The following is an 89,396-nucleotide window of genomic DNA, read 5'->3' as shown; positions in this document are numbered from 1 at the left end:
GCAAGAGCGCTTTGCTTACTTTCGCGCTTTTCGAAAGTGAGCCGCCGTCAGGGCGGAACCCTAAGTGGCCGTTACCGCAGCAATGGATATGTACACCATCCAACTGTGTTGACTGCCAGGCCGCCTTCGCGAGCAAGCCCGCTCCCACAGGTTTGACCGCATTCCTTTACACTGTCCCCCATTCATCCCCGGGGGCTTCATGGACATCGAACTGGCACGCACCTTCCTCGAAATCACCCGCTGCGGCAGCCTGGCCGCGGCGGCCGAGAAACTGCACGTCACCCAGACCGCCATCACCGCTCGTGTCAAAAACCTCGAGAACCAGCTCGGCTGCACGCTGTTCGTGCGCAACCGTGCCGGTGCGCGACTGACCGCCGACGGCGAGGCGTTCGTGGTGTACGCCAACCAGTTGCTGCAAACCTGGGAAGCCGCCCGCCGTGACCTGCCATTGCCGGACGGCTATCGCAATGTGCTGCATATCGGCGGGGAGGTCAGCCTGTGCAACCCGTTGATGCTCGGCTGGGCCAAGGCGCTGCGCGAGCAGATACCGGGGCACGCCTTGCGCACCGAAGTGCGTGAAGGCGAATACCTGCTGCGCCAACTGGAGCTGGGTGTGCTAGATGCCGCCTTGGTGTTCCAGCCGCAATACTGGCCGGGCTTGCAGGTGGAGCAGGTGCTGGAAGAAAAACTGATTCTGGTGCAACTGGCGAGCAAACCCTCGCCTTACGTGTATATCGACTGGGGCCAGGGTTTTCGCCAGCAACACGACGCCGCCCTGCCCGACCGTGCGCGTGCCGCACTGAGTTTCAACCTGGGGCCGCTGGCGTTGCAGTACATCCTGGAGAATGGCGGGGCTGGCTACTTCCGCACGCGGGTGGTGCAGAGCTACCTGGACAGCGGCGTCATGCAGCGCGTGCCCAAGGCGCCGGAATTCAGCTTTCCGACCTACCTGGTGTATTCGCGGGCGCGAGATTCAGCGGTGTTGCAGCAGGCTTTGGAACTGCTGCGCGAAGTGGTGAAGGCCGAAGGCGACTGGTCGCAACGCTGGGATCCGCTGATTTGAATCACTCTACGCTTGCGCACATGCTAGCCTGCTGGTGTTTACTCTCGCAGTCTTACCGATGAACAAGAAAAAGTCCGTCACCATCAGCGACATTGCCAAACGGGTCGGCATGACCACCATTACGGTGTCCCGCGCTTTGAGCAAACCCGACCTGGTCAAACCCGCCACCCTGGCGCGCATCCTGGAAGTGGCACGCGAGCTGGACTACGTGCCCAACGCCTTCGCCCGCGGGCTCAAGCGCAGTGAAAGCCTGATCATCGGGGTCATCACCGCATCGGTAGACAACCCGTTCTACAGCGAGATGATCAAGGCGATTTCCCGCGAGGCGAAAAAGCACGGCTACACCATCATGCTGGTGGACACCGATGAGCTGGAAGAACTCGAAAGCAAGGCAGTCGATACCCTGCTGGGCTATCGCGTGGCGGGGATCATCCTGTCGCCGGTCTCCGACGAGCCGAGCTACCAGCCCGACTATCTGGAGCGCCTGGGCAACGGCAAGACCCCGGTGGTGCTGCTCGATCGCACGATCCACGACAGCCCGTTCAGCCGCGTGGTGCTCGACAACTACCACAGCGGCCTGCAAGCCGCGCACTACCTGTTACGCCAAACCCCGAACCTCAAGCGCCTGCTGGTGCTGACCGGCCCCGAGCACTCGCGTATCAGCGTGGAACGCCTCAAAGGCCTGCGGGAAGTGCTGGCCGCACACCCCGACATTCAGGTCGAGGTGCAAGCGGGCGACTACACGCTGATGCCGGCTTACCTGCATACCCTCGATTACCTGGCCGCACACTCGGCACCGGACGCGATCATGGGTTTCAACCAGTTGATCACCCTGGGCGCCCTGCGTGCGTTGCGTATGCATAACATCGCCCATGACAGCCTGACCATCTGCGGCATCGACCGCCTGCCCTTCGCCGATATCTTTGGCGTGCCGATTGCCTGCGTGGCCCACGACGCGTCCCTGGCCGGCAGCAGTGCGGTGCGCCTGCTGCTTGATCGCCTGCAAGACCCGCACAAGCCACGGGACAAAGTGGTCATCGCCGGGCAGTTGGAAAACGGCTAGCGGCTGGTGTAGCCGCCGTCCACAGGCAGGCTCACGCCACTGATCATGCTGGCCGCGTCGCTTAGCAAAAACAGCACCGGCAGCGCCACTTCCGCCGGTTGCGCAAAACGCCCCAACGGAATCGCTGCCAGCGCCGGGTCGCGCTTGGCCGGGTCGGACCAGGCCATGGTCGCCATGGGCGTCAAGGTCACGGTGGGGTTGACGCTGTTGACGCGTATGCCAAAACGGCCCCACTCGGCGCATTGCACGCGGGTGATCGCATCCAGTGCAGCCTTGGAGGCGCAGTAGCTCAGGTGATCATCCAGCGCCACCAACGACGCCTGGCTGGAGACGTTGACGATGCTGCCGGCCATGTTCGCCTCGATCATCTTTGCCGCGACCCGGCTGGCCACTTGCGCAGCGGCGCGGGCGTTGACATGCATTACCTGGTCGAAGGCGTTGGCGCTGATGGCAGCGGCGGGCTCCAGGCGTGAGATACCGGCGCAGTTGACCAGGCCGTGCAGAGGCGGCAAATCTTGCAGGGTTTTGTCGAGGGCGATGCTGTCAGCGATATCCACGCACAAGGTGCGGCACCCCAATGCCGCCAACGCCTGGGCATCGCGACCGAGAGCGAAGACTTCGGCGCCGCTGGCGATCAGTTGCTGGGCAATTTCGCGACCGATGCCGCTGCTGGCGCCGGTGACGAGGATGCGCTGGTACGAAAAGTCGAAGGTGGTAGACATAAATAAAGATCTCAAAACCAATGAAGACCCACTGTGGGAGCTGGCTTGCCTGCGATAGCGGAGTGTCAGTCTCCTTNGTGCTGATACACCGCTATCGCAGGCAAGCCAGCTCCCACAGTTTTGGACGGTGTTGAATCAGGTGGCTTGCAGGTTGTGCATGACCGGTTTCAGGGCCGGATACAGCTTCAGGTACTCGGCAAACGCCCGGTCATAGGTCATGACATTCTCCCGCTTGGGCTGCGCCCGCAATTGCAACTGCACCCAACCCGTGTCCATCTGCCCATCACTCACCAACCCCATCGTATGCGCCGCCAACAACGCCGCGCCCAGGGCTGCTTCTACCTCCTGCACGATCGTGTACACCGGGTAGCGTGTGACGTCGGCGATGATCTGCATCCACAGGTCCGAATGGCTCGCCCCGCCCACCACAATCAAGCGCGGGTCCAGGGAATGCGCGCCCTGGCTGCCCGCTTCGATATTGTGGCGCAGGGCAAAACTCACGCCCTCCAGCACCGCGCGGTACAGGTGAAAGCGACTGTGGTAGAGGTTGAGCCCGACAAAACTGCCGCTGGCGCGGTCATCCCACACCGGGCTGCGCTCGCCCATCAAGTAAGGCAAAAACACCACGCCTTCGCTGCCTGCCGGAATCTTCATCGCGCTCTGCTCGAGCAGCGCCAGGCTGTCTTGCCCCGTGGCCTGGGCCTGCTGTTCTTCGGCCTGGCAGAACTGCTCGCGAAACCAGCTGACCGAGGCCCCGGCGGTGATCGCACCGCCGAAGATGTACAGGTCGCGGTGGCCGTTGTAGACGTGGGGCATGCTCACCAAACCGTGACGTGCATCCACCTGCTGGTTCAGATAGCCCCAGCACATGCTGGTGCCGATCATCGCCACATGATTGCCTGGCTGAGTGACACCCGCCGCCAGGGTCGCCATGGCCGCGTCCACGCCCCCAGCGAGGATCGGCGTGCCCGCCTGCAAGCCCAGGCGTGCGGCCCAGTCTGCAAGCAAACCACCCACCACCTCGCCGGAATACAGCAACCGCTCGGGCATCATCGACTGCGCGATACCCAACGCCTCCAGCATCTCGCCTGACCAGTTGCGCGCCGCCACGTCGTAGACACCGCCGATATTCCCGGCGCTGCTGTGGTCCACCGCCAACTCGCCGGTCAGGCACCAATTGATGTAGCTGTTGGGCGGCAACAGGTAACGGGTATTCGCCCACACCTGAGGCTGGTGCTGCTTGAGCCAGAGCATCTTGGTGAAGCCGTAGTAGCTGTCCACCGAATTGCCGGTGATGGCGAACAAGCGCTCCAGGTCCACATGCTCACGCACCCAGGCCACCTGCTCGCCGGCGCGGCGGTCCATCCAGATCAGGCACGGGTGCAGCGGCGTCATCTGCGCATCCACGGCAATGCCCGAACCACCGTACAAACTGCTGATGCACAGCGCCTTGACCTGCGGCGCCGGTACCCCGGCCTTGGCCATGCACTGGGCCACGCACGTTTCGACAGCATCCAGCCACACCTGCGGCCACTGCTCGGCCCAGCGCACTTTCGGGGTGTCCACCCGGTAGCCTTGGCTATGCTGGGCGATGATCGTGCCTTGGGCATCCACCAGCAGCGCCTTGGTGCTCTGGGTGCCAATGTCTACACCGATGACGTAGTCCATCTCAGAGCACCGGCTTCAACAGCACCTTGATCGACTTGGTCGAATTGGCCAGTTCAAACGCCTCGGCCCAGTCGTCCAGCGGGAAATCATGGGTGACGATGCCTTGGGAGGTGACCAGGCCACGCTCGAACAGGTCGATGGCGATGGGGTAGCAATACGGGCCCAGGTGCGCGCCGCGCACGTCGAGCTCCTTGCGGTCGCCGATGATCGACCAGTCCACACTGGTCTCGGCGCCAAACACGCTGAACTCGACAAAGCGTCCGAGCTTGCGGATCAGGTCCAGGCCCTGGGTGACGCCGGCCGGTACGCCGGTGGTTTCGATATAGACGTCACAGCCGTAGTTGTCCGTCAGCCCGTTGATGATCTCGCGAGCGTTGTCACGGGCGGGGTTGATCACCACATCGGCGCCGAACTTTTTCGCCAGTTCCAGGCGCTCGTCGACCATGTCGATCACCACCAGTTTTTTCGGGGTCTTCAGCGCGGCGACCTGGACCATGCACAGGCCCAAAGTGCCCGCGCCGGCAATCACCACCACGTCGTCAAGCTGGATATCGCCACGGTTGACGGTATGGATCGAGCAGGCCATCGGCTCCACCAGCGCCGAGTCTTCCAGGGACACCGACTCAGGGATCTTGTGCACGATGGCGGTCTTGGGAATGCGCATGTATTGGGCCATGCCGCCTTCGGCCACTTCGCGCTGGAAGCCGAAGATGTTGTGCACTTCGCACATCCAGTATTTGCCCGATTTGCAGAAGCGGCACTTGCCACACGGCACGATCTGTTCGGCGATGACCTTGTCACCGACCTTGACCTCAAAGTGCTCCTCGGCGCCCTCGCCGGCTTCGACCACGTAGCCGAAAAATTCGTGGCCCGGTACTACCGGCGCCTTGACCCAGGGGTTGTCGCCGCCCCAGAACATCGCAGCGCCCGAGTGGCACTTGCAGTCACTGGCGCAGATGCCGCAGGCGGCGATACGGATCACCAGCTCATTGGCACGCGCCTGGGGTTTGCTGATGCGCTCCAGGCGGTAGTCTTTCGGGCCGTGGCAGACGACGGCTTGCATGTGAGTGTGCTTGTCCATGTGTTCGGTCCTGTGTAGTGAGGTATTAACGATGGCGCTGACGGCTGATGAAAATCGCCAGCAAGATGATCCCGCCCTTGATCACGCTCTGGACGTAGGGCGACACGCCAAGCATGTTCAAACCGTTGTTCAACACGCCCAGCAGCATGGCGCCGAGCAAGGTGCCGATGATCACTCCGCGGCCGCCGGCAATCGACGCACCACCCAGTACCACGGCGGCAATCGCATCCAGCTCGAACGACACGCCGGCATTCGGCTGGCCGCTCATCAAGCGCGAGGTGAGCACCAGCCCGGCAATCGCGGCGGTGAAGCCGCTGATGCCGTACACCAGCAGCTTGAAACGCGCCGCTCGCACCCCGGACAAGCGCACCGCTTCTTCATTGCCGCCGATGGCGTAGATGTAGCGGCCGATGCGAGTGTGTTGCAGCAGCACATAGGCCGCCAGGTAGGTGATCAGCATGATCAGGATCGGCACCTGCAGGCCAAACACACTGGCGCGACCGAAGAACGCGAACCACTCTGGCAAGCCGGAAATCGGGTAGCCGTCGGTGTACATCAGCCCGAACCCGCGGGCGATACCCATGGTCGCCAGGGTGACGATGATCGGCGGCATATGCAGGTACGCCACGAACAGCCCGTTGCCGATGCCGAAGGCCACGCCCACCAGCAGCCCGGCGCCAATCGCCAGGCCCGGCGGCAACCCGGCGACCATCAGCCCGGCGGTCAAGGTGCCGGACAACGCCATCACCGGCCCCACCGACAAGTCGATGCCACCGGTGAGAATCACGCAGGTCATGCCCACCGCGATGATTGCGTTGATCGACACCTGGCGGGCGATGTTGGAGAGATTGCTGGCAGTGAGGAAGGTGTCACTGGCGAGGATCATCACCAGGGTCACCACCACCAGCCCGACAAAGGGATAAAACGCCGGCGAACGCAGCAGCCGCGCCAGGTTCAGGCGCAAGCGGCCGGTGCCGGCGGTGTTAATGGACGTATTCACTTGAGCCCCCTGTTGCATGGCGCATGACCTCTTGAGGATTGACGGCGGACGCTTCCAGTACCTTGACGATGGCGCCCTTGTGGAACACGGCGACGCGGTCGCACATGCCGATGACTTCGGGCAGCTCGGAGGAAATCATGATGATCGCGTAGCCCTGTTCGGTGAGGCTGCGCATCAACGCGTAGATCTGCGCCTTGGCACCCACGTCGATACCGCGTGTGGGTTCGTCGAACACCAGCACGTCGCAGTGGTGGTTGATCCAGCGGGCGATCACGACTTTTTGCTGGTTGCCGCCGCTGAGGTTCACCACAAGGCTTTCGCCACTGGGTGCCTTGATCGACAGCTGGCGCATCAGCGCTTCGACGCTGGCGCACTCGCGAGCCTTGTCGATCAGGCCCGAGGCGTGCTGATACTTGGGCAAATTGTTCAGCGAGATATTTTCGCGAATGCTGAAGGCGGTGATCAGCCCTTCGCTCTTGCGGCTTTCGGGAAGCAGGCCGATGCCGTGGGCCAGGGCTTGGGCCGGGTCATCGAGGCTGACTTTTTCTCCGCGCAGCCACACGTCTTTGCTCACCGTGGGCAGCGCGCCCATCATGCCCAGGGCCAGCTCGGTGCGGCCCGAGCCCACCAGGCCGGCGAAGCCCAGGATCTCGCCCTTGTGCACATTGAAACGGTTGTGGGGGCCGTTGCGCACCAGCTGGATATCCTTGACCTCCAGCAGCAACGGGCCGCGTGCGGTAGTGGGTTTAGGCGGAAAACTGCACTCCAGGCGGCGGCCGACCATCATCTCGACCAGGCGGTCGATGTCGCTGTCGGCCACCTCGGTGACGCCCGCATTGCCGCCGTCGCGAAGCACGCTGATGCGGTCGCAGACCTGGAAAATCTCTTCCAGGTGGTGCGAGATAAAAATCACCGCCACGCCCTGGCGCTTGAGTTCGCGCATGATGTCGAACAGCAACTCGGCCTCACTGGGAGTCAGTGTCGCGGTCGGCTCATCGAGCACCAGCAGGCGTGCGTCCAAAGCCAGGGCCTTGGCGATTTCGACAAACTGCTGCTCGGCCACGCTCAGGTGCTTGACCGCGCAGTGCAGATCGATGCTGACCCCGAGGCGCTCGAACAACGCCTGCGCCGCCTCGGCCATTTCGCGCTTGCGCAACAGGCCGAAGCGGTTGCTCAGCTCATGGCCGAGGAAGATATTTTCTACCGCCGTGAGGTAGGGAATCAGGCTGAATTCCTGGAACACAATGCCAATCCCGGCGGCAATCGCATCCCGATAGGTCGCAAATTTTCGGGCCTGCCCGTCGATAAAAATTTGCCCTTCGTCCTGATGTTCGACACCGCCCAGAATCTTCATCAGGGTGGATTTGCCCGCGCCATTTTCCCCGAGCAAGGCGTGGATTTCGCCGCGCTCCACTTGCAGGTTGATGGCCTTGAGGGCCTGCACCCCCGGGTAACGCTTACAGATGTTTTCCAGCTTCAGAAGACTGCTCATACCGCCGACCTCGCACTCAGAAGGAAGACCTGGGCCCCACGAACTACGCGGGGCCTGGGGGGGTTACCAGCTGAAGTCCTTGGCCTTGGCCTGGTCGATCAGGGTGATGTCCACCGGCACGCTGGCCGGTACTTGGGCGCCCCACTTCTTGGCCAGGGCGATGCCCAGGGCGAGGCGGATCTGGTCGCGGGGGTATTGGGCCGAGGTGGCAATGAAATGGCTGCCGGGTTTCTGGATCGCCTTGATCGCTTCCGGCGCACCGTCGACGCTGACCAGCTTCACGTCCATGCCGCTGGCTTCGATGGCCGACAGCGCGCCGAGAGAGCCATTGTCATTCACGCTGAAAATGCCCTTGAGGGTAGGCTGGGCCTGCAACATGTTTTCGGTGACGGTGAGGGCCTGATCGCGTTCCTGTTTGCCGTTCTGGATGCTGACAATCTTGATGTCCGGGTGCTTGGCCACCGCCTCCTTGCAGCCGCGCACACGTTCGAGGATCGGCACCACGGCGATGCCGTCAAGGATAGCGATATTGCCTTTGTCACCGATGGTTTTAGCCAGGTACTCACAGGCCTGGAAACCGGCGTCGAAGTTCTTCGAGCCCACGAACGAATCCAACGGGCCATCTGCCTGGGCATCCACCGCCACCACTACGACACCGGCAGCATGGGCCGACTTGACAGCCGATTGCACACCGACGGAATCAGTGGGGTTGATCAGCAGGATGTCGATGCCCTTTTGCAGCATGTCTTCGACATCACTGACCTGCTTGGACACGTCGTGGCGGGCGTCGGTGATGATCAACTTGGCACCGATGGTCGCGCCGGCTTCTTCCAGGGCGTTTTTCATGGTGACGAAATAGGGGTTGTTGATTTCCTGGAACGAGGCGCCGATGCGGATGGGCTTGGCAGCGTCGGCAAACGCGGGGGTCGCGCTGCCCAGGGTGATGCTGGCGACCAGTAAACACAGGGTTTTCGGGAGCATTTTCATGGCGTGGGTCTCTGTTTTGTTTTTATTTTTAGAGCAAATGTTATCGTTAACATTTTGCCAGAAACTAACAAGTAATTCAGACCTGTGCAAGCCTCCACTGGTCGGTCTCGGGCAAAAACGTGGGAGCTGGCTTGCCCTCCGGTTGTAGGAGCGAGCTTGCTCGCGAAAAACTCACAGGCGCCGCGTTTATTCAGAAGCCCGCGTTATCGTTGACATTTTTCGCGAGCAAGCTCGCTCCTACAGGGGGGATGAGGTGGTCAGTAAAAACTCGCACATCCGCTTACGCCAACTAAGCTCAGCCTCAAATAAAAACACAGCGAGCAGCCGGCCATGCCCCACCCGACCGAGACTTTCCGCGACCGTTACCGCGCAAGCGTCAACCCGCGTTACAACCCCTGGCTGCACGCCGCATTCGTGCTTGGCTACGGCATCGCCTGCATCACGCTGGCCTGGTCCTCCACCGCCGATATCACCGCCCTGCAGTGGCTGACCGTGCCCCTGACCCTGCTGTTCTTCAACCTGTGCATCTACCTCGTGCACCGCCACCTGGGCCATCACAAACATGCATTCGCCCGGCTGTTTTACGCACGCCACACCGGCGATCACCACAGCTTCTTCACCCCCGGCCACATGACCTACGACAGCCCTCGGGACTGGCGCGTCATCCTGTTTCCAGCCTGGCTGATCATGCTGCACAGCCTGGCCATCACCCTTCCCGCCTGGTGGCTGCTCAGCCAACTGAGCCCCAACGTTGCCGGGTTGTTTGCAGGCTGCATGATCCTTGGCTACCTGCTCTACGAAGTGTTCCATGCCTGCGAACACCTGCCTGCCGAACACCCGGTGGCACGCCTGCCATGGATTCGCCAGATGCACCGCCTGCATGCCCTGCATCACCGTCGCGAGCTGATGCAGGGGCGTAATTTCAACATCGTGCTGCCATTGATGGACTATCTGTTTGGCACTTTGTATTGGGAGCCGGTCAGCCACGATAACCAGCGGTCGTCATAAGCATCCGGCGGAAAAATGCAGCAATGGCGTTACGCATTGACGCAAAAAGGGCATACAGCTGCTTTGCCTGTATGCCCTTTGCGCTAAGCCGCCACTGGCTTAGCTCTTGGTACTGCTGAGCAAGGTTTGTTTGCACAAATGGCCAAAGCTCACGAACTGGGTGTTCTCACCGCCGACACCAATGCCCGGGTACTCCAGTACCTCCATGCGCCAAACCCCATAGTTGAAGTCGGTACGCCAGGTATTGTTGTAACCTTGGGAGTAATCGACAAACTCAGTCTGGAAATCACCGAAGCAGGTACCCACGTTGATCGTGCCGCCGGCTTGGCCCGAGCTGTCGGTAGCCGCCGAGTAAGCCTTGTAGACGATATCTCCGGTGTCCGGGTTGATGTGCTGGTCGAGGTAGACAATCGGGTGCAACCCCACCAGGGGCGCACCGGTGCTGTCCGACAGGCCCATGGTCCAGGTCAGATCCCGGTAGGCTTGGGTGGTCATATAGCCGTAACCCACGTTGGAAGCGGAATACGGGATACGCAACACATTCGCCTCGCCTTTCATATCCGGGTTGTTAACACGTGGGTTGGAACCAAAGGACAGCGTGTATTTACCCGTCGCACTCCAAGGCTCATTCGGGTGCTGGTTGGGCCGCACGCGCACCTTCACCACACCGCCTACGCCTGGGCTTGGGATCGACGTCGAGATCACATTGGCGCCCAAGGTGACCCACTGGCTGCCATCGAAACGCTCAAGGATCCATTTGCCACGGGTACTACCGCTAGCGGCATCGGCCACCAACGCAATACCCACACTCTGGCCACGCACAGCGGTGAAATCGAAGTAATCAACATCGTCGAGGCTGTCGGCATTACCGCTGAGGTAGTTCAGCGTGTCCGGCAGCTGGAAGGCCGTGTCCGGCGTGTCGTTGGGCTCGTAGGCGTCGATATTGGTGTCGACCGCCACACCGAACTGGAAGCTCGACCCGTCGACCGCCGCATTGGCCTCCATGAACCAGTAATAATCACCGGCCGGCACCACACCGCTTAGGCTTTCGTCGCCATTGCCCGGGTTATTGGAGGTGCCCATGGGAAGCGGGTTGCCCTGACCATCGTCCTGGAACAGTGACAATGACATGTCGGTACCCACCGTCTGATTGACCAGCAAGGCGTTGATCCTGGCCTTCTGCGGCAAATTGAAGTGATAGCACAGCAAAGCGCCGGCCTGCACGCCCTCAATTGTGTAGAGCGCGTTCACGTCCAGCGTGACTTCACAACCCTGGACCAAAGCCGCTTGCGCGGCAGACGCTTGCTTGCCAGTGGCCTTTTGCACTTTGCCTACCGCAGCGGGCGCAATGATGTCTTCCACCACCGAGTCCGCCTTGGACTTGGCAGCGAACACGGGCTTCTTCAGGTGAGCGCTCGATTGCAGTCGCTGTTTGAGCGTAGCGGGTGCCTTGTTGGCTTGGATTTTCGAAGCATCTTTCAAAGCTTGCTTGACGCTGACTTGAGGCGTTTGCGCCGCCAGATGAGGGTATTGCTCGGCCAGGGCAAAGGCCGAAACGAAGCAAGAGGCCGCCATGGCCGCGCCCATAATGAAGGCTTTTTTCGATTTCATTTTTTATCCATCCATAGTTAAAAAATTGAAGCTCAGGTAACCGGCGACATCCGGTCACCTGGGATGGACTGTAGGATAAGACTGTATGCATGTACAGCACTTTTTCTAAAAAATGTGAGCCTGGAATTCAGGCTCAAGAAGCGAGAGCACCTCTAAAGCCAGGTGCACCAATAGCCCCAACTGATCGCCCACATTATCGCGAGCCGATAGGGCCATACAGCCCAACGCTTGAGCGCTGGCGGAATGACGGCTAGCTCTGCCTCGGTCATGTAACCTTCTTTCACGGAGCGTTCTGGCGCGCGGAGGATATCAATCATTAGACACATGCGATGAAACCTGACGAACCGCTGGTTTCGTCCCCAGCGTTGCTGATATTTACGCACCTGCACGTTTTCAATGAAGTAACCTTCCAACGCCTCGAGTTTTGTTCGTTCGACAAAGAGCATTAATCCCAAAATGACGAACGCTCCAACCAACATCACCAGGGTGTAAGCGAGAAAAAACGACATTGTCATGCCCCAGGTGGGAAAATCGAATCACTCTTGATCTATAGCGCCCCGTAATGACCGCCTGCTGGTTCGCACACGTCTACCAATTGCCAATTCAAGAGGTGTTTTCGCGAGTGAGGCCTAGTTCTATGGAATTGGGATATCGCACCATCTGCGCCATACCTCCCACACAATCATTTCGATGATACAAACATCCGCGAGGCGATACGGCCACAAGGCCCAGCGCTTAAGCGTCAAGGGGACAGACGCCAGCTCGGCTTCGGTCACAAGGCCTGCCTTCAGAAAAGCTTTCGGCCCTGACAGGATGTCGATCATCAGGCTCATTCGATGATATCTATCGATCGGATCATATCCTTCCCTGAAACGCTTATGTCTAAGAACCTTCTCGTTCTCACTGAAGTAACTTTCCAGTTCATCCAGCTTTGCGTATTCAGCAAACACTATCAGTACGAAGACGACAAATACCCAAGCGAACATCACAATGCTATATACAAGAAAAAGGGACATCGTTATGTGCCCTCGGGTTGGAATATCAGATCGCCGTCGACTGCCAATATTCTTCCCCCCAAAAACCCACCAAACTCACCAAAAAAAGCGCCTCCCGCCGCCCCACCCACAGCCCCTCCGATAATTCCACAAGCCAGTTCACCGTTGCCTTTCAGTGAAACACCCAATGCAATCCGGCATGCACTGCGAGAAATAGTTGCGCCACGCTTGCCCAAAACAGCAGCCCCAAATACTCCACCCAGCAACCTCCCCGTCTCCACATACTTCGCCCGCCGACACTGCGCCTCCCTTCCCACCACACACGCCTCCTTGATTTCCAAACCCGCCACGCCCACATCCAACGCCAACCCCAGATATGTTCCTTGCTTTAACCATTTCGACATCTGCGTAATCGTCTGAACCCGCTGCGCATACCCCACAATTTCGCCTTGATGCAGATAGCTTTTGGTCGAGATCCCAAGCGCCTCCTTAAGCGGTTGATTGCCACGCAATCCAGAACCAAATCGCGCAGCCCCTTGCAGTTGCATATCCAAAACGCCAAACATCCTTTGACGCTGTCGTATAAACGACTCTTTGTCCAAACCACCGTCCTTCAATTGCCGATGCAACTGCTCGATTTCCTCCAAAGTCTGTGCAACCGCCTGCAGGTGCCGGCTCCAAGCCGACGTCGCACTGCCGATGCCTATCGACCCATACCCCAGAATGCTCTGCGCCAAGTCGTAATTTGTATTTCCTGCTCTATCGAGCGGCACATTCTGGTCCAGTTGGCGACTAATCTCTTCAGCGTGGCGCATCAACCAGGCTTCTTCGATTGAGCAATGGGCACTGGACATTTCGGGAACGATCACCAACTCACCCGGCCTCACCATTCCTTGGCTCAGGTGTTTATTCAGCACATCAAAATGATCTGGGCCCTGTAACAAGCCTCCGCGCCATAGCCGTGATTTCAAAAACGGGTAAGGTGAAGCCTGTTGATTGATGTAACCGTACGCCATGTCCTGGATTCCGATACCGAGAAAGGCATCGAAATATAAGCAAGCACCTACAACCCGGACACAAGCAGGCGGGGGTCAAAAAGTACGTTTGGGAAGTTGCCTACACAGCAAAAGATGAACGCCTACAGAAAGCGCCCCTAATACCCCGTCATCTCCAAATACCCCACCCCACCCTCAAACCGCACCGGCCCTTCCCAGTACGGTATACCCAGGTCCATCCACGCCTTCGGGTTGACGGCCTCGGTGGTGATGTCCAGCTGTTTGCCGGGAATTTTCAGCGACCAGCGTGTGGGAATGTTGCGCCCGTCGATGGCCGTGGTGGTCAGCGGTGTGAGTTGGATATCGCTGTTGTGCAAGGTCTCGGTGTGGCCCTGGGCGTCGATCCAGGTGCCGGTGAGGTAACCGTCGCTGTCTTTCTGCCGCACGCGAAACAGCATCAGCTGCGCGCCGCGGTCCAGATGCAGGGAGAACCAGTCCCAGCCGGTCTGGCTGGCGGCAAGGGGTTGGCTGCTCCATTCGCGGTCGAGCCAGGCTGGGCCGCTGACCTGGTAGGTGTGGCCGTCGAGGTTGACGCTGCCGCTGGCGGTGAAAAACGGCTGGCTGTAGTAGTACGACGCCTGGCCCTGGTCGGATTTGCGGCTGTAGCCATGGTCGCCTTGCAGCACCAGCGGGCGGCTGGAAGTCAGGTGCAGGTCGTAGGCAAATTGCGCGCCACTGGCCTTGAGTTGCATGTCAGCCAGGGGGCTGGCGGCGCCGGGGCGGGTGGCGAAGTTCCAGTCGTCGATCCAGGCGTTGAACGGCTCTGCCTGAGCCCCCGCCTGGCCGACGCCACCCCGGGCCAGGCGTTCGGCGGCGTAGTGGCGGGTGGCGGAGGTGACGGCGGCGTGGCCGAGCCACACGGTTGAATCGCGCCAGCCCGGTTGGACGGGGCCGGCCTTCAATGCGTTGCGAAACAGCGTCCATTGCACGCCGAAGACATTGCCCTGGGCATCCTTGAGGTTGGCCGTGACGTACCACCATTCGATACGAAAGCCGTCGTGGGGCCCGTGGTCTTCGGGAAAACTGAAGACTTTGCCGGGCACCACCTGGGCAAAGTCCGCCGCATCGCTGCCCAGCCCGGCGAAACTGTCCTCGGGTGCGGGCGCCTGGTCGCAGCCGCTCAGCAGTAACCAGGCGATGCACGCCAATGCCTTAATCTTCATGGGCGAACGTCCTCAACAAATCCGCCGGACGGCTGCGGTACAACTGCCATAAGGGCCAGGCCGACGCGAGCAAGGTGGCAAGCATCGCCAGCCCCAGCAATTGCGCAAGCTGCCCGGGGAATACCTGCAGCGGCAGGCGCCAGCCGAAGGCCTGCACGTTGATCACCGCATCCAGGCACCACGCCAGCAACAGCCCCAGCGGCAACGCCAGGATCAACGTGAGTACCGCCAGCAGCCAGGTCTGGCCGAGGTTGAGCAGCATCAATTGTCGGCGAGTCACGCCCAGCGCCCACAACGGCGCGAGTTGACCGAGTCGGCTTTGGCTCTGGGTCAGCAGGCTGATGAACAGCGCCACGCCGGCGACGCCAAGGGTCAGGCTGTTCAACGCGGCGGTGGCAGCGAAGGTGCGTTCGAAGACCTGGCTGGACCACCCCTTGAGTTGCTGTTGGTCGACGATGCGGCTGTCTTCCAGGGCGAACTCACGCTGCACTTCACGGATCAGCGACGGCACGTCGGCGGGCGCTACCCGCAGGTTGAAGCGTACCGGTGAGAGCGTCGGCCAATGCGCCAACAGGTGCCGGGCATTGACCAGCAGATGGCCCTTGGGGTTGCCGTAGTCGGCATAGATGCCGACGATCTTCGGCGCCCAGGTGCCCTGCGGCGTGGGGATGGAAACCGTGTCGCCCAGTTGCACCTTCAGGCGTCGCGCCAGTTGTTCGCTGAGCATCAGGCTGTCGTCTTGCAGCAAGCGGTCCCAGGGCGCGTCCACCGCCTCCAGCAACGGCCAGTGTTGACGATAAGTGGGGTTGTCGACCACGCCGAACACCTCGGCGGGCCAGCCTTGCAGTTGCACCGCCACCTGCCAGGCGGGCAGTACGGCCTGCACCAGGGGCTGACGGGTCAACCACGTCGTCAGTTGCTCGGCCTGCTGCGGATTTTGCGGGTTGAGGTACAGCTCGGCGGTGAGGCGTTGCTCCAGCCAATGGGTGAAGGTCTGGCGAAAGCCCGAGGTCATGGAGCCGGCGCCGATATTCGCCGCCAGGGCCAACAGCAACGCCATCAGCGCCAGGCTCAAGGCCGGCAGTTGCTGGCGGCAATCGGCCAGGAACCACTGGCCCAGTACCGAGCGACTACGCCCCAGCACGGCTTTCAATAACCCGTTGAGCAGCACCGGTAGTGCCAATGCCGCGCCCAACAGCAAGGCCCCCATCAGCACAAACCCGGCGGCCAGGCTTTCGCCCAGCCACAGCGCCAACAACGCGATCGCCAGGGCCGCGGACGCCACCCACCCCTGGCGCCGCAGCCAGCGCCCATGGGCTTGATGCCAGGCTTGGGCGTTGGCCAGCGCCAGTAACGGCAAACGCGCTGCGCGCCACAGGCTGCTGGCTCCGGCGAGCAACGCGCCGAGCAGGCTCACGCCCAGGCCGGCCAGCCACCACCAGGGGCTCAAGTTCAATTGGCCGGCGACTTCGGCGCCGTACAGGCCGCGCAAACTGGCGGCGACATCCGGCAGCAACAGGCTGGCCAGCAGGTAGCCGCTGGCGATACCGAGCACACCGCTCAACACCGCCAAAGCGCCCAATTCGACGCCCAGGCTCAGGATCAACATGCGTGCGCTGACCCCACAGGCGCGCAAGGTTCGCAGCAGGCCGCGGCGCTGTTCCAGGGCCAGGCCGATGGCCGCATGCACGATAAACAGCCCCACCACAAAGGATAAAAAACCCACCGCATCCAGGTTCAGGTGAAAGCTTTCGGTGAGGCGTGACAGGTTGCTGTCCTCGCCCTGCTTGAGTTGCAACGCGGCGGGTGGCGTGGGATGGTGGGCGGCGAAGGTGTTGTCCAACAGTAGGCGCGACAGGCGCCCAGGCATGTTAAGCAGGGGTTGGGCAAAGCCGATATCGGTCAGCAGCAGGCCGGGCGCCATATCGGCCTGTACCTGCAACGGTGGCAGGCGTTGCCCGGTGGACGTCAGCGGCTGCTCGCCCGCCTGCAACCCCAGCGCCTCTAACGTTTGCGCAGCGACCCAGGTACGCCCCGGCGGCTCGAAAAACGCCAGCATCTGCGCCTGGCTCAAGCGTTGCCCCGCCACGCTGCCGCTGCCGGGTAACGACACCGGGTCGATGCCCATCAGTTGCAGACGCTGCTGCTCACGCCCCTGGAGCACCACCCGCCCCTGCACCACCGGGGATACCGGCCAGCCGGCGCGGCGCAGCTCGGCAAACAGTGCCTGGGGGAAACTGGCGGCGTCCGGCGCAACCAGGCTGGCTTGGGGTTCGCCACCGATCAATTGGCTGGCACGTGCGTAGCTGTCCCGCGCCTGGCTGTTGAGAGCCTGCACGCCGGTCAGTAGCGCGGTGGCCAGCCACAGGCCGGTGAGCACGCTGAAAAATTGCACCGGATGACGCCGCCAGTGGCTCAGCAACGCGCGCAGCGTCCAGTAAAACAGCGCCATCTCAGCGAGCGTCCATCGGCACGACACGCCCACGGTGCAGCACCACTTGCCGGTCAAGCCGTGCGGCCAGGCGCGGGCTGTGGGTGACCATCAGCAGGCTGGTGGGGCTGTCCCGCAGCAGGTCCAACAGCAGTTGCAGCACTTCATCGCTGGTGGCTTCGTCGAGGTTGCCGGTGGGTTCGTCAGCCAGCAACAAACCCGGCCGCGAGGCCAGCGCCCGCCCGACGGCAACCCGTTGCTGCTGGCCACCGGAGAGTTGCTCGGGGTAACGCCGGAGCAAGTCGCCCAGCCCCAGGCGCTCCACCAATTGCGCTTGCCAGTGCGGGTCGAAACGCCCCGCCAGCCGCGCCTGGAACGCCAGGTTGTCTTCCACGCGTAAGCTGCCGATCAGGTTGAACTGCTGGAAGACCAGGCCGATTTGCGTGCGGCGCCAATGGGCCAGTTGCCCTTCGTTGAGTTGGTCAAGGCGCTGCTCGCCGATGCGGATGCTGCCGGCGTCCACTCGGTCCAACCCAGCCACCAGGTGCAGCAAGGTGCTTTTGCCACTGCCCGATTCGCCCATCAGCGCCAGGCTGCTGCGTTCACCCAGGTGCAGGTCGACGCCAGCCAGAACAGTCAGCGGGCCTTGCGGGGTCGCGTAGTTTTTAACAACACCTTGCACCTGCAACATAAGAACGCTCATCTGAAGGACCAGCAATGAGAATAACGGCTGACGCTCGTGCATACGCAAATTTTTCACATGGATTTCACCGTCTGCCCATCCACCGAACTTTAAAGTGCCCGCCAACTCGTGGTGACTCACAACTTATTAGTTAATCCAAGTGACACTCTTAACATGCAAGTGTTCAGCAAAAAGACAGCGGTGCTGTGACAGTCTCCTGCCTCACCAAGGGCAACTGCCCAATCGTGCAGCCTTTTTATAAACACAATAAACAGTGCCGAGGATGAACCGCGTGGCAGACATGATCCTGGCCAATCCCCAACCCAAAAGGTCAAGGTTAAAACGCCTGAGAAAATACCGCCTGCACCTGCTTGGCATCAGCGTTACCGCCTTGTTGTTGACGGGCTTTTTATTCTGGCCCAGCTCGCCCCTGGACTTGGGCGTGGGCAATCGCCTGGTGACCTCCGGGGTGCTCGCCAGTTGGCGTGAGGGTGAGCTGGTGGTGCTGGTGCGCCATGAGGAGCGCTGCGACCGCTCGGCCAACCCCTGCTTCGGCCCTGCCGATGGCCTGACCATCAACGGCACTGAACGCGCCGTTGAACTGGGCAAAGCCTTTGATTCATTGGGCATGGCTCTGACCGACGTGCTCAGCAGCCCCACCACGCGAACCGCCCAGACGTCACTGTTCATGTTCGGCAAGACCGAGCTGTCCCCCGGCCCGCTGGCCATCTGCGGCGACGCCATGGGCGGTGAAATCCTCGGCCACAAACAGCCGGGACGCAACCTGATGCTGATCACCCACAGCGCCTGCATGAGCGACTTCCAGACCAGCCTCGGCTTCCCTCACGCAGCCGCTGCAGAGTACGGCAGCGCACTGTTCGTCAAGGTGCTGCCCAACGGCACCTTCAAGGCCCTGGGCACCATGAACAGCGAAGAGTGGACCGCCGCACTTAAAAAACTTTAATTACACTTGTTTACATATTAAGCCTTGAGACGTTCAGCAAAACGACAGCCCCACTCTGGCATGTTTAGCCGCGCCTGTTAGTTATGCTCTCCAACAACAACTTAGTGACCCTTACGATGCTTCGCCCTATTAAGTTAATACCGCCATTGCCCGTACTTGAACGTTATGGAGCGATGTGCGCATGCCCCGCATAAACCCTGTGTCCTGGCTATTGCTGGGCGTTGCCGTGTTCTTCCTGTTGCCCCTGGGCTTTCACGGTTTATGGACGCCGGACGAAACCCGCTACGCCCAGGTCAGCCAGGAAATGCTGATGAGCGGTAACTGGGTGGCGCCGCACTTCATGGGCGTGCGTTATTTCGAGAAGCCCGCCGCCGGCTATTGGCTGATCGCCCTTGGCCAGGCGGTGTTCGGTGAAAACCTCTTCGGCGTGCGTATCGCCTCAGTGCTGAGCACGGGCTTGAGTGTGGTGCTGGCCTACCTGCTCGCCCGTCGCGTGTGGAACGAGCCGCGCAAGAGCTTTGCCTGCGCCCTGCTCTACCTGAGTTTTGGCCTGGTGGCCGGGCAAGCCGGGTATGCCAACCTCGACCCGCAATTCACCCTGTGGGTGAACCTGAGCCTAGTGGCGTTGTGGTTTGCCCTGGACTGCCGCACGCCATGGGAACGCCTGGGTGCCTGGGCGGTGTTGGGCGTGGCCTGCGCCATGGGGTTCATGACCAAAGGGTTCCTGGCCTGGCTGTTGCCGGTGTTGATCGCCGTGCCCTATCTGGTCTGGCAGCGGCGCGTCGGTGAGTTGATGCGCTACGGGCCGCTGGCGGTGCTGGTTGCCGTGCTGGTGTGCCTGCCATGGGCCCTGGCGATCCACCTGCGCGAACCGGATTACTGGCATTTCTTTTTCTGGCATGAGCATATCCGCCGCTTTGCCGCCGACAACGCACAGCATGCTCGGCCGCTGTGGTTCTTCCTGCCAATCATGGGGGTGGCATGCCTGCCGTGGGCTGCCTTGCTACCCGGCACCCTGCTAAAAACCTGGCAGGAAAAGCGCCAGCCGGCGATTGCCTTTCTCGCCCTGTGGCTGCTGCTTCCCCTGGGCTTTTTCAGCCTGAGCAAAGGCAAATTGCCGACCTACATCATGCCGTGCCTGTTGCCCCTGGCCTTGTTAATGGGCCACGGTCTGATCGACCTGATCAAGCAAGGCAAGGCGCGCACGCTAGTCATCAACGGCGCGCTCAATTTCGTGCTTGGCATGACGGCCATGGTGGTGCTGATCTACCTGCAAATCACCCGCCCGCTGTACAGCAATAGCCATGCGGAGATGTTCAACCTGTCCCTGACGTTTATCGTGCTGCTGGGCTGGATCCTCGCCAACCTGTTGCAAGCGGTGCGCCCGCTGACGTTGTGGGCGATGCCTGCCCTGGGCATTGGTTTGCTGGTGGCATTGCTACCGGCGGGCATGCCGGCTCTGATCCAAGATAACGAGATGCCCGACCAGTTCGTGCTGGAACATCTGGACGAACTGCAACCTACCCGTGCTTTGCTGAGCAATGACCTGGGCCTGGCATCGGCCTTGACCTGGCGCCTGCGCCGGCCCGATGTGGCGTTTTATAACACCCAGGGAGAGCTGCGCTATGGCTTGAACTACGAAGACGCGGCACAGCGCAAGGTCACGCCGGACAGTGTCCAGGCCTGGTTGGCCGAGGCCCGCCAACACGGGTCGGTCGGCGTGCTGATGCAGGTCAAGAGCACCAGCGAACACCGTGAAGAAGGGCAGTTGCCGCCCGGCGGCAAACGCTATCGCAAGGGCAACCTGGTACTGACGATTTACTCCCAACAACCTTGAATGCAGCGCCTGCCACGGGGAACATCCCATGAGTTTCTGGAAAACCGAACGCGGCGCCCTGGTGTTACTGCTGGGCACCTCGGCCTTGCTGCTCTTGCTGGGCCTGGGCAGCCGCGAACTGTGGGGGCCGGAAACGCGCTGGGCGAATATCGCCTTGCAGATGCTGCAAAGCGGTGACTATTTCGACCCATACCTCAAAGGCACGCCGTATTACGACAAACCCCTGCCCTCCTACTGGCTGATCACCGGGTTTGCCCATCTGCTCGGCGGCCTCGGCCCGTGGTCGCTGCGCCTGTCATCGGTGATTGCCGCGTGGTTGAGCATCTGGCTGGTGTACCTGATCGGTGAACGCCTGTTTCGTAAAGGCACCGGGCTGATTGCCGGGTGGATGCTCGCCACCACCTTCTACTTCCTGTTCTGGGCCCGCGTGGCCACCGCCGATGTCCTCACCGTGTGCGGCGTGCTGGCAGCGGTGTGGTGGTATTGGCGTGGGCCGGATGACACGCGGTTGGGGCGCTACACGGTGTTTTTCCTGTTGCTGGCCGCCACCTCACTGTTCAAGGGCTTGATCGGTGTGGTGCTGCCGGGCCTGGTGCTGTTGCCACACTTGCTCAGCGAACACCGCTACAAACGCCACCTCAACCTGCGCTTGGTGCTGGCCCTGCTCATCGCAGGCATCGTGTACGCGATTCCCTTTGTACTGTCCCACCGCTACGGCGCCCCCACTTACGGCGAGAGCGGCCTGGAGCTGGTGTTCCGCGAAAACGTGGTGCGCTTCTTCGACCCCTTCGACCATATGGGGCCGATCTACACCTACCTGATCTACTTGCCGGTCTACACCCTACCCTGGGCACCCTGCTGGTTACTTGGCCTGTGGCTGGCCGTGCGCAACTGGCGCAGGGCGCCGCCCAACGTACGCTGGCTAGTGTGGGGCCTGGGCCTGTTGTTTGTATTCTTCACCGCCAGCGGCAGCCGCCGCAGCTACTACGTGTTGCCGCTGGTGCCCTTCGCCCAACTGCTCGCCGCCTGGTGGCTGAGTGAACGCCTGCACAAAAAACCTTCGAGCTGGCCGCGCTGGCAAACAGGCATTGGCCTCAGCGCAGGCCTGCTCTTGCTGGTGCTGGGCGTGATCTACCCCTGGACCAACGGCAACGGCGGCGTCACCCGCTTCGCCGCCGACCTGCAAGCCCAGGCAGAAAAAAGCGCACCCTGGAACCAATGGCAACTGGTGCTGGTAGAGGTCGACAACAAACTGCCCATGTACCTGCAAAACCACGGCAAACCTTTCTACTACGTCAGCGAAAGCCAGGACTTCCCGCGCCAGGGCGACAGCGCCGCATTCATGGCCTGGCTGGAGAAAACCAGCGGCCAGGGGTTTGATCCGCAACGCACGATAATCGTCGCGCAGTATTCCAAGGACGAGCCCGCGCCGTTGGCGTTCCTGGGGGTGGATCATCAAGTGGTGACGACGCAACCGGATAATGGGGAGCGGTTGTTCAAGGCGCGTGAGGGAGGGAGTGTGGCGTTTGTTCCGGGGATACGCTGAGGTACTGTTGCTTGCTGGCCTTTTTTCATGGCGAAGATTCTGGCGGTGTGGCATTTGTTGGAGATTGCCAAGACTACGGTGGATCGCTCCTACCTTGGTATTGATGCAAATACCTTGGTAGTTCAGGCGAACCGGGTCGATGCCATCGCAGCATAGATATCTACACAACTTTAATGCGACGCAGGACCTGTGGCGAGGGAGCTTGCTCCCGCGACGGCCTGACAGCCGACGCTGATATAACTGATGCCCCGCGATCCCATGTGGGAGCTGGCTTGCCTGCGAAGGCGGTCTTAAAGCCGACCAGTATCTCGGGTCAGACCGCGTACATATCGGTTCCTGCGGCAATGGCTGCTATTGGTTCCGCTTTTACAGCGGGTCACTGTTGAAAAGAGCCGGAATGCCGGCCCAGCCAAAAGTAACCAAAAGGCTCTTGCCCCACCACTCGGCACCTCGCGTAGTCTCGGTGTGCCCGTAATCCGACAGCGTGGTTTAACGGGGCGCCTAAGATCAAAAGCAGATCAAGATCAAGAGCGGCTCGCTTCGCATCGTGGTTACCGTCGGCGGCTACAGGCTACAAAGTTGTGTAGATACCTATGGCCATCGCAGGCAAGCCAGCTCCCACATGGGTTCGCAGGGCATCAGTTGGATCAATGCCGGCTGTCAGGCCGCTTACGCGAGCAAGCCGCTTCCACCGCAAGCTCCCCTCACCACAAGTCAGCTAAATCCGTCGACGGCGGTTGAGTTGGGGGATGGCGGCTTGGGGAGCTTCCACGCGCGGGGCCTGCGCCGCCGTTTTCGCGGCCAGTTGTGCCAGCGTGGGCTGGCTGAACAAGGTGCGTGCGTCCACGTCCAGCCCGGCCTTGCGCAGGCGGGCTACCAGGTTCACTGCCAACAGGGAGTGCCCGCCCAGTTCAAAGAAGTGGTCATGGCGCCCTACCCGTTCGAGCTTCAACACGTCAGCCCAGATCCCGGCCATCAGGGTTTCCACCTCGCCCACTGGCGCTTCGTAGGCTCGGCTAAGCACGGCCTCCAGCCCTGGCGCCGGCAGGGCCTTGCGGTCGAGTTTGCCGGCGGGGTTGAGGGGCAGTGCGTCGAGTTGCACGAAGGCGGCCGGCACCATGTATTCCGGCAGGTGCTCCAGCACATGGTCACGCAAGGCTTGCAGGCTCGGCGCCTGGCCGCGCAGGGTGAAGTAGGCCACCAGGCGCTCATCGCGAATCAATACCGCCACCTCGTGCAGCGCCGGGTGGGCGGCCAGGCGTGCTTCGATCTCTCCCAGCTCCAGGCGCACACCGCGAAGTTTCACTTGGAAGTCGTTACGCCCAAGGAATTCAAGAGTGCCGTCTGGCAGGTAGCGCACCAGGTCGCCGGTGCGATACAGGCGGTCGCCGGGCACGAAGGGGCTTTCGATGAAACGTTCGGCGGTCAGCTGTTCCAAGCCCAGGTAACCACGGGCAACGCCGACGCCGCCGATGTGCAGTTGGCCGCTGATACCCATGGGCACCGGCGCATCATGAGCGTCCAGGACATACAGGCGGGTGTTGTTGATGGCGCGGCCAATCGGCAATTGCAAGGCGGGCACGGGCGCGCCGGGTTCGAGGGTCCAGGCGCAGCTGTCCACCGTGGCTTCGGTGGGGCCGTACACGTTATGCAAGCGCACCGTGGGCAAGCGCGCCTGCACGCCACGGGCCAAGGCGGCGGTGAGTTCGCCGCCGCCGCACACTATATCGGTGAGGCTGGTGCACAGGGCCGATTCGTCCAGGTCCAGAAACTGCTGCAACATTGCGGGCACGAACTGGATCACCCTGATCTGCTGCTCACGAATCACCTGGGCCAGGTACGCCGGTTCACGGTGCCCATCGGGCCGCGCCAACACCAGGCGCATGCCGTTGCTCAACGGCCAGAACAGCTCCCACACAGAACCATCGAAGCTGAACGGCGCGCGCTGCAACAAGGCGCCGCCTTCGGCGTTCGGGCACAGTTGCGAGCCCCAATGCAACAGGTTGCCCAGGCCACGATGCTCGATCATCACACCCTTGGGCGTGCCGGTGGAGCCCGAGGTGTACATCACGTAGGCGAGATTGGCGACGCTCAAGCCTGGCACGCTTGGATTGTCGATCGGCGCCTGATTCCAAGTGCAGTGGTCGAAGTCGATCAGCGGGATCGAGACATCGCCCACCCCTTCGCGAGTGGCAGCTTGTACCAACAGTGCCACTGGCTGGCTGTCTGTGAGCATGTAGGCCAGGCGCTCGCGTGGGTAACCTGGGTCGAGCGGCACATAGGCGCCGCCCGCCTTGAGAATTCCCAATAAGCCCACCACCAAGTCCAACCCACGCTCCACGCACAACGCCACCCGCGAGTCCGGTTGTACGCCGTGCTCACGCAAGTGAAAAGCCAGTTGGTTGGCACGTTCGTTGAGTTGGCGGTAGGTCAATGCGTGCTGACCCGCCTGCACCGCAATGGCATCGGGGGTTCGCCGCGCATGGGCTTCAAACAGCGCTTGCACGGTCAGCGTTTGTGGGTAGTCGGTGGAGGTTGCGTTGAAGTCCACCAATAGAGTTTGCAACTGGCTCGCGGGCAGCACCTGCACACCGCGCAGCGGCATATCCGGCGTGCTTTCCAATGCGTCCAGCAGGCCATTCAGCGCGGTGTCGAAGTAGCTCAAGACAGGTTCAGCGCCCACTGTGTCCGGGGCCATGACCTTGAGCCGGAAGCCGCTGGCCGTGTCGTCCACCGTGAGCATCAACGGGTAACTGAGGATGTCTTCACTGCTAAGCAAGGCAATGCCCGGCACAAGGTTCAGGCCAGGGTCCGCCGAGGTGTGACGATAGTTGAGCAAACTGTTGAACAGTTCCGGCACGCCGCTGCGACGCTGGGCCAACGCCAGGGACGCCTGTTCATGGGCGAGCAAAGCGCTCAGTTGCGCGTGAGTGTCGTGCAGCGCATCCGCCACGTTTTTCCCGGCCAGGCGTAGGCGCAGCGGCAAGGTGTTGATAAACATGCCCAAGGCCCGCTCGGCCCCCTCGCCGGCTTGCAAGCGGCCGAGCAGCACGGTACCGAACACCACATCTTCGCGGCCGGCGACACGGCTGAGCACCTGAGCCCAGGCCAGGTGGAAAAGGCTCGCGGCACTGACCCCCAGGGCTCGTGCCTGGCTGCGCAGGCGCAGATTGAGCGCGTCGCTGAGCGAGCGCTGCGCCTCTTCGGTCTCGGCACGCAGGGCCTGACGCTTCTGTAGGCCGAACGCCAAGGTCGGCTCATCGACATCCGCCAGACGCTCTCGAAAGAACGCCTCGTGCGCCGCCTGGCGAGCCGTTGAGCGGGCCTGCGCGACCATGTTGCGATAAGGCACGGGCACAGGCAGCTGCGCCTGTTGCCCCAGCAGATGGGCACGAATCTCGTCCACCAGCAGCGTGGTCGACGTGGCATCGTTGACCAGATGATGAAAGCGCAGCCTGGCGACCCAGCGCTGGTGCTGGGGCTCCTCGGCGTAATCCAGGGCCATCAGCGGCGCCTGGCGCAAGTCCAGGGGTTGCGCCGGTTCGCGCAGCACTTCAACTCGCAGCTGCGCCTGGCGCCACACCACCTGCATCGGTTGTTCCAGGGCATCCCACACCAGGCTGGTGCGCAAAATATCGTGGCGATCGATCACCTGTTGCAGGGCACTGGCGAAGGCATCCAGCTGCTCGCGGCGCGCGAAGCTGAACAGCGCTTGTTGCTGGTACGGGTCGTGCGCGTCGGTGAGGTGGTGGTAGAGCAACCCTTCCTGCAACGGCGCCAGCGGATAGATATCCTGCACGTTGGCGGCGCCGCCAGGGATGCCGGCGACGATGCGGTCGAGGCTGGTTTGGTCAAGTTCGGCAAGAACGAGCAAATCCTTGGTGATATGGGTGCAACCGGCCGGGATTCGATTGGCCGGCACCGCCTGTTCGTGACCGACGCACGCCGCCGCCAGCGCCGCCAGGGTGGGCTGGCCGAACAGCACTTGCACATCGGCGCGCAGGCCGGCCTCGCGCATGCGCTGCACCAGTTGCACCGCCAACAGCGAATGCCCGCCCAGCTCGAAGAAATGGTCATGGCGGCCCACTGGCTGCACATTCAGCAACTCGGCCCAGATCTGCGCCAGTGTGGTTTCCACGCCCTCTTGTGGCGCTTCGAAGCGGCGGGTGATAAAGGCTTCCTGGGTCGGTGACGGCAAGGCTCGGCGGTCGAGCTTGCCGTTGGCGGTGAGGGGCAACGCGTCGAGGCGCACGTAAGCAGCGGGGAGCATGTAGTCCGGCAACGAGGCTTGCAGGTGAGTACGCAGTGCTTCGATCGCCACAGGCTGACGAGGCACAAACCACGCCCATAATTGCCCGTCGCGAAACTGCACCACCGCGTCCTGAAGCGCCGGATGGCTGGCCAGGGCCGACTCGATTTCCCCCAGCTCGATGCGCACGCCACGGATTTTTACCTGGTCGTCATTGCGCCCCAGGTAGTCGAGATTGCCGTCTGGCAGCCAGCGCGCCAGGTCGCCGGTGCGGTACATGCGAGCGCCGCTGAAAGGGTCGTCGATAAACCGTTCGGCACTCAACTCGGCACGGTTCAGGTACCCCCGCGCCACGCCCTTGCCGCCGACATACAACTCCCCCGCCACGCCAATCGGCACCGGGCGTTGCTGCGCGTCCAGCAGGTAGACGCGGGCATTGGCGACCGGCGCGCCGATATGCAACGGCTGGCCCACCTCAACGCGCCCCGAGGTCGTCACAACGGTGGCTTCGGTGGGGCCATAGTTGTTCACCACCGCGAACGTCTGTGCCTGGGGGAAGGTGCGCAGGCGGTCGCCGCCGATCAGCAAGGTGCGCAAGGTAGGATGCCCCAGCCCCTGGCTGAACGCATATTCGGCCACAGGCGTGGGCAGGAAACACACATCCAATGGTTGCGAGCGCCACCAGCCGAGCAACGCGTCGATATCTTCCGCGCCTTCATGGGCCGGTGGCAGGTGCAAGGTCGCCCCCACGCACAACGCCGGCCAGACTTCCCAGGCCATGGCATCAAAACCGAAGCCGGCGACGCTGGCAGTGTGGCTGCCCGCATGCAGGTCGAACGCTTGGCAATGCCAGTCCACCAGGTTCGACACGCTGTGATGTTCGACCATCACACCCTTGGGCAACCCGGTGGAACCCGAGGTGTAAATCACGTAAGCCAGGTTCGACGGCGTGACGGCAACCTGAGGGTTACTGTCGATGGATGCGCTACCAGGCTCCAGCGCGATCACCGGTACCGTCGAGACGGGCAGACGCTGGCGTAAATCGCGCTGAGTCAGGATGGCCGCGGGCGCGCTGTCGTGCAGCAGGTACTCCAGGCGTTCGCCGGGATGGGCCGGGTCAAGCGGCACGTAGCAGGCGCCGGCCTTGAGGATCGCCAACAGCCCCGCCAGGGTGTCAAGGCCACGCCGGGCCAGGATTGCGACACGGTCATCGGGCTGTACGCCGAGCGCCACTAGTTGATGGGCGAGTGCATTGGCCTGGCGGTTGAGTTGGGTGTAGCTCAGTGAACGGTCCTGAAACACCGCCGCAATCGCGTGGGGCGTGCGTGCGGCCTGGGCTTCAATGCGCTGGTGCAGGGTTTGCGGCGTAGCGTTGGGCTGCGCGGTGGCGTTCCAGTGCAGCAGTCGGGCCTGCTCCTCGGGCAGCAGCATGCAAAACTCGCCGATGGGCAGCGCAGTGTCCTCCAACCCCTGCTCCAGCAGCCCGATGAAACGCTGGGCCAACGCCTGCACATCGTGCGCCTGGAAATACGCCTCGTTGTAGACGCAATGCAGCCACGCATTGTCCTGGTAACGGTTGCTGCGCAAGTGAATGGCGAGCGGTAGCGCTTCATGGTGATTGGAGACTTTGATCGCGCGGGCCTGGACCTGACCGAAGCGCAGGTCGTGGTCGTCCTGCTCGAACGATACCGACACGTCGAAGAGTTGCCCGCGATCTGTTCGGCGCAAGCCCAGTTCGTGGTTCATCTCACTCAACGGGAAGCGCTGATGACGAAAATCCTGCTTGAGCTGATCACGGATGCCCCGTACCAGAGCACCGAAAGACACGCCCTCGTTGAACGCAAAACGTACCGCGCTGACCTGGGTGAAGAGGCCCACAGTGGCGCGAAAACGCGCGTTGGAGCGGTTGAGAATCGGCAGGCCCACTCCCCATTCCTGCCGTTGGCCGGTGCGGGTGAAATACACATACATCGCCGCCAGCAACACATGAAAGGCCGACGCCTGGTAGTGGTTGGCAACCTGCTCCATGCGGTTGAGCAACTGTACCGGAAAGCCTTGCACCCAGGTGTTGCTCGACGTTTTGGTGTTGTGCCTGGGGCTGAGCAGCGGCTCGGGCAACACCTGGTATTTGCCCAGCCAATAATCACGGTCGCGGGCGTAGCGGGCCGATTGCAGGTAGCGTTGGTCGGTGTCGATAAAGTCGATGTAGGAAGGCGCCAGTGGCTCGGTGGCGCGCCCCTGCTCCAGGGCACTGTAGAGCTGCGCGAGGGATTGCAGCATCTGGCCGAAGCCCCAGCCGTCGAGGATCAGGTGATGAGCCTGGGTACCGAGGCGGTAGTGATCATCATCAAGTTTGACCAGGAAAAAACGGCACAGTGGCTCACCGCTCAGGGCGTAGGGCCGAGCCATTTGCGCCTGCATCAAGGTTTGGCTTGCCGCGGATGGGTCGGGCAACGCGGAGAAATCATGCAGCGCCATTTCCACCTTCAGCTCCGGGGCGAATGTTTGCCCAGGCAGGCCATTGGCGTCGGTGTGCAGTTGGGTGCGTAGTGCATCGTGACGGGCCACCAGCAGTGCGACAGCATGCTGCATGCGTTCGGGCTCGACGGTGCCGGCAAAATCCAGATAGCCGCCAATGTTGTACAGCGGCGAATCGCCCACGCGCAGTTGGTCGAGCCAAATGTCTTGTTGGGCGCCAGTGAGGGGGAAGCGGGCCGGCTGGCTGGAGGAATACTGCATAAGATCCTTCTCATGGGGGTCAGGCACTGGCCGCGCAGAGGTGGCCCATTACGCCGAAGTTGCCGGATTGGAGCATGGCCGCCGAGGGGTGTCTGACACCCGAAACCCGGACATTCAAACGGATGGATAGGCCTTGATCGAAGGTTCATGGCTGAAACGATTAAAGCGTTGTAGGAGATTGGCTACAGCTCATCCATGCCGAGCCTCTGGATAACCCCTTTATTTTAATAATTAATCATTTACATCAATAACTTAACTAAAACTAAAAATAACTTACACCTGTACGTAGCCGGCTTAATTCACGAGAAACGTCGGATTAATGGCGCAGCTTTTATGGCAGCTTGTGTCCCTCGTTTCCGCTACATACGTAGGACAAATCCCTATGGCTAAATAAAATCTCGAACGCCGAGTTACGTTCAAGCAGTACGGAGTGCCCTGCACAGGCCCTGGGCAACCGTTGACGGTTTTCGACATCAAGGATGAGATGGCTATGAGTCTGACCCCAAGTATTGGCGACACCTGCGGCCCGCATTTTTATGCCGAAATGGGCGAGTTGATTTCAAACAGCGGCGACGAACATTTCGCCGCCACGATGTTGCAGCTGGTGGGCAAGTGGGTACCGATTCACCTGGTAGACCTCAGCGAATGGACCCTGGATGAACTGCGCGACCGCGTGCTGGACATCAAGTTACTGGGCAGCGCCGGGGTGAAAAAGGATTTGTCGGTGCCCCAGACCTTGCATGCGCTGAACGACCATCCGTTGCTGCAGCAGATGCTGCACATGCAAGACCCGCTGCTGATCCAGATGAACGCCAAGGCCAACAGCGCGCATCCGCGCGGCACTTCGCACCAGTGCAACCTGGTATCGCGCCAGGGCAATCGACGCTGTGTGATTTCGTTCTATCGCCCGCCGACCCAGCAGGGGTTCTCCCTGGCTGAGTTGTCGTTTCTCAAGTGCTTGTCGGACACGCTGTTGCCGTTGATGGAACGGCACGCCCAGAGCCTGCGCCAGGCGCCGCACGCCGAGACTGAGCCGGCCCATACCCTGTTGGAACAATCGCAGTTGCAGCGTGAGTTCTACAAACGCTTGTCTTTGAGCGACATCACCCTTTCGGCGCGGGAACAGGAGGTGTGCCTGGGCCTGCTGACCGGCGGTACCGTGCCGCAAATCGCGGAGAAACTCAGTGTCAAAAACAGCTCGATCGAGACCTACCTCAAGCGCGCCGCCGCCAAGCTGGGCGTGAGCGGCCGGCATGGCCTGGCCAAATGGATGGTGGGCGCCTGATGAGCACACGAGCACTGTGCACCGTCGGCATGGCCTGGATGCTCGGCGGTTGCTCGCTGATTCCCGAGTACCAGCGACCAGCCGCGCCGACGCCTGCGCAGTACCCCCAAGACGGCGTATACCGCCTGGCGCAGGCCGGCACCCAGGCGCAAAACCCGGACTGGCAGCAGCTGTTCCGCGACCCGGCGCTGCAACAGCTGATTAATGATGCGTTGGTCAACAACCGCGACCTGCGAGTGGCGGCCCTGAATGTGCAAGCGTTCCAGGCCCAGTACCGAATCCAGCGCGCGGACCTCTTCCCGGCGAGCTCTGCCACAGGCGCCGGCAAGCGCCAGAAGTTGCCAGGGAGCGTGACCGGCACCGGCAAGTCAGCGATAACCTCCAACTATTCCGCCACCTTGGGCCTGAGCGCCTATGAGCTGGATCTGTTTGGCCGCGTGCGCAGCCTCAGCGAACAGGCGCTGCTCACTTACCTGGGTACCGAACAAGCGCGGCGCAGTACGCAATTGAGCCTGGTGGCCAACGTCGCCAATGCCTACCTGACCTGGCGCGCCGATCAGGAACTGCTGGCCTTGGCCGAGCAAACCCTGGTCGCCAACGACCACAGCTGGCAATTGACCCGCCGCAGCAAAAGCGCAGGCAAAGCCTCGGCGCTGGACGTGGTGCAAGCGCGCACAGCAGTGGAAAGTACCCGCGCCAGCGTAGCCCGCTATGAACGCCAGGTGGCCCAGGACCTCAACAACCTCACACTGCTGGTGGGTGGCCCGGTGGATGAACACCTGCCTGCGCGCCCATTGGCCGACGATCTGGTCGCCCGCGTGCCCGCCGGCTTGCCCTCGGACCTGCTGCAACGCCGCCCGGATATCCTCCAGGCCGAATACCAACTGCAGGCGGCCAACGCCAATATCGGTGCGGCCCGTGCTGCGTTCTTTCCTTCCGTGACCCTGACGGCAAACGCCGGCAGCACCAGCAAGGAGCTGTCGGGGCTGTTCAAGGGCGGCTCGGGTAGCTGGACCTTTCAGCCGCAGATCAACCTGCCGATCTTCAACGCCGGCAGCCTGCGCGCCAGCCTCGATTACGCCAGGCTGCAGAAGGACATCACGGTGGCCCAGTACGAAAAATCCATCCAGGGCGCCTTCCAGGAAGTTGCCGACGGCCTCGCCGCACGCCAGACCTTCAACGACCAACTGGCGGCGCAACGGGATTTCGTCGCCGCCAACCAGAACTACTATGACCTGGCCGAGCACCGTTACCGCAGCGGCGTGGACAGCAACCTGACGTTCCTCGATGCGCAGCGTTCGCTGTTCAGCGCGCAACAGGCGCTGATTGTGGACCGGCTGGCGCAGTTGGTCGCCGAGGTGAATTTGTATACCGCACTGGGTGGCGCCTGGGATATCAGCGCAACCCCGACTGCCGCAGCCGGTACTCCCCCGGCGTCATCTGTGCATAGCGCAAAAAAAACCGGCTGAAATACGCAGGGTCCTTGAACCCCAGCTGGTAGCAGATTTCATTCGCGGAACTGCCGGTAAACAACAGCAGGCGCTTGGCCTCTTGCATCAGCCGTTCAAGGATCAGGCGCTTGGACGGCAGGTCAGCAATGCGTCGGCACACTTCATTGAGCCGCGCCTGGGTCACGCCAATGCCCTCGGCATAACGCGCCAACGGCCAATGTTCCAGGTAGTGGGCTTCGATCAGCTCGTTGAAACGATGGAAGATGCGCAGGTCTTCATGGGCTGTCGGGCGTGCCGGCTGGGCGTGGGCGCACAGGCGCAGCAGGCGGATCATGATCAACCGCGTCAGGCTGTCGAGGGCAGCGGCGCGCCCTGCCCGTTCGGCGTTGATCTCACTGCACAGCGCCTCGAAGAGTTGTTCCAACCCCTCAGCGTCGCCAGTCAAGGCCACACATGCGGCGCCGGAGGCGAGGCTGGGGTCGGCGTCGATCAATCCCCATACAAGCTGCTGGCGCACCGTCAACACATGCCCGTCGGCATCGGCTTCGGTGACAAAAGCATGGGCCACCGTGGGTGGCGTAAGGAAAAACATCGGTCCCGATTCAACGTACTGGCGGTCATCCAGATACACCCGCACTGCACCACTCTTGACGTAATGCACCTGGAAAAACCGGTCATGGCGATGCACCGCCATATTGCGCCCGAAAAACCCCGCCAGGTTGCCGAGCTTGTCGTAATGCACCTCGGCGTCGCTGTAGCGCTGGTCGTAGACCTGCCCGATGTTGATGTTGGGAATCGGCTTCACGGGGCTCTCTTCTTGTTGTTGTGAGGCCAGCGCAGTGTGCCACGCTTGACGGTAGTTAACATATTAATTATAACGTTAACAACTTAACGAACGGCCTGTGCAGCCGTCGTCACCGCCAGGAGAAACGCATGAGCCGAACCCTGCATGATGTTGCCAGCGGCACCCTGTTCGGCGTTGCGCTGAACTACCAGGGCCTGCTGGACCAGCATCTCGCCGCCTTCCAACAGCCGCCCTACCAGCAGCCGCCGACCAAGCCGGTGCTGTTTATCAAAACCCCCAACACCCGCAATGCCCATGGCGGCGTAGTGCTGCAGCCTGCGGGCGAGCGCCTGCAGCCGGGCCCGGCGCTGGGTGTGGTGATCGGCCAGCGCGCCAGCCGTATCAGCCTGGAGAACGCCATGGCGCATGTGGCCGGGTATGTGGTGGTGAATGAATTCAGCCTGCCGGAAGACAGCTACTACCGCCCCGCCGTCAAAGCCAAATGCCGCGATGGGTTTTGCGCCCTGGGCCCGCAGTTGGTGGCGCGGGATCAAGTGGCCAACCCCAATCAATTGAGCCTCAAGCTGTTCGTCAATGGCGAGCTGCGCCAGGAAAGCTCTACCGCCGATTGGGTACGCGACATCCCGCAATTGATCGCCGAGATCAGCGAGTTCATGACCCTGTACCCCGGCGATGTACTGATCACCGGCACCCCGCAAGGCCGCGTGGATGTGCAGCCAGGCGACCAGGTTGAGGTCGATATCACCGGCATTGGCCGCCTGAGCAACACCATTGCAGCGGAGGCATCGGCATGAAACGCGCACGTATCCACTTTGAAGGTGCAACCCACAACGTATTGGTGCAAGCCGACTGCAGCGTGCGCCTGGAGGATGGGCGGTTGCTGGCCGAAGACCAGGTGCAATGGCTGCCACCCGCCACCGGCAACATGTTCGCCCTGGGTTTGAACTACGCCGACCACGCCGCCGAACTGGCCTTTACGCCGCCGACCGAACCGCTGGCATTCATCAAATCGGTGGGCACCTACACCGGCCACCGCCAAGTCACCTGGCGCCCGGACAACGTCGCCTACATGCACTACGAGTGCGAGCTGGTGGCGGTGATCGGCAAAACCGCGCGCAACGTCAAGCGCGCCGACGCCCTGGACTACCTGGCCGGTTACACGGTGTGCAACGACTACGCGATCCGCGACTACCTGGAAAACTACTACCGCCCCAACCTGCGCGTGAAAAACCGCGACTCCACCACCCCGGTCGGCCCGTGGATTGTCGACGTGGCCGATGTGCCCGACCCAGGCAACCTGAAGCTGCGTACCTGGATCAACGGCGAACTGCGCCAGGAAGGCAGCACGAAAGACATGATTTTCGATATCCCCTACCTCATCGAATACCTGTCCAGCTTCATGACCCTGCAACCGGGCGACATGATCGCCACCGGCACGCCCGAGGGCCTGGCCGATGTGGTGCCGGGGGATGAGGTAGTGGTGGAAGTCGAAGGCGTGGGCCGCCTGGTCAACCGTATCGTCAGTGAAACGGAGTTTTTCTCCGCGCGCAAAGAGGCTTGAACAACATGATCAAACACTGGATCAACGGCCGTGAGGTCGAAAGCAAAGACACCTTTATCAACTACAACCCGGCCACCGGCGAGGCCATCGGTGAAGTGGCCAGCGGCGGTGCCGAAGAAGTCGCGCAGGCCGTGGCGGCGGCCAAGGCCGCGTTCCCCAAGTGGGCCAATACGCCGGCCAAGGAGCGCGCGCGCTTGATGCGCAAACTGGGCGAGCTGATCGAACAGAACGTGCCACACCTGGCCGAGCTGGAAACCCTGGACACCGGCCTGCCGATCCACCAGACCAAGAACGTGTTGATCCCGCGTGCCTCGCACAACTTCGATTTCTTCGCTGAGGTCTGCACCCGCATGGACGGCCACACCTACCCGGTGGATGACCAGATGCTCAACTACACCCTGTACCAGCCGGTGGGCGTGTGCGGGCTGGTATCGCCGTGGAACGTGCCGTTCATGACCGCCACCTGGAAGACCGCGCCGTGCCTGGCGCTGGGCAATACGGCGGTGTTGAAGATGTCGGAGCTGTCGCCGCTGACCGCCAATGAACTGGGGCGCCTGGCGGTGGAAGCCGGGATTCCCGACGGCGTGCTCAATGTGATCCAGGGCTACGGCGCCACCGCCGGTGATGCACTGGTGCGCCACCCGGATGTACGGGCGATTTCCTTTACCGGCGGCACCGCCACGGGTAAGAAAATCATGCAGAGCGCCGGCCTGAAAAAGTACTCCATGGAACTGGGCGGCAAGTCGCCGGTGCTGATTTTTGAAGACGCCGACCTGGAACGCGCCCTCGACGCCGCGTTGTTCACGATCTTTTCCCTCAACGGCGAGCGCTGCACCGCTGGCAGCCGGATCTTTATCCAGGAAAGTGTCTACTCGCAATTTGTCGCCGAGTTCGCGACGCGAGCCAAGCGCCTGATCGTCGGCGACCCCCAGGACCCCAAGACCCAGGTCGGCTCGATGATCACCCAGGCCCACTACGATAAGGTCACCGGCTACATCAAGATCGGCCTGGAGGAAGGCGCCACGCTGCTGGCTGGCGGCCTGGAACGCCCGGCCAACCTGCCGGCGCACCTCAGCCACGGCCAGTTTATCCAGCCGACGGTGTTTGCCGACGTGAACAACCGGATGCGCATCGCCCAGGAAGAAATCTTCGGCCCGGTGGTGTGCCTGATCCCGTTCAAAGACGAAGCTGAAGCGCTGCAATTGGCCAACGACACCGAATACGGGCTGGCCTCCTACATCTGGACCCAGGACATCGGCAAGGCCCACCGCCTGGCGCGCGGTATCGAAGCGGGCATGGTATTTATCAACAGCCAGAACGTACGGGATTTGCGCCAGCCGTTTGGCGGGGTCAAAGGCTCGGGCACCGGGCGTGAAGGCGGCCAGTACAGCTTTGAAGTATTTGCCGAGATCAAGAACGTGTGTATTTCCATGGGCAGTCATCACATTCCGCGCTGGGGCGTGTAGCCCAGGCTCAAACAAGCCTCCTGTGGAAGCCGGGCTTGCCCGCGATGCAGACACCGCGGTCCTTCAGCCGCACCGAGTCGATGCCATCGCAGGCAAGCCAGCTCCCACAGGGACCTCACAGGCCATACAAGAATAATTATTCAGGAGAGTCATCATGGGCGAAGTGGTTCTGGCAGCGAAGATCTGCCACGTACCGTCGATGTACCTGTCGGAACTGCCCGGCAAGCATCACGGCTGTCGCGAAGCGGCGATTGCCGGGCACAAGGAGATCGGCCGGCGTGCCCGCGAACTGGGGGCAGACACTGCGGTGGTGTTCGACGTGCACTGGCTGGTCAACAGCGGCTACCACGTCAATTGCGGCGAGCAGTTCCAGGGCACCTACACCAGCAACGAACTGCCGCACTTCATCAAGAACATGGACTACGCCTACCCCGGCTGCCCTGAACTGGGTGAGCTGATCGCCGCCGAAGCCAACCTGGCCGGCGTGCGCAGCATGGCCCATAACATCCCGAGCCTGGAGCTGGAATACGGCACCCTGGTGCCCATGCGCTACATGCATATGGACGTGCCCGAGGAGCAAAAGCTCAAGGTCATTTCCATCGCTGCCTGGTGCGCCTGGCATCGCCTGGAAGACAGCTTCGCCTTCGGCGCCGCCGTGCGCCGGGCGATCGAAAAGAGCGACCGCAAGGTGCTGGTGCTGGCGTCCGGCTCGCTGTCCCATCGGTTCTCGGACGACCGCCAGGCTGAGGCGAATATCCACAATTGGACCCGCGAATTCGACAAGCAGGTGGACCTGCATGTCGTGCAAATGTGGAAGCAAGGTCGCTTCAAGGAGTTCTGCGCCATGTTGCCCGACTACGCCGAACATTGTTTTGGCGAAGGCAAGATGCACGACACCGCCATGCTCCTGGGCCTGCTGGGTGGGCCGGACTATGCCAAGCCGACCGAGATCATCACGCCGCCGTTCGGCAGTTCGGGCACCGGCCAGATCAACGCGATTTTCCCGCTTTAACCCTGGGAGAACACCATGCCGCACTTTATCGCTGAGTACACCGACAACCTCGAACAGCAGGCCGATTTGCCCGGCCTGTTTGAAAAAGTCCACCGCGTGCTGGGTGACAGCGGTGTGTTTCCATTGGGCGGCATTCGCAGTCGCGGCGTGCGCCTGGACACCTGGCGCATGGCCGACGGCAAGCACGATTATGCCTTTGTACACATGACCCTCAAGGTCGGCCATGGCCGCGACCTGGCGACGCGCGAAGCAGTCGCCCAAGCGGTGTTCGCGGTGATCACCGCACACTTCGCCGAGCTGCAGGCGCAACGGTTGTTGGCGCTGTCGTTCGAGATGATCGAGCTGCACCCACAGCTCAACTTCAAGCAGAACAATGTGCATGCGTTCCTGAACAACCCGGCGAACTGAAACGGCCCCGCCCTCCCTGTAGGAGCGAGCTCGCTCGCGAAAAACCCACAGGCCCCGCGGATCACCGGCAGCGCTGCGTTTTCGTTAACGTTTTTCGCGAGCAAGCTCGCTCCTACAACAAAAAGAACAACGCCATGAGCACAGCCCATTCCACTGCAAGCCTGCGGCTTGCCGAGCACGACCGCACCCATCGTTTGGTGACCTGGCGCCTGATGCCCTTGTTGCTGGTGTGTTACCTGTTCGCCCATCTGGACCGCATCAACATCGGCTTTGCCAAGATGCAGATGAGCAGCGACCTGCACTTCAGCGACACCGTGTATGGCTTCGGCGCCGGCCTGTTCTTCATTGCCTACGCACTGTTCGGCGTGCCAAGCAACATTGCCCTGGACCGCGTCGGGCCAGGCCGCTGGATCGCCTGCCTGATGGTGGTGTGGGGCCTGCTCTCCACCGGCATGTTGTGGGTGGAGAGCGCGCGCGGGTTCTACGTGCTGCGCTTTCTGCTGGGTGTGGCCGAGGCCGGTTTTTTCCCGGGGATCCTGGTGTTCCTCAACCGTTGGTACCCGGCACGCCGTCGCGCCCAGGTCACTGCCTTGTTTGCCATTGCGGTGCCCATGGCCGGAGTGCTGGGCGGGCCGATTTCCGGGGCGATCCTGGAGAACTTCCACGACGTCGGCAGCCTGCGCGGCTGGCAGTGGATGTTCCTGATCGAAGGCGCGCCCGTGGTGCTACTGGGACTGGTGGTACTCAAGTGGCTGCCGGACAGTTTCGAGTCGGTGCACTGGCTGACTGCCGAGCAAAAACAGCAATTGCACACCCAACTGAGCAACGAGGAACAGCGCAAGACCATCACCTCGTTCGGCGGCATCCTGCGTGACCCGCAGGTGTGGCTGCTGGTGGCCGTGTACTTTGCGGTGATGCTGGCGGTCAACACCCTGGCGTTCTGGATGCCCACCCTGATCCACGGCGCCGGCATCGGCCGTGACAGCCAGGTCGGCTTGCTCAGCGCCGTGCCGTACCTGGCCGGCTGCTTCTTCATGCTCGGCTGCGGGCGCTCGTCCGACCGCCACCGCGAACGCCGCTGGCACCTGTGCGTGCCATTGCTGATGGCGGCGCTCGGCATCGCCGTCGCGGGCCTGGCGCCCGCCAATGCGCTGCTGGTGATGGGCGGGCTGGTGGTCGCCGGCATGGGCGCCAGTGCCGCCCTGCCGATGTTCTGGCAACTGCCACCGGCGTTTCTCTCCCACACCACCCAGGCGGCGGGCATCGCCATGATCAGCTCGTTCGGCAGCATCGCAGCGTTCCTCGCGCCCTACCTGATCGGCTGGATGCGCGACGCCACCCAGAGCGCCAGCCTGGCCCTGTACGTACTCGCCCTGTTTATCGCCCTCGGTGGTTTGCTGGTGCTGCGCACCCAGGCCGCCATCGTCAACCCACACTAGAGACCGTTGCCATGCTCGACTCCCAGCAAATCCTCACAGCAGCCGCCCACCTGGACCATGCCGAACGCAGCCGCGAACAGGTGCGCCAGTTTTCCCTCGACTACCCCGATATGACGATCGAGGACGCCTACGCCATCCAGCGTGAATGGGTCGCGCAGAAGATCAAGGACGGGCGCACGCTCAAGGGCCATAAGATCGGCCTGACGTCACGGGCCATGCAGGTGTCGTCGAATATCACCGAACCCGATTACGGCGCTCTGCTCGACGACATGTTTTTCGACGAAGGCAGCGACATTCCCTTCGAGCGTTTCATCGTGCCACGGGTGGAGGTGGAACTGGCTTTCATCCTCGGCAAGCCGCTCAAAGGGCCCAACTGCACGGTGTTCGATGTGCTCGACGCCACCGAGTGGGTGATCCCGGCGCTGGAAATCATCGACGCCCGCATCCAGCAGGTCGACCCGCATACCAACGCCACCCGCAAGGTGTTCGACACCATCTCCGACAACGCCGCCAACGCCGGTGTGGTCCTCGGCGGCCGCGCCGTGCGCCCCACCGAGATCGACCTGCGCAAGGTGCCGGCGGTGTTGTATCGCAATGGCGTGATCGAAGAGTCCGGGGTGTCGGCGGCGGTGCTCAACCACCCAGCCAAAGGCGTGGCGTGGCTGGCCAACAAGCTGGCGCCCTATGACGTCACCCTGCTGCCCGGCCAGGTGATTCTCGGCGGCTCGTTTACCCGCCCCGTGGCAGCCCGCCCTGGCGATACCTTCCACGTCGACTACGACCTGCTCGGCTCGATTGCCTGCCGCTTCGTCTGAACCCAGGAGTGCTTTCATGGACATGCCTGTCAACCGCTTCAAGCAACGCCTGCACAACCGCGAGATACAGATCGGCCTGTGGCTCGGCCTTGCCAACGCCTACTGCGCGGAACTGGCCGCCAACGCCGGTTTCGACTGGCTGCTGATCGACGGCGAACATGCGCCCAACCAGCTGGGGAACATGCTCGCGCAATTACAGGCCATCGCGCCCTACCCCAGCCAGGCGCTGATTCGCCCGGTGATCGGCGACACGGCGCTGATCAAACAACTGCTGGATATCGGCGCCCAGACGCTGCTGGTGCCCATGGTCGAAAACGCCGCCCAGGCCCGGGAACTGGTGCGCGCCCTGCGCTACCCGCCCCAGGGTATTCGCGGGGTCGGCAGCGCCCTGGCCCGCGCCTCGCGCTGGAACACCATCGCCGATTACCTCGACCAGGCCGACGCGCAGATGTGCCTGCTGTTGCAGATTGAGAATGCCGAGGGCCTGGCCAATCTGGACGCCATTGCCGCCGTCGAAGGCGTGGACGGGGTGTTTATCGGCCCGGCAGATTTGAGCGCGTCCATGGGCCACCGGGGTAACCCGGGGCATCCGCAGGTACAGGCGGCGATTGAGGAAGCCATCGTGCGTATCGTCAAGGCGGGTAAGGCGGCAGGGATTCTCAGTGCGGATGAAAATCTCGCCCGACGCTATATCGAGTTGGGGGCGACGTTCGTGGCAGTGGGGGTGGATACCACGGTGTTGATGCGGGGGCTGCAAAGCCTGGCCGGGAAGTTCAAAGACGTACCGGTGGCTGCCAATACCGGTGGTGTCTACTGAAATCCATGTGGGAGCTGGCTTGCCTGCGATAGCGGTGCATCAGCGACAGATAAGCCAGCTGACCCGGCGCTATCGCAGGCAAGCCAGCTCCCACAGTTGATCGGTGGTGGCTCAGTCATTAGTTCAGCGCTTGATGTTCTTCAAGTCATCCAGCAACCCCAACAAGGTCTGGAATTTCTCTTCGCCAAACTGATCCTGCAAACGCTGATAGTTGGCCTCCATGCACTGGCTCATGGACTCGAAACTCGCCTTGCCCTTGTCCGCCAGGGTAATCAGCACCCGGCGCTGGTCCTGTTCGGCCTTGCGCCGGTGCACCATGCCGGCCGCTTCCATGCGCACCAGTACGCCGGTCATGCTCGGCTTGAGGATGCAGGCCAGCTCCGCCAGTTGGTAGATCTCCAACTCACCGTGCTGTTCAAGGATGCGGATGATGCGCCATTGCTGTTCGGTCAGGCCGTGTTCATTCAGGGAAGGACGGAAAAAACTCATCGCGGCCTCGCGTGCTTGCAGCAAGGCCAGGGTCAAGGATTGTCGAGGTGTGGACATAGGGCTCAGGGTCACGAAGTATTTAGTTAATAGTTTAACGAAACTCTAACATTCCCGGCCGGCGAGCGCGCTATAACTTGTAGGTGCCCTCGCCCGTGGCGCGCTGAATCAAAAACCCGGGCACGCAGGATCAAGACTTCCAGCCCGCCAGGGGCCCTAATGGAGGCATCCGCTTTAGCGCCTTCCTTCACTTTTTCAGGCTGCGCCATGATCAACATCGAAACCCCCACGTACTACACCGCCACCAAAAAATACAACCTCAGCTTTCCCACCCTGGAACAGGATATCGACGCAGACGTCGTGGTCATCGGCGGCGGCTTTTCCGGGATCAACACGGCCCTTGAGCTGGCGGAAAAAGGCATCACCAACATTGTGGTGCTTGAAGCGCGCTACCTGGGCTTTGGCGGCACGGGCCGCAACGGTGGGCAGATCATGGCAGGCATCGGCCATGACCTGGAGAAGATCAAGAAGGACGTGGGCGAAGACGGCCTGCGCCAAGTGTTCGAGATCAGCGACCTGGGCGCCGACATCATCAAGAACCGCATCGCCAAGTACAACATCGACGCGGACTTTTGCCACGGCTACGGCTATATGGGCTTCAACGCCCGCCAGGAAAAAACCCTGCGCGCCTGGGAGAAGGACTTCAGGTCGATCAACAGCCAGCACGAAATCCGCTTTCTCGGCGGCTCCGATGTGCAGCAGATCATCGGCTCCACCGCCTACACCAGCGCCCTGTTGCACATGGGTGGCGGGCATGTGCATTCGCTGAACCTGCTGCTGGGCGAAGCCACCGCACTGGCCAGCCATGGCGTGAAGATCTTCGAGAACAGCCCGGCCCTGGACGTCAGCTATGGCGAGCGCATCACCGTGCGCACCGGTCGTGGTTCGGTACGCGCCAGCAAGTTGCTGTGGGCCTGTGACAGCTTTCTCAACAAGCTGGAGCCGGAACTGCACCGCTCGACCATCAACACCTACGCGTTCCAGATGATGACCGAGCCGTTGTCCGAGGAGTTGATCCAGCGTATCAGCCCGATCCGTGGGGCCTACAGCGACATCCGCCCGGTGATCGACTACTACCGCGTGACCAATGAAAACCGCCTGCTGTTCGGCGCCGCCACGCCTTTGGTGGAGCACATTCCCGGCGACCTCAAAGCCTGGAACCGCAACCTCATGCTGAAGATTTTCCCCTACCTCAAGGACGTGAAAATCGACCTGGCCTGGGGCGGCCCAATGGCGTGCAGCCCGAACCTGTTCCCGCAGGTGGGCACCTTGCCGGGGCGCAGCAACGCGTTTTTCGTGCAGGGCTATTCCGGCTTTGGCGTCACCCCCAGCCACATCATCTGCAAGGTGCTGGCCGAAGGCATGAGCGAAGGCTCGGCGCGCTATGACCTGGTCAGCTCGATTCACCGCCCCACCATCATCGGCAAGGACGCGATTCGCCCGCTGCTGCTGACGGCGGGCAAATCCTGGCACCAACTTTCCGGCTACTGGAACGGTCGCCGCTAACCCCCTGTAGGAGCGGGCTTGCCCGCGAAAAACTTCAACGATAACGCGTGCTTCCTGAATGAACGCGGCGCCTGTGAGTTTTTCGCGAGCAAGCTCGTTCCTACAAAAATCTCGTACTTATCGGAGCATCTGCCATGACACTTACCACCCTCAAACACAACGTCCAGCTGTCGGAACTAGACGCCTGGGGCACCGTGGCCGACCTCGGCTCGCAAATCCTCGAAGGCGAAGTACGCGCCTTCGGCAAGATGACCTTTGGCGCGCCCACCGATGCGGTCAGCAGTGCGTACTTCGGCACGACCCAGGGCAAGTTCCGCATGGTCTACCCCTTCGCCGAGCAAGCCACGGTAGTGACCGGCGAAGTGGTGCTGACCGACGAGTCCACCGGCCAAACCACCCGCTACAAGGCCGGTGACAGCTGGTTCGTGACCAAGGGCACGCCGGTGCTGTGGGAAGTGGTCAGCGAGAGTTTCGTCAAACACTACTTCGCCGTCGTGTAAGGGAGGCGTTGCCATGTCGAATTCATCTGACTGGATCACCGTGGGCGCCCTGGCTGAGGGGTTTGCACCCGAGGCGTTCATCCTGCCGAACCTGGCCGACCTGGCCGGCCAGACCTTCACCCTGCACTTTGCCAATGGCTGGCAGATCGAACACCGCTTCGAGCAGGAGCGCCTGGCCTGGCACGCCGCCGATGGCCACTCCAGCGGCAGCGCCGCCTACCGCGCCAGCTCCATTCGCCCGGGCCTGTACCTGGTGGACTTTATCAAGCACGAGGCCGGGCAAAGCTGGTCGATCAGCCTAGTGCTGGACACACCAAATGCCTCCTTTACCGCGGTGATTGGCCGTATGCCGGAACCAGCGGAGACCCACGAAGGCCTCTACCACCGCGCCCTGGCCGGCAAACCGCTGACCTCGGTACAGGTTGACTTCCTCCACGGCAGCCTCGACCGGCCGTGGCAGGACGGCCACTGCCTGCACGCCCCCACCAATGAGTTGGTCGGCCTGCGCAACCACTACCGCTACAGCCCCAGCGAGGTCTACGAGCACATCTACCTCAACCCGCAATTCTACGCCTGGCAATGCCTTGAGGGCGTGGAGAAAGGCCTGTGCGACACCGACCGCTGCCATTACTACAAGATCGCCGAACAGCTGTACCTGTTCGTCTGGCAGGAGAAGATCGTACCGACCCTCGGCCTGGTGCTGATCGACCTGCAACAGCATCGCAGCGACGGCAAGATCTTCGGCTATGCCGGGGCGTCCTTCGACGAGCTGTCGAACTTCCCGATCAGTTCCTATTGCCAGGTGCTCAACCGCACGGAGTACCCCCGTGACTGAGCCGCGCACGGTGGTGATCACCGGGGCCGGCACCGGCATCGGCGCTGCCTGCGCACGCTTGTACGCACAGGAAGGCGCGCATCTGGTGCTGATCGGTCGGCGTCGTGAGCCACTGGAACAGGTGGCGCTGGACACCGGCGGGCTGATCCTGGTGGGCGATGCCGCCTGCCCGGACACCTGGGACGGCTTCATCCAACAAATCCGCAGCCACTTCGGGCGCCTCGATGTGCTGCTGGCCTGTGCCGGTGGCCACGGGCTGGGCAGTGCGACCCAGACCAGTCAGGCCACCTGGGAAGGCGCGCTGCGCAGCAACCTCGACAGTGCGTTTTACAGCGCCCGCGCCTGCCTGCCGCTGTTGCAGGAAAGCGCCGGGAACATCGTGCTGATTGGCTCCATCGCCTCATTGGCGGCAGGCCCCGAGGTGTGTGGCTACACCACCGCCAAGCATGCGCTGCTCGGGCTCAACCGCTCGCTGGCCCGTGATTATGGGCCCCATGGCGTGCGGGTGAACGCGGTGTGCCCAGGCTGGGTGCACACGCCGATGGCCGACGCGGAGATGCAGCCGTTGATGGAGGCGTACGGCGAAACCTTGCAGCAGGCCTATGCGCGTGTGTGTGCCGATGTCCCGCTGCGGCGCGCCGCCCGTGCCGACGAGATCGCCAAGGTGTGCCGCTTCCTGGCCAGCGACGACGCCTCGATCATTACCGGCGCCACGTTGGTGGCGGACGGTGGCTCCAGCATCGTCGACGTGCCGACGCTGGCGTTTACGCACCTGGAGCCTGCCCATGACGAATGACCTGGATTTCAGCGGCCAGGTCGTGCTGGTCACCGGCGGCGCCCAGGGCATTGGCCTGGGCATCGTCCAGGCCTTTGCCCAACGCGGTGCGCGAGTGGTGATTGCCGACCGTAGGGTTGAACAGGCTGAAGCCCTGGCTGCCGGGTTATGCGCGCAGGGGTATCACGTTGACGCCGTTGGCGTTGACCTGGCGGATGCCGAAGCGGTGTTCGCCTGCGTCCAAGGCTTGGCGCAACTGGATGTGCTGGTGCACAACGCCGGGTACTTTCCGCTGACCGCCTTTGCCGACATTACCCCAACGATCCTGGAGCGCACCCTGGCGGTGAACCTGTCGGCGCTGTTCTGGCTGACCCAGGCGGCGTTGCCGATGTTTCGCGAACAAGGCCGGGGCTGCGTGCTGGTGACGTCTTCGGTCACCGGCAACCGGGTCGGTTATCCGGGGCTGAGCCACTATGCGGCGTCCAAAGCTGGGGTGAATGGGTTTATCCGCAATGCAGCGCTGGAGCTGGCGCCGTTGAATGTGCGGGTCAACGGCGTGGAGCCCGGCATGATCGCCACGCCGGCGATGGGCAACCTGGGCGATGCGGCCGTGAATGACAGCATCGCCCGCCGTGTGCCGCTGGGGCGCCTGGGCGCTGCGGCGGATATTGCCGGGGCGATGGTGTTTCTGGCCTCTGACCTGGCGGGCTATATCACCGGGCAGACGCTGGTGGTGGATGGTGGCGCGACGCTGCCCGAAATATGAAACCCGATCGTTCCCACGCTCTGCGTGGGAATGCATCCTGTGACGCTCCGCGTCACGACTTCTGGCGCGGGACGCGGAGCGTCCGGGGCGGCGTTCCCACGCGGAGCGTGGGAACGATCACGCTTACACCGCCTGCAACCGGCTGGAACGAAAATCCTTGGGCGATACTTCGAACTGCTTCTTGAACGAGCGGCTGAAATGCGCCGAGGCCGATCGTTCCCACGCTCTGCGTGGGAATGCATCCTGTGACGCTCCGCGTCACGACTTGGAGCGGGACGCGGAGCGTCCGGGGCGGCGTTCCCACGCGGAGCGTGGGAACGATCACGCTTGCACCGCCTGCAACCGGCTGGAACGAAAATCCTTGGGCGATACTTCGAACTGCTTCTTGAACGAGCGGCTGAAATGCGCCGAGTCGGTAAAACCCCACTTGTAGGCAATCGAGGTGATCGACTCGCTGCGCAGGAAGGGGTTGGTCAAGTCGTCCGCACTGCGCTTGAGCCGTGCGCGCTGGATATAGCGGCAGACGCTGTCATCCTGTTCTTCAAACAGACGGTACAGGTGCCGCACCGAGATATTCAGGCGGTTGGCCAGGCCGATCGGGCTCAGGCCTGGCTGGCTCAGCGACTCATCAATGACTTTTTGCACATAGCTGCGCAGGTTATTGCCGTGCAACGCAGCAACGCCCTCGCGGCACTCGTCGCCCTGCTCCAACGCCGAACCCAACAGCGAGACGAAGGCCGCTTGCAGCGCCTCCACTTGCGTGGCGTCATCGTCGGTATCGTCCTTGCACAGTTGGTCCATCAGCACATGCAGCATGCGCCCACAGGCCTTGGTCGAGGAGATCTTGCCGAAGGCCCGTGCCTGACCGCCCAGGTGCTTGCATACCGCGTTGCGCGACAGGGACAGCGAGGCGTGTTCGATCAGGCCGAAGGGGGTGATTTCGATGGAGCCCACCGAGTCCATCAACAGCATCTCGCCAGGCGCCAGTTGCACGGTCTGCTCATTTTGGGTGATTTGCGAATAGCCGCTGCGCTGGCTGACCAGAAAACATTCCTGGTCGTTGTCATGGTCGGCGTGGTGCGTCGGGCGCTTGATCAGCCCGGCATTGGTGCGCAGGATGGCCAGGCCACGCGGCAGGTTATGGATCTCGCCGATAAACAGCGAACGGTTGAAAGCCAGTTCGGTATCGAAGTGGCCGCACGCGTCGCGCAGTTCGCGGTTCCAGCTGTCGAGCCCGTCGGGTGCATGCTGTGGGATGCTCATGGGGTGTCTCCGCAGTGGCGTTATTCTTGTTGTTCTGGCGCAATAGTTAACATGTTATCTATATGCACGCAACAACAACCTGTTTGCCCTTTGCAGAAGCACTAATGGTGCCAATCAGAGGTCCGACAATACCCGCCGCAATCCGGCCAGTACGACCAAGAGATACCCGCGTTGCTCGGTGCTCAACCCAATGTAGCGCCGGAACGCCGGCATGCGGTTGACCACTTCGCTGCCGCCCATATGCTCCAGGCGCACGCACCATTGCTGGTCTTGCAGCTCGATGCGCAGGCGCTTGAAATCCAGCGGCATCAACGCGTGGAACAACACGCTGTCAGCCTGCAAACGCGCCTGCAACTCACGGCCCAGTGCCTGGTTGCCAGCGCGGCGCCGCACATGAATACCGCGGCGCCGGATCGCGCCGCCATGGTGCACCTCGAAGTTGCCAGCGCCACCCGCTGCAGCAGGAACGCGCAGGACACATTCGGTCAGCACCAAGTGCATCAACAACTGAGACTCGGTGCGCTCGACAATCTCGAAGGCCACACCGCCCACTTCAAGGCTTGCCAGGCCCAGGTCACGCCGCAGGTGGGCCAGGGTCACCCCCGGCCGATACCCGCGGGGTGCGCGGTCAGCACGAAACAGCTCAAACAGTTTTTGCCGCAAGGTCGCTATAACCCTCATGGGTGTGCCCCGGTTCGTGATTGAATTCCTTGGCCAACACCTCTTCCACGCAGGCGGGCTTGAAGGGGTTGACCTTCTGCACCACCAGGGTCCAGAACAGCGCATAGGTGGCCGTCACGCCGAGCATCACGCCAAACGGCACGTAGATGTCAGCAGGGTTCATGCCTGGCGGAGTGATAAACCACATGCCCAGCAGGATGCCGATGCTGGAGACGATCTGCGGCAGCGGGAACCACGGCGAGCGATAGGCCCGAGGCAAGTCCGGACGCCGAATGCGCAGGATCACCACCGACAGCGTCACCAACAGGTAAGCGAAACTCCACGCGCACACCGCCGCCAGCACCAGGTGCATGATGTTGTCGGTGTTGCCTCCCAGGTACAGCGCATGCAGGCACGGAATCAACATGGCCACCAGGATGCACAACAGCGGCGTCTTGAAACGCGGGTGCAGGTAGGTGAACACCTTGGGCAAGGCGCCATCCACCGCCATGCCGTAGAGGATGCGCGGCACGCCGGCCATCAGGGTATTGATGGTCGCAGCGCCAGCGAACAGAAAGCCAATACCCAGCCACAACGGGCCGATCTGCCCCATTACCTGTTCGGCAAATCGGGGGATGGCCATGGGTGTGTCCAGCAGGTGCACGCCGGACGCGGCGTCGAGCACGACGTTTTCCACCTGGCGCTTCATCGCCGCGCCATAGATGAACATGCACGTCGCCACGCCCATCAGCCCGAGCATCATCGCCCGTGGCATCACCTTGGCCGATTGGCGCAGGTCCGGCGCCAGCGGGGTGACGAACTCGCAACCCACGAACATGAACATCGCCATGCCCACCAGCGACAGCACGGTGACCAGGTCAGTGCCTACCAGCGACTCACCGAACCAGCCCTCCAATTGCACCGCTGGCGCGGCGATCAGGCCCAGTACGCCGAACACCATCAGGGTGGTCCACATGCCGAAGGTCAGGATGATCTCGGCGCGGCCAAATGCGCTGACGCCAAAGGCGTTCAGCACGCCGAACACCAGTACGAAACCGACGCCCAGCAACCACGAGCCGCCGGCCGACTCTGCCAGGGTGTTGAGGTGTTCGAAGTTCACCAGGGCCATGACGCCGGCGAGGATGGTTTCGGCGGTGCCGGCGAACACATGCACGATCAGGTAGGCCGACAAGGTCCCGGTGATCGCAAAGAACCGGCCCATGCCGCAGTTGATGTAGTCGTACACCGAGCCGGTGGTGGGCAGCATCGAGGCGGCCTCGGCGAAAGTCGTCGCCTGGGCCAGCATCATCACCACGGCGATCAGCATCGCCAGGGCAAACGCGCTGCCACCGATGCCAAAGCCCATGGTGGCGGTGAGAATCACGGGGCTGGCCATGATCAGGCCGATGGTGCTGGCCAACGCAGTGGGAAAACCTACCGTACCCCGGTTGAGGTGTGCGGTGAGTCGGTCGTTGATCGACATGGAGGGGTCCTCGAAGCGGATTTTTTAATGTGTCGGCACTCTGCGCCCCACTCCCGTTGATCGTCTTGCCCCTGTCTGCCGCCGGTTTTGTTGCTGCCTGCCAAGGCCTGCTGCCTGGCGGCCAGAGTCAATTGCCTGGCACGCAGGGAAAAGACTTGGCCTCACACCGCTCGCCCTAATGCGCCCTCACTCTTAACCAAGATGGGGGCAATAACAATGGAGCACACACTGAAAAACCGCTGCCTGCGCCAGACGGTCGGCCTGGGCGTGGCACTGTTGGTGGGCCAGGCGCAGGCCATCGAGTTGTATGCGGACGCCGACACCCAGGTCACCGGCAACTTCCTCGCCGTGTACGGTATGTTCAACAGCCCGAAGAACTACGATGGGCGCAGCGGCGGCGCCACTTGGCGTGAGGCGTTCATCAAGTACGGTCTGAGCGTCGAACAGCGCCTGGGCAACCTGGGCGGTGTGTATGGCACGGCCAACCTGGTGAGTTCCGGTACCTGGGGCGACGGCGATGCGGCCGGATTGACCAACGGCACCGAGCGCACCACCAAGTTTGACGAAGCCTTCGCCGGCTGGCGGTCTGGCGAGTTGTTACCGGCGCTGGGCAAGGACGGCCTGGACCTGTCGTTCGGTCGCCAGATCATCATGCTCGGCGACGGTTTTATCCTTAACGACGACGGCCCCAACCTGGGCAATGGCGTCGGCGACGGCGAGTTCAATCGCGGCGGCGCCTACTACATCGCCGCACGCCATGCCTTCGATAAGACGGCGGTGATTCGCCTGGGCGGCAAGGACGGTGTGCACGGCAGCCTGATGTGGATCAAGTCCGACAACCGTGCCCAGGCCCTCACTGAAATGGCCGCCGGCACCCTGGAATACAGTGCCGCGCCGGGCACCCTGGGGCTGACCTATATTCACGGCATCGATGTGGATGAGCGCTTCGCCACCGACCTGCAGCGCCAGCGCAAAGGCATGAACCTCTACAGCCTGCGCGGCACCGGCAATGCCGGTATCGACAACGCGCACTTCGCCTTCGAACTGGCGCGCCAAAGCCGTCGCGATGGCCAGGAAAATGCCGGTTACGCCGAAGCCGGCTACACCTTCGCCAACCTGCCGTGGTCCCCGGACCTGACCTACCGCTACGCCCGTTATTCGAAGAACTGGGACGGCATGTTCTCAGGCTTCAACCGTGGCTACGGCACCTGGGTGCAGGGCGAAGTGGCGGGCAACTATTCCGGCCCCTTCAACAGTAATACCGCCGTGCAGCACGTGGCGCTCAAGGTCAAACCACTGGAGAACGTCACACTGGGGGCGCTGTTCTTCGACTACAACACCGTCAGTACCCACGGCCAATTGAACCTGGATGGCCGCGAACTGGACCTGTATGCCGAATGGGCCGTCAACGAGCACCTGATCATCACGCCGCTGCTGGGCCTGTACAAACCCGATAAATCAGCCGATACCGGTGGCAATCAGGTCGGCGGCAACGGCACCAATGTCTACAGCCAACTGGTGGTCGCCGTGCCGTTCTAAACTGCTTCGGGCGCGCAGGGAGGCAGCGCCCGGACCTCGGCATAGGCGCCCTGATGATAGAGCAGCGGCGCACGGCCAAAATCATCGAAGGCCACCACCTTGCCGATCATGATCCAATGGTCGCCGCCGTCCACCTGCTGGTATTTCTCGCAGTGAAAACGCGCCGAGCAATCGGCGAATACCGGCGAGCCACCCTCCCCCGGCTCGTACTCGATCAGGGCGAAGCGGTCTTCACGGGGGCGGGCAAAATTGTTCGACAGGTGCACCTGGTCCGCCGCCAAGACATTCACGGCAAAGTGGCTGGCCTCCTCGAACACGGCATGGCTGTTGGAGCGCTTGTCAATGCTCCACAGCACCAGCGGCGGGTCGAGGGATACCGAGTTGAAACTGTTGGCCGTCACGCCCACCTTGCGCCCGGAGGCGGTGGCGGCGGTGACCACGGTCACGCCAGTGGCAAAATTGCCCAAGGCACGACGAAAGGCTCGTGGGTCGAATACGTCGGACATGCAAGACTCCCGGGTGGCCTCTATGGGCCGCCCTGATTGTTGTAGGGAAAACGCAGCTACACCATGCTCGGGTCGGGTTCCAGGCCCATCAGCTCACGGCCAAGGATCTGCGCGCACACGTCATAGTCGGTGTAGGCATGCGCGCCGGTCATGTGGGCATCGCGGAACAGGCGCTGCATTTCGTTGTGTTCGAACCAGGCATTGCCACCGGCGGCGGCGAACAGCCGGTCTACCGCTTCGATGCACATCTTGGTGGCGTAGGCCTGGTTGGTGCGCCAGAACGCCAGGGTTTCTCGCGCTGGGTAGCGGTGGGCGGCGCTGTGTTCGGCGTGGTCTTGCCAGGTTTTCTCCAAAAACGCCCGAGCAGCGGCCACCTGGTGGGTGGACTCGGCCAGGCGCATCAGCGCCGGGGTCGCTGCGCCGACGGCGGCACCGGTATAGGCGCGCACACGGTTTTTGGTTTTTTCGCGGAACACCTCCAGCATGCGCTCGGCCACGCCGAGGCTGACGGTGGAAAAACCACTGGCGAAATACGGCCGGTACGGCGCGTAGAAAATCTGGCTGTCTGGGTAGAGACCAAAGCCTGCGGACTTGCCTTCCATCATGTCCTTGGCCTTCTGGATCCGGTGCTCAGGCACCCAGGCGTTGTCGATGATCAGGGTCTTGGTGCCGCTGCCTTTCATGCCGGCCGCGAACCAGTCATCGCGGATCTGATAGTCACTGCGCGGCAGCACGGCAAAGCAGTAATCCTGGGTACCTTCGGCATTCTGGCGACGGCAGCCGACAATCGCCCACTCGCCATGGTCACAGCCGCTGCTCCAGCCCATCTCACCACTGAAGTACACGCCGCCCTCGCCCTCGGTCACCCGACCGAACGGCGCAATACTGCTGCTGGCCGTGGCATCCGGGTTGGCGCCCCAGATCTCCTCCTGCAACTGCGCCGAGAACAGCGCCAGTTGATGGCTATGGGTACACAACAAACTCATGGCCCAGGCGGTGCTGGCGCAACTGCCGGCGAGCAAGGCGATGCAGTCGGCGAATTCGGGCAGCGACAGTTCCAGGCCACCGAATGCCTTGGGCTGGAAGGCGCGGTGCAGGCCGATGCTTTTGAGCAGCGCGATATTCTCATCCGGCACTTGGCGCAGCTGTTCGGCACGGCTGGCGTTCGCGGCAATGGCAGGCAGAAGAGGCTTGAGGTCTTCGAGGAGCGGGTTTGGCTTTTTCATGGACGGCCCTGCTTATTATTGGAAGTCCGGCAGGCGCTCCGAATCGTGGAACGGCGCGGGATGCAGGGCCAGTATCAAACGGGTCGTGCAGGCGGGAAATGCACGTTCGGCAGGCAAGCTTGTACTTTTCACAAGCACGGCAGGCACAGGCATAAAAGCTGGCAGGCACAGTCAAGCCGCTTATCAGTGCGTTGGTTAACCTCGGGGTTTCTTTGTGAACTGCCAGGAACCTGCCATGAGCGATATCCCGTTGCTGCCTCAAGTGGAAGCCTTTTTGCGTCGCCGCCATGGGCTGTTTATCGACGGCGCCAGTGTGCACAGCCACACCGACGCACGCCTGAGCGTGACCAACCCCGCCACCGGCCAGGTGATCGCCGACGTGGCCGATGCTGACCTGGCGGATATCGACGCTGCGGTCGCTTCTGCCAACCGTGGTTTTCAGCTGTGGTCCCAGGCTGCGCCCGCCATCCGCGGCAACGTGCTGCTTAAATTGGCCGACCTGCTGGAACAGCACCGCGAAGAACTGGCGCAGATCGAAACCTGCCAGTCGGGCAAGATCATCCAGATTTCCCGCGCCTTTGAGGTCGACCAGGCCGCGCACTTCCTGCGCTACTACGCAGGCTGGGCCACCAAGCTCAGCGGCCAGACCCTCACGCCCTCCCTGCCTTCGTTCAATGGCGAGCGTTACACCGCCTTCACCTTGCGCGAACCGGTGGGCGTGGTGGTAGGCATTGTGCCGTGGAATTTCTCGACCATGATCGCCATCTGGAAGCTGGCCTCGGCGCTGGTGACCGGCTGCAGCATCATCATCAAGCCCAGCGAATTCACGCCGCTGACCCTGCTGCGCATCGCCGAACTGGCCATCGACGCCGGCTTGCCGGCGGGGGTGCTCAACGTGCTGACCGGCGGCGGCCATGTCGGCAAGGGGCTGGTGGAACATCCCGGCACGCACAAGGTGTCCTTCACCGGCTCAGTACCCACCGGTATTGCAGTAGGCCGCAGTGCCATGGGCGCCGGGCTGACCCGCGCGACCCTGGAACTGGGTGGCAAGAACGCCGCCGGCTTCCTGCACGACATGGATGTAGACAAAGCGGTGGATGGCATTATCGAAGCGGGCTTCCTGCACTCGGGGCAAATCTGCGCAGCGGCCGAACGTTTCTTCGTGCACCGCTCGCAAATCGACGCCGTGCTGGAAAAACTCAAGGCGCGTCTCAGCCGCCTGATCATCGGCTCGCCCCTGGATGAACACACCGAATTCGGCCCGGTGACCCACCAGCAACACCAACAAAAACTGCTCGGCTACTTCAACCAGGCCCGCACCGAAAACAACACGATCATCCACGGCGGCCACCTCATCGACCGTCCCGGCTGCTACGTCGAACCCACCGTGATCCTGGCCAACCACCTGCACGACACCCTGCTCAACGAAGAAACCTTCGGCCCCATCGCCACCTTCCTGCCCTACGACGACGAAGACGAACTGCTGGCGCTGATGAACCACGGGCCCTACGGGTTGAGTGCCAGCCTGTGGACCAACGACCTGGGCAAGGCCCTGCGCATGATCCCGGCGATCAAGGCAGGCACCTTGTGGGTGAACATGCACACCCTGCTCGACCCGGCGGTGCCGTTTGGCGGCAGCCGGTCTTCGGGGTTAGGCCGGGAGTTTGGTGGTGCGTTTATTGAGGATTACACCGAGCTTAAGTCGGTGATGATTCGGTATTGAATGGCTGTAGGAGCGAGCCTGCTCGCGAAAAACGTCAACGATAACGCGTGCATCCTGAATAAGTGCGGCGGCTATGGTTTTTTCGCAAGCTCGCTCCTGCAAAAGCCCTAACTGAATGGAACCACCGCCTCCGCCTCAACCTCGATCAACCACTCAGGCAACGACAACCCACTGACGATAATCCACGAAGACGGCGGCGGGTTGTGCGCGAAGCGCTGGCGCAGCGCCTCGACAATCGGCTCCTGCTGATCCCGGGCAGATTCGACGATATACAGCCGCAGCATGATCACATGAGACAGGTCGCCTCCCACCTCGGTCAGCACCTTTTCGACATTGTCCAACGCCGTGGCCGTCTGCTCGGCAATACGTGGGCCCACCGTACGCTCTTGAGCATCAACCCCCACCTGCCCGGACAGCATGATCCGCCGACCCTCTGGCACTTCCATGGCCTGGCTGAAACCGTATTGCAGGGAGTTGAATACCGTCGTGGGATTAATGACCTTTCGTTGCATGACCAATCCTTGTTTGTCAGTAGGAAGACAAGGCTAACCTAGAGACTCTGCCCACGCTGACGGTTCAACATCCAGCAACATTTCATGGGGGAAGCGCTGAACCGGGAATGCCCGGGGGCCTGATGAAAACGCGCAAACCCAGCGGACAATGACATTCCCCTGTGGGAGCCGTCGAGCTTTAGCGAGGCCGCGATAGCGGTGGGTCAGGCAATGAATATGTTGACCGTGCCGCCGCCATCGCAGCCTCGCTGGGGCTCGACAGCTCCCACACTGGATAGGCTGCGCCTGGGAGAGTGCGCCAGGCTACCAAGTACCCATCGCCAGGCTGTGCGGCGAAAACTCCGCGAATTGCCACCGCAACGCCAATGCTGCCGGGCGGCGGACCACATGTTCCACCGTTACCGTCCACAGGCGCTGCGCGCCTTCGAACTCAGCCACTTGCGGCCCGCTCAGGATCAACGAAGTACGCCCGGCCACTTGCAGCACGTCACCGGTCTCAAAATCAACAAACAACAACCCCGCCACCGGGTTGGCGTGCAGGTTGCCGAGGGTGTTGAAGAACAGGTTGCCGGCAAAATCCGGGATGGTCAGTACGTTGCCTTCCACCCGCACAAACCCCGTGTTGCCGCCGCGATGGGAAACGTCCACCGAGCGTTCGCCGTGCTGGTCGACGTAGCTGGCGACGAAGAAGGTGTCGGCTTGGCGGATCAGCGCTTGAGCCGCATCGTCCAGGCGGCGGCTGCGCTCGGCCAGGTTGCCGGGTTTGCGTGCAATGCCAGCGACGGGCCGCAGTTGGATGTATTTGGGGCAATTGCCGAAGGTGTGCACTACGTCCACCGCAAAGCCCTCATCCTCAAGCGATCCGATCCGGCCATTCATGCGATTGCGGCGGCGGGTGTTGAGGTCGATGCCCAGCAGGCCGATCGCCGCGCCATCCGCTATCCCAGCCCAGGCGGGATCGCTTTTGGCGGGCAGGCTGTCGATCTGCAGCGTGTGTGGGTCCGGTGAATGCGCAAACCCTGGAGCGCCTTCCAGCATCGTTGCCCAGGGGATGCCTTGTTCGTCCACCACACCCGCGATCAAGTACGGCAGCAGCGGATAAAAATCGCGGTGCTGCTCAGGCAAATGATCACGAATGACCTTGGGCCCGATCATGGCCATGCGTTCAGAAACGCCGGCACTTTCCTGCATGTGTCGTTCGCCGACATGCCAAGGGGATGGTTCAATCGAGTACATGGCGCTCACCTCCGGTTAGATACTGAAGATGCTGCGCCCATGCCGTGACAGAGAGAATGCCCACCCTGGGCAATCCACTATTACGCCAACTGAAACGCCGGATGCTCGCGCAACGCGCTGACGCAGTAGTCGACAAAGCTGCGCACGCGCATCGACGCATGACGGCCTTCGCGGTAGACCACATGCACCGGCTGCGGCGGCAACTCGAAGGTAGGCAACAGGCGCTGCAACTGGCCGCTCGCCAGGTGTTCGTGCAGCGGGTAACTCAAGGCTCGAATCACGCCCGCCCCCTGCACCGCTGCATTGATCGCGCCTTGGACAGTGGCGCAACGCAGCCGGGCGCGAGCCTTGAGGGTGTAATGCGGGAAATCCCAGTGCACCGGGTCGGCGCTGGCAATCAGATGATGCTGCTTGAGTTCAGCCGGATGCCGGGGCTCGCCCCGGATCGCCAAGTAAGCGGGGCTGGCGCAAAGGACAGTGCCCACCTGCCCGACTTGCCGCGCAATCAGCGACGAGTTGGGCAATTCGCCGACCAGCACCGCCACGTCCAGCCCTTCTACGTGCAGGTTAGGGAAATAGTCGTGGTAATGCGCGATGACACGCACCGCTGGGTAGCGATCCGCATAACCGGCCAACAGCGGCGCCATGACATAGCGGCTGAACAGTAACGGCAGAAATATCCGCAGGTCGCCCTGGGCCTGCACATGCAAACCGTTGGCCGAGGCCTCGGCCGCGTCCACCGCTGCCAGCAGGCGCAAGCAGTCGGCAAGGTAAGCCTGGCCTGCATCGGTCAGGTTGACACCGCGTGTACTACGTTGCAGCAACACCACGCGCAGGCGTGCCTCCAGGCGCGCAACTGCACGTACCAGGGTCGGGCCGGAAACCTGCGCATGGCGTGCCGCCGACGCCAGGCTGGGTTGCCCGGCCAGCGCGGCAAACAGCTGCATATCGCGATAACGCTCCATCAGGCACGCTGCTTGGTCGCGGCGTTCAGGGCCGGGTCCTGCCCGAGGCGATGGCTGAGGAAATCCACAAACGTATTGACCTTGGCCGGTACTCGGCCGTTTTGCTGGAACACCACGTGGATCGGCAGCGGCGCCGGTTCGAAATCCTCCAGTACCAGTTCCAGTTCCCCCGCCGCCACCGCTGCCGCGACTTGATAAGACAGCACCCGCGTCATGCCCCACCCCAGGCGGGCCAGGTTGATCGCGGCATTGTTGGCGGTGACAACCAGGCGTGGCTCGATGGGTACCTTCAGCGGCTGGCCGGCGTCAACGAATGTCCACTCACTGACCAGTTGGCTGGACGATGAGGTGACGAGCTTGGCCTCACGCAACTGCTCGGGGCGCTGGGGGCGCCCGTGTTGGTCAAGATAAGCCGGCGATGCGCACACCACCCGGCGTACTTCGCCGACCTTGATCGCTTGCTGCAAGGATTGCTGCAGGTGGCCGATACGCACCGCCACGTCCACACCTTCGTCGGTCATATTGACCACCCTATCGACCAGCAAGGCGTTGATACTCACCAACGGAAAACGGTCCAGATAATCCCCCAGTACCGGCGCCACATACAGCTCGCCAAACAGTACCGGTGCGGTCACCGTCAACTGGCCGCCCGGGATGGAGTAGCTGCCCGCCGCCGCTTCCTCGGCTTCGTCCAGCTCGGCAAGGATGCGTCGGCAATCGTCCAGGTAACGCTGGCCGGCTTCGGTCAAGTGCAGGCTGCGGGTGGTGCGCGCCAGCAACTGCGTGCCGATGCGTTGTTCCATCGCGGCAATGGCGCGGGTCACGCTGGGCGGCGACGTGTTCAGGCGCCGGGCGGCAGCAGCGAAGCCCTCCTCCTCGGCCACGGCCAGGAACACCTGCATTTCATGAAATCGATCCATCTTTACGCCTTCTGATTATGTGTCCCCCTGTGGCGAGGGAGCTTGCTCCCGCTGGGGCGCGCAGCGGCCCTGAAAGCTGCCAGCGCGGTTTGGCTGAATAAATACGGCAGCCTTGTTGGGGCTGCTGCGCAGCCCAGCGGGAGCAAGCTCCCTCGCCACAGGTGTTGGGCTTCAACTCGATTGCAAACCGACAGCCGTGCGCGGCATGCCCACAAAACCCGGCAGTGCTTCGATGCTGGCGAGCCAGGCGCGTACCTCAGGGTAGTCGGCCAGGGACACATTGCCTTCCGGCGCATGGGCCACGTAGGTGTAGAAAGCGATATCGGCAATGCTGGGCTGCTCACTGGCGAGGAAACGGCTCTGGTTCAGTTGCTGTTCCATCACGCTCAGCAAGGCATGGGCACGGTTGATTGCACTGACAGTGTCCACCTCGGCGCCAAACACCGTGGCCAAGCGCGCCGTGGCAGGCCCGGCATGGAGTGGGCCGGCGGCGGCCGAGAGCCAACGCTGCACCCGGGCTTGCCCGACAGGGTCGCTCGGCAGCCATTCGCCGCGGCCATAGGTGCTGGCCAGATAAATCAGGATCGCATTGGAGTCGGCCAGTACCGTGCCGCCGTCATCAATCACCGGCACCTGGCCAAAGCTGTTCAGGGTGGTGAGGAACTCAGGCGTTTTATGCGCACCTTGCTTGAGGTCCACCAGGATAAATTCACTCGCCAGCCCCAGCAGGGACAACATCAGTTCGACCCGGTGGGAATGGCCGGACAGGGGGAAACCATAGAGTTTGATCGCAGGCTGGGTCATGACAGGCTCCAAATGAGTGGGTATCGACGCCAGGGATGTTCTACCACTGCCATGTCTGGCGGAATGACCAGGATTCACAATCCAGCATTTCATCCAGCGAAACAATCCCTCGTGCACGTCGCAGCCAAGCCTGGCGCGAGGATTTCATGAAAAAATTCAAACTATCGCCGCCCCCGTCGTTCACACCTTCACGTGCAACGTTAAGTAGGAGGCAACATGCAGTACCGACAACTGGGTCATTCCGGCCTGCTGGTATCGGAAATCATCCTGGGCACCGTGCCCTTTGGCGGTCGCGCAGAGTTTGAAAAATGCGGTGCGGTGGACGTGCCCCTGGCCAAGCGCATGTTCGATATGGCGTTCGACGCCGGGGTGAACATGGTCGACACCGCCGACCTCTATTCCCACGGCCTGGCCGAAGAAGTGGTGGGCAAGGCGCTGGGCGACAAGCGCAACGACATTCTGCTGGCCACCAAGGGCCGCAGCCCGGTAGACGACAACCCCAACAACTCCGGCTCGTCGCGCTACCACTTGATCCGCGCCTGCGAAGCCAGCCTCAAGCGCTTGGGCACCGACCACATCGACTTGTACCAACTGCACAACTGGGACGGCATGACGCCAATCGAAGAGACCCTGGAAGCCCTGCGCCTGTTGGTCGGCTCGGGCAAAATCCGCTACTTCGGCACCAGCAACTTCACCGCCTGGCAGATGATGAAAACCCTGGGCAAGGCTGAACTGCACGGCATGCTCAAGCCAATTACCCAGCAGATCTACTACACCCCGGAATCCCGCGAGGCCGAGTACGAGTTGCTGCCGTTGGCCCTGGACCAGAAGGTCGGCACTTTGGTATGGGGCGCGATGGGCGAAGGCTTGCTGACCGGCACGACCCGACGCGGGCACAAGCCGCCCGCCAATACCCGCCAGGGCAGCGGTTGGCCGGAACCCTACGTCCACGACCAGGAGCGTGCGCTGGACATTATCGAGACCCTCGCCGCCGTCGGTGATGAACACGGCGTCTCGGTCGCCCGCACCTGCCTGGCCTGGCTCAAGGATCGCCCGGGGATCACCTCGCTGATTATCGGCGCCCGTACGGAAGCACACCTGCGCGATAACCTGGCGGCCACCGAGCTGAAACTCACCGAAGAGCAGTCGGCGCGCATCGAAGCCGTCACTCGCCGTCAGCCGTTGTACCCCTACTGGCACCGCTTCACTGCCGGGATTGATCGTTTTGATCCAGCGGAGCAACCCTTCCTGGCCGAGCATCAAAAAACCCTGGATGCGCGCCAGGACAAGTAAAACAGCACCCGCTCCAATGCCGATGAATTAAGCGAACGCAATGCTCAAAGCAACGAAGATCCAATGTGGGAGCTGGCTTGCCTGCGAAAGCGGTGGTGCAGTAACAGATGCAGCGACTGACCTACCACTTTCGCGAGCAAGCCCGCTGCCACACAGGGACTGCGCTTGACTGAGTGGCACTGGGGCAATGCCCACATTTTCAGGGTTGCACCGAACGGCAATGCTGCCTATATTTCCCGTCTGGCGCTCTCTACGCCACCTTCCGCGGAAAGGGCTGCGCCCAAGACATCCCAGCTCCACCTCATTTCTACGACTCCCAACCTTGAAGCGGAAAAGGTTTGTGCAAGGAGCTCGTATGTCGCAACGCCCTTTAGCCTCCACTACCCATGGCCGCCTCAACCTTGAGCAGCAGCGCAAGCGCGCCAAGGAACTGTTGTCGCAGCTGAAAAGCCTAGACCCCAGCGCAACCTTGTCCCAGGCTCAATGGCAGGTAGCCAAACAGCTGGGCTTCGCCAGTTGGCCCAAGCTCAAGGCCCACGTCGACGCCCTCGACTTTGCCGCCCGCCACCCTGGTTTCGATGCCAGCGATGAATCCCGCACCACTCATTGGCGGTGTGGTAATGATATTGCCCACAGCCTGCAAGTGGCCGGGTTCAAGGGACAGTTCCGGATGCTCACTGACCCGTTGTGCATGGGGCCAGTGCGTGAACTACCCAGCGAAGCGTTCCGAGCGATGCGCAGTACCTTTATCAGTCAGGCCTTTGCCCTTGACTCCACTGAAGTTGCGCATCGCATCAACGATGAATACAACCAACTACAAGCCTTGAACAACGCCGATCACAGTGTGCTGTGGTGCGAGGCGGACGCCTACGATCAATTGTTCCTGGTCCGCGCCCTGGCTGGCCTTGAGCAGGCGCCGCGCAAGCTGGAGCTGATTGAGGCAGACCGAATTCCCGGCGTCGAGCGATTTATCGGCATAGGCCAATTGGCCCCCGATGTGCTGGCCTGGCTCTGGCCGCAGCGGCGCTTGATCGACGACGACGCAGTGCAGTTGGCCAAACGGGCCTGGTCGGCTTACTGCGACAGCTCACCGCTCAAGCTCGCGGAACTGGCCCATGGCAATCACCCTGCCCTGCCCTTTCTGGCGCCGGCGTTACGGCGTCAGTTACAGGAGTTGCCGGGTCTCGAGGACGGGTTGTCACTGACTGAACGTTTGTCCTTGAAATATATTACTGAGGTCGGGCCTGTGCCTTTCGGTCGGGTGTTTGCCGAGTTGATGGCCAAGCGCGAGCCACTGCCTTTCCTGGGCGATATGATGTTTCACGCGCTGCTGCGCCCATTGATTGATGGGACGGCGCCGCTGCTGATCGAGACCGAAACGAACATGGAGTGGCCGCGCCGCGTATTGGCGCTGACGCCACTGGCGCAGCAGGTACTGGACGGCAATGCCTGCTGGCTGGACCACGCCAGCCATGAGCGCTGGGTCGGTGGTGTGTGCCTGCGGCCACGGCAACCTCATTGGGCACTGGACCAAGATGATCTGCCCGTCTGGCGTGACTGATGCTGCACGATACGATCAGCGCTTGGGAAACAACCCCACGGCACATGCCACCACCGTCGGGTCGCCTTGATAGACCGCCCGCGGGCTAATCGAAGGCTGGGACGCTCGGCCGTCCACGGCGTGCAGCATGGGCCACTCAGCGATCGGAGAACTGTGTGCCGGATCGACAATTTCCATGCAGCGTCGTAGGGAGGTGAAGTCGGGCGACTGTGACAATGACAGGTGCAGGGTCTGGCTAACCGAGACCGACACCACAGAGCGCTGCGCACATTGCCCGTCATAGATCAGCGTGTGGCGGATCAACGGGTTGTCATGGCAGTACTTGAGCAGGTTGACCTGCCGCGAGTGCACCAGCGCAGTGTTGATGATCAGCAGGTCAAACGCCACAACGCCCGAGCGTGTCAGTGCCTGCAACTCGTCGAACGAACTCAACGGGGCGATGCGGTGATAGCCCAGCTGGTTGAGCATTTTCTCGATCTTGATCCGTTGCAAAAGCTCTGCATCGGCAATCAGAAGGCGTAACGCTTTATTGGACATAGGGTAAACCTGACAGTTGGGCATCCGCGTCGATCATTCAACGCTGAGCAAAGTAACCGTCAGGGGTGAACCCTGACTTTAAGGCGATTCTGAAACGGCAATCAGGGGCACACCGTACTTTTAAGAATCGCCTCAAAGCCTTCGTGCCACTCCCTCCCTACCATGGTCTGCGTTCCCTCACCCGACCATGGAATTGCCGTGTTCATGTTTCTACTCAGAGTGGTACTGCTGGCCTGCGGGCTGCTGGTGCTTGCACCCCCGCCTGCCAATGCGGCGCTGAAGATCGAAGGCACCCGCCTGATCTATTTCGGCCAGGACAAGGCCGCCGGTATCAGTGTGGTCAACCAGGCCTCGCGGGAAGTGGTGGTGCAAACCTGGATCACCGGCGAGTACGAATCAGCCGACCGTACCGTGCCCTTTGCCGCCACCGAGCCATTGGTACAACTGGGCGCCGGGGATCATCACAAGCTGCGCATACTGTATGCCGGTGAGGGCTTGCCCAGCGATCGTGAATCGCTGTTCTGGCTCAATATCATGGAAATCCCGCTCAAGGTCGAAGACCCCAACAGCGTGCAATTCGCGATCCGCCAGCGGCTCAAGCTGTTCTATCGCCCTCCCGCACTCCTGGGCGGCTCGGCCGAGGCGGTGCAGCAGTTGGTATGGAGCAGCGACGGGCGCACGGTGACGGCCAACAACCCCAGCGCCTTCCACCTATCGCTGGTCAACCTGCGAACCGACAGCCAGACACTCAGCGATTACCTGCTGCTCAAGCCTCATGAACGCAAAACCCTGACCGCGCTCGACGCTGTGCCCAAGGGCACCACTCTCCACTTCACCGAAATCACCGATATCGGTTTGCAAGCCCGTCACAGCACGGCGCTCAACTGATAAATCACGGGGTATTTGAACCGATGTCACTGACCAAACGCTGTTTACCGCTTCTGGTGTTGGCCTGCGCGGTCTTGCCCGCCACCAGCCACGCACTGGCCTGCCGCGAGGACGGCACCAACTCGATCATCACCCAGGAAGCGCTGGGTACGGCGCTGGCGGTCGCCGCCGACGCACCTAACGGCACTATCATTTGGGAATCAGGCCCGCGCTCGACCAATGTCATCTGCAAGGACGACTACCTCCACGGCCGTGAGGAAGTGTATTTCTACGTCAACCCCGCCAGCGTGAGTATCGGCACCGGGATTCGCGTGGGCATTCGCTACAACAACCAACCGATTACCCAAAGTACCGGCAAGGTCGGTACCGGTTTTTTCTCCGACCGAGGCTGCAATTTGTCCAACTGCGTGGGCTGGGACAAGGCGCGCTTCACCCTCAATTTCAGCGTGTTCATCGAGAAGTACGACCCCACGCCACCGAGCGGCCAGGCCAGCACGCTGACCTCTTACCGCGTGTTCCAACTGGACGGCGTGCGCGGGCTCAACTCACGCCCCAACAGCAACTTCAATTATGTGGTCACTGGCATGAACGATATCCGCTTCGTGCCTTGCACTCCCGAACTGACCATCAGCCCCAGCGTGGTCAACTTCCCCACACCTTCGCGCAAAGCCTCGATCGGTGAAGTCGCCAGCAGCGCAAACTTCAGCCTGAACCTGCGCAAGGGTTGCGACACGCCCTATACCGTCAGCGCACGCTTCGCCACCACGCCGGGCGGCGGCAGTGTGAACAATGGCCTGCTGGTGCCGGACAACAACAGCTCAGTCGGCATCTCGCTATCTCGCGCCGAGAGCCAGCAGCAACTGCCCTTCAATAACTGGTTCACGCTGCAGGAACTGATGGGCCTGGGCCAGAGCCACGATGAATTCCGGGCCGACCTCAAGTGGCGCACCCTACCGATTCCAGGAGCGTTCGATGCTGCCGTGGTGGTGGATATGTACTACAAGTAGGTGATTTTTAAGGATCGTCTTATGCCACCGGCAAAGGCCCAGACGTAAAGTCCGCCGATGCGATTGAAAAGTTATCTGCTCCAGATCAACCCCGTCCTCTCCCGACCCGAAGCAGCCAGAAGGCTGCTTCGTATTTTTGCGAGCGTGCTGCTGGTAGGCATCCTCAGCGGGGTCTATACCTTTTTGCTGTCGACCTTCAACAACGACATCTCCCAGCGCCGCGGCTACATGAGCAGCGCCATTGCCGAAGCCCATACCTTTTTCACCAACCGCCAAGCCCTGCTCGAAAGCCTGAGCCTGTCGGCAGTGCGCAAGCAGTCCAGGGTCTATCCATCCTCGGCCGAAGAACAGCACCTGGAATTGGGCGACACATCGGGCAACCAGTGGAGCATCTGGCTGACCGCACGCATGCGCGACTACCTGAAGGCCAAACAGCTGAACCTACTCTATGTCAACGCCGGCCCCAACCCGCAAGTGATGCGCCTTTACGACGCCACCGCGCAGGTATTGCCGATTTCCAAATGCATGCTCAACCGCCTCAAGGCCCTGCAGCACACCGACCCGGCCACACTTAACGAACTTTGGCTGAGCGACAGGACTGAACAGCACTCGCACCTGTACATCTTCATCCGCCTGGACGAACGCGACCCCGACTCCGGCTGGCTCGGCCTGGAGATGGATAGCCGTGAAGTCTCCTCGACACTCAGCGACCAGAGCGCCGGCGAGTTCATGATGCTCAATTCCCAGGGCATGCTGGTGTTCACCAACAGCACCGATACACAGTTGAGCCAGCAACAGCTGAGACCCGGCGAAGACAGTTTTTTCGGTTTTGTCGGCAACGGCTGGCTACCCGACCACCTGGTGATTCGCAAACACCTGAAGTCCTCTGAGTGGCAGTTGATGTACTCCATCGACCTGCGTGCAGTGGTCACTGGCCTGTGGAAACAGCTGCTCGGTTCGTTGTTGCTCTGCCTGTTCAGCCTGACGCTGATCGGGCTGGTGATGCGCCGCGTCGACCAGCGTTTTATCATTCCGTCGATCCATCGCATCCAGGCGCTGATCGAAAGCGAAGCCTTCGGCCGCGATGTGATCCAGACCGCTCCTGTGGCCCTCTGCGTGCTGCGCCGCACCGACGGCCAGGTGGTACTGGAAAACGCCCTGGCCCAGCAATGGCTGGGTAACGGGCCGGAGCGCGAGGCGCTGCGCGCCGGCTGGATCGAGCAAGCCTTTGCCAACGGACCTTCCGAGCGCAGTGACTACTTTGAAACCATCGATGGCCGTCACCTGTACCTGAGCAGTGCACCCACCCGCTACAAAGGCGAAGACGTGCTGTTTTGCGCCTTCAGTGACATCAGTGCGCGCAAGCAGGTCGAGGCGGCGCTGGAAGAGGCGCGGCAATCGGCGGACGCAGCCAACGCGGCAAAAACCCTGTTCCTGGCGACCATGAGCCATGAAATCCGTACACCGCTGTATGGCGTGCTCGGCACCCTGGAACTACTGGCTCGCACGCAACTGGATGCACAACAAAAGGACTACTTGCAGGCGATCGAAGGCTCATCGTCGACCTTGCTGCAACTGATCTGCGATGTGCTGGACGTATCGAAGATCGAGGCCGGGCAGTTGGCACTGGAGATGGGCGAGTTCTCTGCGCTGGACCTTGTGCATGAAATCATCCAGGGCTACGCCGCAGCGGCCCACGCCAAGGGCCTGCAGTTGTATGCCTGCTTTGATCCCAAGCTGCCGGAACGTCTGATCGGCGACGTAACGCGCATCCGCCAGATTCTCAATAACCTGCTCAACAACGCGGTGAAATTTACCGACTATGGGCGCGTGGTGCTGCGGGTCAAGGTGCTGGGCCGCGACGGAGAACGCTCCAGTCTGTTGTGGCAAGTCTCGGACACCGGCAAAGGTATCGCCCAGGAAGACCAGGCGATGATCTTCGAGCCGTTTTACCAGAGTGAGGGCAATACCAATGTGGTCGCCGGCACCGGCCTGGGCCTGCCTATCTGCCAGCGTCTGACGGAGTTGATGAACGGCAATATCCGCATGGTCAGCGAACTCGGCCTGGGCAGCAGTTTCAGCCTGATCCTGCCGTTGGAAGAAGCATCTGTTCCACCGATGACACCGTTGCTGGCCGAGACCATTTACGTGGCCTCGCCGATCCCGGAACTGGCAAACGCCGTCGCCGGCTGGTTGCGCCGTTGGGGTGCGAGGGCCCAGGCCGGCTTGCCGACGCTGGCGGACACACATCTGCTGTTGCAAGTGCACCCCGGCAGTGTCGACCCGTTGCTGGTGCCCGAGTGGCCCGGGCCGGTGATTCACGTGAGCAGCAACGCCTGCCCCGGCGTAGAAGCCGACGCCGGCGCCTGGCACGTCAACCTCAACCACCTGGGGGCTATTCATCAGGCCGTGAGCCAGGCGCAAGGGCTATGGGTGGCCCGTGCCGATGAGCAAACGCACCGGCGGGATCTGAACAAACTCAACCTGCACCTGCTGGTGGCCGAGGACAACATCATCAACCAGCTGATTTTGCGTGATCAACTGGAAGAACTCGGCTGCACCGTGGAGCTGGCGGCCGACGGTCAGCAAGCGTTGCAGCTCCACACCGCCGGCAACTTCGACGTGGTGTTGACGGATGTGAACATGCCCCATATCAACGGCTATGAACTGGCGCGTGAACTGCGGCGCCAGGGCTGCACGTTGCCGATTATCGGGGCCACCGCCAACGCCATGCGCGGCGAGGCCGACCTGTGCCTGGCCGCCGGCATGAACCATTGCCTGGTCAAACCCTTTGCGTTGCGGGCTCTATTCAACTCCCTGGCGCCTTATGCACGGATCACCCATGAAGCCCCTTAGTATTCTGATTGTCGAGGACCATCCCCTGCAGCATATCTACCTGCAGAACTTGCTCAGCGAGTTGGGAGACTTCCTGCTCGAAACCGCCGAGGATGGCAAAGAAGCGCTGGAGCGCCTGCGCCAGCGGGACTTCGACCTGGTACTGACCGACCTGCTGATGCCCGGCATGGACGGCGTGCAGTTTATCCAGTGCCTGGCCAGCCTGCGCTGCAAGCCGGCGCTGGCAATCATGAGTGCGGCGTCGAGGCGCATGCTGATGGCGGCCAGCCTGGTGGCGAAAAACCTCGATGTGGAAGTGCTTGGCCTGATTTCCAAGCCCGTGAACGCCGAGGCCTTGCGCACCCTGGTCAACCAACTCAGGAACAGGGTGCGCACGCCTACCCCCGAACTGCCCGAGCACATGGACATCGACCGTCACACGCTGGTGCAGGCCATGAGCAGCGGCCAGTTCCAGGCCTGGTTCCAGCCGAAAAAATCCCTGGCCAATGGCCGTATCGTCGCTGCCGAAGCCCTGGTGCGCTGGATGCACCCCGAACAAGGCGTGATGCTGCCTGCCGCGTTCCTGCCGGCAATCAAGGCGTTCGAACTGGAGGAGCGGCTGTTGTGGCTGGTGCTCAAGCAAGCGATCCACGCCCAGGAACACTGGCGCCAGCGCGGCTATGAAATTCCAGTGTCGATCAACCTGCCGACCCACTTGCTCAACAGCCATGACCTGGCAGACCGTTTGCTGGAGTTCGTGCTGCACCACGATGGTATCCCGGGAATGATCTGCTTCGAGTTGATGGAATGTTCGGTGCCGCAGGACATCAGCAATTTCTACGCCGGCGCCTGCCGATTGCGGATCAAGGGGTTCGGTTTGTCCCAGGATGATTTCGGCAAGGGCTACAGCTCCTACCTCAATCTGGTGTCCACGCCATTTACCGAACTGAAGATCGACCAGGCGCTGGTGCAGGGCAGCCACGACAACGAAGGCATCGCCCAGGCATTGGCGAGCATTATCGCGCTGGGCCGCAAGTTGGGTCTGACGGTGGTTGCCGAGGGCGTGGAGACCCCGCAGCAATTGGCGCTGCTGCGCAAAATCGACTGCAATCAGGTGCAGGGGTTCCTGATCTCTCACGCAGTGTCTTCGGACCAATTTCAGCAGCTACTGAACAATGATGGCCCCGCGACATCTCACTAGCTGGCGGCCACGATCATAAGGAGTAAGCTCCATCCAGTGCCGATTTATCCTGCGCCTGCGGAAACCCCTGATGAAGCACAATAACGCGATTCTCGAAGCCTTTACCCGCAGCTCATTGCGCCTGAACAAAGGCTTGATGGTGTTGATGGGAATCGCGTTGCTGCTGATGCTGACCAATTACTGGTCTCTGCACCGGGGCGTCGAAATTCGCTACAGCGCGATGCGCTTTCACTTTGCGCGGCTGATGGAAAACCTCGCAGAACAGCAAACCTACCTCAAGAGCCTGACACACCCCGGCATCCAGGCCGAACTGCTGCACGCCACCAACGTGCAGGTCAGCCTCAAAAGCCGCATGGTCGACAACCGTCGCACGCTGTACGAAGGCCAGAAGTATTCGTTTTCGGTGCCCTTCAGCGTCAAGTTCGATGAACAGCAGATCAGCACCGCCGCGAGGCCGCCGATTTTTGCCCTGGGTGCGCACTTGACCAGCTACTACAGCGCCTTCTGGTCCTCCTCGCCGTACGAGGCGCCGCAAACCTTCCTGCTCAATCGCCAGGCCGACTACGCCATCACCATTCCGTCCGTGGGCTATCAGCACCGGGAAAGCCCCGAGGATACCGACAACCCGGTGGCCCGGGTCAACGCCGTGCAGCAAATCCTTGCACAGGCGCCGCAGCCACTGGAGCAGAATCGGGTGTATTGGCAGGCCGGCCCCGAACCCGAACATTTGCTGGCCTACATCGGCCTGCCACTCGACGCCCAGGGCCAGGCCGTGATCGGCACCCTGCTCGACGTGTCGCAGGTCGACGATGTACAGCGCGCGCTGAATCACTCGGCGTTTGATCGCTTTACCCTGATTGGCCCTGACGGTAACCGGTTGATTGGGCCAGCCAACCAGGCGCAGCTCAGCGATGGTGTGCATTTCACGGCCGACGGCTTTGAATTCAAGGTCACCGAGGCCGGCGACCAGCCCTGGAGCGCGGTCTATGGCCTGAACTACTCGCACTTCTTTCACTCCGCATTGTGGCCGTTGAGCACCATGGCGTTGGTGCTGTTCAGCCTGATTACACTGGGTTGGGCTGGCAGCCGATGGTATCGACGCCAGGTGATCACCCCAGCACAACTGGCCCACGAACGCATCGCCGAAAGCGTGGCGTTCAGCCGCGTGATAATCGACACCGCACCCACTGGGTTATGCGTTGTGCTACGCAGCGATGGCAGGGTATTGATCGAGAACCAGCGCGCCCAGCAATGGCCGGGCACCTCACGCCTGGTGGAGGCAATGGCCGGTAAGCACGATGGCGCCGAGAGCGGTGAGACGCACTTGGAGATCGAAGGCCGGCACCTGCAGATCGGCTTTGTGTCGACCCGCTATCAGGCTCAAGACGTACGCCTGTATGCATTCAACGATATCACCCGGCACATCGAAGACGCCCAGGCCCTGGAAGAGGCACGTCATGCCGCCGATGCGGCCAGCGAGGCCAAGACGCTGTTCCTGGCAACCATGAGCCATGAGATCCGCACGCCGCTTTATGGCGTGCTCGGCACCCTCGAATTGCTCGGCCTGACCGACCTCGACCCGCACCAGAAAACGTACCTGCACACCATCCAGCGTTCGTCCGCCACACTGTTCCAACTGATCAGTGATGTGTTGGATGTCTCGAAGATCGAGTCTGGGCAAATGGCGATAGAAGCCGTGGATTTCTGCCCGCTGGACATGCTCGAAGATACCTTGCACACCTACGCCGCCTTCGCCCGGCGCAAGGGGTTGCAGCTTTACAGTTGCATCGACCCGCAGTTGCCGAACTGCCTGATGGGCGATCCGATGCGCATCCGCCAGGTCCTCAATAACCTGGTGAGCAACGCCATCAAGTTCACCGACTTTGGGTGCGTGGTGATTCGTGCCAGGGTGGTGGGCAGCGACGCCAATAATGTCGACCTGGAATGGCAAGTCACCGATTCCGGCGTTGGCATTGCCGAGGCGCAGCAGGCCAAGCTCTTCGATCTGTTCTACCAGGCACCGGACACCGCCAGCGAAGGCGGCACCGGGCTTGGCCTGCCGATTTGCCGGTGGCTGGCGCAGATGATGGACGGCGAAATCCGCGTGGTCAGCGAGCCCGGGCTGGGCAGCAGCTTTACCCTGAAAATGCGCTTGCCACTGTGTTGTGGTGCACTGACCAACCTGCCGCTGATCGAGCCCAGCTCGACGCCGGTGTATGTGCAGGCACCGGTACGCGAACTGGCGCAGGCAATGAGTGACTGGCTCAACCGCTTGGGAATCACCGCCGCCCTGGCCGCGACCACCCAGGACAAAGACAGTCACCACGCGGTACTGGTAGAACTGTTACCCGGCGATCCCCCTAAGCCATGGCCCGGCCAACGTGTGCTCTGCCTGCCCGGTGCACACAGCCCGCCGCTGCACACAGCCCAAGGCTGGGTGGTGGATATGCACGACATACGCACCATCGCCGCCACCGTATCACTGGCGCAGCACGGCAGGCACGAGCAACCCACAGCGACCCGGCCACAAAGCGCCGGGCGGCTAGAGCTGCGCATCCTGGTGGCCGAGGACAACCCGGTCAACCAGGCGATTATCAAGGAACAGCTGGAGGCGCTCGGTTGCTCGGTGAGCCTGGCCGCCAACGGTGAACAGGCGTTGCAGTTATGGCAACCGAAGGCCTTCGACCTGGTGCTGACCGACGTGAACATGCCGTTGATGAATGGCTATGAACTGGCCAGAACCTTGCGTGAGCATGATCCACACTTGCCGATTATCGGCGTGACCGCCAATGCAATGCGCGAGGAAGGCGTACGTTGCCTGGCAGTGGGCATGAACGCCTGGATCGTCAAGCCCTTGAGCCTGCAAACCCTGCGCGATCAGTTGATCAAACTGTGCAAAGTCAAGTCGCCGGTTGAGCCTGACGCCCAAGTATTCGACGATCGCGTGCAACTGTCGGACAAGATGCGCCCGCTGTTCATCAGCAGCGTGCAGCAGGATATGCAGCGCATCGGCGCGGCCCTGGTCCAGCGTGATGCTCATGGCCTCGGCCAATTGCTGCACTCGATCGCCGGCGCTCTGGGCGCAGTGCAGGCGCTCAGCCTGGCCCAGGCCTGCATCGAACTGGAAAGCGCACTTAACCGCGGCAGCCTCGACACAACGCTTGAGCTCAAGGTGAAGACTGTGATGCAGCGTCTGTCGGCCGTTCTGGAGACTCTCCAGCTCGGGCACTCTTCACTCACTTGAACTGGCACTACGGACGGCCCTTTATGAAAAAATTCAACGTGGTAATCGCGGACGATCACCCGATCGTGTTGCTTGGCGTTCGCGAACTGGTAGAGCGTGACATGCGCTTTCAAGTCGTCGGCGAGGCCGTGTGTTCGGCCGGCCTGATCGAGCTGTTGCAGCATCAAGGCGCTGACATCGTGATTACCGACTACAACATGCCGGGCGACTCGCCTTATGGCGATGGCCTGAAGCTGGTGGAGTACCTCAAACGGCACTTCCCGCAGGTACAGATCCTCATCCTGACCATGATCTCCAATCACCTGATTCTCACCCGCCTGCAAGAGCTGGGCGTGGTCGGCATCATCCAGAAAAGCCAGTTGCATACCGAGATTCAACTGGCACTCAAGGCGATCGCCCAAGACAGCGACTATCGCAGCCTGGAGCCGCCAAAGACCTCGGTGATAGAGACCCTCACGGCAATTGACGAGCGCTTTACAAGTTTGTCACCCAAAGAGTTCGAGATCCTGCGCCTGTTTATTTCCGGCATGAGCGTGAGTGACATTGCGCGCCGCCAGAATCGAAGTTCAAAGACCATCAGCGCACAAAAAGTATCGGCCATGCGCAAACTTGAAGTGAGCAGCGACCAGGACCTTCTTGCTTATTGCCTGGAACGTAACATCTTCAACTAACGCATAACTTGCAAGCCATTTCTGGACAATGGCTTCGCCCTTTGTTTTCTGGCTCTTCACTGCTGCAACCGTGCAAATAACCTGCCCGCCCCAGCGCTTATAAGAATCGTCTTATTCGCTCCTACCGCCTCGTCGCCTACTCTTTGCTCGCAGTTCAACAACAGCACTTTTTTTCCAACTAAACCTTACGGACATCATCATGAAGAAGTTTTCCCTGGCTGTTATCGCCTCGGCTATTATCGCGGCCTCCGGCAGTGCATTCGCCGAAGGTGAAGCAGCAGCGCCAACCCTGGGCGGCAGCGGCAAAATCACCTTCACCGGCGTGATCAACAACGACGCGTGCTCGGTGGACGGCGCCAACTCCGACCGCACCATTTCGGTGGACATGGGCAACGTTTCGATCAAGGACATGGGCACCGCGGAAAACCCAACCGCAGGTCGTGTGACCGCCAAAGACTTCAACCTGAACGTCAACTGCAACCAGGGCACCAAGGTCGCCATGATCTTTGACGCCAACAACGGCGGTTCCGGCCTGGTCACCGGCAAAAAAGTACTGGCCCTGAACCCGGGTTCGGCCACTGCACAAAACGTCGGTATTGCCCTGCTGGACAGCAAGGGCAGTCTGATTGACCTCAGCTCGCCAAGCACCGCACGCATTGAAAGCACCATGCACGGTGCAGGTACTGAAGGCGGCGACGCCACCCTGAGCTTCGCGGCCGCCTACGTCACTACCGCAGCGGCGGGTTCGTCGACCGCCGGTCGCGGTGACGCCACCCTGCCGTTCATCCTGCAATACGAATAATTCGGCGCACCGGGCACCGAACGCGCGAGGCCTTGCGGCCTCGCCATTGTCTTCTGATTACACCGGATAACCCTCATGCCGCCTCGTTCTATCGCCGCATGTCTGGGGCTGCTGGGCTTGCTCATGGCTACCCAGGCCGCCGCCAGCATTTCATTGAATGCCACCCGTATCGTGTTTGACGGTGACCACAAGGAAGCCAACATCACCGTGCGTAACGGTAACCAGGATGTATTGATTCAATCCTGGGTCGACATGAACGACGCCAGCGCCAGCCGTGCACCGTTTGCCGTCACCCCGCCACTGGCCCGGGTATTCGCCAAGGAACAACAACTGCTGCGCATTCTGTATGAGGGCACCGGCATGCCCACGGACCGCGAGTCGGTGGTGTGGCTCAATGTGCAGGAAATCCCCCAAGCCAGCGAATCCGAGAACACCTTGCAGTTGGCCATCCGCCAACGCATCAAGATTTTTTACCGCCCTGCCGGTCTTACCGGCAGCGCGCTGCAAGCCCCTGCACAGCTTGAATGGACGCTGGCCAAACACGGCAGCCAAACCCTGTTGCAGGTGAAAAACCCGACGCTGTACCACGTGTCCATGGCCGACATCAAAGTGCAGGCGGTAGTGGCCAGCGACTCCACCATGATTGCGCCCGGCGAACAAAAACAGTTTGCGCTCAGTGCTCCAGTTGCCAGCGGACCGGTGCGGTTGTCGTTTTCCAGCATCAATGATTACGGCGCGCAGAATCACTACAGCGCGCCACTGTCTAGCGGCACTGCGCTACCGGCGTATGCGACTGAATCGCGACTTAACCCCTAAGCACTTTCGCTAACTCACAAGCTCACTTCGCGTGCGTGTTTGCGTGCCCGACTGTCCGTCAATCAGGGATGTCATAGGTCTTCGCATGTCTTTTCTTTCCAGCAACAGGCCCGCACGTGGCGTATTGAAGTTGAAGACGCTGTCGCTGGCGATTGCTGCCAGCTTGCCCAGTCTGACCATGGCCGATGACGCTGCGCAAACCTTCAACACCACCTTCCTGCAAGGCTCGCAGTCGCCGGTGGACTTGCAGCAATTGCTCTCGGCCAACAGCGTGCTGCCGGGCAATTACCGCGTCGACCTGTACAGCAACGAAATGCTGGTGGGCCGACGCGATATCGATTTCAAGCGCAACCCGAAAAACGGTCGTGTAGAAGCCTGCCTGACCCTCGACCTGCTCAAGCAACTGGGTATCGACCTGCACCGTTTGCAGGCCGAGGGCAAACTTGACCCGCAGCAGCCGCAGGACTGCTACGCCCTTGCCGACATGATCGAAGACGCCAGCGTGCGCTACGACAGCAGCCGTCTGCGCCTGCTCGCAAGTATCCCGCAGGTGGCGATGCAGCGTGGCTTGCGCGGGTATGTCGACCCACAGTTGTGGGACGACGGTGTGCCCGCCGCTTTCATCAACTACCAGCTCAACAGCAGCCGCACCGCCGGCGACTATAAAACCCGCATTGCCAATAACCTGGGCCTGCGCAACGGCATCAACCTGGGGGCCTGGCGCCTGCGCAACGAGTCGAACCTGAGCGGCGGCACCGATCGCTCGAACACCTTCACCAGCAACCGCACTTACTTGCAGCATGACGTCACCGCGATCAAGGGCCAGTTCAGCGCCGGTGAGATTTTCTCCGACACTGACCTGTTCGACAGCGTGCGCTATCGCGGGGTCAAGCTCGCCTCTGATGATGGCATGCGCGCCGACAGCGAGCGCGGCTATGCACCCGTAATCCGTGGGGTGGCGCAGACCAACGCGACGGTGGAAATCCGCCAGAACGACTACATCCTCTACACCGCCAACGTCGCGCCAGGCCCGTTCGAGATCAACGATATCTACCCCAGCGGCTCCAACGGTGACCTGCAAATCACCGTGATTGAAGCCGACGGCACGCGCCGGGTGACGATGCAGGCGTTCTCCAGCCTGCCGATCATGGTGCGCGAAGGCCAGGTGAAATACAGCGTCTCGGCGGGCACGTTCAAAAGCAATGCCGATGGCCTGGCCTCCCCGCACTTTCTCAGCGGTACGCTGGCCTACGGCTTGACCAGCAACCTCAGTGGGATTGTCGGTGTGCAAGCCAGTGAGGACTACAGCGCGCTGTCGATCGGTGCCGGGCGGAACACCTCGTTCGGTGCGTTCTCCCTGGATACCACCCATTCGTCCAGCAAGGCCCAGGGGCGAACCTCCCAGGGCAGCAGCGTACGCGCCTTGTACGCCAAGACCTTTGCCGGCACCGATACCAACTTCACCCTGGCCGCCTATCGCTACTCCACCGAGGGCTATCGCACCCTCACCGACCATGTGGAAGACAGCAGCGAAGACCTGCGCGTACGCACCGGCCACTCGAAAACCCGCACCGACCTGACCATCAACCAGAGCATCGGACGCAACAGCGAATTCGGCAGCCTGTATGTGAACGCCAGCGACCAACGCTACTGGAATCGGGGCGGCTCCCAGAGCTTTTCCGCGGGCTACACCGGCAACTGGGGCGACCTGAGCTACAACCTTGGCGTGACGCGCACCAAGCAGATCGTCACCTGGGGCGAGCCGAGCAGCGACACGCAGGTGAACCTGTCGGTGTCTTTCCCGCTGGGCAGCCAGGCCCGCGCGCCACGGGCGTTTGTCACCACCAGCCACCAACGTGGCGATACCACCACCCAAGCGGGCATCAATGGCTACGTGGCCGATACCAGCGACACTTTCTATTCGGTGCAGGCCGGCCACAGTGACACCAGCGGCGACTCAGGCTCGGTGAACGTCAACAGTCGCACCGCCGTGGCAGATGTCAGCCTCGGTTACAGCCAGGGCCAGGGCTACAACTCACAGAACTTCAACCTCGCAGGCTCGGTGGTGGCTCATGCGGGTGGCGTCAACCTGGGGCAGACGGTCAGCGAGACCTTCGCCCTGGCCGAAGTACCAGGCGTCTCTGGTGCCAAGATCAGCAGCTACAGCGGGGTGGAGACCGGGTACAACGGCTATGCCGTGGTGCCCACTGCGCAACCCTACCGGGTCAACTGGATCAGCCTGGACACTCGCGATCTGGGAGGCGACGTGGAAATCACCAACGCCACCCAGCAACTGGTGCCGCGCCGTGGCGCCATCGTGGTGGCGCATTACAGTGGCACTAGCGGGCGTCGCGTATTGTTTGAGTTGTTTGATGCCCAGCATCAACCGCTGTCGTTTGGTGCCTCACTGGAAGACGCCAATGGCAAGCAGTTGGCGATTGCCGATCCGAATGGCAATGCCTTGGCACTGGTGGAAGAGGATCAGGGCACGCTGATCATCAAGTGGGGTGAGCAGCATTGTCGTGCCACCTATGCGTTACCACCGCAGAACAAGGCGCTGAACTATGAGCGCCAGTCACTGGTGTGCACGCCTTGATTGTGCGGGTAATTGCGCTACTGTGCTGACCACGCGCCTACCCTCTGCGAGACTTGCTCATGCGTAACTTGTTATTCGCCAGTGTCTGCCTGTTGACCACCGCTCTGGCAGGCTGCCAGCAAACACCCCCGGCCAACGACCAACTCGATGCAGTGCTCTGGACCCAGACGTCCATCGAACACGAGCTGATCTACCGCCAGCTCTTCGCCAACGCCACCCGCCAACTGGATGTCGCCCTGGCCGACCCGAGCTGGGACGCCCTGCCCTTTGCCCCACGCAACCTGGCCGGCTTGCCCCCGGCCGTGGTGGTGGACATCGACGAAACGCTGTTGGACAACGTGCCCCTCAACGCTCGCGACATCATCAACAATCAGGTCTATTCCTACGATCGCTGGAATACCTGGGTCGAGCAGGCCAAGGCTCAGGCGCTGCCAGGTTCCGTGGCGTTCCTGCAAGCGGCCAGACAAAAAGGTGTCAAGGTGTACTACCTCACCAACCGCGAACACAGCCAGGTCGCGGCCACCGCCAAAAACCTGCGTTTGCGCGGCTTTCCGATTGAGAGCGACGCACAGATCCTGGCGGCCAGCACCCCCACCGGCCACTGCGAAAGCGCGGGCTACGGCAAGCAGTGCCGCCGCCAGTGGGTCGCCAGCCATGCCCGCGTGCTGTTGATGGCCGGTGACTCGCTGGGAGATTTCGTGCAAGCCGAACACAACACCCTGGATGCACAACGCAAGGCCGTCGAACCCTATGTGAATTGGCTAGGCCAGCGTTGGTTCCTGCTGCCCAACCCTAGCTACGGCAACTGGTACAGCGCGCCGTATGGGGATGATGAGAGCTTGCCGTTTGCGCAGAAACGCAGGCTCAAGCAGCAGGCATTGCTGTTGCAGGAATAGAGAGTAACCATGTGGGCCGTTCATCCCACTCATTTGCACCACCGCCCTCTTGTCATCACACTCGTCATCAACCCGCCAACTCAGGAATCACAGATGCCTCACTCGTTGCTCAAGCCTGCCTTGCCCGGCATTGCGCTGCGGCGGTGGCGTTTGCTGCACCGCATCAAGCAAAGTCATGCGGCGCAGTTGTTCAACGTCACGCAATCGACTATTTCGCGCTGGGAAAGTGGCGTACTAGCGATGGATCCGGCTGCGCATCAGCAGCTAGAGCAACTGTTGGCAGCCCGGCTTGATGCAGCCGCCGATCAGGCATTGGCCCGGCTGGTCAGTGAGAGTTCACAAGCGATGCACCTGGTATGCGACCTGACGCACCGCCTGCTCGCGTGCTCGCCCTCCCGCGCACGCCAGTTCAGCAGCCCGCTCGCCGAGCTTATGGGCCAGTCGTTGTGGCGCTTCGCAACGCCGCAAATCCAACTGATCGAAGCCAGCCTGGAGCACACCGGCTGGCGCGAAACCCAGGCGCCACCGGCTCTTGAGTTCGCCACTGGAAGCAACGATTCCAACCTCGTGCCCATACGCCCCAGCATCTGTCGCTGGACACGCATGACCCTGAGCGATGGCAGCGCAGCACGCCTAGTCGAAACACTATAAAGCCCACCGCGCATACTTTATGCGTGGACGATCTGTGCTCCCGCACCTAGGCTTACCTGCACAACCGACCTTGCGGGGCAGCAGCATGGACATGGAAAAAATCAAAGGCCGTCTCGACTTTCTGCGCGAGGCGGAAAAACTCAAGGATGTGCTCAGAAGCGCCCACACGGCTTCGGGTCGCACTGAAAGCACGGCCGAACACAGTTGGCGCCTGTGTCTGATGGCGATGGTGTTCGCTGATCAATTGCCCGGCCTGGACCTGCTGAAAATCCTCAAGATGTGCGTTATCCACGATTTGGGAGAAGCCATCCACGGCGATGTCCCTGCGGTTAATCAGGTGGCCTTTCCCAACAAGGGCGAACAGGAACGGCGCGATCTGCTGCTCTTGGCGCAGTCCCTGGACAGCCCCCTGAAAGCCGAGATCCTGGCGTTATGGGATGACTACGAGAACGCGCTTTCGCCGGAAGCAAAAGCCGTCAAGGCCATGGACAAACTGGAGACCCTGCTGCAGCACACCCAGGGGCTGAACCCTCCCGATTTCGATTACGCCTTCAACCTGGCCTACGGCAAAAAACACACAGATGCCCAACCCTTGTTCGAAGCGTTGCGAGCACTGATCGATCAAGCGACAGAGCAAAGGCTCCACGCCGCAGAGTGACGGGTGTGATCACACAGCCCTGGCCGCAATCGCCTCCACCTCCACCAACGCCCCCGGCAACGGCAACGCCACTACTTGCAACGCGGTGCGCGCCGGTTTGTTTGGCTGTTCGGGCGTGCCAAAGAACTGGGTATAGCCGCGCTGCAACCCGGCAAAATCCAGCTTGCCATCGGTCTCTTCGGCGCCGACCAGAAACACCCGTAACTGCACGATGTCGCCCAGGTCCAGGTCGTGTTGGCGCAGGATCTGGCGCAGTTTGTTGAACACTGAAACGCTCTGCACTTCGGTGTCGCCATATACCCCAGGCACCTTCGGGTCGGCGGGGTCCGGCAGCGTGCCGCTGACAAACACCAGGCTGGCCGAGGCCGGCACGGTGACGGTTTGCGAGATGGGGAACTCGCCGACGCTGGTGCGTTGGATGCTGTCGCTCATGGTGAGGCTCCTCAGGATGCGGCCAACGCCGCGAGTTGGTGTTGTTGGGTGATGCGCTCGGCCAGTTGCGCGACCACATGGCGCGCCGAGTTGGCTGCCGATTCCTGCCATATACCCACGCCGCTCTGCACCAGGCCGTCGCCGGCGAAGTACACCCGGCCATGGGGCTGTTCAAGCAGGGCGTGGGCCTCGGCGGGGAAGTGTTCACGTTGCAACCACGGGCCTTCGCTGTAGGGGATCTGCTCCCAGGACACTGCCAGAGGACTGCGCAAGTGCCTGGAGTAACCTGAATGCAACAGCTCCACGGCTTGCCGGGAAGCGGCGTACTGCTGATCGAGGGGCTGGCCGCCAAACACGTCGGCGCCCTCGCCGGTCACGTAACCGGCCACCAGCACGCCTTCGCGGGTGTTGAGGTCGTTGCTGGGGTACCACAGCAGGCGCGCCGGGTGCTCGATCCACGACAAGCCGCCGTAGGTACGGTAGTCGGTCTCCCAAAAGCGCGGGGATTGCCAGGCCACCTTGGTCGCCTGGTCGCTGCGGGTGCTGAGCAGGGCCGCCTTGACCGGCGCGCTGAAGTCCGTATCGAGCTTGGCCAGCAGGGGCAGCGGCAAGGTGGAGACCAGAAAGTCGGCACGCACCACCTGTTCACGGCCACTGTGCTGGTCGTGGTAAGTCACCGCCACGCCGTCCTCCAGCTGGCGGATCTGCCGCACCTGGGCGCCCAGTTGCACCTGCTCCTGCACGCGTCGGTAGAAGGCCTCGGTGATACGGTCCATGCCGCCCACTGGCTGGAACATGGTGGCCGAAAATTCCGGGAACTCGGTGTGCAGTAAAGCCCCCCAGAGTTCCGGGTGCAGCAACCGCTCTAACGTCAACGGCCTGCGGCGGTCGGGCAAGGCGCCAGGGTGGGCGGCCGATTCAAGGTGCCCGGAGCGAAGGGTGCCTTCAAAAGCCAGCTCTTGGGACAGGTCACCGTACACCTGCAAAAAACCGAGCAGGCGTGTGCGCTCTTCGCCACTTAATACATCATCGAGAGCGTCGCGTTGCACCGCCTTGGCCAGCAACCCCGACAGATGCCCGCGGGTATCGTTGAGCGCCTGGCCGACACTGAACGCCGCTTGGCTGAGGTCCGGCCGCACCTGGGCGCCATGGCTGCTGTTGACCAGCACTTCCAACGGCACGCCAAGCTCACTGCAATAATCGAGGATCGTGCGGTGCTGGCTGGGGATGCGCGCCGGCCCGGCGTTGAAATACTGGCCTGGGTCAAACCCCACCGTCTGCGAGCGACCGTCCTTATAGTCCACGCGGTCGCCGTTACGCAGGGTCCAGGTGCGGCCACCCACGCGCTCGCGAGCCTCCAGCACCTGCACTATGAAGCCGGCGCGCGTCAACTCCAGCGCAGTGACCAGCCCGGCAATTCCGGCGCCCAGCACCAGAACCCGAGTGCCCTGCCCCAGGTCGTCCTTGAGTTTCAGCGGTTGCGGTCGGCGGTGTGACGATGGGCCCAGGCCCAACACCGCCAATGCGTCCTTGACCGCCTTCTCACCGCCGACTGCGGCAATACTCGATAGCGCTTCACGTCGTGTCAGTCCCATGTCGATGCTCCTAGTCCGGCAGGCCCGGTGGGTTGATCAGCGACTTGTCGACGCGCTCGACATCCAGGCCCCAACGTTGCAGCACCTGCTCGTATTGGCCGCCGGCAATCGCACCCTGCAGTGCCGTGTGGATCGGCTGCACCAGGCCGTTGTCCTTGCGCGTGGTCACCGCGATATCCGCCTGCAACGGCCAGCCACCATTGACGGTGCCGACACGCTTGATGCCGCCGGTGATCGCTGCCGAATAGGCATACACCGAGTTCGGCCCGAACAGTGCGTCGCTGCGCCCAGACTGCACCGCCAGTTGTGCGGCGGCCTGGTCGTCGAAGTACTGCAACAACGCAGGTTTGAGGCCGGCTTTCTCATTGGCCTCGTTCCACGCCAGCAGGACTTTTTCCTGGTTGGTGCCGGAGCCGACGATGATCTTGAGCCCGGCAATGTCCGCCGCCTGCTTGATCTCACTGATCTTGCTGGTGCTCTTGACGTAAAACCCGAGCACATCCTGGCGGTAGGTGGCGAAGTCGAAACGCTTTTTGCGCGCCTCGGTCACAGTGACGTTGCTGATCACCGCGTCGTACTTGCCCGAGCTGACGCCCAGGGGCCAGTCTTCCCAGCTGGTCTGCACTACGTTGAGTTGCAGGCCAAGGCTGTCGGCTACCAATTGGGCGGTGTCGGCCTCGCTGCCGATGGTGGTCTTGTCGTCACTGGCCAGCAGCGCCAGCGGTGGCCCGGCTACGCCTGACACGGCCACAGTGAACTTGCCCGGCTGGGCGAACTTGAAGCCCGGCGGGATCTGCGCGATGGCCGCTTCATTGCGTGGCGCATGGATGCGCGGTCGGTCGGGGCTAAGGTCGACCTGTTGCACGGCAAATGCGTTGTGGGCAGCGGCCCCGGCAATTGCCAACAGGACGACACGGGCAGTGGTGATAAACATGGGCAGTCACTCCTTGAACTAAAGCACTTTGCCGAGAAAGGCCTGGGTGCGGGGATGTCGGGGTTGGCGCAGGATCTGTTCGGGCGGGCCTTCTTCGATCAGTTGGCCGTCGCAGAGGAACACCACGTGGTCGGCCACTTCGCGGGCAAAGCCGATCTCATGGGTGACGATCACCAGGGTCACGCCCAGTTGGGTCAGGCCCTTGATCACGTCCAGCACTTCACCCACCAGTTCCGGGTCGAGGGCCGAGGTGGGCTCGTCGAACAGCAGCACTTTGGGGTCGAGCGCCAAGGCCCGGGCGATGGCGACGCGTTGCTGTTGGCCGCCGGATAGCTGGCGCGGGTAGGCGTCGGCCTTGTCCGCCAGACCGACCTTGGCGAGTAATTCATCGGCCTTGTCACGGGCCTGCAGCCGGCTCCAGCGCTTGTGCGCCAGGGGCGCTTCGGCGATGTTTTCCCAGGCGGTGAGGTGGGGAAACAGGTTGAAGTTCTGGAACACGAAGCCCACGTCGATACGGCGCTTGAGAATCTCGCGTTCGGTGAGTTCAAAAAGCAGCTCGCCTTTGCGCCGATATCCGACGTACTCACCGTCGATGGTGATATGCCCGCTGTCGATCTTCTCCAAATGGTTGATGGTGCGCAGCAAGGTGGACTTGCCCGAGCCGGACGGCCCGAGGATCACCGTGACCTTGCCAGGGTCAATGCTCAGGTCGATATGATCGAGTACCTGCTGGTTGCCAAAGCGCTTGCCCACGCCCTGGATCTGAATGCGCCCGGCGCGTGCTTCAGGCATGGGCCTTCTCCTTGAACCAGCGGCGCACGCGCTGCAACGGCGTGGGTGGCAGCACCCGCGCGGTGCCCCGGGCGAAGTGGCGCTCGACGTAGTACTGGGCGCTGGTGAGCACGGTGGTGATGATCAGGTACCAGACCGTGGCGACGATCAGCAACGGGATCACCGCCTGGGTGCGGTTGTAGATGACCTGCACGGTATAGAACAGCTCGGGCAAGGCCAGCACGTAGACAATCGAGGTGCCCTTGACCAGGCCGATGATTTCGTTGAACCCCGACGGCAAGATCGAGCGCAGCGCCTGGGGCAGGATGATCCGGAAGATGCGTCGAGAGGCCGGCAGCCCCAAGGCCGCCGCCGCCTCATGCTGGCCGGCATCCACGCCAATCAGCCCACCGCGAATGATCTCCGCCGCGTAGGCCGCCTGCATCAGGCTCAAGCCCAGGACGGCCACGGTAAATTGGCTGAGCACATCCACCGTCGACCACTCGGCGAACACCAGGTCGGTGAACGGCACGCCTAGCACGATGTGGTCGTACAGGTAGGCAAAGTTGTAGAGGATGATCAGCACCAGCAGCGCCGGCATCGACCGGAAAAACCAGATATAGCCCCAGGCCAACGCCGCCAGCAACGGCGAACCCGACAGCCGCGCCAGGGCCAGCGCGGTACCCAGCAGGATGCTGAACACTGTGCTCAACAGCGTCAGCAGCAACGTCTGGCCCAACCCGCGCAGCACCGAGGGCGAAAAGAACCACCGGCCGAACACCCCCCATTCCCAGCGCGGGTTGGTGGCCAGGGAGTGCACGATGGCGAGTAATACCAGCGCGGCGAAAATCGACCCGGCCCAGCGCCAGGGGTGCCGGGCCGGCACCACGCGCAACGCCTTGATTGGCGTGGCGGCACGGCGCTGGCGCAGCGGTTGGGCGCTGACTTCATCCAGCAGGTCATAGGGTTTGGCGACAATGGGCATGTTCTTTTCCTCGCAGGCCTCAGAAGGCGTAAGTCAGCCGGGTGTAGTAATACCCACCGGTAAAACCGTAGGGCGAATAGGTGCCGTAGCTGGCAACCATGGTGCTGCTCGGCACCCCTTGTTTCTTGGGATAGAGGTCGAACAGGTTCTTGGCGCCGATGGCGATGTTCAGGTCTTTGGTGAGGCTGTAGCCCAGGTCGAGGTCGGTGATCCAGCGGGCGTTGTAGACCCGGTCCAGGTCACGATTGGCCGATGAGTTCACTTCCTTGTACGAGCCGTAGCGGGTCAGGGCCAGGTTGAGGTTGAAGCGTTCGATACTCCAGTCACCGCCCAGGATCAGCTTGGTGTTGGGTTGCACGCCGGTGATCAGGTTGCGCGCCTGGCGGTCCATCAGGTCGTAGGAGGTACCAAGAATGTGGGTGGATTCCTTGTAGTTGAGGATTTGGGTCTGGTTCCAGTTGAACGCGGCGGTCCACTTCAGCGCGCCGAACGCGCCCAGGTCCTGGTTGTAGCTGCTGACCAGGTCCAGACCTTTGGTGCGGGTGTCGGCGCCGTTGATAAAGTACTGGCCGCCGGAGGTGGAGTTGATGCCGTTGTTCTGCAACACCTGGGTGACTTCCGGGCCCAGCAAGGTGCCGGTAAGGGTGATGCGGTCACGCAGGTTGATCACGTAGGCATCGGCGGTGAAGCTCAGGCGGTCGGTGGGCGTGAGCGTGAAACCAAGACTGAAGTTGGTGGAGCGCTCGGGCTTCAACGCCTGCGCGCCTAGCGCCTGGGCCGCCGCCGAGCCCACGGGGAGCACGCCATAGTTGATCGACTGATACACCCCATCGACGACGCCATAGGTGGTGGAGCGCGCACTGAACAGACTGTTGGCCAGGGACGGCGCACGAAAGCCATTGCTCACGGTGGCACGCACCGCGAACTGCGGGGTGAAGTCGTAGCGGGTGGTCAGCTTGCCGCTGCGGGTGGCGCCCACGCCCTCGTTGTAATGCTCATAACGCACCGCCGTGCCAACGTACCAGTCCGGCATGGGGTTGAAACCCACATCCACATAACCGGCCAGGCTGTTGCGTGACGCGCTGCTTTCTTCGTCCGGTGAAATACCGTTGGTGACCTGTGCCCCGGACGACGCGCAGTTACCCGGCGCCACGCAGTAACCGCCATTGGCATAAGACGCGTAATCGCCGGCTTGCACCTCGTAAGTGTCGCGCCGATGCTCGAAGCCATAGGACAGGTCCAAGGGCTTTTGCAGTCCGATGTCGAAGCCACGCTTGAAGTCCAGGTTGGTGGTCAGCTCGGTGGAAATCCAGGTACCGGAGGTGAAGCTGTTCGGCGTGGCTTCGCCCAGGGAAGGGTTCTGGTTGTGGGTGGTGCCCTGCTCCGCTTCGTTGCGCCCATAGGTGGTAGACAAGTCCCAGTCCCACTCGCCCACAGTACCCTTGCCACCAAACGCCGCCTGGAAGTCGTCCTCGTCGATGTACCAGGTCGGGGTGTACCCGGCCGGGTAACCGTTAGGCCCGGTGGTGATGGTGTTGGTGATGGTCGGCAGACGGAAGTTCTGCCCCTGCTCGGCCTTGCGTCGCGAGTAGGTGGTAAAGGAGTAGAGGCTGAGGCTGTCGTCGATCGGCAACTCGGCGTTGTAGCCCAGGGTCAGCAGGTTGGTCTTGGGCGTACCGTAGCCGCCATAGGTGGACTTGCCCGCCAGGCCATAGGCTTGCTCATAGGTGTAGCCGTTGGCGCTGGCCTTGTTGTCATCGTTCTGGCTGCGTGCATCCAGGGCCAGTTGCACGATGCCGCCGTTGCCGATTTCGAAGCCCTTGTTGAGGCTTTGCTGCACGGTCTGTTTCTTGCCGTCGTAGCCAAGGCCCGCGTGGGTCACCGAGGTACCGCGGGTGTCGGCCTTGAGGATCACGTTGATCACCCCGGCGATGGCGTCAGACCCGTATTGGGCAGCCGCACCATCGCGCAGCACTTCGACATGGTCGATGGCGCTGATGGGGATCAGGTCCAGGTCAGCCGGCGCCGCGCCGGTGTTGATGCCGTTGATATTCAAGGTGGCACTGGTGTGGCGGCGCTTGCCGTTGACCAGCACCAACACTTCGGCGGCGCTCAAACCCCGCAGGTTAGGTGCCCGGGCAATGCCGCTGGCGTCCCAACCGGTTTTTTCCGGCAGGGTCAGCGAAGGGATCACCGCGCTCAACGCCTCCATCAATCCGGGCTTGCCGGTGTTTTGCAATTGCCGGGCGCTGACCACGTCAATCGGCACCGGGCTGCTGGTGACCGTGCGCTGCTCGGCGCCACGGTTGCCGGTCACGACGACCGTCGACAAGGTGCTGTCATCCTGGGCCTGGGCTGCTGCGGCGAACAGCGACAGGGTCAGGGCAGCAGTAGGTTGCAGAATTTGCTTCATATCCATTCCCAGCTTTTTCCAAATCGCAAAGTCGGGCAGGCATGCGCCTGGCGCGACGTGGCCGGTAGTCAAAGGGGCGATGCGGCTTGGGCTAGGTGTGGGGCAAGCGAGGGGTTTGCAGTGGCAACATACGTTGAGCTCCCGTCCAACGACTCTGCTGCGGCGGGATGATTACCCGATCAGGCGCGCAGAATCTGAATCACGCTGGGTACCATCCGAGGTCAGGGGTAGGCTGTTGGGATCAAACATAACGGAATGGATTTTAAAAATATAATGCTATTTGGGCATAAGCTAATATTCTGTACTTTCATTATTTATAAAAATAATTATTCATAAAAATGATTTTTAATCTGAGCGCGCAGAACGCTCAAAGTGTGGGAGGGGGCGTGCTCCTGATGACTGTGGGCCAGCCAAAATGCATTTACTGACACGCCCCCATCGCAACGGTAACTACGGACGGTAACCACGATGCGAAGCGAGCCGCTCTTGATCTTGATCTGCTTTTGATCTTAAGCGCCCCGTCAAACCACGCTGGCCGGAATTCGACAGGGATTTGGGGGGTAAACCGGCAGGGATGCCGGTTTAGCCGCCCCGCGCCATGGATGGCGCGTGGCGGCGGCCCCCCAAATCACTGGCGGATTACGGGCACACCGAGCCCAGGCGAGGTGCCGAGTGGTGGGGCAAGAGCGTTTTGCTTACTTTGCCGCTTTTGCAAAGTGAGCCGCCGTCAGGGCGGAACCCTAAGTGGCCGTTACCGCAGGAATGGATATGTACCCGGTATAACTGCGTCGCCTGTTAGGCCGCCTTCGCGAGCAAGCCAGCTCCCACATTTTTGATCGCGGGGTGTCAGGTTGATAGGCGTCGGCTGGCAGGCCATCATCGCAGGCAAGCCAGCTCCCACATTTTTGATCGCGAGGTGCCAGGCCACCATCGGGAGCGAGCCCCCTCCCACATGGGTACTCGGTACAGCCAGGATCATTGAGCCGGTCGCAACAGCTGCATCTGCTGGCGATAATCATCCGTCACCTGCCGCGCCTGGCTGCTGCTGGTAATCACCCTCGGCGTAATCAGCACAATCAGCTCCGTGCGGTCCTTGGACTTGCCGGTGTTGCCAAACAACCAGCGCAACCCTGGAATCTTCCCCAGGTAAGGCACGGCGCTGACACTCTCAGCGTTGTCCTGCTTGATCAGCCCACCGAGCAACACCGTCTGGCCACTCTGCACCGCTACCTGGGTGGACACCGAGCGCGTGGAGATACGCGGGTTCACCGGCGTCTCACTGTTCCCCGTCGGGTTCTGGGCATCACTGACCTGTTGTTGGATATCCATGTACACCAGCCCACCCGGATTGATGCGCGGCACCACATCCAGAATCACCCCCGTCTGCACATATTCCACACTGCTCAAGGTGGTGTCGGCGTCCCCGGTATTGACGGTGGTCTGACTGATGGGAATGTTGTCCCCCACCTGGATCTGCGCCGGCTGGTTGTTCATCACCACCAGGGATGGCGCCGACAGCACCTGGGTGCGGCCGTTGGTTTCCAGGGCGTGCAGGGCCACTTGCAGGTTGGAGCTGACGAAGGAGTAGAACAACGAGTCCGCCGCCCCCAGCCCTGCCCCGCCACCGCCCAGGGCGCCTTGGCTGCCGGAGGCATTGGCCACCGTAGTGCTGGTGGAATTACCGGCCAGGCGGCCCAGGTACCACTGCACCCCCAGGTCCAGTTCGCCGGTGAGCTTGACCTCCAGAATGCGGGTCTCGATCTGCACTTGCAGCGGTGGGTTGTCGAGGCGTTTGATCGCCGCTTCGATTTCTTTCCATTGCGCCGGGCGGGTGCGCACCAGCAGTTGGTTGCTGCTCTTTTGCGCGGTGATGCGCGTGCCCGCTTCGAGGTCGCTGGTGGGCGATGCCTGGGTGTTTTCGGCAGGCTCGGATTCAGGTTCTTCGGCTGCGGGCACCGGGGCGCTCGCCTGCAAACCGGCACTGGTGGATGAGGACAAGGTGGTGGTACGCAACCCCGGCGCTACTTTCGCCGGGGCGTCATCCTTGATCGCGCCATTGCCGTAGATCTGCCGCAGGTACTTGGCCAGATCGCCGGCCTTCATATTGCGCACGTCGTACACATACATCTGCGGCTCGTTGCCGCCGCCCTCGTCGATGGTACGGATCCAGTCGCCCACTTCGCTGAGGTACTGGGGCTGGGAAGAAATCGCCACCACCGAGTTGGTGCGCTCGACCGGCAAGAACCGCAGCATGCCGGCCAGGGGTGTGCCACTGTCCGCGCCGAACATGGCTTGCAGCTCGGGCATCAGCTCGGCCACCGAGGCGCGTTGCAGGCCGAACACCGCCACCGACATGCCCTTGAGCCAGTCCACGTCGAAGGTGTCGATGGTGTCCTGGTAGTTGGCCAGTTCGTCGGGCGTGCCGGCCAGGCTCAGGACATTGCGCGCCGGGTCCACCAACAAAAAAGCGTTTTCACGGGCGAAGGGTTTGAGCAGTTTCTGCATCTCGGTGGCCGAGATATAGCGCAGTGAAAACAGACGTGCCGAGAGGCCGCTGGCCGGTTGCGCCACGCGCATCTGCGGCACCAGCTTGCCCGCCACGGCCTGTTTGGCCGGCAGGATCACATAGCGGTTGCCCTGTTTGATCATGGCGTTGTCGGTCCAGGACAGCAGGGTTTCGAGAATCGACAGCGCTTGCTGTTTGTCCACGGGCTTGGAGGTGGAGAAGCTGACAGTGCCCTTCACGCCCTCGGCGATGCTGTAGTTCTCGTGCAGCAGGTCGCCCATCACGCTGTTGATCACGGCCTCGATGGGCTGATCGGCGAAGTTGAACACGATGTCGCCGCCCTGCTCCGGCACGTTTACGGGTGCCGCGGGCTGGCGCACAAACGCTTGATTGCCACGAATGAGCTGGCGCTGCGGCGGAGCCTGGGTGGCAGGTGGAGCGGTTTCGGCCACAGGCGCCTGAAGCGGCGGGCGTTGTGCGCCGGTGCCCTGCAGGGCCTCGTGCAGCAGGTCGTCGTCCGGGTCGAGGGTGTCGGGCAAAGATCCACAGCCGCCCAGGGAGACGGCGGTAGCCAGGCAAAACAGCGAAGTGCGCATATCGATCAAGGGAGAGACTCGCGGGGATGTGAGTTCAGGGGTAACCGCTTACCGTAGAGGCTCAGGGTCTGGGTGCGCCCGTTGAGGGCAAAACGGGCGTATTGCGGGGTCAGGTGTTCCAGGCGCCAGCCGTTGGGCAACGCCTGGCCCAAGCACACCGTGAGCGTGGGGCCGCCGGTTTGCTTGAGCATGGCCATTTGCAGGTTGCCGGTGATCATGATGCCGCTGAGGGTCAGGTTGGCCAGGCTCGCCACCTGGGTTTTACCCACCTCCCGGTCCGGGCGGCGATCCGGGCTGAACAGCGGCGTTTGCCAGGTACCGGCAAGGTCTTGCAACGCTGGCGTGGGAGCGGCTTGCGCCTGGAACGAGGGTGGCGCGTGCACCGGCGCATCGGGTAACCACCGGGGTGCGTCGCCGATGCTGCTGAGGATCATCGCCATCAACAGCCCCAAGAGCCCGGCCATGCCGAGCCAACCCCATTCAAGAGGACGCAAGGGGCCAATCATGGTGCCACCCGCGCCGGTTGCAGGTAGCCGCGCACCAGCAGTTGCACCGCCAGCTTGCCCGCCCCGCCACTGGCTGGCGCCTGTTTGTCGCGACGAATATGCAGCTCATCGACGAACAGAAAAGGCGGTTGATATTCCAGCCCATGCAGGATCGCGGTCAGCGGTTCGATGGCGCAATTGAGCGTGAGGCTGACCTTGACCTGACGATAGGGCTCGCTGTCGTTCTGTTCGGGCGTGATCGGTTTGCGCTGGGTCAGGTTGCAGCCGCCGCCGAGGTTGGCGTGGCTGTTGATCAGGTCGGCGAGACGCTGCATCAGGTCGGCGGCGACCACGTCCGGGTCGTCCCCTGGCAACAGGCTGGCGCTGCTGGCCGGGTCTTGCTGTGCTTGCGCCAGCTGTTCGCGCAAGGCATCGCCCTGGCGTATGACGCTGGCATAGCGCTGCTGCTGTTCACGCAACTGTTCGGCCTGTTCACCCATGGCCCGCAGCGGCCCGGCGAACCAGCTGTCGATCAACAGCCAATAGGCCGCGCCGAGCACCAACGCCAGGGTCAACAAGGCGGCGCCGCGGCGTTCACGGGGTGTGAGGGGTCGGCGCATCGGCGGCCTCCTGGCGTAAGTGGGCACGCAAGGCAAACTGGTCCTTGCCGGTGCGTGCGTCGGGTTGGATCACCCCTTCGAACTGCGCGTTGTCCAAGCGCTGGCAGCCTTTGATGCGGCTGATCAGGCCACTGGCCTTGGCGCTCTGGCCGGAGAAACTCACCTCGCCGTCCTTGACGTCCAATTGGTCGAGCCAGGTGTCGGCGGGCAGGCAACTGGTCAA

74 protein-coding genes and 1 pseudogene (1 of these 75 only partly in view) are annotated in these 89,396 nt (G+C 61.9%); 38 read left to right on the top strand and 37 right to left on the bottom strand.

The features are described 5' to 3' along the window. Positions 1 to 199: 199 nt before the first annotated feature. Positions 200 to 1,063: a LysR family transcriptional regulator gene (locus ACTJLA_RS13280; RefSeq protein ID WP_073526797.1), complete on the top strand. Its 864-nt coding sequence runs from the start codon at positions 200 to 202 to the stop codon at positions 1,061 to 1,063. Between the two features lie 58 nt (positions 1,064 to 1,121). After that, positions 1,122 to 2,126: a LacI family DNA-binding transcriptional regulator gene (locus ACTJLA_RS13275; protein ID WP_034128167.1), complete on the top strand. Its 1,005-nt coding sequence runs from the start codon at positions 1,122 to 1,124 to the stop codon at positions 2,124 to 2,126. Here ACTJLA_RS13275 and ACTJLA_RS13270 read toward each other — a convergent pair. From ACTJLA_RS13270 to ACTJLA_RS13245, 6 genes are all read right to left on the bottom strand, one after another. Continuing rightward, on the bottom strand, positions 2,123 to 2,848 hold the full coding sequence (locus ACTJLA_RS13270) for an SDR family oxidoreductase (protein ID WP_314550366.1): 726 nt from the start codon (positions 2,846 to 2,848) through the stop codon (positions 2,123 to 2,125). The two genes, ACTJLA_RS13275 and ACTJLA_RS13270, sit on opposite strands and share 4 nt — an antisense overlap. A gap of 135 nt (positions 2,849 to 2,983) precedes the next feature. After that, the gene (locus tag ACTJLA_RS13265; RefSeq protein ID WP_054917455.1) at positions 2,984 to 4,516 is read right to left on the bottom strand and encodes an FGGY-family carbohydrate kinase; all 1,533 of its coding nucleotides are present in this window, start codon (positions 4,514 to 4,516) and stop codon (positions 2,984 to 2,986) included. 1 nt (position 4,517) lies between these two features. Then, positions 4,518 to 5,597 carry an alcohol dehydrogenase catalytic domain-containing protein gene (locus ACTJLA_RS13260; RefSeq protein ID WP_314550369.1) on the bottom strand — a complete coding sequence of 360 codons (1,080 nt, stop codon included), beginning with the start codon at positions 5,595 to 5,597 and terminating at the stop codon, positions 4,518 to 4,520. Positions 5,598 to 5,622: 25 nt separating this feature from the next. Beyond that, a complete protein-coding gene (locus ACTJLA_RS13255) occupies positions 5,623 to 6,615 on the bottom strand; it encodes an ABC transporter permease (RefSeq protein WP_054897444.1) in 993 nt (330 codons plus the stop codon). Then, complete coding sequence (locus ACTJLA_RS13250) at positions 6,581 to 8,089, bottom strand: sugar ABC transporter ATP-binding protein (protein WP_200583106.1); 1,509 nt, start codon at positions 8,087 to 8,089, stop codon at positions 6,581 to 6,583. Before ACTJLA_RS13250 ends, ACTJLA_RS13255 begins: the two co-directional genes overlap by 35 nt. Before the next feature lie 63 nt (positions 8,090 to 8,152). Further along, positions 8,153 to 9,076 carry a substrate-binding domain-containing protein gene (locus ACTJLA_RS13245; RefSeq protein ID WP_057974980.1) on the bottom strand — a complete coding sequence of 308 codons (924 nt, stop codon included), beginning with the start codon at positions 9,074 to 9,076 and terminating at the stop codon, positions 8,153 to 8,155. A gap of 330 nt (positions 9,077 to 9,406) precedes the next feature. Here ACTJLA_RS13245 and ACTJLA_RS13240 point away from each other — a divergent pair, with 330 nt between their 5' ends. Further along, on the top strand, positions 9,407 to 10,084 hold the full coding sequence (locus ACTJLA_RS13240) for a sterol desaturase family protein (RefSeq protein ID WP_236456203.1): 678 nt from the start codon (positions 9,407 to 9,409) through the stop codon (positions 10,082 to 10,084). 99 nt (positions 10,085 to 10,183) lie between these two features. Here the strand turns inward: ACTJLA_RS13240 and ACTJLA_RS13235 are convergent, their stop codons facing one another. The 7 genes from ACTJLA_RS13235 to ACTJLA_RS13205 all read right to left on the bottom strand — a co-directional run bounded on the left by ACTJLA_RS13235 (position 10,184) and on the right by ACTJLA_RS13205 (position 18,030). After that, on the bottom strand, positions 10,184 to 11,695 hold the full coding sequence (locus ACTJLA_RS13235) for a hypothetical protein (protein WP_314550375.1): 1,512 nt from the start codon (positions 11,693 to 11,695) through the stop codon (positions 10,184 to 10,186). A gap of 152 nt (positions 11,696 to 11,847) precedes the next feature. Further along, a complete protein-coding gene (locus ACTJLA_RS13230; protein WP_034128276.1) occupies positions 11,848 to 12,204 on the bottom strand; it encodes a hypothetical protein in 357 nt (118 codons plus the stop codon). A 126-nt stretch (positions 12,205 to 12,330) separates the two neighbouring features. Further along, positions 12,331 to 12,711 (bottom strand): hypothetical protein, encoded by a 381-nt coding sequence (locus tag ACTJLA_RS13225; protein WP_034128173.1) that lies wholly within the window; start codon positions 12,709 to 12,711, stop codon positions 12,331 to 12,333. Positions 12,712 to 12,713: 2 nt separating this feature from the next. Next, positions 12,714 to 13,706, bottom strand: coding sequence for a hypothetical protein (locus ACTJLA_RS13220; protein WP_169922049.1), 993 nt, complete (start codon positions 13,704 to 13,706; stop codon positions 12,714 to 12,716). A gap of 137 nt (positions 13,707 to 13,843) precedes the next feature. Next, positions 13,844 to 14,908 carry a lipocalin-like domain-containing protein gene (locus ACTJLA_RS13215; protein WP_054897424.1) on the bottom strand — a complete coding sequence of 355 codons (1,065 nt, stop codon included), beginning with the start codon at positions 14,906 to 14,908 and terminating at the stop codon, positions 13,844 to 13,846. Then, positions 14,898 to 17,360, bottom strand: coding sequence for an ABC transporter permease (locus ACTJLA_RS13210; protein ID WP_314550380.1), 2,463 nt, complete (start codon positions 17,358 to 17,360; stop codon positions 14,898 to 14,900). The genes ACTJLA_RS13215 and ACTJLA_RS13210 overlap by 11 nt, the downstream gene beginning before the upstream one ends. Before the next feature lies 1 nt (position 17,361). Further along, positions 17,362 to 18,030 carry an ABC transporter ATP-binding protein gene (locus ACTJLA_RS13205; RefSeq protein WP_020301318.1) on the bottom strand — a complete coding sequence of 223 codons (669 nt, stop codon included), beginning with the start codon at positions 18,028 to 18,030 and terminating at the stop codon, positions 17,362 to 17,364. A gap of 274 nt (positions 18,031 to 18,304) precedes the next feature. On the opposite strand from ACTJLA_RS13205, the gene ACTJLA_RS13200 reads away from it, so the two are divergent. From ACTJLA_RS13200 to ACTJLA_RS13185, 4 genes are all read left to right on the top strand, one after another. Next, the gene (locus tag ACTJLA_RS13200; protein WP_089042201.1) at positions 18,305 to 18,985 is read left to right on the top strand and encodes a histidine phosphatase family protein; all 681 of its coding nucleotides are present in this window, start codon (positions 18,305 to 18,307) and stop codon (positions 18,983 to 18,985) included. Between the two features lie 181 nt (positions 18,986 to 19,166). After that, positions 19,167 to 20,822, top strand: a complete 1,656-nt coding sequence (gene arnT, locus ACTJLA_RS13195) for a lipid IV(A) 4-amino-4-deoxy-L-arabinosyltransferase (protein ID WP_314550383.1) — start codon at positions 19,167 to 19,169, stop codon at positions 20,820 to 20,822. Between the two features lie 28 nt (positions 20,823 to 20,850). Further along, positions 20,851 to 22,368: an ArnT family glycosyltransferase gene (locus tag ACTJLA_RS13190; protein ID WP_057974984.1), complete on the top strand. Its 1,518-nt coding sequence runs from the start codon at positions 20,851 to 20,853 to the stop codon at positions 22,366 to 22,368. 27 nt (positions 22,369 to 22,395) lie between these two features. After that, positions 22,396 to 22,524, top strand: coding sequence for a hypothetical protein (locus ACTJLA_RS13185; RefSeq protein WP_267910694.1), 129 nt, complete (start codon positions 22,396 to 22,398; stop codon positions 22,522 to 22,524). Positions 22,525 to 23,086: 562 nt separating this feature from the next. On the opposite strand, the gene ACTJLA_RS13180 is transcribed toward ACTJLA_RS13185, so the two are convergent. Further along, a complete protein-coding gene (locus ACTJLA_RS13180; RefSeq protein WP_440841395.1) occupies positions 23,087 to 29,356 on the bottom strand; it encodes an amino acid adenylation domain-containing protein in 6,270 nt (2,089 codons plus the stop codon). A 490-nt stretch (positions 29,357 to 29,846) separates the two neighbouring features. Between ACTJLA_RS13180 and ACTJLA_RS13175 the strand changes: the two genes are divergently transcribed. Beyond that, positions 29,847 to 30,641 carry a helix-turn-helix transcriptional regulator gene (locus ACTJLA_RS13175; RefSeq protein WP_034128181.1) on the top strand — a complete coding sequence of 265 codons (795 nt, stop codon included), beginning with the start codon at positions 29,847 to 29,849 and terminating at the stop codon, positions 30,639 to 30,641. Continuing rightward, complete coding sequence (locus ACTJLA_RS13170; protein ID WP_314550389.1) at positions 30,641 to 32,110, top strand: efflux transporter outer membrane subunit; 1,470 nt, start codon at positions 30,641 to 30,643, stop codon at positions 32,108 to 32,110. The genes ACTJLA_RS13175 and ACTJLA_RS13170 overlap by 1 nt, the downstream gene beginning before the upstream one ends. Here the strand turns inward: ACTJLA_RS13170 and hpaA are convergent. Then, positions 32,037 to 32,897, bottom strand: a complete 861-nt coding sequence (gene hpaA / locus ACTJLA_RS13165; RefSeq protein ID WP_089042196.1) for a 4-hydroxyphenylacetate catabolism regulatory protein HpaA — start codon at positions 32,895 to 32,897, stop codon at positions 32,037 to 32,039. The two genes, ACTJLA_RS13170 and hpaA, sit on opposite strands and share 74 nt — an antisense overlap. Before the next feature lie 128 nt (positions 32,898 to 33,025). Between hpaA and ACTJLA_RS13160 the strand changes: the two genes are divergently transcribed. From ACTJLA_RS13160 to hpaI, 8 genes are all read left to right on the top strand, one after another. Beyond that, positions 33,026 to 33,691 (top strand): fumarylacetoacetate hydrolase family protein, encoded by a 666-nt coding sequence (locus ACTJLA_RS13160; protein ID WP_314550392.1) that lies wholly within the window; start codon positions 33,026 to 33,028, stop codon positions 33,689 to 33,691. Further along, positions 33,688 to 34,458 carry a fumarylacetoacetate hydrolase family protein gene (locus ACTJLA_RS13155; RefSeq protein WP_089042195.1) on the top strand — a complete coding sequence of 257 codons (771 nt, stop codon included), beginning with the start codon at positions 33,688 to 33,690 and terminating at the stop codon, positions 34,456 to 34,458. Before ACTJLA_RS13160 ends, ACTJLA_RS13155 begins: the two co-directional genes overlap by 4 nt. A gap of 5 nt (positions 34,459 to 34,463) precedes the next feature. Next, positions 34,464 to 35,924 (top strand): 5-carboxymethyl-2-hydroxymuconate semialdehyde dehydrogenase, encoded by a 1,461-nt coding sequence (gene hpaE, locus ACTJLA_RS13150; RefSeq protein ID WP_314550393.1) that lies wholly within the window; start codon positions 34,464 to 34,466, stop codon positions 35,922 to 35,924. 154 nt (positions 35,925 to 36,078) lie between these two features. Next, on the top strand, positions 36,079 to 36,936 hold the full coding sequence (hpaD, locus tag ACTJLA_RS13145; RefSeq protein WP_294164723.1) for a 3,4-dihydroxyphenylacetate 2,3-dioxygenase: 858 nt from the start codon (positions 36,079 to 36,081) through the stop codon (positions 36,934 to 36,936). A gap of 15 nt (positions 36,937 to 36,951) precedes the next feature. Further along, positions 36,952 to 37,344, top strand: a complete 393-nt coding sequence (locus ACTJLA_RS13140; protein WP_105227272.1) for a 5-carboxymethyl-2-hydroxymuconate Delta-isomerase — start codon at positions 36,952 to 36,954, stop codon at positions 37,342 to 37,344. 134 nt (positions 37,345 to 37,478) lie between these two features. Then, a complete protein-coding gene (locus ACTJLA_RS13135) occupies positions 37,479 to 38,783 on the top strand; it encodes an MFS transporter (RefSeq protein ID WP_314550397.1) in 1,305 nt (434 codons plus the stop codon). Between the two features lie 11 nt (positions 38,784 to 38,794). Next, entirely contained in the window at positions 38,795 to 39,598 is an 804-nt protein-coding gene (hpaH, locus tag ACTJLA_RS13130; protein ID WP_200583114.1) for a 2-oxo-hept-4-ene-1,7-dioate hydratase, read from the top strand. A gap of 16 nt (positions 39,599 to 39,614) precedes the next feature. Then, complete coding sequence (gene hpaI / locus ACTJLA_RS13125) at positions 39,615 to 40,415, top strand: 4-hydroxy-2-oxoheptanedioate aldolase (protein WP_314550399.1); 801 nt, start codon at positions 39,615 to 39,617, stop codon at positions 40,413 to 40,415. Between the two features lie 123 nt (positions 40,416 to 40,538). Here hpaI and hpaR read toward each other — a convergent pair whose 3' ends face one another. Further along, positions 40,539 to 40,961, bottom strand: coding sequence for a homoprotocatechuate degradation operon regulator HpaR (gene hpaR / locus ACTJLA_RS13120; protein ID WP_014719078.1), 423 nt, complete (start codon positions 40,959 to 40,961; stop codon positions 40,539 to 40,541). A gap of 207 nt (positions 40,962 to 41,168) precedes the next feature. Here hpaR and ACTJLA_RS13115 point away from each other — a divergent pair, with 207 nt between their 5' ends. The 5 genes from ACTJLA_RS13115 (at position 41,169) to ACTJLA_RS13095 (ending at position 45,343) form a co-directional block, all read left to right on the top strand. Beyond that, on the top strand, positions 41,169 to 42,467 hold the full coding sequence (locus ACTJLA_RS13115) for an NAD(P)/FAD-dependent oxidoreductase (protein WP_034128190.1): 1,299 nt from the start codon (positions 41,169 to 41,171) through the stop codon (positions 42,465 to 42,467). A 134-nt stretch (positions 42,468 to 42,601) separates the two neighbouring features. Further along, positions 42,602 to 42,967 carry a cupin domain-containing protein gene (locus tag ACTJLA_RS13110; protein WP_034128191.1) on the top strand — a complete coding sequence of 122 codons (366 nt, stop codon included), beginning with the start codon at positions 42,602 to 42,604 and terminating at the stop codon, positions 42,965 to 42,967. Positions 42,968 to 42,980: 13 nt separating this feature from the next. Then, positions 42,981 to 43,802, top strand: coding sequence for a molybdenum cofactor biosynthesis F family protein (locus tag ACTJLA_RS13105; protein ID WP_054917502.1), 822 nt, complete (start codon positions 42,981 to 42,983; stop codon positions 43,800 to 43,802). Further along, positions 43,795 to 44,598, top strand: a complete 804-nt coding sequence (locus ACTJLA_RS13100) for an SDR family NAD(P)-dependent oxidoreductase (protein WP_054917504.1) — start codon at positions 43,795 to 43,797, stop codon at positions 44,596 to 44,598. The genes ACTJLA_RS13105 and ACTJLA_RS13100 overlap by 8 nt, the downstream gene beginning before the upstream one ends. Then, a complete protein-coding gene (locus ACTJLA_RS13095) occupies positions 44,588 to 45,343 on the top strand; it encodes an SDR family oxidoreductase (protein WP_034128194.1) in 756 nt (251 codons plus the stop codon). The genes ACTJLA_RS13100 and ACTJLA_RS13095 overlap by 11 nt, the downstream gene beginning before the upstream one ends. 321 nt (positions 45,344 to 45,664) lie before the next feature. On the opposite strand, the gene feaR is transcribed toward ACTJLA_RS13095, so the two are convergent. The 3 genes from feaR to ACTJLA_RS13080 all read right to left on the bottom strand — a co-directional run bounded on the left by feaR (position 45,665) and on the right by ACTJLA_RS13080 (position 48,749). After that, positions 45,665 to 46,606, bottom strand: a complete 942-nt coding sequence (gene feaR / locus ACTJLA_RS13090; RefSeq protein WP_054897406.1) for a transcriptional regulator FeaR — start codon at positions 46,604 to 46,606, stop codon at positions 45,665 to 45,667. A 114-nt stretch (positions 46,607 to 46,720) separates the two neighbouring features. Further along, positions 46,721 to 47,287 (bottom strand): DUF3156 family protein, encoded by a 567-nt coding sequence (locus tag ACTJLA_RS13085; RefSeq protein ID WP_054917505.1) that lies wholly within the window; start codon positions 47,285 to 47,287, stop codon positions 46,721 to 46,723. After that, entirely contained in the window at positions 47,250 to 48,749 is a 1,500-nt protein-coding gene (locus tag ACTJLA_RS13080) for an APC family permease (protein WP_054897404.1), read from the bottom strand. The genes ACTJLA_RS13085 and ACTJLA_RS13080 overlap by 38 nt, the downstream gene beginning before the upstream one ends. Before the next feature lie 216 nt (positions 48,750 to 48,965). Here ACTJLA_RS13080 and ACTJLA_RS13075 point away from each other — a divergent pair, with 216 nt between their 5' ends. After that, on the top strand, positions 48,966 to 50,288 hold the full coding sequence (locus ACTJLA_RS13075; protein WP_294164703.1) for a hypothetical protein: 1,323 nt from the start codon (positions 48,966 to 48,968) through the stop codon (positions 50,286 to 50,288). 32 nt (positions 50,289 to 50,320) lie between these two features. Here the strand turns inward: ACTJLA_RS13075 and ACTJLA_RS13070 are convergent. Together ACTJLA_RS13070 and ACTJLA_RS13065 are read right to left on the bottom strand one after the other, a co-directional pair. Then, positions 50,321 to 50,794 (bottom strand): annotated as a pseudogene (locus tag ACTJLA_RS13070) (flavin reductase family protein); the annotation flags it as partial. A 56-nt stretch (positions 50,795 to 50,850) separates the two neighbouring features. Beyond that, on the bottom strand, positions 50,851 to 52,020 hold the full coding sequence (locus tag ACTJLA_RS13065; RefSeq protein WP_032901980.1) for a p-hydroxyphenylacetate 3-hydroxylase oxygenase component: 1,170 nt from the start codon (positions 52,018 to 52,020) through the stop codon (positions 50,851 to 50,853). A gap of 235 nt (positions 52,021 to 52,255) precedes the next feature. Between ACTJLA_RS13065 and ACTJLA_RS13060 the strand changes: the two genes are divergently transcribed. Further along, the gene (locus tag ACTJLA_RS13060) at positions 52,256 to 53,743 is read left to right on the top strand and encodes an aldehyde dehydrogenase family protein (RefSeq protein WP_054917509.1); all 1,488 of its coding nucleotides are present in this window, start codon (positions 52,256 to 52,258) and stop codon (positions 53,741 to 53,743) included. 107 nt (positions 53,744 to 53,850) lie between these two features. Here ACTJLA_RS13060 and ACTJLA_RS13055 read toward each other — a convergent pair whose 3' ends face one another. From ACTJLA_RS13055 to ACTJLA_RS13035, 5 genes are all read right to left on the bottom strand, one after another. Continuing rightward, entirely contained in the window at positions 53,851 to 54,255 is a 405-nt protein-coding gene (locus tag ACTJLA_RS13055) for a RidA family protein (protein WP_440841387.1), read from the bottom strand. 303 nt (positions 54,256 to 54,558) lie between these two features. After that, positions 54,559 to 55,491, bottom strand: coding sequence for a pyridoxamine 5'-phosphate oxidase family protein (locus tag ACTJLA_RS13050; protein ID WP_054917510.1), 933 nt, complete (start codon positions 55,489 to 55,491; stop codon positions 54,559 to 54,561). An 80-nt stretch (positions 55,492 to 55,571) separates the two neighbouring features. Continuing rightward, entirely contained in the window at positions 55,572 to 56,456 is an 885-nt protein-coding gene (locus tag ACTJLA_RS13045) for a LysR family transcriptional regulator (protein ID WP_314550422.1), read from the bottom strand. Continuing rightward, positions 56,456 to 57,376 (bottom strand): LysR family transcriptional regulator, encoded by a 921-nt coding sequence (locus ACTJLA_RS13040; RefSeq protein ID WP_197883720.1) that lies wholly within the window; start codon positions 57,374 to 57,376, stop codon positions 56,456 to 56,458. The genes ACTJLA_RS13045 and ACTJLA_RS13040 overlap by 1 nt, the downstream gene beginning before the upstream one ends. 171 nt (positions 57,377 to 57,547) lie before the next feature. Beyond that, entirely contained in the window at positions 57,548 to 58,180 is a 633-nt protein-coding gene (locus ACTJLA_RS13035; protein ID WP_034128205.1) for a glutathione S-transferase family protein, read from the bottom strand. 216 nt (positions 58,181 to 58,396) lie between these two features. Here ACTJLA_RS13035 and ACTJLA_RS13030 point away from each other — a divergent pair, with 216 nt between their 5' ends. Together ACTJLA_RS13030 and ACTJLA_RS13025 are read left to right on the top strand one after the other, a co-directional pair. Further along, on the top strand, positions 58,397 to 59,473 hold the full coding sequence (locus ACTJLA_RS13030) for an aldo/keto reductase (RefSeq protein ID WP_314550425.1): 1,077 nt from the start codon (positions 58,397 to 58,399) through the stop codon (positions 59,471 to 59,473). 355 nt (positions 59,474 to 59,828) lie between these two features. Then, on the top strand, positions 59,829 to 61,034 hold the full coding sequence (locus ACTJLA_RS13025) for a DUF1835 domain-containing protein (RefSeq protein ID WP_054898364.1): 1,206 nt from the start codon (positions 59,829 to 59,831) through the stop codon (positions 61,032 to 61,034). A 15-nt stretch (positions 61,035 to 61,049) separates the two neighbouring features. Here ACTJLA_RS13025 and ACTJLA_RS13020 read toward each other — a convergent pair whose 3' ends face one another. Beyond that, positions 61,050 to 61,571 (bottom strand): hypothetical protein, encoded by a 522-nt coding sequence (locus ACTJLA_RS13020; RefSeq protein ID WP_014719098.1) that lies wholly within the window; start codon positions 61,569 to 61,571, stop codon positions 61,050 to 61,052. Positions 61,572 to 61,769: 198 nt separating this feature from the next. On the opposite strand from ACTJLA_RS13020, the gene ACTJLA_RS13015 reads away from it, so the two are divergent. The 12 genes from ACTJLA_RS13015 to ACTJLA_RS12960 all read left to right on the top strand — a co-directional run bounded on the left by ACTJLA_RS13015 (position 61,770) and on the right by ACTJLA_RS12960 (position 77,836). Continuing rightward, on the top strand, positions 61,770 to 62,459 hold the full coding sequence (locus ACTJLA_RS13015) for a fimbrial biogenesis chaperone (RefSeq protein WP_440841384.1): 690 nt from the start codon (positions 61,770 to 61,772) through the stop codon (positions 62,457 to 62,459). Positions 62,460 to 62,482: 23 nt separating this feature from the next. Further along, positions 62,483 to 63,466 (top strand): fimbrial protein, encoded by a 984-nt coding sequence (locus ACTJLA_RS13010; protein WP_054898363.1) that lies wholly within the window; start codon positions 62,483 to 62,485, stop codon positions 63,464 to 63,466. Positions 63,467 to 63,523: 57 nt separating this feature from the next. Next, positions 63,524 to 66,322 (top strand): ATP-binding protein, encoded by a 2,799-nt coding sequence (locus ACTJLA_RS13005; RefSeq protein ID WP_054898362.1) that lies wholly within the window; start codon positions 63,524 to 63,526, stop codon positions 66,320 to 66,322. Beyond that, positions 66,309 to 67,502, top strand: coding sequence for an EAL domain-containing response regulator (locus ACTJLA_RS13000; protein ID WP_003192443.1), 1,194 nt, complete (start codon positions 66,309 to 66,311; stop codon positions 67,500 to 67,502). The genes ACTJLA_RS13005 and ACTJLA_RS13000 overlap by 14 nt, the downstream gene beginning before the upstream one ends. A 70-nt stretch (positions 67,503 to 67,572) precedes the next feature. Beyond that, the gene (locus tag ACTJLA_RS12995; protein ID WP_314550435.1) at positions 67,573 to 70,746 is read left to right on the top strand and encodes a hybrid sensor histidine kinase/response regulator; all 3,174 of its coding nucleotides are present in this window, start codon (positions 67,573 to 67,575) and stop codon (positions 70,744 to 70,746) included. 23 nt (positions 70,747 to 70,769) lie between these two features. Further along, the gene (locus ACTJLA_RS12990; protein ID WP_054898360.1) at positions 70,770 to 71,417 is read left to right on the top strand and encodes a response regulator; all 648 of its coding nucleotides are present in this window, start codon (positions 70,770 to 70,772) and stop codon (positions 71,415 to 71,417) included. A gap of 199 nt (positions 71,418 to 71,616) precedes the next feature. Beyond that, complete coding sequence (locus ACTJLA_RS12985; protein WP_014719104.1) at positions 71,617 to 72,219, top strand: fimbrial protein; 603 nt, start codon at positions 71,617 to 71,619, stop codon at positions 72,217 to 72,219. A gap of 75 nt (positions 72,220 to 72,294) precedes the next feature. After that, a complete protein-coding gene (locus tag ACTJLA_RS12980) occupies positions 72,295 to 73,035 on the top strand; it encodes a fimbrial biogenesis chaperone (RefSeq protein WP_014719105.1) in 741 nt (246 codons plus the stop codon). Positions 73,036 to 73,120: 85 nt separating this feature from the next. Then, positions 73,121 to 75,631 carry a fimbria/pilus outer membrane usher protein gene (locus tag ACTJLA_RS12975; protein ID WP_314550440.1) on the top strand — a complete coding sequence of 837 codons (2,511 nt, stop codon included), beginning with the start codon at positions 73,121 to 73,123 and terminating at the stop codon, positions 75,629 to 75,631. 59 nt (positions 75,632 to 75,690) lie between these two features. Next, a complete protein-coding gene (locus ACTJLA_RS12970; protein ID WP_181125088.1) occupies positions 75,691 to 76,527 on the top strand; it encodes a 5'-nucleotidase, lipoprotein e(P4) family in 837 nt (278 codons plus the stop codon). Between the two features lie 93 nt (positions 76,528 to 76,620). Beyond that, complete coding sequence (locus ACTJLA_RS12965) at positions 76,621 to 77,178, top strand: helix-turn-helix transcriptional regulator (RefSeq protein WP_314550442.1); 558 nt, start codon at positions 76,621 to 76,623, stop codon at positions 77,176 to 77,178. Between the two features lie 85 nt (positions 77,179 to 77,263). Then, the gene (locus ACTJLA_RS12960; protein ID WP_054917517.1) at positions 77,264 to 77,836 is read left to right on the top strand and encodes an HD domain-containing protein; all 573 of its coding nucleotides are present in this window, start codon (positions 77,264 to 77,266) and stop codon (positions 77,834 to 77,836) included. A 9-nt stretch (positions 77,837 to 77,845) separates the two neighbouring features. Here ACTJLA_RS12960 and ACTJLA_RS12955 read toward each other — a convergent pair whose 3' ends face one another. The 10 genes from ACTJLA_RS12955 to ACTJLA_RS12910 all read right to left on the bottom strand — a co-directional run. Then, the gene (locus tag ACTJLA_RS12955; protein ID WP_032896335.1) at positions 77,846 to 78,268 is read right to left on the bottom strand and encodes a RidA family protein; all 423 of its coding nucleotides are present in this window, start codon (positions 78,266 to 78,268) and stop codon (positions 77,846 to 77,848) included. 11 nt (positions 78,269 to 78,279) lie between these two features. Beyond that, the gene (locus ACTJLA_RS12950; RefSeq protein WP_314550446.1) at positions 78,280 to 79,863 is read right to left on the bottom strand and encodes a flavin monoamine oxidase family protein; all 1,584 of its coding nucleotides are present in this window, start codon (positions 79,861 to 79,863) and stop codon (positions 78,280 to 78,282) included. 10 nt (positions 79,864 to 79,873) lie between these two features. Then, entirely contained in the window at positions 79,874 to 80,797 is a 924-nt protein-coding gene (locus ACTJLA_RS12945; protein WP_034128214.1) for an ABC transporter substrate-binding protein, read from the bottom strand. Between the two features lie 18 nt (positions 80,798 to 80,815). Beyond that, positions 80,816 to 81,589, bottom strand: a complete 774-nt coding sequence (locus ACTJLA_RS12940) for an amino acid ABC transporter ATP-binding protein (RefSeq protein WP_034128215.1) — start codon at positions 81,587 to 81,589, stop codon at positions 80,816 to 80,818. Then, positions 81,582 to 82,553, bottom strand: a complete 972-nt coding sequence (locus tag ACTJLA_RS12935; protein ID WP_181125086.1) for an amino acid ABC transporter permease — start codon at positions 82,551 to 82,553, stop codon at positions 81,582 to 81,584. Before ACTJLA_RS12935 ends, ACTJLA_RS12940 begins: the two co-directional genes overlap by 8 nt. Before the next feature lie 19 nt (positions 82,554 to 82,572). Further along, entirely contained in the window at positions 82,573 to 84,966 is a 2,394-nt protein-coding gene (locus tag ACTJLA_RS12930; protein WP_072446294.1) for a TonB-dependent receptor plug domain-containing protein, read from the bottom strand. A gap of 975 nt (positions 84,967 to 85,941) precedes the next feature. After that, on the bottom strand, positions 85,942 to 88,068 hold the full coding sequence (gspD, locus tag ACTJLA_RS12925; RefSeq protein WP_314550529.1) for a type II secretion system secretin GspD: 2,127 nt from the start codon (positions 88,066 to 88,068) through the stop codon (positions 85,942 to 85,944). Between the two features lie 5 nt (positions 88,069 to 88,073). Beyond that, positions 88,074 to 88,574, bottom strand: a complete 501-nt coding sequence (locus ACTJLA_RS12920) for a hypothetical protein (RefSeq protein ID WP_440841377.1) — start codon at positions 88,572 to 88,574, stop codon at positions 88,074 to 88,076. Further along, complete coding sequence (gspM, locus tag ACTJLA_RS12915) at positions 88,571 to 89,173, bottom strand: type II secretion system protein GspM (RefSeq protein ID WP_020300756.1); 603 nt, start codon at positions 89,171 to 89,173, stop codon at positions 88,571 to 88,573. The genes ACTJLA_RS12920 and gspM overlap by 4 nt, the downstream gene beginning before the upstream one ends. Beyond that, a protein-coding gene (locus ACTJLA_RS12910; protein ID WP_054898352.1) for a PilN domain-containing protein crosses the window boundary here: on the bottom strand, positions 89,148 to 89,396 show its 3' portion. It continues 744 nt past the right edge of the window; the window shows 249 of its 993 coding nt (coding positions 745-993); the start codon falls outside the window, past its right edge; the stop codon is at positions 89,148 to 89,150. The genes gspM and ACTJLA_RS12910 overlap by 26 nt, the downstream gene beginning before the upstream one ends.

The sequence above is a fragment of the Pseudomonas sp. 22072 genome (assembly GCF_052046095.1).
GTDB classification, from domain to species: domain Bacteria; phylum Pseudomonadota; class Gammaproteobacteria; order Pseudomonadales; family Pseudomonadaceae; genus Aquipseudomonas; species Aquipseudomonas paracarnis.
The sequence above is the reverse complement of the archived record's forward strand: the minus strand, read 5'-3'. Positions and strand labels throughout refer to the sequence as shown.

Bases quoted from the DNA above. Each gene is read 5' to 3' on its own strand.
- ACTJLA_RS13280 (WP_073526797.1), top strand. From the start codon at position 200: ATGGACATCGAACTGGCACGCACCTTCCTCGAAATCACCCGCTGCGGC.
- ACTJLA_RS13275 (WP_034128167.1), top strand. From the start codon at position 1,122: ATGAACAAGAAAAAGTCCGTCACCATCAGCGACATTGCCAAACGGGTC.
- ACTJLA_RS13270 (WP_314550366.1), bottom strand. From the start codon at position 2,848: ATGTCTACCACCTTCGACTTTTCGTACCAGCGCATCCTCGTCACCGGC.
- ACTJLA_RS13265 (WP_054917455.1), bottom strand. From the start codon at position 4,516: ATGGACTACGTCATCGGTGTAGACATTGGCACCCAGAGCACCAAGGCG.
- ACTJLA_RS13260 (WP_314550369.1), bottom strand. From the start codon at position 5,597: ATGGACAAGCACACTCACATGCAAGCCGTCGTCTGCCACGGCCCGAAA.
- ACTJLA_RS13255 (WP_054897444.1), bottom strand. From the start codon at position 6,615: ATGCAACAGGGGGCTCAAGTGAATACGTCCATTAACACCGCCGGCACC.
- ACTJLA_RS13250 (WP_200583106.1), bottom strand. From the start codon at position 8,089: ATGAGCAGTCTTCTGAAGCTGGAAAACATCTGTAAGCGTTACCCGGGG.
- ACTJLA_RS13245 (WP_057974980.1), bottom strand. From the start codon at position 9,076: ATGAAAATGCTCCCGAAAACCCTGTGTTTACTGGTCGCCAGCATCACC.
- ACTJLA_RS13240 (WP_236456203.1), top strand. From the start codon at position 9,407: ATGCCCCACCCGACCGAGACTTTCCGCGACCGTTACCGCGCAAGCGTC.
- ACTJLA_RS13235 (WP_314550375.1), bottom strand. From the start codon at position 11,695: ATGAAATCGAAAAAAGCCTTCATTATGGGCGCGGCCATGGCGGCCTCT.
- ACTJLA_RS13230 (WP_034128276.1), bottom strand. From the start codon at position 12,204: ATGTCGTTTTTTCTCGCTTACACCCTGGTGATGTTGGTTGGAGCGTTC.
- ACTJLA_RS13225 (WP_034128173.1), bottom strand. From the start codon at position 12,711: ATGTCCCTTTTTCTTGTATATAGCATTGTGATGTTCGCTTGGGTATTT.
- ACTJLA_RS13220 (WP_169922049.1), bottom strand. From the start codon at position 13,706: ATGGCGTACGGTTACATCAATCAACAGGCTTCACCTTACCCGTTTTTG.
- ACTJLA_RS13215 (WP_054897424.1), bottom strand. From the start codon at position 14,908: ATGAAGATTAAGGCATTGGCGTGCATCGCCTGGTTACTGCTGAGCGGC.
- ACTJLA_RS13210 (WP_314550380.1), bottom strand. From the start codon at position 17,360: ATGGCGCTGTTTTACTGGACGCTGCGCGCGTTGCTGAGCCACTGGCGG.
- ACTJLA_RS13205 (WP_020301318.1), bottom strand. From the start codon at position 18,030: ATGTTGCAGGTGCAAGGTGTTGTTAAAAACTACGCGACCCCGCAAGGC.
- ACTJLA_RS13200 (WP_089042201.1), top strand. From the start codon at position 18,305: ATGAACCGCGTGGCAGACATGATCCTGGCCAATCCCCAACCCAAAAGG.
- arnT (WP_314550383.1), top strand. From the start codon at position 19,167: ATGCCCCGCATAAACCCTGTGTCCTGGCTATTGCTGGGCGTTGCCGTG.
- ACTJLA_RS13190 (WP_057974984.1), top strand. From the start codon at position 20,851: ATGAGTTTCTGGAAAACCGAACGCGGCGCCCTGGTGTTACTGCTGGGC.
- ACTJLA_RS13185 (WP_267910694.1), top strand. From the start codon at position 22,396: ATGGCGAAGATTCTGGCGGTGTGGCATTTGTTGGAGATTGCCAAGACT.
- ACTJLA_RS13180 (WP_440841395.1), bottom strand. From the start codon at position 29,356: ATGCAGTATTCCTCCAGCCAGCCGGCCCGCTTCCCCCTCACTGGCGCC.
- ACTJLA_RS13175 (WP_034128181.1), top strand. From the start codon at position 29,847: ATGAGTCTGACCCCAAGTATTGGCGACACCTGCGGCCCGCATTTTTAT.
- ACTJLA_RS13170 (WP_314550389.1), top strand. From the start codon at position 30,641: ATGAGCACACGAGCACTGTGCACCGTCGGCATGGCCTGGATGCTCGGC.
- ACTJLA_RS13160 (WP_314550392.1), top strand. From the start codon at position 33,026: ATGAGCCGAACCCTGCATGATGTTGCCAGCGGCACCCTGTTCGGCGTT.
- ACTJLA_RS13155 (WP_089042195.1), top strand. From the start codon at position 33,688: ATGAAACGCGCACGTATCCACTTTGAAGGTGCAACCCACAACGTATTG.
- hpaE (WP_314550393.1), top strand. From the start codon at position 34,464: ATGATCAAACACTGGATCAACGGCCGTGAGGTCGAAAGCAAAGACACC.
- hpaD (WP_294164723.1), top strand. From the start codon at position 36,079: ATGGGCGAAGTGGTTCTGGCAGCGAAGATCTGCCACGTACCGTCGATG.
- ACTJLA_RS13140 (WP_105227272.1), top strand. From the start codon at position 36,952: ATGCCGCACTTTATCGCTGAGTACACCGACAACCTCGAACAGCAGGCC.
- ACTJLA_RS13135 (WP_314550397.1), top strand. From the start codon at position 37,479: ATGAGCACAGCCCATTCCACTGCAAGCCTGCGGCTTGCCGAGCACGAC.
- hpaH (WP_200583114.1), top strand. From the start codon at position 38,795: ATGCTCGACTCCCAGCAAATCCTCACAGCAGCCGCCCACCTGGACCAT.
- hpaI (WP_314550399.1), top strand. From the start codon at position 39,615: ATGGACATGCCTGTCAACCGCTTCAAGCAACGCCTGCACAACCGCGAG.
- hpaR (WP_014719078.1), bottom strand. From the start codon at position 40,961: ATGTCCACACCTCGACAATCCTTGACCCTGGCCTTGCTGCAAGCACGC.
- ACTJLA_RS13115 (WP_034128190.1), top strand. From the start codon at position 41,169: ATGATCAACATCGAAACCCCCACGTACTACACCGCCACCAAAAAATAC.
- ACTJLA_RS13110 (WP_034128191.1), top strand. From the start codon at position 42,602: ATGACACTTACCACCCTCAAACACAACGTCCAGCTGTCGGAACTAGAC.
- ACTJLA_RS13105 (WP_054917502.1), top strand. From the start codon at position 42,981: ATGTCGAATTCATCTGACTGGATCACCGTGGGCGCCCTGGCTGAGGGG.
- ACTJLA_RS13095 (WP_034128194.1), top strand. From the start codon at position 44,588: ATGACGAATGACCTGGATTTCAGCGGCCAGGTCGTGCTGGTCACCGGC.
- feaR (WP_054897406.1), bottom strand. From the start codon at position 46,606: ATGAGCATCCCACAGCATGCACCCGACGGGCTCGACAGCTGGAACCGC.
- ACTJLA_RS13085 (WP_054917505.1), bottom strand. From the start codon at position 47,287: ATGAGGGTTATAGCGACCTTGCGGCAAAAACTGTTTGAGCTGTTTCGT.
- ACTJLA_RS13080 (WP_054897404.1), bottom strand. From the start codon at position 48,749: ATGTCGATCAACGACCGACTCACCGCACACCTCAACCGGGGTACGGTA.
- ACTJLA_RS13075 (WP_294164703.1), top strand. From the start codon at position 48,966: ATGGAGCACACACTGAAAAACCGCTGCCTGCGCCAGACGGTCGGCCTG.
- ACTJLA_RS13065 (WP_032901980.1), bottom strand. From the start codon at position 52,020: ATGAAAAAGCCAAACCCGCTCCTCGAAGACCTCAAGCCTCTTCTGCCT.
- ACTJLA_RS13060 (WP_054917509.1), top strand. From the start codon at position 52,256: ATGAGCGATATCCCGTTGCTGCCTCAAGTGGAAGCCTTTTTGCGTCGC.
- ACTJLA_RS13055 (WP_440841387.1), bottom strand. From the start codon at position 54,255: ATGCAACGAAAGGTCATTAATCCCACGACGGTATTCAACTCCCTGCAA.
- ACTJLA_RS13050 (WP_054917510.1), bottom strand. From the start codon at position 55,491: ATGTACTCGATTGAACCATCCCCTTGGCATGTCGGCGAACGACACATG.
- ACTJLA_RS13045 (WP_314550422.1), bottom strand. From the start codon at position 56,456: ATGGAGCGTTATCGCGATATGCAGCTGTTTGCCGCGCTGGCCGGGCAA.
- ACTJLA_RS13040 (WP_197883720.1), bottom strand. From the start codon at position 57,376: ATGGATCGATTTCATGAAATGCAGGTGTTCCTGGCCGTGGCCGAGGAG.
- ACTJLA_RS13035 (WP_034128205.1), bottom strand. From the start codon at position 58,180: ATGACCCAGCCTGCGATCAAACTCTATGGTTTCCCCCTGTCCGGCCAT.
- ACTJLA_RS13030 (WP_314550425.1), top strand. From the start codon at position 58,397: ATGCAGTACCGACAACTGGGTCATTCCGGCCTGCTGGTATCGGAAATC.
- ACTJLA_RS13025 (WP_054898364.1), top strand. From the start codon at position 59,829: ATGTCGCAACGCCCTTTAGCCTCCACTACCCATGGCCGCCTCAACCTT.
- ACTJLA_RS13020 (WP_014719098.1), bottom strand. From the start codon at position 61,571: ATGTCCAATAAAGCGTTACGCCTTCTGATTGCCGATGCAGAGCTTTTG.
- ACTJLA_RS13010 (WP_054898363.1), top strand. From the start codon at position 62,483: ATGTCACTGACCAAACGCTGTTTACCGCTTCTGGTGTTGGCCTGCGCG.
- ACTJLA_RS13005 (WP_054898362.1), top strand. From the start codon at position 63,524: ATGCGATTGAAAAGTTATCTGCTCCAGATCAACCCCGTCCTCTCCCGA.
- ACTJLA_RS13000 (WP_003192443.1), top strand. From the start codon at position 66,309: ATGAAGCCCCTTAGTATTCTGATTGTCGAGGACCATCCCCTGCAGCAT.
- ACTJLA_RS12995 (WP_314550435.1), top strand. From the start codon at position 67,573: ATGAAGCACAATAACGCGATTCTCGAAGCCTTTACCCGCAGCTCATTG.
- ACTJLA_RS12990 (WP_054898360.1), top strand. From the start codon at position 70,770: ATGAAAAAATTCAACGTGGTAATCGCGGACGATCACCCGATCGTGTTG.
- ACTJLA_RS12985 (WP_014719104.1), top strand. From the start codon at position 71,617: ATGAAGAAGTTTTCCCTGGCTGTTATCGCCTCGGCTATTATCGCGGCC.
- ACTJLA_RS12980 (WP_014719105.1), top strand. From the start codon at position 72,295: ATGCCGCCTCGTTCTATCGCCGCATGTCTGGGGCTGCTGGGCTTGCTC.
- ACTJLA_RS12975 (WP_314550440.1), top strand. From the start codon at position 73,121: ATGTCTTTTCTTTCCAGCAACAGGCCCGCACGTGGCGTATTGAAGTTG.
- ACTJLA_RS12970 (WP_181125088.1), top strand. From the start codon at position 75,691: ATGCGTAACTTGTTATTCGCCAGTGTCTGCCTGTTGACCACCGCTCTG.
- ACTJLA_RS12965 (WP_314550442.1), top strand. From the start codon at position 76,621: ATGCCTCACTCGTTGCTCAAGCCTGCCTTGCCCGGCATTGCGCTGCGG.
- ACTJLA_RS12960 (WP_054917517.1), top strand. From the start codon at position 77,264: ATGGACATGGAAAAAATCAAAGGCCGTCTCGACTTTCTGCGCGAGGCG.
- ACTJLA_RS12955 (WP_032896335.1), bottom strand. From the start codon at position 78,268: ATGAGCGACAGCATCCAACGCACCAGCGTCGGCGAGTTCCCCATCTCG.
- ACTJLA_RS12950 (WP_314550446.1), bottom strand. From the start codon at position 79,863: ATGGGACTGACACGACGTGAAGCGCTATCGAGTATTGCCGCAGTCGGC.
- ACTJLA_RS12945 (WP_034128214.1), bottom strand. From the start codon at position 80,797: ATGTTTATCACCACTGCCCGTGTCGTCCTGTTGGCAATTGCCGGGGCC.
- ACTJLA_RS12940 (WP_034128215.1), bottom strand. From the start codon at position 81,589: ATGCCTGAAGCACGCGCCGGGCGCATTCAGATCCAGGGCGTGGGCAAG.
- ACTJLA_RS12935 (WP_181125086.1), bottom strand. From the start codon at position 82,553: ATGCCCATTGTCGCCAAACCCTATGACCTGCTGGATGAAGTCAGCGCC.
- ACTJLA_RS12930 (WP_072446294.1), bottom strand. From the start codon at position 84,966: ATGAAGCAAATTCTGCAACCTACTGCTGCCCTGACCCTGTCGCTGTTC.
- gspD (WP_314550529.1), bottom strand. From the start codon at position 88,068: ATGCGCACTTCGCTGTTTTGCCTGGCTACCGCCGTCTCCCTGGGCGGC.
- ACTJLA_RS12920 (WP_440841377.1), bottom strand. From the start codon at position 88,574: ATGATTGGCCCCTTGCGTCCTCTTGAATGGGGTTGGCTCGGCATGGCC.
- gspM (WP_020300756.1), bottom strand. From the start codon at position 89,173: ATGCGCCGACCCCTCACACCCCGTGAACGCCGCGGCGCCGCCTTGTTG.